Origin of the sequence: Actinoplanes sp. URMC 104 (assembly GCF_051386375.1) — a bacterium.
Lineage (GTDB): Bacteria > Actinomycetota > Actinomycetes > Mycobacteriales > Micromonosporaceae > Actinoplanes.
The window spans coordinates 108,834-207,991 of record NZ_JBPQTO010000006.1; the positions used below are offsets into that span (position 1 = coordinate 108,834).

The 99,158-nt window shown below is 70.4% G+C and carries 98 protein-coding genes, 34 tRNA genes, 1 other RNA gene and 4 pseudogenes (1 of these 137 only partly in view); 64 read left to right on the plus strand and 73 right to left on the minus strand.

Annotated elements, in window-relative coordinates:
• On the minus strand, positions 1-206 hold the start of the coding sequence (locus ACSNN8_RS21055) for an Lrp/AsnC family transcriptional regulator (protein WP_436650990.1). Its footprint begins 256 nt before the window's first position; the window shows 206 of its 462 coding nt (coding positions 1-206); it begins with the start codon at positions 204-206; its stop codon lies off the left edge, out of view.
• Positions 207-535: 329 nt separating this feature from the next.
• Positions 536-1,678 (minus strand): acyl-CoA dehydrogenase family protein, encoded by a 1,143-nt coding sequence (locus ACSNN8_RS21060; RefSeq protein ID WP_436650991.1) that lies wholly within the window; start codon positions 1,676-1,678, stop codon positions 536-538.
• A 60-nt stretch (positions 1,679-1,738) separates the two neighbouring features.
• On the opposite strand from ACSNN8_RS21060, the gene ACSNN8_RS21065 reads away from it, so the two are divergent.
• On the plus strand, positions 1,739-2,650 hold the full coding sequence (locus tag ACSNN8_RS21065) for a 5'-3' exonuclease (protein WP_436650992.1): 912 nt from the start codon (positions 1,739-1,741) through the stop codon (positions 2,648-2,650).
• Here the strand turns inward: ACSNN8_RS21065 and ACSNN8_RS21070 are convergent.
• Positions 2,647-3,123: a GNAT family N-acetyltransferase gene (locus ACSNN8_RS21070; RefSeq protein WP_436650993.1), complete on the minus strand. Its 477-nt coding sequence runs from the start codon at positions 3,121-3,123 to the stop codon at positions 2,647-2,649. The two genes, ACSNN8_RS21065 and ACSNN8_RS21070, sit on opposite strands and share 4 nt — an antisense overlap.
• 50 nt (positions 3,124-3,173) lie before the next feature.
• Here ACSNN8_RS21070 and ACSNN8_RS21075 point away from each other — a divergent pair, with 50 nt between their 5' ends.
• Positions 3,174-3,716 (plus strand): TetR/AcrR family transcriptional regulator, encoded by a 543-nt coding sequence (locus ACSNN8_RS21075; RefSeq protein WP_436650994.1) that lies wholly within the window; start codon positions 3,174-3,176, stop codon positions 3,714-3,716.
• Between the two features lie 13 nt (positions 3,717-3,729).
• Here ACSNN8_RS21075 and ACSNN8_RS21080 read toward each other — a convergent pair whose 3' ends face one another.
• Positions 3,730-5,208, minus strand: coding sequence for an MFS transporter (locus ACSNN8_RS21080; RefSeq protein ID WP_436651095.1), 1,479 nt, complete (start codon positions 5,206-5,208; stop codon positions 3,730-3,732).
• A gap of 31 nt (positions 5,209-5,239) precedes the next feature.
• On the opposite strand from ACSNN8_RS21080, the gene ACSNN8_RS21085 reads away from it, so the two are divergent.
• From ACSNN8_RS21085 to ACSNN8_RS21095, 3 genes are all read left to right on the plus strand, one after another.
• Positions 5,240-6,274, plus strand: coding sequence for a Gfo/Idh/MocA family protein (locus ACSNN8_RS21085; RefSeq protein WP_436650995.1), 1,035 nt, complete (start codon positions 5,240-5,242; stop codon positions 6,272-6,274).
• A gap of 79 nt (positions 6,275-6,353) precedes the next feature.
• Entirely contained in the window at positions 6,354-9,410 is a 3,057-nt protein-coding gene (locus ACSNN8_RS21090; protein ID WP_436650996.1) for a putative bifunctional diguanylate cyclase/phosphodiesterase, read from the plus strand.
• Between the two features lie 52 nt (positions 9,411-9,462).
• On the plus strand, positions 9,463-10,119 hold the full coding sequence (locus ACSNN8_RS21095) for a GNAT family N-acetyltransferase (protein WP_436650997.1): 657 nt from the start codon (positions 9,463-9,465) through the stop codon (positions 10,117-10,119).
• Here the strand turns inward: ACSNN8_RS21095 and ACSNN8_RS21100 are convergent, their stop codons facing one another.
• The gene (locus tag ACSNN8_RS21100; protein ID WP_436650998.1) at positions 10,120-10,380 is read right to left on the minus strand and encodes a hypothetical protein; all 261 of its coding nucleotides are present in this window, start codon (positions 10,378-10,380) and stop codon (positions 10,120-10,122) included.
• A gap of 34 nt (positions 10,381-10,414) precedes the next feature.
• On the opposite strand from ACSNN8_RS21100, the gene ACSNN8_RS21105 reads away from it, so the two are divergent.
• Positions 10,415-10,990, plus strand: coding sequence for a DinB family protein (locus ACSNN8_RS21105; protein ID WP_436650999.1), 576 nt, complete (start codon positions 10,415-10,417; stop codon positions 10,988-10,990).
• A 296-nt stretch (positions 10,991-11,286) separates the two neighbouring features.
• On the opposite strand, the gene ACSNN8_RS21110 is transcribed toward ACSNN8_RS21105, so the two are convergent.
• Entirely contained in the window at positions 11,287-12,465 is a 1,179-nt protein-coding gene (locus ACSNN8_RS21110) for a hypothetical protein (RefSeq protein WP_436651000.1), read from the minus strand.
• Between the two features lie 123 nt (positions 12,466-12,588).
• On the opposite strand from ACSNN8_RS21110, the gene ACSNN8_RS21115 reads away from it, so the two are divergent.
• A complete protein-coding gene (locus ACSNN8_RS21115; protein ID WP_436651001.1) occupies positions 12,589-13,380 on the plus strand; it encodes an isocitrate lyase/PEP mutase family protein in 792 nt (263 codons plus the stop codon).
• Here the strand turns inward: ACSNN8_RS21115 and ACSNN8_RS21120 are convergent.
• Positions 13,377-14,402 carry a DMT family transporter gene (locus tag ACSNN8_RS21120; RefSeq protein WP_436651002.1) on the minus strand — a complete coding sequence of 342 codons (1,026 nt, stop codon included), beginning with the start codon at positions 14,400-14,402 and terminating at the stop codon, positions 13,377-13,379. The genes ACSNN8_RS21115 and ACSNN8_RS21120 overlap by 4 nt on opposite strands.
• Positions 14,403-14,475: 73 nt before the next feature.
• Here ACSNN8_RS21120 and ACSNN8_RS21125 point away from each other — a divergent pair, with 73 nt between their 5' ends.
• On the plus strand, positions 14,476-15,447 hold the full coding sequence (locus ACSNN8_RS21125) for a LysR family transcriptional regulator (protein ID WP_436651003.1): 972 nt from the start codon (positions 14,476-14,478) through the stop codon (positions 15,445-15,447).
• Positions 15,448-15,456: 9 nt separating this feature from the next.
• Positions 15,457-16,638 (plus strand): acyl-CoA dehydrogenase family protein, encoded by a 1,182-nt coding sequence (locus ACSNN8_RS21130; RefSeq protein WP_436651004.1) that lies wholly within the window; start codon positions 15,457-15,459, stop codon positions 16,636-16,638.
• 18 nt (positions 16,639-16,656) lie between these two features.
• Here the strand turns inward: ACSNN8_RS21130 and ACSNN8_RS21135 are convergent, their stop codons facing one another.
• The gene (locus tag ACSNN8_RS21135) at positions 16,657-17,070 is read right to left on the minus strand and encodes a DUF1810 domain-containing protein (protein WP_436651005.1); all 414 of its coding nucleotides are present in this window, start codon (positions 17,068-17,070) and stop codon (positions 16,657-16,659) included.
• Positions 17,067-17,465 carry a ChaB family protein gene (locus ACSNN8_RS21140; protein WP_436651006.1) on the minus strand — a complete coding sequence of 133 codons (399 nt, stop codon included), beginning with the start codon at positions 17,463-17,465 and terminating at the stop codon, positions 17,067-17,069. Before ACSNN8_RS21140 ends, ACSNN8_RS21135 begins: the two co-directional genes overlap by 4 nt.
• Positions 17,466-17,547: 82 nt before the next feature.
• Between ACSNN8_RS21140 and ACSNN8_RS21145 the strand changes: the two genes are divergently transcribed.
• The 6 genes from ACSNN8_RS21145 to ACSNN8_RS21170 all read left to right on the plus strand — a co-directional run bounded on the left by ACSNN8_RS21145 (position 17,548) and on the right by ACSNN8_RS21170 (position 21,145).
• Positions 17,548-18,168 (plus strand): hypothetical protein, encoded by a 621-nt coding sequence (locus ACSNN8_RS21145; protein ID WP_436651007.1) that lies wholly within the window; start codon positions 17,548-17,550, stop codon positions 18,166-18,168.
• Positions 18,169-18,176: 8 nt separating this feature from the next.
• On the plus strand, positions 18,177-18,752 hold the full coding sequence (locus ACSNN8_RS21150; RefSeq protein ID WP_436651008.1) for a maleylpyruvate isomerase N-terminal domain-containing protein: 576 nt from the start codon (positions 18,177-18,179) through the stop codon (positions 18,750-18,752).
• Between the two features lie 76 nt (positions 18,753-18,828).
• On the plus strand, positions 18,829-19,101 hold the full coding sequence (gene fliQ / locus ACSNN8_RS21155; protein WP_436651009.1) for a flagellar biosynthesis protein FliQ: 273 nt from the start codon (positions 18,829-18,831) through the stop codon (positions 19,099-19,101).
• A gap of 22 nt (positions 19,102-19,123) precedes the next feature.
• The gene (locus ACSNN8_RS21160) at positions 19,124-19,600 is read left to right on the plus strand and encodes a GNAT family N-acetyltransferase (RefSeq protein WP_436651010.1); all 477 of its coding nucleotides are present in this window, start codon (positions 19,124-19,126) and stop codon (positions 19,598-19,600) included.
• 4 nt (positions 19,601-19,604) lie between these two features.
• Positions 19,605-20,204 (plus strand): sugar O-acetyltransferase, encoded by a 600-nt coding sequence (locus tag ACSNN8_RS21165; RefSeq protein WP_436651011.1) that lies wholly within the window; start codon positions 19,605-19,607, stop codon positions 20,202-20,204.
• Complete coding sequence (locus ACSNN8_RS21170; protein ID WP_436651012.1) at positions 20,201-21,145, plus strand: LLM class flavin-dependent oxidoreductase; 945 nt, start codon at positions 20,201-20,203, stop codon at positions 21,143-21,145. The genes ACSNN8_RS21165 and ACSNN8_RS21170 overlap by 4 nt, the downstream gene beginning before the upstream one ends.
• Before the next feature lie 75 nt (positions 21,146-21,220).
• Here ACSNN8_RS21170 and ACSNN8_RS21175 read toward each other — a convergent pair whose 3' ends face one another.
• The gene (locus ACSNN8_RS21175; protein WP_436651013.1) at positions 21,221-22,387 is read right to left on the minus strand and encodes a PrsW family glutamic-type intramembrane protease; all 1,167 of its coding nucleotides are present in this window, start codon (positions 22,385-22,387) and stop codon (positions 21,221-21,223) included.
• On the minus strand, positions 22,384-23,007 hold the full coding sequence (locus ACSNN8_RS21180; RefSeq protein ID WP_436651014.1) for a hypothetical protein: 624 nt from the start codon (positions 23,005-23,007) through the stop codon (positions 22,384-22,386). The genes ACSNN8_RS21175 and ACSNN8_RS21180 overlap by 4 nt, the downstream gene beginning before the upstream one ends.
• A gap of 83 nt (positions 23,008-23,090) precedes the next feature.
• On the opposite strand from ACSNN8_RS21180, the gene glgX reads away from it, so the two are divergent.
• The 3 genes from glgX (at position 23,091) to ACSNN8_RS21195 (ending at position 26,581) form a co-directional block, all read left to right on the plus strand.
• Entirely contained in the window at positions 23,091-25,199 is a 2,109-nt protein-coding gene (gene glgX, locus ACSNN8_RS21185; RefSeq protein ID WP_436651015.1) for a glycogen debranching protein GlgX, read from the plus strand.
• 29 nt (positions 25,200-25,228) lie between these two features.
• Positions 25,229-25,765, plus strand: a complete 537-nt coding sequence (locus tag ACSNN8_RS21190) for an SET domain-containing protein (RefSeq protein WP_436651016.1) — start codon at positions 25,229-25,231, stop codon at positions 25,763-25,765.
• 102 nt (positions 25,766-25,867) lie between these two features.
• Complete coding sequence (locus ACSNN8_RS21195; protein ID WP_436651017.1) at positions 25,868-26,581, plus strand: DUF2238 domain-containing protein; 714 nt, start codon at positions 25,868-25,870, stop codon at positions 26,579-26,581.
• Between the two features lie 135 nt (positions 26,582-26,716).
• On the opposite strand, the gene ACSNN8_RS21200 is transcribed toward ACSNN8_RS21195, so the two are convergent.
• Entirely contained in the window at positions 26,717-28,045 is a 1,329-nt protein-coding gene (locus tag ACSNN8_RS21200) for a citrate synthase 2 (protein ID WP_436651018.1), read from the minus strand.
• Between the two features lie 67 nt (positions 28,046-28,112).
• On the opposite strand from ACSNN8_RS21200, the gene ACSNN8_RS21205 reads away from it, so the two are divergent.
• Positions 28,113-29,693, plus strand: a complete 1,581-nt coding sequence (locus tag ACSNN8_RS21205) for a citrate/2-methylcitrate synthase (protein ID WP_436651019.1) — start codon at positions 28,113-28,115, stop codon at positions 29,691-29,693.
• A gap of 7 nt (positions 29,694-29,700) precedes the next feature.
• On the opposite strand, the gene ACSNN8_RS21210 is transcribed toward ACSNN8_RS21205, so the two are convergent.
• Together ACSNN8_RS21210 and ACSNN8_RS21215 are read right to left on the minus strand one after the other, a co-directional pair.
• Entirely contained in the window at positions 29,701-30,042 is a 342-nt protein-coding gene (locus tag ACSNN8_RS21210; RefSeq protein ID WP_436651020.1) for a VOC family protein, read from the minus strand.
• Positions 30,042-30,677, minus strand: a complete 636-nt coding sequence (locus ACSNN8_RS21215; protein WP_436651021.1) for a nitroreductase family protein — start codon at positions 30,675-30,677, stop codon at positions 30,042-30,044. Before ACSNN8_RS21215 ends, ACSNN8_RS21210 begins: the two co-directional genes overlap by 1 nt.
• A gap of 107 nt (positions 30,678-30,784) precedes the next feature.
• Between ACSNN8_RS21215 and ACSNN8_RS21220 the strand changes: the two genes are divergently transcribed.
• The gene (locus ACSNN8_RS21220) at positions 30,785-31,411 is read left to right on the plus strand and encodes a hypothetical protein (RefSeq protein WP_436651022.1); all 627 of its coding nucleotides are present in this window, start codon (positions 30,785-30,787) and stop codon (positions 31,409-31,411) included.
• 7 nt (positions 31,412-31,418) lie between these two features.
• Here the strand turns inward: ACSNN8_RS21220 and ACSNN8_RS21225 are convergent, their stop codons facing one another.
• Positions 31,419-33,203 carry an ABC transporter ATP-binding protein gene (locus tag ACSNN8_RS21225; RefSeq protein WP_436651023.1) on the minus strand — a complete coding sequence of 595 codons (1,785 nt, stop codon included), beginning with the start codon at positions 33,201-33,203 and terminating at the stop codon, positions 31,419-31,421.
• A gap of 81 nt (positions 33,204-33,284) precedes the next feature.
• Between ACSNN8_RS21225 and ACSNN8_RS21230 the strand changes: the two genes are divergently transcribed.
• On the plus strand, positions 33,285-33,701 hold the full coding sequence (locus ACSNN8_RS21230) for a MarR family winged helix-turn-helix transcriptional regulator (protein WP_436651024.1): 417 nt from the start codon (positions 33,285-33,287) through the stop codon (positions 33,699-33,701).
• A gap of 69 nt (positions 33,702-33,770) precedes the next feature.
• Here ACSNN8_RS21230 and ACSNN8_RS21235 read toward each other — a convergent pair whose 3' ends face one another.
• Positions 33,771-34,610, minus strand: coding sequence for a tetratricopeptide repeat protein (locus tag ACSNN8_RS21235; RefSeq protein WP_436651026.1), 840 nt, complete (start codon positions 34,608-34,610; stop codon positions 33,771-33,773).
• A gap of 137 nt (positions 34,611-34,747) precedes the next feature.
• Between ACSNN8_RS21235 and ACSNN8_RS21240 the strand changes: the two genes are divergently transcribed.
• Positions 34,748-34,939 (plus strand): hypothetical protein, encoded by a 192-nt coding sequence (locus tag ACSNN8_RS21240; RefSeq protein ID WP_436651027.1) that lies wholly within the window; start codon positions 34,748-34,750, stop codon positions 34,937-34,939.
• A gap of 47 nt (positions 34,940-34,986) precedes the next feature.
• On the opposite strand, the gene ACSNN8_RS21245 is transcribed toward ACSNN8_RS21240, so the two are convergent.
• Positions 34,987-35,478 carry a MarR family winged helix-turn-helix transcriptional regulator gene (locus ACSNN8_RS21245; protein WP_436651028.1) on the minus strand — a complete coding sequence of 164 codons (492 nt, stop codon included), beginning with the start codon at positions 35,476-35,478 and terminating at the stop codon, positions 34,987-34,989.
• A 7-nt stretch (positions 35,479-35,485) separates the two neighbouring features.
• Between ACSNN8_RS21245 and ACSNN8_RS21250 the strand changes: the two genes are divergently transcribed.
• The gene (locus ACSNN8_RS21250; RefSeq protein ID WP_436651029.1) at positions 35,486-37,561 is read left to right on the plus strand and encodes an MMPL family transporter; all 2,076 of its coding nucleotides are present in this window, start codon (positions 35,486-35,488) and stop codon (positions 37,559-37,561) included.
• Here the strand turns inward: ACSNN8_RS21250 and ACSNN8_RS21255 are convergent.
• Complete coding sequence (locus tag ACSNN8_RS21255; RefSeq protein WP_436651030.1) at positions 37,510-38,652, minus strand: LLM class flavin-dependent oxidoreductase; 1,143 nt, start codon at positions 38,650-38,652, stop codon at positions 37,510-37,512. The genes ACSNN8_RS21250 and ACSNN8_RS21255 overlap by 52 nt on opposite strands.
• Before the next feature lie 48 nt (positions 38,653-38,700).
• Between ACSNN8_RS21255 and ACSNN8_RS21260 the strand changes: the two genes are divergently transcribed.
• Together ACSNN8_RS21260 and ACSNN8_RS21265 are read left to right on the plus strand one after the other, a co-directional pair.
• The gene (locus ACSNN8_RS21260) at positions 38,701-39,570 is read left to right on the plus strand and encodes a molybdopterin-dependent oxidoreductase (protein WP_436651031.1); all 870 of its coding nucleotides are present in this window, start codon (positions 38,701-38,703) and stop codon (positions 39,568-39,570) included.
• Positions 39,571-39,659: 89 nt separating this feature from the next.
• Positions 39,660-40,982, plus strand: coding sequence for a tyrosine-type recombinase/integrase (locus ACSNN8_RS21265; protein ID WP_436651032.1), 1,323 nt, complete (start codon positions 39,660-39,662; stop codon positions 40,980-40,982).
• Here the strand turns inward: ACSNN8_RS21265 and ACSNN8_RS21270 are convergent.
• Positions 40,957-41,433 (minus strand): hypothetical protein, encoded by a 477-nt coding sequence (locus tag ACSNN8_RS21270; RefSeq protein WP_436651033.1) that lies wholly within the window; start codon positions 41,431-41,433, stop codon positions 40,957-40,959. The two genes, ACSNN8_RS21265 and ACSNN8_RS21270, sit on opposite strands and share 26 nt — an antisense overlap.
• A gap of 166 nt (positions 41,434-41,599) precedes the next feature.
• On the opposite strand from ACSNN8_RS21270, the gene ACSNN8_RS21275 reads away from it, so the two are divergent.
• The 20 genes and pseudogenes from ACSNN8_RS21275 to ACSNN8_RS21370 all read left to right on the plus strand — a co-directional run bounded on the left by ACSNN8_RS21275 (position 41,600) and on the right by ACSNN8_RS21370 (position 55,594).
• On the plus strand, positions 41,600-41,839 hold the full coding sequence (locus tag ACSNN8_RS21275) for a helix-turn-helix domain-containing protein (RefSeq protein WP_436651034.1): 240 nt from the start codon (positions 41,600-41,602) through the stop codon (positions 41,837-41,839).
• Positions 41,836-42,192 (plus strand): hypothetical protein, encoded by a 357-nt coding sequence (locus ACSNN8_RS21280; RefSeq protein ID WP_436651035.1) that lies wholly within the window; start codon positions 41,836-41,838, stop codon positions 42,190-42,192. The genes ACSNN8_RS21275 and ACSNN8_RS21280 overlap by 4 nt, the downstream gene beginning before the upstream one ends.
• 78 nt (positions 42,193-42,270) lie before the next feature.
• Positions 42,271-42,495 (plus strand): hypothetical protein, encoded by a 225-nt coding sequence (locus ACSNN8_RS21285; protein ID WP_436651036.1) that lies wholly within the window; start codon positions 42,271-42,273, stop codon positions 42,493-42,495.
• Positions 42,492-43,487 carry a hypothetical protein gene (locus tag ACSNN8_RS21290; RefSeq protein WP_436651037.1) on the plus strand — a complete coding sequence of 332 codons (996 nt, stop codon included), beginning with the start codon at positions 42,492-42,494 and terminating at the stop codon, positions 43,485-43,487. Before ACSNN8_RS21285 ends, ACSNN8_RS21290 begins: the two co-directional genes overlap by 4 nt.
• Positions 43,484-43,723, plus strand: a complete 240-nt coding sequence (locus ACSNN8_RS21295; RefSeq protein ID WP_436651038.1) for a hypothetical protein — start codon at positions 43,484-43,486, stop codon at positions 43,721-43,723. Before ACSNN8_RS21290 ends, ACSNN8_RS21295 begins: the two co-directional genes overlap by 4 nt.
• A complete protein-coding gene (locus ACSNN8_RS21300; RefSeq protein ID WP_436651039.1) occupies positions 43,720-44,523 on the plus strand; it encodes a hypothetical protein in 804 nt (267 codons plus the stop codon). Before ACSNN8_RS21295 ends, ACSNN8_RS21300 begins: the two co-directional genes overlap by 4 nt.
• Positions 44,520-44,765: a hypothetical protein gene (locus ACSNN8_RS21305; RefSeq protein ID WP_436651040.1), complete on the plus strand. Its 246-nt coding sequence runs from the start codon at positions 44,520-44,522 to the stop codon at positions 44,763-44,765. Before ACSNN8_RS21300 ends, ACSNN8_RS21305 begins: the two co-directional genes overlap by 4 nt.
• A 56-nt stretch (positions 44,766-44,821) precedes the next feature.
• Entirely contained in the window at positions 44,822-45,832 is a 1,011-nt protein-coding gene (locus tag ACSNN8_RS21310; protein WP_436651041.1) for a hypothetical protein, read from the plus strand.
• Between the two features lie 10 nt (positions 45,833-45,842).
• On the plus strand, positions 45,843-47,045 hold the full coding sequence (locus tag ACSNN8_RS21315) for a recombination directionality factor (RefSeq protein ID WP_436651042.1): 1,203 nt from the start codon (positions 45,843-45,845) through the stop codon (positions 47,043-47,045).
• Positions 47,042-47,554 carry a hypothetical protein gene (locus ACSNN8_RS21320; protein ID WP_436651043.1) on the plus strand — a complete coding sequence of 171 codons (513 nt, stop codon included), beginning with the start codon at positions 47,042-47,044 and terminating at the stop codon, positions 47,552-47,554. The genes ACSNN8_RS21315 and ACSNN8_RS21320 overlap by 4 nt, the downstream gene beginning before the upstream one ends.
• A gap of 8 nt (positions 47,555-47,562) precedes the next feature.
• Positions 47,563-47,745 (plus strand): hypothetical protein, encoded by a 183-nt coding sequence (locus ACSNN8_RS21325; RefSeq protein WP_436651044.1) that lies wholly within the window; start codon positions 47,563-47,565, stop codon positions 47,743-47,745.
• Positions 47,746-47,789: 44 nt separating this feature from the next.
• Positions 47,790-48,617, plus strand: coding sequence for a hypothetical protein (locus ACSNN8_RS21330; protein WP_436651045.1), 828 nt, complete (start codon positions 47,790-47,792; stop codon positions 48,615-48,617).
• 369 nt (positions 48,618-48,986) lie between these two features.
• Positions 48,987-49,337 (plus strand): hypothetical protein, encoded by a 351-nt coding sequence (locus tag ACSNN8_RS21335; RefSeq protein WP_436651046.1) that lies wholly within the window; start codon positions 48,987-48,989, stop codon positions 49,335-49,337.
• Positions 49,334-49,534 (plus strand): response regulator transcription factor, encoded by a 201-nt coding sequence (locus ACSNN8_RS21340; protein WP_436651047.1) that lies wholly within the window; start codon positions 49,334-49,336, stop codon positions 49,532-49,534. Before ACSNN8_RS21335 ends, ACSNN8_RS21340 begins: the two co-directional genes overlap by 4 nt.
• Positions 49,535-49,769: 235 nt before the next feature.
• Positions 49,770-51,029, plus strand: a complete 1,260-nt coding sequence (locus ACSNN8_RS21345; protein WP_436651048.1) for a helix-turn-helix domain-containing protein — start codon at positions 49,770-49,772, stop codon at positions 51,027-51,029.
• Positions 51,026-51,364: pseudogene (locus ACSNN8_RS21350) on the plus strand (DnaB-like helicase N-terminal domain-containing protein); the annotation flags it as partial. The gene ACSNN8_RS21345 and the pseudogene ACSNN8_RS21350, both read left to right, overlap by 4 nt.
• Before the next feature lie 51 nt (positions 51,365-51,415).
• The gene (locus ACSNN8_RS21355) at positions 51,416-52,366 is read left to right on the plus strand and encodes a replicative DNA helicase (RefSeq protein ID WP_436651096.1); all 951 of its coding nucleotides are present in this window, start codon (positions 51,416-51,418) and stop codon (positions 52,364-52,366) included.
• A 12-nt stretch (positions 52,367-52,378) separates the two neighbouring features.
• Complete coding sequence (locus ACSNN8_RS21360; protein ID WP_436651049.1) at positions 52,379-52,621, plus strand: hypothetical protein; 243 nt, start codon at positions 52,379-52,381, stop codon at positions 52,619-52,621.
• 1,772 nt (positions 52,622-54,393) lie between these two features.
• A complete protein-coding gene (locus tag ACSNN8_RS21365) occupies positions 54,394-55,104 on the plus strand; it encodes a DUF6082 family protein (protein ID WP_436651050.1) in 711 nt (236 codons plus the stop codon).
• 253 nt (positions 55,105-55,357) lie between these two features.
• Positions 55,358-55,594: a hypothetical protein gene (locus ACSNN8_RS21370; RefSeq protein WP_436651051.1), complete on the plus strand. Its 237-nt coding sequence runs from the start codon at positions 55,358-55,360 to the stop codon at positions 55,592-55,594.
• 628 nt (positions 55,595-56,222) lie between these two features.
• On the opposite strand, the gene ACSNN8_RS21375 is transcribed toward ACSNN8_RS21370, so the two are convergent.
• Entirely contained in the window at positions 56,223-57,569 is a 1,347-nt protein-coding gene (locus tag ACSNN8_RS21375; protein ID WP_436651052.1) for a cytochrome P450, read from the minus strand.
• A gap of 436 nt (positions 57,570-58,005) precedes the next feature.
• Between ACSNN8_RS21375 and ACSNN8_RS21380 the strand changes: the two genes are divergently transcribed.
• The 3 genes from ACSNN8_RS21380 to ACSNN8_RS21390 all read left to right on the plus strand — a co-directional run bounded on the left by ACSNN8_RS21380 (position 58,006) and on the right by ACSNN8_RS21390 (position 62,051).
• Positions 58,006-60,168, plus strand: coding sequence for a tetratricopeptide repeat protein (locus ACSNN8_RS21380; RefSeq protein WP_436651053.1), 2,163 nt, complete (start codon positions 58,006-58,008; stop codon positions 60,166-60,168).
• An 87-nt stretch (positions 60,169-60,255) separates the two neighbouring features.
• A complete protein-coding gene (locus ACSNN8_RS21385; protein WP_436651054.1) occupies positions 60,256-60,699 on the plus strand; it encodes an enhanced serine sensitivity protein SseB C-terminal domain-containing protein in 444 nt (147 codons plus the stop codon).
• Positions 60,700-60,839: 140 nt separating this feature from the next.
• Positions 60,840-62,051 carry a protein NO VEIN domain-containing protein gene (locus tag ACSNN8_RS21390; protein WP_436651055.1) on the plus strand — a complete coding sequence of 404 codons (1,212 nt, stop codon included), beginning with the start codon at positions 60,840-60,842 and terminating at the stop codon, positions 62,049-62,051.
• 17 nt (positions 62,052-62,068) lie between these two features.
• Here the strand turns inward: ACSNN8_RS21390 and ACSNN8_RS21395 are convergent, their stop codons facing one another.
• The 3 genes from ACSNN8_RS21395 to ACSNN8_RS21405 form a co-directional block, all read right to left on the minus strand.
• Entirely contained in the window at positions 62,069-64,318 is a 2,250-nt protein-coding gene (locus ACSNN8_RS21395) for a hypothetical protein (RefSeq protein WP_436651056.1), read from the minus strand.
• A 128-nt stretch (positions 64,319-64,446) separates the two neighbouring features.
• Positions 64,447-65,193 (minus strand): ATP-dependent DNA ligase, encoded by a 747-nt coding sequence (locus tag ACSNN8_RS21400; protein WP_436651058.1) that lies wholly within the window; start codon positions 65,191-65,193, stop codon positions 64,447-64,449.
• Positions 65,130-65,495: a hypothetical protein gene (locus ACSNN8_RS21405; protein WP_436651099.1), complete on the minus strand. Its 366-nt coding sequence runs from the start codon at positions 65,493-65,495 to the stop codon at positions 65,130-65,132. The genes ACSNN8_RS21400 and ACSNN8_RS21405 overlap by 64 nt, the downstream gene beginning before the upstream one ends.
• On the opposite strand from ACSNN8_RS21405, the gene ACSNN8_RS21410 reads away from it, so the two are divergent.
• Positions 65,479-66,354, plus strand: a complete 876-nt coding sequence (locus ACSNN8_RS21410) for a hypothetical protein (RefSeq protein WP_436651059.1) — start codon at positions 65,479-65,481, stop codon at positions 66,352-66,354. The two genes, ACSNN8_RS21405 and ACSNN8_RS21410, sit on opposite strands and share 17 nt — an antisense overlap.
• A 257-nt stretch (positions 66,355-66,611) precedes the next feature.
• Here the strand turns inward: ACSNN8_RS21410 and ACSNN8_RS21415 are convergent, their stop codons facing one another.
• Together ACSNN8_RS21415 and nrdR are read right to left on the minus strand one after the other, a co-directional pair.
• A complete protein-coding gene (locus tag ACSNN8_RS21415; RefSeq protein ID WP_436651060.1) occupies positions 66,612-66,860 on the minus strand; it encodes a hypothetical protein in 249 nt (82 codons plus the stop codon).
• Between the two features lie 253 nt (positions 66,861-67,113).
• Positions 67,114-67,653 carry a transcriptional regulator NrdR gene (gene nrdR, locus ACSNN8_RS21420; protein ID WP_436651061.1) on the minus strand — a complete coding sequence of 180 codons (540 nt, stop codon included), beginning with the start codon at positions 67,651-67,653 and terminating at the stop codon, positions 67,114-67,116.
• A 282-nt stretch (positions 67,654-67,935) separates the two neighbouring features.
• On the opposite strand from nrdR, the gene ACSNN8_RS21425 reads away from it, so the two are divergent.
• From ACSNN8_RS21425 to ACSNN8_RS21440, 4 genes are all read left to right on the plus strand, one after another.
• Positions 67,936-69,333 carry a stress response protein gene (locus tag ACSNN8_RS21425; protein ID WP_436651062.1) on the plus strand — a complete coding sequence of 466 codons (1,398 nt, stop codon included), beginning with the start codon at positions 67,936-67,938 and terminating at the stop codon, positions 69,331-69,333.
• Between the two features lie 333 nt (positions 69,334-69,666).
• On the plus strand, positions 69,667-70,740 hold the full coding sequence (locus tag ACSNN8_RS21430; RefSeq protein ID WP_436651063.1) for a hypothetical protein: 1,074 nt from the start codon (positions 69,667-69,669) through the stop codon (positions 70,738-70,740).
• 416 nt (positions 70,741-71,156) lie between these two features.
• On the plus strand, positions 71,157-72,086 hold the full coding sequence (locus ACSNN8_RS21435) for an Ig-like domain-containing protein (RefSeq protein ID WP_436651064.1): 930 nt from the start codon (positions 71,157-71,159) through the stop codon (positions 72,084-72,086).
• Positions 72,087-72,530: 444 nt separating this feature from the next.
• Positions 72,531-72,734, plus strand: coding sequence for a helix-turn-helix transcriptional regulator (locus ACSNN8_RS21440; protein ID WP_436651065.1), 204 nt, complete (start codon positions 72,531-72,533; stop codon positions 72,732-72,734).
• 113 nt (positions 72,735-72,847) lie between these two features.
• Here ACSNN8_RS21440 and ACSNN8_RS21445 read toward each other — a convergent pair.
• A pseudogene (locus ACSNN8_RS21445) lies at positions 72,848-73,762 on the minus strand (IS5 family transposase).
• A 580-nt stretch (positions 73,763-74,342) separates the two neighbouring features.
• Here ACSNN8_RS21445 and ACSNN8_RS21450 point away from each other — a divergent pair.
• The 4 genes from ACSNN8_RS21450 to ACSNN8_RS21465 all read left to right on the plus strand — a co-directional run bounded on the left by ACSNN8_RS21450 (position 74,343) and on the right by ACSNN8_RS21465 (position 78,848).
• Positions 74,343-74,822, plus strand: a complete 480-nt coding sequence (locus ACSNN8_RS21450) for a hypothetical protein (RefSeq protein ID WP_436651066.1) — start codon at positions 74,343-74,345, stop codon at positions 74,820-74,822.
• 776 nt (positions 74,823-75,598) lie between these two features.
• Positions 75,599-75,985: an ATP-binding protein gene (locus ACSNN8_RS21455; protein WP_436651067.1), complete on the plus strand. Its 387-nt coding sequence runs from the start codon at positions 75,599-75,601 to the stop codon at positions 75,983-75,985.
• Positions 75,986-76,212: 227 nt separating this feature from the next.
• On the plus strand, positions 76,213-77,847 hold the full coding sequence (locus ACSNN8_RS21460) for an ATP-binding protein (protein ID WP_436651068.1): 1,635 nt from the start codon (positions 76,213-76,215) through the stop codon (positions 77,845-77,847).
• Positions 77,848-77,981: 134 nt separating this feature from the next.
• Positions 77,982-78,848 carry a response regulator gene (locus tag ACSNN8_RS21465; RefSeq protein WP_436651069.1) on the plus strand — a complete coding sequence of 289 codons (867 nt, stop codon included), beginning with the start codon at positions 77,982-77,984 and terminating at the stop codon, positions 78,846-78,848.
• 56 nt (positions 78,849-78,904) lie between these two features.
• Here ACSNN8_RS21465 and ACSNN8_RS21470 read toward each other — a convergent pair whose 3' ends face one another.
• From ACSNN8_RS21470 to ACSNN8_RS21485, 4 genes are read right to left on the minus strand one after another with little or no spacing between them, the layout of a single operon-like run.
• The gene (locus ACSNN8_RS21470; protein WP_436651070.1) at positions 78,905-80,689 is read right to left on the minus strand and encodes a SpoIIE family protein phosphatase; all 1,785 of its coding nucleotides are present in this window, start codon (positions 80,687-80,689) and stop codon (positions 78,905-78,907) included.
• On the minus strand, positions 80,686-80,943 hold the full coding sequence (locus tag ACSNN8_RS21475) for a helix-turn-helix domain-containing protein (RefSeq protein ID WP_436651071.1): 258 nt from the start codon (positions 80,941-80,943) through the stop codon (positions 80,686-80,688). The genes ACSNN8_RS21470 and ACSNN8_RS21475 overlap by 4 nt, the downstream gene beginning before the upstream one ends.
• Before the next feature lie 32 nt (positions 80,944-80,975).
• Complete coding sequence (locus tag ACSNN8_RS21480) at positions 80,976-82,067, minus strand: IS630 family transposase (RefSeq protein WP_436651072.1); 1,092 nt, start codon at positions 82,065-82,067, stop codon at positions 80,976-80,978.
• 36 nt (positions 82,068-82,103) lie between these two features.
• On the minus strand, positions 82,104-82,397 hold the full coding sequence (locus ACSNN8_RS21485; protein WP_436651073.1) for a recombinase family protein: 294 nt from the start codon (positions 82,395-82,397) through the stop codon (positions 82,104-82,106).
• Positions 82,398-82,587: 190 nt separating this feature from the next.
• On the opposite strand from ACSNN8_RS21485, the gene ACSNN8_RS21490 reads away from it, so the two are divergent.
• Complete coding sequence (locus ACSNN8_RS21490; RefSeq protein WP_436651074.1) at positions 82,588-82,842, plus strand: hypothetical protein; 255 nt, start codon at positions 82,588-82,590, stop codon at positions 82,840-82,842.
• A gap of 33 nt (positions 82,843-82,875) precedes the next feature.
• Here the strand turns inward: ACSNN8_RS21490 and ACSNN8_RS21495 are convergent, their stop codons facing one another.
• Positions 82,876-83,019: a hypothetical protein gene (locus ACSNN8_RS21495; RefSeq protein ID WP_436651101.1), complete on the minus strand. Its 144-nt coding sequence runs from the start codon at positions 83,017-83,019 to the stop codon at positions 82,876-82,878.
• On the opposite strand from ACSNN8_RS21495, the gene ACSNN8_RS21500 reads away from it, so the two are divergent.
• Entirely contained in the window at positions 82,995-83,240 is a 246-nt protein-coding gene (locus tag ACSNN8_RS21500; RefSeq protein WP_436651075.1) for a helix-turn-helix domain-containing protein, read from the plus strand. The genes ACSNN8_RS21495 and ACSNN8_RS21500 overlap by 25 nt on opposite strands.
• Before the next feature lie 10 nt (positions 83,241-83,250).
• Here ACSNN8_RS21500 and murJ read toward each other — a convergent pair whose 3' ends face one another.
• Together murJ and ACSNN8_RS21510 are read right to left on the minus strand one after the other, a co-directional pair.
• On the minus strand, positions 83,251-84,813 hold the full coding sequence (murJ, locus tag ACSNN8_RS21505; RefSeq protein ID WP_436651097.1) for a murein biosynthesis integral membrane protein MurJ: 1,563 nt from the start codon (positions 84,811-84,813) through the stop codon (positions 83,251-83,253).
• A gap of 141 nt (positions 84,814-84,954) precedes the next feature.
• Positions 84,955-85,326, minus strand: coding sequence for a hypothetical protein (locus ACSNN8_RS21510; protein WP_436651076.1), 372 nt, complete (start codon positions 85,324-85,326; stop codon positions 84,955-84,957).
• 732 nt (positions 85,327-86,058) lie between these two features.
• Here ACSNN8_RS21510 and ACSNN8_RS21515 point away from each other — a divergent pair.
• Positions 86,059-86,370 (plus strand): hypothetical protein, encoded by a 312-nt coding sequence (locus ACSNN8_RS21515; protein ID WP_436651077.1) that lies wholly within the window; start codon positions 86,059-86,061, stop codon positions 86,368-86,370.
• A gap of 1,090 nt (positions 86,371-87,460) precedes the next feature.
• On the opposite strand, the gene ACSNN8_RS21520 is transcribed toward ACSNN8_RS21515, so the two are convergent.
• The 37 genes from ACSNN8_RS21520 to ACSNN8_RS21700 all read right to left on the minus strand — a co-directional run bounded on the left by ACSNN8_RS21520 (position 87,461) and on the right by ACSNN8_RS21700 (position 93,395).
• Positions 87,461-87,536, minus strand: a tRNA-Cys gene (locus ACSNN8_RS21520).
• 6 nt (positions 87,537-87,542) lie between these two features.
• Positions 87,543-87,616: transfer RNA gene (locus ACSNN8_RS21525), tRNA-Arg, on the minus strand.
• Position 87,617: 1 nt separating this feature from the next.
• Positions 87,618-87,705, minus strand: a tRNA-Tyr gene (locus tag ACSNN8_RS21530).
• Position 87,706: 1 nt separating this feature from the next.
• A tRNA-His gene (locus tag ACSNN8_RS21535) sits at positions 87,707-87,780 on the minus strand.
• 2 nt (positions 87,781-87,782) lie between these two features.
• Positions 87,783-87,855, minus strand: a tRNA-Val gene (locus ACSNN8_RS21540).
• Positions 87,856-87,857: 2 nt separating this feature from the next.
• Positions 87,858-87,945 (minus strand) — tRNA-Ser (locus ACSNN8_RS21545).
• 6 nt (positions 87,946-87,951) lie between these two features.
• Positions 87,952-88,024, minus strand: a tRNA-Asn gene (locus ACSNN8_RS21550).
• A 5-nt stretch (positions 88,025-88,029) separates the two neighbouring features.
• Positions 88,030-88,102: transfer RNA gene (locus tag ACSNN8_RS21555), tRNA-Glu, on the minus strand.
• Between the two features lies 1 nt (position 88,103).
• Positions 88,104-88,175 (minus strand) — tRNA-Val (locus ACSNN8_RS21560).
• A gap of 5 nt (positions 88,176-88,180) precedes the next feature.
• Positions 88,181-88,250, minus strand: a tRNA-Met gene (locus ACSNN8_RS21565).
• A 3-nt stretch (positions 88,251-88,253) separates the two neighbouring features.
• Positions 88,254-88,327: transfer RNA gene (locus tag ACSNN8_RS21570), tRNA-Lys, on the minus strand.
• Between the two features lie 14 nt (positions 88,328-88,341).
• A tRNA-Lys gene (locus ACSNN8_RS21575) sits at positions 88,342-88,415 on the minus strand.
• A 6-nt stretch (positions 88,416-88,421) separates the two neighbouring features.
• A tRNA-Lys gene (locus ACSNN8_RS21580) sits at positions 88,422-88,494 on the minus strand.
• A gap of 5 nt (positions 88,495-88,499) precedes the next feature.
• Positions 88,500-88,587: transfer RNA gene (locus tag ACSNN8_RS21585), tRNA-Ser, on the minus strand.
• 3 nt (positions 88,588-88,590) lie between these two features.
• Positions 88,591-88,664 (minus strand) — tRNA-Pro (locus ACSNN8_RS21590).
• A gap of 127 nt (positions 88,665-88,791) precedes the next feature.
• Positions 88,792-88,867: transfer RNA gene (locus ACSNN8_RS21595), tRNA-Arg, on the minus strand.
• Between the two features lie 6 nt (positions 88,868-88,873).
• An RNA gene (gene rnpB, locus ACSNN8_RS21600) (RNase P RNA component class A) lies at positions 88,874-89,239 on the minus strand.
• A gap of 6 nt (positions 89,240-89,245) precedes the next feature.
• Positions 89,246-89,319, minus strand: a tRNA-Ile gene (locus tag ACSNN8_RS21605).
• Between the two features lies 1 nt (position 89,320).
• A tRNA-Ser gene (locus ACSNN8_RS21610) sits at positions 89,321-89,407 on the minus strand.
• A gap of 1 nt (position 89,408) precedes the next feature.
• Positions 89,409-89,483: transfer RNA gene (locus tag ACSNN8_RS21615), tRNA-Asp, on the minus strand.
• Position 89,484: 1 nt separating this feature from the next.
• A tRNA-Ala gene (locus ACSNN8_RS21620) sits at positions 89,485-89,560 on the minus strand.
• Positions 89,561-89,575: 15 nt separating this feature from the next.
• A tRNA-Leu gene (locus tag ACSNN8_RS21625) sits at positions 89,576-89,657 on the minus strand.
• Between the two features lie 46 nt (positions 89,658-89,703).
• A tRNA-Thr gene (locus tag ACSNN8_RS21630) sits at positions 89,704-89,775 on the minus strand.
• A gap of 145 nt (positions 89,776-89,920) precedes the next feature.
• A tRNA-Thr gene (locus tag ACSNN8_RS21635) sits at positions 89,921-89,992 on the minus strand.
• Positions 89,993-90,061: 69 nt separating this feature from the next.
• Positions 90,062-90,135 (minus strand) — tRNA-Leu (locus tag ACSNN8_RS21640).
• Positions 90,136-90,246: 111 nt separating this feature from the next.
• Positions 90,247-90,319 (minus strand) — tRNA-Gln (locus tag ACSNN8_RS21645).
• A gap of 37 nt (positions 90,320-90,356) precedes the next feature.
• The gene (locus tag ACSNN8_RS21650) at positions 90,357-90,800 is read right to left on the minus strand and encodes an HNH endonuclease (RefSeq protein WP_436651078.1); all 444 of its coding nucleotides are present in this window, start codon (positions 90,798-90,800) and stop codon (positions 90,357-90,359) included.
• 34 nt (positions 90,801-90,834) lie between these two features.
• A tRNA-Gly gene (locus ACSNN8_RS21655) sits at positions 90,835-90,906 on the minus strand.
• A 3-nt stretch (positions 90,907-90,909) separates the two neighbouring features.
• Positions 90,910-90,983: transfer RNA gene (locus ACSNN8_RS21660), tRNA-Thr, on the minus strand.
• A gap of 1 nt (position 90,984) precedes the next feature.
• Positions 90,985-91,059, minus strand: a tRNA-Leu gene (locus ACSNN8_RS21665).
• Between the two features lie 146 nt (positions 91,060-91,205).
• Positions 91,206-91,282: transfer RNA gene (locus ACSNN8_RS21670), tRNA-Gln, on the minus strand.
• 141 nt (positions 91,283-91,423) lie between these two features.
• Positions 91,424-91,494: transfer RNA gene (locus ACSNN8_RS21675), tRNA-Gly, on the minus strand.
• A gap of 128 nt (positions 91,495-91,622) precedes the next feature.
• Positions 91,623-91,694 (minus strand) — tRNA-Glu (locus tag ACSNN8_RS21680).
• Between the two features lie 111 nt (positions 91,695-91,805).
• Positions 91,806-91,878 (minus strand) — tRNA-Phe (locus ACSNN8_RS21685).
• A gap of 349 nt (positions 91,879-92,227) precedes the next feature.
• Positions 92,228-92,301 (minus strand) — tRNA-Ala (locus ACSNN8_RS21690).
• Between the two features lie 584 nt (positions 92,302-92,885).
• Positions 92,886-92,958 (minus strand) — tRNA-Trp (locus tag ACSNN8_RS21695).
• Positions 92,959-93,266: 308 nt separating this feature from the next.
• Positions 93,267-93,395, minus strand: a complete 129-nt coding sequence (locus ACSNN8_RS21700; protein ID WP_436651079.1) for a hypothetical protein — start codon at positions 93,393-93,395, stop codon at positions 93,267-93,269.
• A 179-nt stretch (positions 93,396-93,574) separates the two neighbouring features.
• On the opposite strand from ACSNN8_RS21700, the gene ACSNN8_RS21705 reads away from it, so the two are divergent.
• Both ACSNN8_RS21705 and ACSNN8_RS21710 read left to right on the plus strand, forming a co-directional pair.
• Positions 93,575-94,060: a helix-turn-helix transcriptional regulator gene (locus tag ACSNN8_RS21705; RefSeq protein WP_436651080.1), complete on the plus strand. Its 486-nt coding sequence runs from the start codon at positions 93,575-93,577 to the stop codon at positions 94,058-94,060.
• Between the two features lie 1,005 nt (positions 94,061-95,065).
• Positions 95,066-95,803: a calcium-binding protein gene (locus tag ACSNN8_RS21710; RefSeq protein ID WP_436651081.1), complete on the plus strand. Its 738-nt coding sequence runs from the start codon at positions 95,066-95,068 to the stop codon at positions 95,801-95,803.
• Positions 95,804-96,107: 304 nt separating this feature from the next.
• On the opposite strand, the gene ACSNN8_RS21715 is transcribed toward ACSNN8_RS21710, so the two are convergent.
• Positions 96,108-96,356 carry a hypothetical protein gene (locus ACSNN8_RS21715; protein ID WP_436651082.1) on the minus strand — a complete coding sequence of 83 codons (249 nt, stop codon included), beginning with the start codon at positions 96,354-96,356 and terminating at the stop codon, positions 96,108-96,110.
• A gap of 12 nt (positions 96,357-96,368) precedes the next feature.
• The gene (locus ACSNN8_RS21720; protein ID WP_436651083.1) at positions 96,369-96,845 is read right to left on the minus strand and encodes a hypothetical protein; all 477 of its coding nucleotides are present in this window, start codon (positions 96,843-96,845) and stop codon (positions 96,369-96,371) included.
• Between the two features lie 707 nt (positions 96,846-97,552).
• Here ACSNN8_RS21720 and ACSNN8_RS21725 point away from each other — a divergent pair.
• Together ACSNN8_RS21725 and ACSNN8_RS21730 are read left to right on the plus strand one after the other, a co-directional pair.
• A pseudogene (locus tag ACSNN8_RS21725) lies at positions 97,553-97,865 on the plus strand (transposase); the annotation flags it as partial.
• An 84-nt stretch (positions 97,866-97,949) separates the two neighbouring features.
• A pseudogene (locus ACSNN8_RS21730) lies at positions 97,950-98,079 on the plus strand (IS256 family transposase); the annotation flags it as partial.
• A 131-nt stretch (positions 98,080-98,210) separates the two neighbouring features.
• Here the strand turns inward: ACSNN8_RS21730 and ACSNN8_RS21735 are convergent.
• Positions 98,211-98,939: a hypothetical protein gene (locus ACSNN8_RS21735; RefSeq protein ID WP_436651084.1), complete on the minus strand. Its 729-nt coding sequence runs from the start codon at positions 98,937-98,939 to the stop codon at positions 98,211-98,213.
• Between the last annotated feature and the right edge of the window lie 219 nt (positions 98,940-99,158).

Consider the following 99,158-nt stretch of genomic DNA (forward strand, 5'->3'; position numbering starts at 1 on the left):
ATCGCCACGAACGCGGTCAACGGCAGCTGGAGCGCCTCGTACGAGACCTTGGCCGTGTAGCCGGAGATGACCCCGCGCTGCTCCAGGCGGCGGACCCGCTGGTGCACGGCCGACACGCTGAGCCCGACCCGTTCGGCCAGGTCGGTGTAGGACAGGCGCCCGTCCGCGGTGAGGGCGCCCACGATCGCCCGGTCGATCTCTTCCACGCGCGTCACCCTACCCGCCGGCGCCGCCAAGATCGCCTCTCGTGGGCCCGCGGGCCACCGCCAAGATCACCTCTCGTGCGCCCGCGGGCCACCGCCAAGATCGCCTGTCGTGTGCCGGTGGGCCACCGCCTCCCCCGCCCACCCAGGGACGTGGCGCCGACGCTACCCCGAGCGCCGACGACGAGGGCGAGTTGTCCACAGGCGCGCGCCACCACGAGCGCCGACGACGAGGGCGAGTTGTCCACAGGCGCGCGCTGCCCCGCGGGCGCCTGGTGGGCTCCGTTCCTGACGGTGGGCGGGCTCCTGCTCGGGAACGCCTTGTCGCCAGGTCAGCCCTTGACCAGCGCCCGGCTGATCACCAGACGCTGGATCTGGTTGGTCCCCTCGACGATCTGCAGCAGCTTGGCCTCGCGGAACCAGCGCTCCACCGGGTGGTCGCTGACGTACCCGTACCCGCCCAGGACCTGCACCGCGTCGGTGGTGACGCGCATGGCGACGTCGGTGGCGAACAGCTTCGCCTTGGCGGCCTCGGTGGAGAACGGGCGGCCGGCGTCCTTGAGCCGGGCTGCGGACAGCAGCAGCGCGCGGGCGGCCGAGGTCTGGGTGGCCATGTCGGCCAGCATGAAGCCCACTCCCTGGAAGTCGGCGATCGGGCGGCCGAACTGCTCGCGTTCGCGCGCGTAGGCGACGGCGTAGTCGAGCGCGGCCTGCGCCAGCCCGACGGCGCACGCGGCGATGCCGAGGCGGCCCGCGTCGAGGGCCTGCATGGCGATCGTGAAGCCGTCGCCCTCGGCGCCCACCAGGCGGTCGGCGTCGATGCGGCAGTTGTCGAAGACGATCTGACTCGGGGCGGACGAGCGCAGGCCCATGAGGCGTTCGGCCTTCTGGGGCTGCAGGCCGGGGGTGCCGGCGTCGGCCAGCAGGCAGGAGATGCCGCGCGGGCCGGGTCCGCCCGTACGGCAGAAGATGTTGTAGAAGTCGGCGTCGCGGGCGTGGGTGATCCAGGCCTTGGTGCCGTCGACCACCCAGGCGTCGCCGTCGAAGGTGGCGCGCGTGGTCAGCGACGCGGCGTCGCTGCCGCCCTGGGGCTCGGAGAGGCAGTACGCGCCCAGCAGCTCGCCGCCGAGCATGTCGGGCAGCAGCTTGCGCTGCCGGTCGCTGCCGTGCGCGAAGACCGGGTAGCACGCGAGCGTGTGCACGCTGACCGCCTCGGCGATCGCCAGCCAGCTGCCGGCCAGCAGCTCGAGGACCTGCAGATAGACCTCGTACGGCTGCCCGGCGCCGCCCGCCTCCTCGGGGTACGGCAGGCCGAGCAGGCCCGCACGGCCCAGCGTGCGCAGTTTCGCCCGCGGGAACTCGCCGCGGGCCTCGAAGTCGTCGGCGGCGCCGGCCAGCTCGCGCGCGCACAGCTCGCGGGTCAGGTCGAGCAGGTCGTGGGCCTCGTCGGTGGGGAGGATCCGATCAACGGTCACAGGGTCCAGCTTAACGAACGTTAGGGCCGCGGCGCGACCGGCTGCCGTTAAGGTGTTCCGGTGACCGCTCAGCCGCTGCTCGCTGTCGACGCCCCCAGCCTGTACTTCCGCGCCTTCCACGGCATCCCCGAGAAGGCCGCGCGCACCGACGCCGGCGAGCCGGTGAACGCGATCCGCGGCTTCATGGACATGCTGGCCCAGCTGATCCGCACCCGGCGCCCGGACCGGATCGTGTGTGCGCTGGACGCGAGCTGGCGCCCGGCCTGGCGGGTGGAGCTCGTCCCGTCGTACAAGAAGCACCGCGTCGCCCACGGGGACGTCGAGGAGGTGCCGGCCGCGCTCGAGAAGCAGGTGCCGGTGCTGCTGGACGTGCTCCGGGCGGTCGGCATCCCGGCGTTCGGCGTCGAGGGGTACGAGGCCGACGACGTGCTGGGCACGCTGGCGGCCACCCAGCCCGCGCCCGTGGAGGTCGTCTCGGGCGACCGCGACCTGTTCCAGCTGGTCGACGACGCGCGCGGCACCCGGCTGCTCTACTGCGGCCGCGGCGTGGCCAAGCTCGAGGACGCCGACGACGCGCTGGTGGAGGCCAAGTACGGCGTGCCGGCCCGGTGGTACGCCGACTTCGCGGCCATGCGCGGCGACGCGAGCGACGGCCTGCCGGGCGTGCCGGGCGTCGGCGAGAAGACGGCCGCGCGGCTGGTCACCCGCTACGGCGGCGTCGAGCAGATCCTGGCGGCGCTGGACGACCCGGAGGCCGGGTTCGCGCCGGGCGTGCGCACCAAGCTGGACGGCGCCCGCGACTATCTGGCCCGGGCGCTGCCGGTGTGCAAGGTGGCGCTGGACGTGCCGCTGCCCGCCTTCGACCCCGAGCTGCCGCGCTCGCCGAAGGACCCGGACGCGCTGCTCAAGCTCGCCGAGCGCTGGAACCTCGCGAGCTCGGCCAAGCGCCTCGTCGACGCCCTCGCCGGTTAGAGGTCGAGGGCGTACGTCTGCCCGGCCACCACGCCGGCGCCGAAGCCCGCGTGCGGCTGCTCGTCCACCAGCACGAACCCGCGCGCCAGGTAGATCTTGCGCGCGGACGCCTGCACCTCGGTCGTCCACAGCCGCATCCGCCGGTATCCGGCCGCGCGGGCGAACCCCAGGCAGGCGTCCACCAGCGCGCCGCCGACGCCGTGCCCGCGCGCGTCCGGATGCACCAGCAGCACGCGCAGCACCGCCGTGCCGTCGCCGCCGTCCACGCAGAGGACGCAGCCCACCCGCTTGCCGTCCAGCTCGGCGATCCACGCCGCCTCCCGCGCCGGGTCGTGCGACGCCGCGTAGTCGGCCACGATCCGCGCGACGAGCGCCTCGAACGACGTGTCCCAGCCGCACTCCGCCGCGTACAGCTCGCCGTGGGCCTGCACCACCCAGCCGAGATCTCCCGGCCGCCCCAGATCGCGGATCACCACGTGCCACCTCCACTGAAACAGTCGTTTCAGTTGTCATACTAACCGGTGTGGCGCAGGGCAGGCGGGACGAGCTTCTGCAGAAGGCGTACGACTACGTCCGCGCCAACGGCATGTCGGAGATGTCGTTGCGCCCGCTCGCGGCGGCGGTGGGGTCGAGCCCGCGGGTGCTGCTGTTCCTGTTCGGCAGCAAGGACGGCCTGATCCGGGCGCTGCTGAGCAGGGCCCGCGCCGACGAGCTCGCAATGCTCGACGGCGAGCTGCCCGCCGGGGCCGGCGCCGCGGGCCTGGCCGTGTGGGAGTGGCTGGCCGCCCCCGCGAACGCGTCGCTGCTGCGCCTGTGGGTGGAGGCGTACGCCCGCTCGCTGGGCGCCACCGACGGGCCGTGGGCCGGGTTCGCCGCCGAGACCGTGGCCGACTGGCTCGAGGTGCTGGCCCGGGCCCAGCCCGCCGGCGAGCGCGACTCCCCCGCCGGGCTGGCCCACCGCACGGCCGTGCTCGCGGTGCTGCGCGGCGCCCTGCTCGACGTGCTCGCCACCGGGGACGTCGAGCGGACGACCGCGGCCGTCCGCCTCGCCCTGTCGAGTTGCTGAGGAACGGGGCAGGTCAGCGCCGGGCCGGTGCCGGCTCCTCCGCGGCCCGGTGCTCGGAGCGGCGCGAGGAGCGGCCGGTCAGCACGTCGGCGAGGGCGGCCGCCAGGGCCACGGCCACGAAGGCGACCGTCAGCCACAGGGCGCCCCGGAAGGCGCCGCCCCAGTCGCCCTGACCGGCGGCGAGGCGGTTGAAGAAGAACGAGCCGACGGCGGCGATGCCCATCGCCGTGCCGATGCGCTGGCCGGTCTGCAGGACAGCGCCGGCGCTGCCCGCGCGCTCGACCGGGACCTCGGCCAGCGTCAGCGTCTGGTTGGGGCTGATCACCAGGCCGCTGCCGAAGCCCGCCACGAGCAGCGGGAAGGCGGCCGCCCAGCCGCCGTTGTGGCCGGGCACCAGCTGCAGCGCGACGTCGGCGGCGGCCAGGCCCACGATCACCCCGACGAGCCCGCCGACGACCATGTGCCGGCCGAACCGCTGCACGAAACGGCCGCCGATCGCCGACGCGACCGCGGAGCCGACCGCGAACGGGGTGATCGCCAAGCCGGCGGCCAGCGCGCTGTAGCCCAGCCCGCTCTGCAGGTACAGCGTGTAGATGAAGAAGATCGTGGTGAAGCCGGCGAAGTACAGCAGGCCGATGAGCGCGCCGAGGGCGTACGAGCGGACCGTGAACAGGCCGAGCTCCACCAGCGGCGTCGCCGAGCGGGCGTAGCGGCGCTCCCACAGCACGAAGCCGGCCAGCACGACGGCGCCCGCCACGGCGATCAGCCACTTGCCGGAGCCCTGCCACTCGCGCTCCTGCACCAGCGGCAGCAGCACCAGCACCACGCCGAGGCCCAGCAGCGCCACGCCGACCGGGTCCAGGCTCTCGCGGCGCCGCTCGCCGGACGAGGAGGCGGTGGGGATCCAGCGGTAGCCCAGCCAGACGGCCACGACGCCGATCGGGATGTTGAGGTAGAAGATCCAGCGCCAGCCCTCCTCGGGGCCGATCAGCGCGATGAGCAGGCCGCCCAGCAGCGGGCCGACCGCGGTCGAGACGCCGATCGTGGCGCCGAGCAGGCCGAACGGCTTGCCGCGCTCCTTGGGCTCGAACATCTGCTGGATCAGCCCGGAGACCTGCGGGTTGACGATGCCGGCGGCGGCGCCCTGCACGAGCCGGGCGATCACCAGCCACAGCGCCGACTGGGCCAGGCCGGCCGCGGCGCTGGACACCGTGAACAGCACCAACCCCACGATGAACACGTTGCGCCGGCCGCGGGCGTCGCCGAAGCGGCCCGCGGGCACCAGCAGCAGGCCGAACGTCAGCGCGTACCCGGAGAGCACCCACTGCAGCTCCGCGGAGCTCAGCTGGAGCTGCTCGCGGATCGAGGGCAGCGCGACGTTGACGATGCTCACATCGAGCAGCGTCATGAAGCCCGCTACCAGGGCAACCGTGAGCGCTTTCCAGCGCGTGGACTGATCGGGGGTCACGGACGACCCGATTCCCCGGTCGATACCCGGGAAACGTGGATCTAGTGTGTGCCGCATGACGTCGTTCGTGGTGGTGGGGTCCGGGTGGCGGGCCGAGATGTTCTGGCGGCTGGCCGGCGGCCTGCCCGGCGTGGAGTGCCTGGGCGCGGTCGTGCGCACGCCGCGCGAACTGCCGGTGCCCACGTTCGCCTCGCTCGACGAGGTGCGGCCCGACTTCGTGGTCACCGCGGTGCCGTGGGACACGAACCCGCGCGTGATCACCGAGGCCGTCGAGCGGGGGCTGCCGGTGCTGGCCGAGACGCCGCCCGCGCCCGGCCGCGACGGGCTGGCCGAGCTGTGGGAGCGCACCGGCGGCTCCGGGCTGGTGCAGGTCGCCGAGCAGTACCTGCTGGTGCCCGCGCACGCTGCGCGGCTGGCCGCCGTACGGGACGGGGTCATCGGCACGCCCACCCAGGTGCAGGTGTCGTCGACGCACATGTACCACGCGGTGTCGCTCATCCGCGGGTTCCTCGGACTCGGCCGCGGCCCGGTGACCGTACGGGCGTCGCGCACCACCGCCCCGCTGGTCGACCCGCTGACCCGGGACGGCTGGACCGACGACCCCGAGCCGAAGCCGGCCACCACGACGATCGCGACGCTGGACTTCGGCGACGGCCTGTCCGGTCTCTACGACTTCACCGACAACCAGTGGCACAACCAGCTGCGGTTCCGCCGGATCGTGGTGCGCGGCACGCACGGGGAGCTGCGCGACGACGAGGTCGTCCGGCTCGCCGGCCCCCGCACGATCGTGCGGACGCCGCTGGTCCGCCGCCAGACCGGGTACGACCTCGACCTGGACGACTTCGACACCGACACGATCACGCTCGGCGACCGGGTGCTGTTCCGCAACCCGTTCCCCGGCCGGCGCCTCAACGACGAGGAGATCGCCATCTCCACGCTGCTGCAGCACACCGCCGCCTGGGTGCGCGGCGAGGGCCCGCCGCCCTATCCGCTGGCCGACGGCGCCCACGACCACCTGGTGGCGCTCGCGATCGAGGAATCGGCCGACACCGACCGCCCGGTGACAATATCGTCGCCTCCGTGGCGCTGAATCCGGCCAAACCCTTAGGCCGAGGCCCGGCCGCCCGATCACCAACACGACAAGACTGGAGCGGACCGGAGGGAGGCCGATGTCGACGCGAGCGGTTCGCGCCGGGTTCGGCGCGTGGATCGCGGTGCTCACCGTGGTCTACTACGCCTTTGGAGATGCGCACCTGCTCACGTGGGCCCTGATCGGCTACTCCAGCGCCGCGATGGTGCTGGCGGGCGTGCGCCTGCACCGGCCCGCCCGCCGCCTGCCGTGGTACCTGATCGCGGCCGCGCTGGTCACGTTCACGACCGGGGACAGCCTCTACAACCTGACCGTGTTCCTCGGTCACGAGCCGTCGTTCCCCGGCCCCACCGACCTGCTCTACCTGCTGGTCTACCCGCTGCTGACCGCGGGTTTCCTGCTGTTCGTGCGCGCCCGCGGCGGCGCCAGCAACCGCGCCGCCCTGCTGGACGCGCTGGTGCCCACCGTCGGCCTCGGCCTGCTCTCCTGGGTGTACTGGATCGCCCCGTTCACCCGCTCGCACGACCTCAGCCTGCTCGAGAAGACCGTGTCGATCGGCTACCCGTTCGGCGACGTGCTCGCGCTCGCGCTGACGCTGCGCATGCTCACCTCCCCCGGCCGCCGCCCCAAGGCGCTGACCGGCATCGTCGTCGCGATCGTCGGCCTGCTGGTCAGCGACATCTTCTACGGCCAGAGCCAGCTCAACGCCGCGTGGTCGCTGGGCGGCCCGGTCGACCTCGGCTGGGTGGCGTTCTACGCCGTCATGGGCTGGTCGGCGCTGCTGCCCTCGATGCGCGAGCTCACCGAGAAGCTGCCGCAGGACCGCGACGCCGAGCTGCGCACCAGCCGGGTCGTGCTGATGGCCACCGCCGCGCTGATCGCGCCGGCCGTGCTCTACGTCGAGTGGATGGACGGCCACGAGGTCGAACAGCTGCGCGGCGGCGTGGTGGACGCGCCGGTCATCGCGGGGGCCGCGGCGCTGATGTTCCTGCTCGTGCTGGGCCGGGTCAACGGGCTCGCCGTCGCGCAGCGCCAGGCCAACGCGCGGGAGCGGGCGCTGCACCAGGCCGGCGCCCAGCTGTTCGCCGCCACCACCGCCGGCGAGGCCGCGCGCGCCGTGCACGACGGGGTCGTCACGCTCATGCCCGGCGACCAGCCGTACCACCTCCAGCTCACCGGCGACGCGGGCGTGCCGCACGAGCCCGGCCTGCGCCTGATCACGGCGGCGGAGCTGCCGGCCGGGATGTCCGCCGACGGCTTCGAGCACTGCCTGTACGCCACCCTGCCGCTGCCCGGCGACGCCCGGGTGGCCGCCGGGGTGCTCGCCGGCCCCGCCGCGCTGCTGCGCGAGATGCAGCCGTCGCTGGAGGCGTTCCTCGGCCAGATCGAGGTGGTCCTGCAGCGGATCGGCCTGTCCGGCGAGGTCAACCGCCGCAACAGCGAGGCCTACTTCCGTACGCTGATCCAGAACGCGTCCGACGTGATCCTCATCGTCGACGACGAGGACACCATCACGTACGCCTCCCCGTCGGCCGACACCGTGCTGGGCCACCCCGACCTGGCCGGCACGCCGCTGTCCGCGCTGATCGCGGTCAGCCACCACACCGACCTGCACGAGACCCTCGCCGCCGTCCGCGCCGGGCGCGACCGGTCCGGCGCCGCCGACCTCACCGTGCTGTGCGGCGACGGCCGGCTGGTGCAGGCCGAGTGCACCGGCCGCGACCTGCGCCACGACCCGACCGTACGGGGCCTGGTGCTCACCGTCCGCGACGTGACCGAGCGCCGCCGCCTCGAGAGCGACCTGTCGCACCTGGCGTTCCACGACGGGCTGACCGGCCTGGCCAACCGCGTGCTGTTCCGCAACCGCCTCGAGCAGGCGTTCGCGGTCGCCGGCCGCGACGACGCCACGATCGCCGTGCTCTTCGTCGACCTCGACGACTTCAAGGAGGTCAACGACACCCTCGGGCACGCCGTCGGCGACCAGCTGCTGGTCAGCGTCGGCGAGCGGATCGCCTCGCTCATCGGGCCGGGCGACACGGCGGCGCGGATGGGCGGCGACGAGTTCGCCATCCTGCTCGAGCAGAGCCACGACGCCACCCGCGCCGAGCAGATGGCCGACCGGGTCGTCAAGGCGCTCGCCGTGCCGGTGGAGGTCTCCGACGGCATCGGCGGCACCCACATCGTCAGCGGCGCGTCCAGCGTCGGCGTCGCCACCAACCGCGACGCCGAGTCGGCCACCGAGCTGCTGCGCCACGCCGACCTGGCGCTCTACCAGGCCAAGGGCGAGGACAAGGGCACCTGGCAGCGCTACCGGCGCGAGCTGCACACCGCGATGGTGCAGCGGCTGGAGACCCGGGCCGCGCTGCGCGAGGCCGTCGACGGCGAGCAGTTCGCGGTCATGTACCAGCCGATCGTCGACCTGGGCACCGCCGAGCCGGTCGGGGTGGAGGCGCTCGTGCGCTGGCAGCACCCGGCCCGCGGGCTGCTCGGCCCGTACCACTTCATCGAGGTGGCCGAGGAGAGCGGCGCGATCGTCGAGATCGGCCGCTGGGTGCTGCGCACCGCGCTGACCGAGCTCGCCCGGCTGCGCGCCGACGCCGGCTGCACGCTGCGCTACGTCAGCGTCAACGTCTCCGCCCGCCAGTTCCGCACCCCCGGGTTCGTCGACCAGGTGCGCGCGGCGCTGGCCGACAGCGGGGCGCGCCCCGAGTGGCTGCTGCTCGAGATCACCGAGAGCCTGCTGCTGCGCGACGCCGACCAGGTGTGGGCCGATCTCGGCGAGCTGCGAGCGCTGGGCGTGCGGATCGCGATCGACGACTTCGGCACCGGATACTCGTCGCTGAGCTACCTGCGCCAGATGCCGGTCGACGTGCTCAAGGTCGACAAGTCGTTCATCGACGACGTCCTCGGCAGCGAGCAGCAGCGCGCGCTGGTCGACGCGATCGTCACGCTCGCCCGCAACCTCGACCTCGCGGTGGTCGCCGAGGGCATCGAGGACGAGGGCCAGCGCGCCGCCCTGGCATCGATGGGCTGCCCGTACGGGCAGGGCTACCTGTTCTCCAAGCCGGTGTGGCCGGACGAACTCACCGCCGGCCGGCCCGCCGGGCCGCCGCTGGCGGATCTCCCGGCAGCCTGAATTTCGGGTTATTCACTGGCGGTCATGGACGCCGTTCGGCAGGGTCGAGGGCGTGCTGGAGAATCCTGTGTGGGCCGCCCTCTCCGGGCCGCAGGCCTGCTTCGCCGAGGCGTCCGGTGACGCCGCCCGCTTCCACTCCGACGTCGGGCCCTGGTGCGCCGTCGCCGACCCCCGCGACCCCGCCGCCTGGGCCGACCTGGCCGAGCTGACCAGCTACGCCGCGCTCACCGGGCCGTCCCTGCGCCCGGCGCCGGGCTGGGAGACGGTGGCCGTCACGCCGGGCGTGCAGATGGTCGGCCACACCATGACCGGGGTGAGCGACCCCGAGACCGTACGGCTCGGCGAGACCGACGTGCCCGAGATGCTCGACCTGGTGCACCGCGCCCAGCTCGGCCCGTTCGGCAAGCGCACCGTCGAGCTGGGCAACTACCTGGGCATCCGCCACGAGGGCCGGCTGGTCGCGATGGCCGGCGAACGGTTCCGGCTGCCCGGCTGGACCGAGGTCAGCGCGGTCTGCACCGATCCCGAGTTCCGCGGGCAGGGCCTGGCGGCCCGGCTCACGATGGCCGTGGCGAACGCCATCCTGGCCCGCGGCGACCTGCCGTTCCTGCACGTCAACGCGGAGAACGCGGCGGCGATCCGGCTCTACGAGCGGCTCGGGTTCCAGGTCGACCACGAGGTGGTGTTCGCCGCCTACCGCCGGGCCTAGTCACTCGCCCAGCGCGCCGTCGGGGTCGGGCCGGGCGTGGCCGGTGTCGGCCCAGCGGTCCTGCAGGTCGCCGATCTGCTGCAGCACGTCGGCGAGGTCGCCGCGCACCTTGTCGAGGCGGTTGCGCTCGGCCGCGGGCAGACCGCCGCCGTGGTCGTGGGAGGCCAGCGTCGTCTCGGCCTCCTCGAGCTCCTCGCGGCGCTCGTGGAGGCTGTTCAGCCGGGATTCGTACTCGTCCTGGGTGATCGGTTCGGGGTGCATGAAACTGTCGTACCCGGCTGGGATGCTCCCAGTCATGAAAGCCGATCTTCTGAGATACCTGCAGCAAGGGCGCGACGCCCTGGTGTGGAAGCTCGACGGGCTGTCCGACTACGACGTGCGGCGCCCGCTCGTGCCGACCGGCACCAACCTGCTCGGGCTGGTGAAACACGTGGCGAGCATCGAGGCCGGCTACTTCGGTGAGACGTTCGGCAGACCGTTCGGAGAGCCGATGCCGTGGATGGACAACGTCGCCGAGGCCAACGCCGACATGTTCGCCGACGCCTCCGAGACCCGCGAGCAGATCCTCGACCTCTACCGGCGGGTGCGGGCGCACGCCGACGCCACCATCGAGGCGCTGCCGATCGACGCGCCCGGCCGCGTGCCGTGGTGGCCGGCGGAGAGCAACGAGGTGACGCTGCACCGGGTTCTGGTCCACGTCGCCACCGAGGTCCACCGGCACGCGGGACACGCCGACATCGTGCGGGAGCTCATCGACGGGGCGGCGGGGGCGCGCAGCGACAGCAGCAACCTGCCGGAGGGGGACCGCGAGTGGTGGGCCGCCTATCGGGAGCGGCTCGAGGAGGTGGCGCGCCTGTCGAAGAGGGACTGACGTCGGGAACGGGGCCGCCGCCGCCGGGCGGGTCCATCGCGGGCCGGGTCGGGTGCGGGCCGGGTCGGGTGCGGGCCGGGTCGGGTGCGGGCCGGGTCGGGTGCGGGCCGGGTCGGGTGCGGGCTGGGGTCGGGTGCGTGCTGGGCCGGGCCGGGCCGGGTGCGTGCTGGGCCGGGTGCGTGCTGGGCCGGGCTGGGTGCGTGCTGGCCCGGGTGCGGTCCGGGTGCGGGCTGGGCTGGGTCAGCGCGGGCCCGATCAATGCCGAGCCAGGCTGGCCGCCGGGCGGGTCGGCGCGCTTATGTGTCGGGGCGGTCGGTTGGGCGGCGGCGTCGGCGGGCTCGGCGCGGCAATTGGACGCCGCTCAGCGTGTGCAGCGCGGCGGGGCCGCGGAAGCGGCCGCGCGGAGCGGTCACCGGGCGGCGAGCAGCTGCCCCGACGGGCGTGAAACGGTCGGCGGCGGTCATGGCCGTGGACTCCGCGCGGTCAACCGCGCCGGCGGAAACTGCCGGCTCGGCGTCCGGGTGGTCGACGACGCTGTCGGTGCCGGAGGGGCGCCGGTTGGTGGCTCTGCCGATCGCGGACGAGCCGGCCGGAGCCCTGTCGGCCGCGGATGAGGCGGTCGGGGCGGTGTCGGCCGAGGACGAGCTGGTCGGCGCGCTGTCGGTGGCGGATGAGCTGGTCGGCGCCCTGTCGGTGGCGGATGAGGCGGTCGGGGCGGTGCCAGCCGCGGACGAGCTAGCCGGAGCGCTGCCGGTCGCGGATGAGGCGGTCGGGGCGCTGTCGGCCGCGGACGAGCTGGTCGGGGCGCTGTCGGTGGCGGGCAGGCCGGTCGCGGCGCTGTCGGTGGCAGACGGGGCGGTCGGGGCGCTGTCGGTGGCGGGCGGGCGAGTGGTGGCGCCGTGGGCGAGGAGGTCGATGGTGTCGTGGGTTCGGGCGGCCTCGGTCTCGGGGGTGGAGGCGGGGCGGGCGTAGGCGGTCTCGTCCACCGCGTAAGGGGCGGGCGGGGTGTCGGCGGGGCGGAAGAGGGGGAAACGCTCGGCTGCGGCGGCGGCGCGGTCGTGGCCGGCCAGGACGAGGGCGGCGCCGAGGTTGGCGAGGGCGAACGGGAGGGCGATCAGCACGAGGCTGGGAGAGGTGCGGATCGACGTGACGGCCAGGACGGCGGCGGCCACGGCGGTGCCGAGGGCGGCGGTGGTGCCGGCGCGGCGTACCGAGAAGGCGCCGTAACCGCACAGGCGCAGGACGGCGGCGGCGCACGCCACGGCGAGCAGCACGGCGACGAGCCAGGCGACGGCGTACGGCCAGAGGCGGTGCCAGGTGCCGTTCTCGTCGCCGAAGACGAACATCAGGAACGGCACGCCGATCACGGCGATGACCAGCAGCAGGACGGCGTCGACGGTCAGCACGATGGCGGCCGCCGCGATCGCGTCGATGCGGTGGCCCCGCGCGGGCTCCCCGGCTTCCAGATCGACCATCGTCGCGCCGCCTCCCCTGGTTCGCCGCCGCGGACGGATCTTCGACGCAGCACCGTAACGCATCGAGGCCCGTGCGGCGAGGCGGGTGATCACGAAGGGGGCGGCCGTGCCAGGCTGGGCGGCATGACTGAGCTCCGCGACCGCTTCCGGCAGCTGCACGCGTCGGGCACCTTCGTGATGCCGAACCCGTGGGACGCGGGCTCGGCCCGGCTGCTCGAACGGCTGGGCTTCCCGGCGCTGGCGACCACGTCGTCGGGGCTCGCGGCGAGCCTGGGCAGGCTGGACCAGCAGGTGACCCGGGACGAGCTGGTCGCGCACGTGGCGGCGCTGACCGCGGTGCTGACCGTGCCGCTCAACGTGGACGCGGAGCGGTGCTTCGACGACGCCGCCGAGACCGTGGACCTGCTGGCGGAGGCGGGCGCGTCGGGCATCTCGATCGAGGACTACGACCCCGCCGCGGGCAGCGTGGAGACGCCGGAGGCGGGCGCCGAACGGGTGGCGGCCGCGGCGCAGGCGTGCCGGCGGCACGGCGTGGTGCTGACGGCCCGCGCCGAGAACCATCTGTACGGCCGCGACGACCTGGACGACACGATCGCGCGGCTGCGCGCCTACCGGGCGGCGGGCGCCGACGTCGTTTACGCGCCGGGGCTGCGCGAGCCCGCGGACATCGCGCGCGTCGTCCGGGAGGTGCCGGCGCCGGTCAACGTGCTCGCCGTCGAGGGGGCTCCGCCCGTACGGGAGCTGGAAGGTCTCGGCGTGCGGCGGGTGTCGACCGGAGGCGCGCTCGCCTGGGCGGCGTACGGCGCCCTGCGGGACGCCGCCCGTGAGCTGCTCACGAGCGGCACCACGACGTTCCGGGCCCGGTCGCTCACCGGCGACGAGATCGGCGCGGCGTTCGGGTCGTCCGGCGGCTAGCTCGCGCCGGCGGTGACGGCACCCCGGCCGGGTTCCGGCTCGCGCGCTGCCTGAGCTGGGGAAACGCTGTGCAGCCGTTCCCCGCGGCCGGCGTGGCGCCGGTCGGCACGGCGCCGCCCGGGATGGTGCCGCTCAGCGAGACCGGTCGGCCTGATCTGCAGGACGACGACCGAGGACAACACCAGCACACCGCCGGCGAGCTGCACGGGGCTCAGCATCTCGCCGAGCGTCAGCGCGGCCAGCGCGGTGGTGACGACGGGCTCGAAGGTCGACAGGATCGAGGCGGTCGACGGGCCGGTCCGGCGCAGACCGGCGAAGAACGCCAGCATCGCCAGGACGGTGGAGACGACGGCCATGCAGGCGAGCCACAACCAGCCCACCGGCTCGAAGCCGAGATCGACACCACCGGTGGCCAGGGCCCGGACGCCGAGCGCGGCGGCGGCGCCGGTCATCACCAGGGCGGCCAGCGGCACGGGTTGCATCCGGTGGACGACGGTGTCCGAGACGAGGATGTAGACGGTGTAGGTGACGGCGGAGCCGAAGGCCAGCACGGCCGCCACCGGGTGCAAGCTCATGGCACCCGCGCCGAGCAGGACCAGCAGCGTCCCGCACGAGGCGACGACCAGGGCGGCGGCACGCGCCGGAGTGAGCCGGTCCCGGCCCAGCGCCACCGCGGCCAGCGTGACCAGGACCGGGTAGGTGTAGAGGATCAGGGACAGCAGCGACGCGTCCATCCGCTCGAGGGCGGAGAAGTACAGACCCGCCTGCAACGCGTACCCGACCGCACCCAGGCCCAGGCCGACGCCGTACACGCGGAAACGACCGGCGGCCCGGCCGGCCGGGGCCGGTCGCCGGCGCAGCTCCGGCCGCACCAGCAGGATCAGCGCCAGCAGCACGGCCGCCAGACCGAAACGGATCAGCAGCAACGCGCTCGGCGAGACACCCGCCTGGTAGGCGAGTTTGCCGAAGACCGCCATGGCGCCGAAGAAGGCAGCAGAGGCAAGACACAATGCGGGGCCCATGACGACCAGCATCGGCGACGGGATCGACCGGGTCCAGCGATGATTCGTGGAGCTGATTCGTTAGGATTTCCGCATGGTCGCGCTGGACCTCCGCCGTCTCCGCTTCCTTCGCGAGCTCGAGGAGCGGGGCACCCTGGCGGCGGTCGCGACGGCCCTGGGTTACAGCCCTTCGACGGTCTCCCAGCAGCTCAACCTGTTGGAGAAGGACGTCGGCGCGGCCCTGCTCGAGAAGGCCGGTCGAGGAGTGCGGCTCACCGACGCCGGTCGTCTCCTGGCCGGGCATGCCCGCGTTCTGCTCGCGGCGGCCGAGACGGCGGAGGCGGACCTGGCCTCGCTGACGGAGGACGTGCGCGGGACCGTCCGGGCCGGCGGACTGCAGTCGGCCGCCCGGCGCCTGCTGGTGCCGGCCGTGGCGCGGCTCAGGGTCGAGCATCCGCAGATTCGCACGGAGGTCTTCGAGCTCGAGCTCGAGCAGGCGCTGCCCGGGCTGGGGCTCGGAGCGGTCGACCTGGTGATCGGTGACGAGTACGACGGCCATCCCCGCCCCCGGCCGCCCGGGCTGCGCTTCATCGACCTGTACGAGGAGCCGATGCGGCTGGTCCTCCCGGCGGCTCACCCGCTGGCCTTGGCCGGTGGCCCGGTCCGGGTGGCGGACCTGCGGCCGGACATCTGGGTGGCGTCGGCCGAGGGCACCGGCCATCACGCCATGGTGGTCGGGATCTGCCGGTTGCTCGGCGGGTACGAGCCGGATCTGCGGCACCGGTCCAACGATGCCGACGTGCACTTCGAGCTCGTCCGCGCCGGCGCCGCCGTGGCGCTGATGCCCCCGCTGACCCTGCCCGTCGACGATCCCGCGCTGGCAGTGCGGGACGTCGCCGAGATCGCGCTGCACCGCCGCCTGGTCGTCGCCGTCCGGCGGACCCCGCCGGCTCCGGCGCTGACGACCTTCCTGGCGGCGGTGACCGACCAGGCCCGGCACCTCGCCGCGGCCCATCCCGGATCGACCACGCGCCCGGGCGCCCGCCCGCGCCGGACGCGAAACTAGGATCAACGAATGGCCGTTCCGCAGAACCACGAAGAGGCGATCACCGCCGCCCGCCGGCTTGCCGAAGTCCTTGAACCGGGCGCGATCCGGCGGGACCGCGACGGCGCCACCGTCGTCCCGGTCGAGGCGGTCGCCGCCCTCGACGCCTCCGGTCTGCTCGGCATCACCGTGCCTCGCAGCGAGGGTGGCCCCGGGCTCGGCATGGGGACGCTCGCCGAGGCGATCCGGATCATCGCCGCGGCCGACCCGGCCATCGCCCAGGTCCCGCAGGGTCACTTCCTGATCGTCGACGTGCTCGCCGTGCACGGTACGGCGGAGACCCGCAAGCGGATCTTCGGTGAGGTGCTGGCCGGACGCCGGATCGGCAACGCGCTCGCAGAGCGCGGTGGCAAACACGCCCAGGACCTGAGGACCGCCATCAGCGACGGCCGGCTTGACGGCGTGAAGTACTACACGACCGGGGCCCTGACCAGCGCCTGGATCGCCGTGAGCGCGCTCGACGAGAACGGCCGTCTCGTGCTCGCGATCGTCCCGCGGGACGCCGAGGGCGTGTCGGTCGACTCGGACTGGGACACGGTCGGACAGCGCGCGACCATCAGCGGCACGGCGACGTTCCGCTCGGTGCCGGTCGAGCCCGGGATGCGCATCGACTACGCGCACGCCTATGAGGTGCCGCAGCAGCTCGGCGCCCGGGCCCAGCTGGTGCACACCGCCATCGAGGTGGGCATCGCCGGCGCCGCGCAGCGTGACGCCCGCTGGTATCTGCGGGACAAGGCCCGCCCGTCGACCGAGGCGATCCGGCACGGGGCGGCCGCCGCCGTCGACGACCCGCACGTCCGGTACCGCTACGGACGCCTCGCCAGCCGGGTCCGCGCCGCCGAGGCGCTGCTGGAGTCGGCCGCCCGCACCCTCGACGGCATCGGGCTGGTTCCCGCGGACGCGGAGGCCGCCGCCCGCGGCTCGCTGGCCGTTGCGGCGGCGAAGGCCTTCGCGAGCGAGATCGCCGTGGAGGCCGGCTCGGAGCTGTTCGCCCTGTGCGGCACGAGCTCGGCCGCGGCCAAGTACGACCTCGACCGGCACTGGCGCAACGCGCGTACGCACAGCGTCCACGATCCGGTGGACTGGAAGTACGCCCACATCGCCGCGTACGACCTCGCCGATCAGCTTCCGCCGAACCACGGCCAGCTCTGACCGACGGGTGCGGCAGGGTCAGCGCTGATCTGCCAGCAGGGCGAGGGTGCGCTCGTCGGGACCGTCGTACAGGTGGTCGAGCACCTGCCGGAAGGGGGCCGGATCGTCGGCCGCCGCGGCGAACAGGGTCATCGACGAACGCAGCTTGAGGTCGTCGGGGTGGCCGAAGATGTCGCTCGCCGACCTGCTCGTCCCGGCCAGCAGGGCCGCGAGCTCGAGCAGGCGCGGGCCGAGCACCGGGTGCGCGAGGTACGCGCGGGCCTCGGCGAGATCGCGGATCGCGTAGTGCCGCGCGGTGGGGCTGGAGCCCAGCCCGGCCAGTTGCGGGAAGACGAACCACATCCAGTGCGTGCGCTTGCGGCCCGCCTCGAGCTCGGCCTTCGCGTCCGCGTACACCCGCTCCTGGGCCTGCACGAAGCGGTCGAGGCTCATCGCTCGCGGCTCCGGCGGGTCTCGCGGTCGTTCGCCTTCTGGATCGCTTCGACGAGCTCGGGCTTGGTCATCCGCGTACGGCCGCTGATGTCGAGCCGCTTGGCGACCTCGAGCAGGTGCTTCTTGGTGGCGTTCGCGTCGACGCCGCCCGCGGTCGGCGCGCTGGTGTCCCGGCCGCCGGCCGCCTTCGCGTCGCTGGGGCCCTTCTCCTGTTTCGGCTCCCAGTGATCGCCGACCTTCTCGAACGAGTGCTTGACGGCGGAGAACGCGGTGCGGTGCGCGCGCTCCCCCTCGCCGTACTGCTCGACGGCCGAGTCGTGGGTCTCCGCCCACGTGTCCTGAGCCTTCTTCGGCGAGCGCTTGAGCGTCGACGGCAACTCCTCGCGTCCTGGCATGCATGGCTCCTTCCCGCCGGACGCGCCGGTGAAACTGGGCAAAAAGGGACTGATACCGGCGGAAACGCCCGACAATGTCCTCATGTCGGACGCCGAGTTCCTCGCGTACGCCGGGTCGCTGGCGCTCGGTGGCCTGCTGTTCCTCATCCTCGCCGTGCTCGGGCTCGGGCAGGGCGTCGTGCTGCGGGTGCTCGACGTGCTGATCGGGCTCGCGTTCCTCGGCTACGCGGGCTATCTCATGGTGGTCGCGCCCGAGTCGCCGTTCGTGTCGTGGTTCGTCTTCATCACCCCGGCGGCCGGCCTCGTCGTGGCGGTCACCGCCCGCCGGCGCGCCCGGCGCAGGCTCAAGCGCCTCGAGGAGGACCTCACCCCGCAGCCGTACGCCCGGCACGACGCCACCGGGCACGCCGAGCGGCAGCCGTTCCCGTCGCCGCCGCCCCCGCTCGAACCCGGCCAGCCCGCCCCGGAGCGCGCCTCCCGCAAGCGTTCCAACCGGATGCCGTCGGGTCTGCCCACCGCTCCCCCGGCGTCCGGGCTGGGCGACCAGCCGCTGACGGCACAGCCGCGGCCGGCGCGCCCGTCGGGGCTGCCGCAGCTGCACGCCGAGCCGGGATACCGCGGGCGGCACGAGGCGGCCGACGACGAGACGGCCGAGCACGACTACACCGGCGGGCGGCACCGCGCCGACGCCGGCCCTGATTAGATACGCCCATGGACTACCGCCGGATCTACCGCTCGGCCGCCGTCACGTTCGTCGACCTCGTCTCGCGGATCCCCGGCGACCGTCTCGACGAGCTGCGCCCGCTCGTCGGCCGGACGGTGAGCTCCGCGCTGCAGCAGGTCCCGCGGGTGCTGGCCGCCGCGGGCGGACCCGTGAACGTCTCGGCCCCCGAGGGCTACTTCGTGTTCCTGCGCGACGTGCCCGAGGCGGTGTACGCCGTGGTGACCGACGCGGGCTTCGACGGCGCGCTGGACACGGTCGGCGAGCTGGCCGCCCGCGCCACCCAGGCGCTGGCCGCGGCCGGCGACGACGACGTGGTCGCCACGCCGGTGGGCGGGATGCGGGTGCGCGACTGGCTGCCGACCCGCACGTTCGAGCTGGTGGTGCACGGCACGGCCGTGGCCGCCGCGGCGGACGTGCCCGCCGGGTTCGACGCCGCGGCGGTGTCCGAGGCGGCGGTGCTGGCGACACGGATCGCGGTGGCCCTGGGCGAGGGCGAGGCCGTGCTGAGCGCGCTGACCGGCCGCTCGCCGCTGCCCGGGAAGTTCTCGGTGCTCTCGACCTGAGAATTCCGGCGGCGTTCTCACCGATTTGCAACCGGTTCGCACTTCGCCGCCGCACCGCCCGGCCGAACAGGGGGGCATGACCGACACGATGATTGTCGAGCTGGGCCTCGGGGCCATGACGATCGCCGCCAAGCTGTGCGCGCCGGTCCTGCTCACGGCGCTCGCGGTGGGCTTCGCGATCTCGCTGTTCCAGTCCGTGACCCAGATCCAGGAGGCGACGCTGTCGTTCGTGCCCAAGGCCGCGGCCGTCTGCGCGGCGCTGCTGTTCTCGGGCAACTGGATGCTCCACGAGATGATCACGTACACCACGCAGCTGTTCGGCCGGATCCCCGAGCTGATCGCCGCCTGACCGCGGGCCCTATGCTGACGCGGTGATCAACGCGCGGCGGGCCACGACCGACGACGCCACCGAGCTCGTCCGGCTGCGGGGCGTGCTGCTCGGGGTCGCCGACGGCTCCGACGAGGGCGGCTGGCGCGAGGCCTCCCGGCAGATCCTGCTGCGGCGCCTCGGCTCGCCGGCGCCCACGATGGCCGGGTTCGTCGTCGACCAGCCCGGCGGCGCGGGGCGGCTCGCCGCCTGCGCGGTCGGCATCCTCGACGAGCGCCTCGGCAAGCCCAGCAACCCGGGCGGCCTGGTCGGTTACATGCTCAACGTCGCCACCGACCCCGCCCACCGGCGGCGGGGGTACGCCCGGGCGTGCACCGCGGCGCTGCTGGAGTGGTTCCGCTCGCAGGGCGCGGGCTCGGTCGACCTGCGCGCCACCCCGGACGCCGAGGCGCTGTACGCGTCGCAGGGCTTCGAGCGGACGGCCGACCCGTCCATGCGGCTGCACCTGATCATAGAGTGACCCTGTGACACTCGAGGAGCAGCGCGCGCACATCCTGTCGGGCGCGATGTACGACGACCTCACCGACGAGCTGCTGCAGGCGCGCCAGCGGGCGGTGCTGCTGACCGGCGAGTACAACGCGAGCTTCGGGCAACCCCAGGCCGTACGGGAGGAGATCCTGCGGCGGCTGCTACACCGGGTCGGCGAGGGATGCCACTTCGAGCCGACGTTGCGGTGCGAGTTCGGCTTCAACGTCAGCGTCGGCGACCGGTTCTACGCGAACTTCGACTGCGTGCTGCTCGACGGCGGCGGCATCACGATCGGCGACGACGTGCTGTTCGGGCCGCGGGTCGGCATCTACACGAGCAACCACGCCATCGACGCCGCCGAGCGCGCGGCGGGCGCCTGCTACGCCAAGCCGGTGACGATCGGCAACCGGGTCTGGGTGGGCGGCGACGTCACGATCAACCAGGGTGTGACGGTCGGCGACGAGTCGATCATCGGATCGGGCAGCGTGGTGACCCGTCCGGTGCCGGCGGGGGTGATCGCGGCCGGAAATCCGGCGCGGGTCCTCCGTACGATCACCGAGGCGGACCGGACCGGATACGGGAGGCGCACGTCGTGACACGGATCGGTGTGATGCTGCCGCGGGACCTGCCCGCCGGCCAGGTGCTGGACTACGCCCGGCGCGCCGACGAGCTCGGGTTCGACGAGCTGTGGGTGGTCGAGGACCTCGGCTTCCGCGGCGGCGTGGCCCAGGCCGGCGCGGTGCTCGCCGCGACCTCGCGCATCGTCGTCGGCATCGGCATCCTGCCCGCGGGGGCGCGCAACGCCGCCTTCGCCGCGATGGAGCTCGCCACGCTGGCCCAGCTGTTCCCCGGCCGGTTGATCGCCGGGATCGGCCACGGCATGCCCCCCTGGATGCGGGAGGTCGGCGCTTGGCCCGCGAGCCCGCTGACGCTGCTCGAGGAGTACACGGTCGCCGTGCGGACGCTGCTGCGCGGCTCGCCGGGCCCGGCCGCGGGCCGCTACGTGAACGTCGAGGGCGTGGTGATCGGCGAGGTCCCTGCGCAGGCGCCGCCGGTGGTGCTGGGCGTGCGCGGCCCGAAGTCGATCGCCCTGGCCGGGCGGGTCTCCGACGGCGTGCTGCTCGCCGAGCCCGCCGCGCCGCCCTACGTCGAGGCCTCGCTGGGCCACCTCGGCGCGCCCGCGCAGGTCATCACGTACGACGCCGCAGTGGTCGGCGACGATGGCGCGGCCGCCCGGGATCTGGTGCGGCCCGGCCTGGCCTGGATCGGCGAGCCCGACTGGGCGCCGCACCTGGCGCCGCTGCCGTTCGCGGACGACCTGGCCGCGCACCGCCGGGCCTCGGCCGGCCCGGACGAGTTCGCCGCCACGATGCCCGACGCGTGGGTGCGTGAGCTGGCCCTGGCGGGGACGCCCGACGAGGTGCGCGCCCGGATCGCGGCCCGGCACGCCGCCGGCGCCACCAGCGTGGTCCTGATCCCCGCCGAGCCGGACCGTCTGGACGCGCTGACCCGGCTGGCGCAGGTCCTGCCCCGCTGACGCGGCGCTGCTCCGCGCGGCGGGCGCCTCCGTCGCTCGTCGCGCGGGCTCACCTCGTACGCCGGGAAGTGCCTGTCAGGGCGTGCCGCCACGCAGGCGCAGCAGCTCCTCCCGCGCGTGCACGACCCGGCCGGTCTCCTGGCCGCCCGCCCGCGCGATCTCCTGCGCCAGGTCGCCCGCGCTCTCGATCAGGTGGCGGGCGCGGCTGCGGCTGTGGACCAGCTTGCGGAAGTGCCGCCGGTCCTTGTGCAGCCCGCTCACCGCGTCCAGCAGCGGCGGGTCGACCACGCCGGACTCGACCTCGGGCGCGAGCAGCTCGCGCATCCAGGCCCGCTCGGTGCGCGACGCCAGCCGCCGCACCACCAGCAGCACCACGATGGCGAGCGGCATGAGCAGCAGGTACGGCCCGAACTCCGTCAGGAACGGGACGCCGCCGAACAGGCCGCCCGCCGCGTCCCACGCGAAGTGCAGGCCCATCGCGGCCAGGCAGGCGGCCAGGCCGCGCGCCACGTGCCGTTCGCCGGGCGAGCGGCCCAGCACCCACATGACGCCGGCGCAGAAGACGGCGCTGAACAGCGCGTGCGAGGTGATGCCGGCGAACCCGCGCAGCGCGAGGATGAACAGCGACGACTCGAGCTGACCCACCCCGTACGAGGAGGTCGCGTTGTTGTAGGCGTAGAGCACGTCCTCGGCGACCTGGAAGCCGAGCCCGATGAACGCGCCGATGATGAACCCGTCGTACGCGCTGCGGACCAGCCGCGGGGCCAGCGCGATCAGCAGGATCAGCCCGAGGCCTTTGCTCCACTCCTCGTCGATGGGCGCGCTGAGGCCGGCGCCCCACGTGGTCGCCCCGGTGGGGCCGAGCAGCTTCTGCCAGATCTCCAGCAGCGCGGTGTTGGCCGGCAGCGCGATCCAGAACGTCGCGGCGAACGCCCCCCACGCGAAACCGGTGGCCAGCAGCCCGGCCGGCTGGGCCGTGTAGCGGTTCTGGTGGCGCAGGAACAGCAGCCACGGGATCAGGTAGATGCCGAAGAACACGATGCCGCTGGTCACCGCGACCCGGTAGGCGCCGAAGCCGGGAGCGAAATACCTGACCATGCCGAGCGATCCGGCGCCCACGCCGATCAGGTAGACCCAGAAGGCCGGGTTGTGCGGCTGGAACAGCCGGAACGGAGTGCCCCAGCCGGACTCCCGGATGGACTCCAGCTGGGCGCTCTTGGCGGGCGTGCCGATCACGGTCATTCGCCCGTCCCCGGGGTGATGCTGCGCAGGAAGGCCTCGATCTCGCCGGAGTACTGCTGGAACGACCCGGGCGCCGTGCTCACGTCCACGAGCAGCGCGGGCGCCGGGTCCGGGTCGGAGGCGGACATCTTGAACGCCGCGAGCAGCTCGTCGCCGCTGGTGCCGCTCGCGCTGCGCACGACCCCGACCAGGCCGGACCCGGTGGTGAAGGTGCCGGGAGCGGCGGAGATGTTCGCCTCCGGGTCCTCCGAGGTGATCACCTGGTCGAGGAACTGCGCCGCGCTGCCGGTGTACGCCGCGCCGGTCAGGTCGATGGTCGCGCCGCCCTTGGCGAGCTTGACGGTGTCGTTGGTGGGGCTGACCCCGGCCCGGTCGCTGACCAGCGCGCCGTCCTCCAGCTGCCAGCCGACCGGCGGCACGGCCGTCGCGCCGGCCCCCAGGTCGAGCACGTCGCCGGCCTTGATCGCGTTGCGCCACGGCACGACCGCGTTCAGCGCCGGCCAGCCGTAGATCAGCAGCAGAGCGACGGCCAGCACGAAGACCGCCGGCTTCATCCGCCGCCGATCCAGCCCGAACCACCGGTGCTCGACCGGCACCCATCCCTGCACGTCTGCGCTCATGGTCACCCCCGCCTAAGAACCTAGTGCCAACTGCCGTCGATGGCGCAGATTGATTGCTCGGCGAAGTGGGAAGCACACCGGCCATGAGAATCTGGCCCGGGAACCCCTATCCGCTGGGTGCGACCTACGACGGAGGCGGCACCAACTTCGCCCTGTTCTCCGAGCACGCCGAACGGGTGGAGCTGTGCCTGTTCGACGACGACGGCAAGGAGACCCGGATCGACCTGCCGGAGCGGGAGGCCCTGGTGTGGCACGGCTACCTGCCGCGGATCGTGCCGGGCCAGCGGTACGGGTACCGGGTCCACGGCCCGTACGACCCCTCGCGCGGGCTGCGCTGCAACCCCAGCAAGCTGCTGCTCGACCCGTACGCGAAGGCCATCGACGGGCGTAACGACTGGAACGAGGCGCTGTTCGCCTACCGGTTCGGCGACCCGTCCTCGCGCAACGACGACGACTCCGCCCCGTACGCGCAGAAGTCCGTGGTCATCAACCCGTTCTTCGACTGGGGCAACGACCGGCCGCTGCGGATCCCGTTCCACCAGACCGTGATCTACGAGGCGCACGTCAAGGGCATGACCCAGGCGCACCCCGGTATCCCCGAGGACGTGCGGGGCACGTACTCCGGAATCGCCCACCCGGTCATGATCGAGTATCTCAAGGGGCTCGGCATCACCGCGATCGAGCTCATGCCGGTGCACCAGTTCGTGCACGACAGCACGCTGGTCGACCGCGGGCTGACCAACTACTGGGGCTACAACACGATCGGCTTCTTCGCGCCGCACAACGGCTACGCGTCCTTCGGCGGGCACGGCGGGCAGGTGCAGGAGTTCAAGTCGATGGTCAAGGCGCTGCACCAGGCGGGCATCGAGGTCATCCTCGACGTGGTCTACAACCACACCGCCGAGGGCAACCACCTCGGGCCCACGCTGTCGTTCCGCGGCATCGACAACCCCGCCTACTACCGGCTCGTCGACGGCGACCCGCAGTACTACTACGACACGACGGGCACGGGCAACAGCCTCAACGTCCGCCACCACGAGTCGCTGCGGCTCATCATGGACTCGCTGCGCTACTGGGTGACCGAGATGCACGTCGACGGCTTCCGGTTCGACCTCGCGGCGGCGCTCGCGCGCGAGTTCCACGCCGTCGACCGCCTGGCCGCGTTCTTCGACCTGGTCAACCAGGACCCGATCGTGTCGCGGGTCAAGCTGATCGCCGAGCCGTGGGACGTCGGCGACGGCGGCTACCAGGTCGGCGGCTTCCCCTCGCTGTGGACGGAGTGGAACGGCCGCTACCGCGACTCGGTGCGCGACTTCTGGCGCGGCGAGCCCGCGTCGCTGGGCGAGTTCGCGTCACGCTTCACCGGCAGCTCCGACCTGTACGAGATCGACGGCCGCCGCCCGATCGCGTCGATCAACTTCGTGACCGCGCACGACGGGTTCACGCTCAACGACCTGGTCTCGTACAACGAGAAGCACAACGAGGCCAACGGCGAAGCCAACCGCGACGGTGAGAGCCACAACCGCTCCTGGAACTGCGGCGTCGAGGGCCCCACGGAGGACCCGGACATCGTGGCGCTGCGCGAACGGCAGAAGCGCAACTTCCTCGCCACGCTGCTGCTCTCGCAGGGCGTGCCGATGATCTGCCACGGCGACGAGCTGGGCCGCACCCAGGGCGGCAACAACAACGTCTACTGCCAGGACAACGAGATCAGCTGGATCGACTGGGAGGACGCCCGCAACCAGGACGTGCTGACCGGCTTCACCCGCCGGCTGCTGGCGCTGCGCGCCAAGCACCCGATCTTCCGCCGCCGCCGCTTCTTCACCGGCGCGCCCGTCGACGGCGGCGCGGTGCCCGACATCGCCTGGCTGCGCCGCGACGGCCGGCCCATGACCGAGGCCGACTGGAACACCAGCAGCGGCATGACCATGACCGTGTTCCTCAACGGCCACGGCATTCCCGAACGCGACGCCCTCGGCGAGCCGATCACCGACGACTCGTTCCTGCTGCTGTTCAACCCGCTCGCCGAGACGGTCCCGTTCACGCTGCCGGACCGCAGTTACGGCCGTACGTGGGAGGTCGTGGCGAACACCGCCGACCCGCTGCTGGCCCAGCGCCGCAAGACCGCGAAGGCCGCCACCCAGGTCGACGTGCTGGGCCACACCCTCGTCGTGCTGCGCTGCCGCTACTGAGCCTCTGCGTCGGGGTTGCAATGTGGACGGTGAGCGCCGAAGGTGTGAGCATGTGGCCCGCGCCCGAGCCCGACTGCTGGCTGCACCCCGCCGTCGAGGTGCGCCCCTCCCCCATCGCCGGGGAGGGGCTGTTCGCCCGAGCCCCCATCTCCGCGGGCGCCACCGTGTCCCGGCTGGGCGGGCGCCTCGTCACCACCGCCGAGCTGTCCCGGCTGCTCGGCGACGCCTCCCGCTACATCGACACGATCACCGTCGACGACGACTCCCACCTGGTGCTGCCGCCGGGGCGGCCCAACGGCAAGGGCAACCACAGTTGCGACCCGAACCTGTGGTGGGGCGCGCCGTACACGCTGACCGCTCGCCGCGCCGTCCCCGCCGGCGCGGAGCTGACCAGCGACTACGCCACCAGCACCGGGGTTGACGCTTTCACCATGCCCTGCCGCTGCGGCAGCCCCCGCTGCCGCGGCGTCGTCACCGGGCGGGACTGGAGTCGCCTCGACCTGCGCGAGCGCTACGGCGACCACTGGGTGCCCGCGCTGCTGCGCCGCATCCACGACGTGCACTGACGCCCGCTCTGCACTGACATCTGCGAACCGCTCGTGGTCTGATCTGCGAGCTGAGTAGCTGTACCCATGCGTGGTGTCGGACTCGTCCGCAAGACTGACGCGGTGACCGCACCCTCCACACACCTCACCGCCGGGCCCCGCCGGCGTGAGCCCGTAGTCCTGCTGGCCGTCGGTCTGATCGCGCTGGTCGTCTCCGCGATCGGCGCCAAGTCGATCGGCACCTGGTTGCTGGAGGTGCTCGCAGCGCTCATCGGGGCGGTGATCCTGGTGGTCACTTACCGCCGGTTCCCGCTCAGCCCCCTCGCGTACCGGCTGATCCTGATCCATTCCGTGATCCTGATGATCGGTGGCCACTGGACCTATGCCGAGGTGCCGGCCGGTGACTGGGTACGCGACGGGCTCGGGCTGGCCCGTAATCCCTACGATCGTCTCGGTCACTTCGCCCAGGGTTTCGTGCCGGCCATCGTCGCCCGCGAGATCCTGCTGCGCTGCACGCCCCTGCGTCCCGGCCGCTGGCTGGCTGCGCTGGTGCTGTGCGTGGTGATGGCGGTCAGCGCCACGTGGGAGCTGTTCGAATGGCTGTCCGCCGTGGTCGGCGGCTCCTCAGCGGACGATTTCCTGGGAACCCAGGGCGACGTCTGGGACACCCAGTGGGACATGTTCATGGCCGGCGTCGGAGCGATCACGAGCTTGTTGCTGCTCAGCCGCCTCCACGACAAGCAACTCCGCGGCCTGTCCCCCACGGACACCGGAGCCGCGGGACATCGCAGCGCGGTCACGACAGGATCGCGCAGATCGGAGAACCCAGCATCATAGAAAGGGGCGGCCGCGTCGTGCCGGCCGCCGGACGCTTCCGTGGTGCCGGAACTCGGCGACATGTGGTGCCCGAACTCGCGGGCAGAACCACTGCACTGACATCCGCGCCCCGCACTGACATCCGCGGCCGCCTGCTCATGCCATGGCGTGGCGCTTGACGGCCTGTTCCCAACCGGGCAGGTCGGCGGCGGACCGCTCCGCCGGCCCCACGTAGTCGGCCGACGGCCGGATGATCTTCGCGAGGCGCTTCTGCTCGAGGATGTGGGCGCTCCAGCCGGCCGTGCGCGCACACGTGAACATCGCCGCCAGCATGTCGACCGGCACCTCGGCGAAGTCCAGCACGATCGCCGCCCAGAACTCGACGTTCGTCTCCAGGACGCGGTCGGGCTTGCGCTCGCGCAGCTCCGCCAGCGCCGCCTTCTCCAGCTCCAGCGCCACCTCGTAGCGTGGCGCGCCCAGCTCACGGGCCGCCTCGCGCAGGATCCGGGCCCGCGGGTCCTCGGCCCGGTAGACCGCGTGCCCGAAGCCCATGAGCCGTTGGCCGCTGTCCAGGACCTTCTTCACGTACGCCCGGGCGTCCCCGCCCTTCTCCACATCCGCGACCATGCCCAGCGCGCGGGCCGGCGCCCCGCCGTGCAGCGGACCCGAGATCGCGGCCACCGCAGCCGAGAGGCACGCGCCGACGTCGGCACCCGTGCTCGCCACCACCCGAGCCGTGAACGTGGACGCGTTCATGCCGTGCTCGGCCGCGCAGACCCAGTAGCGGTCGATCGCCGCCACGTGCCGCGGGTCCGGCTCCCCCCGCCACCTGATCATGAACTGCGACGTGATGTCCGGCCCCTCCGCGACGCGCCGCTCCGGCACCGGCGGCAGCTCCTCCCCGCGCGCCGACGCCGCCACCACGGCCAGCATCGCCGCCGAGGCGCGCGCGATGTCCTCCCGGGCTTGCGCGTCCGAGATGTCGATGAGCGGCCGCAGTCCCAGCCCCGGCGCCAACGCCGCCGCCGCGGCCTGCACATCCACCCGCACGTCCCCGGTTCTCAGCGGCCATCCCCGCAGACCGCTCAGCCCCGCAGATCCGCTCAGCTCCGCGGGCCCACCGACCCGCGCAGGGTCGGTGCCGCCCGGCCGCCCGCCAACGCCCGACCCGACGGCATCCGGCCGCTCGCCAACGCCCGGCCCGGCGGCACCCGATTGCCCCCTGACGCCCGGCCCGACAGCGCCCGGCTGCCCGCCGACGCCCGGCCCGGCGGCACTCGACTGCTCGTCCAGCCCCGGCGAGGTCAGCGGGGACTCGAACGTGCCGTCGGCGAGCAGGCCCCACACATCGCCGTACGAGACGGTGCCGGCCAGGGAGCGGATGTCGATGCCGCGGTAGCGCAGCGCGCCGCCGTCGCGGTCGGGCTCGGCGATCTCGGTGTCGAACGCGACGACACCGGCAAGTCCAGGATTCACAGTCACCATGTCAACACGATGCGGGCGATACATGTTGACGTCAATGTTGATGCAGTCAATATGAGAGCATGTCCACATGCCTGCCCGACAGCCACCCCTGCTGACCACCGCCGAGGTCGCTCACCTGCTGGGCGTCAAACCTGCGACGGTCTACGCCTACGTGAGCCGCGGCCTGCTCGGCAGCCGCCGCAACGCCGACGGCAAGAACAGCCTCTTCGACCGCCGCGAGGTGGACGCCTTCCTGGCCGCCCGCAAACGTCCCTCGACGCCGGGCATCCAGACCGCCATCACGTTGATTCGCGCCGGCGCGCTCTACTATCGCGGACACGACGCCGTGCAGCTGGCCCGCGTCGCGAGCTTCGAAGAAGTGGCCACCCTGCTGTGGACGGGCAGCCGCGACTACGTCGACCTGACGCCCGACCCGGAGCTGCGCCGGCTGGCCGAGGCCGTGATCGCGCCGCTGCCCCATGCGGCCCGCCACACCGACCGGCTGCGCGTCATCGTCGCCGCGGCCGCGGCCGGCGACCCGCTGCGCTTCGACACCTCGCCCACCGCCGTGATCGCCACCGGCCGTTCCCTGCTCGGGACGATGGTCGCCGCCCTGCCGCGCGCTCGGCGCCCGGCAGAGAGCGATGAGGTTGTGAGCAGGCGGGCCGCGACCCGGAAGGCGGGGGCGATCGGAGGCGAGTCGCCCGCCGGCCCGAAAGCCGGCGGACGGGAAGCCGGCGGAGAGGTCGCAATGGCTGACGCTGCGGGCGCCGGAGTGCGAGACGCCCGGATGGAAGCCGGAGCCGCGCGGACCACGAGCACGGGAGGCGCAGACGCGGCAGACGTGGACGCGGCAGACGTGAACGCGGCAGACGTAGACGCGGCAGACGTAGACGCGCTTGCCGCGGGCACCAAGACCGCAGCCACCAAGACCGCAGGCACCAAGACCGCAGGCACCAAGGCTGCGGGCACCGAGGCCGCGGGCACCAAGGCCGCAGAGGTGTGGGCCGAGGAAGCGGCGGCGGGGAGGCGGGAAGACGAGCGGCGGATCGCGGAAGTGCTGTGGGAGCGCCTGACACCGAGGGAGGCCGCCCCGCGGGATCACAACCTGCTCGATGCGGCGTTGATTCTGCTGGCCGACCACGACATGGCGGCGTCCACGTTGGCGGCTCGGGTGGCTGCCTCCACGCGGGCCCACCCGTACGCGGTGGTCGGCGCGGGACTGGCGGCGCTCGACGGGCCGCTGCACGGGGCGGCGAGCAGCATGGCCTACCCGCTGCTCGCGGCGGCCCTGGACAGGCCGGACCCGGTGGGGGCGATCGCGGAGCGGCTACGCGCGGGTGAGGCGGTGCCGGGGTTCGGGCACCGGCTCTATCCGGACGGGGACCCGAGGGCGGTGGCGCTGCTCGACATGCTGGGCGACACCCGCGCGCGGGAGGCGGCCGAGCGGCTGGCGGAGGTCATGCGGGCGCGCTCGGGCGTCCACCCGAACGTCGACCTGGCCCTGGCCGCGATCACGCTGGAGCACGGCATGCCGCCGGACGCGGGCGAGACCATCTTCGCGGTTGCGCGTACGGCGGGATGGCTGGCGCACGCCCTGGAGGAGTACGCCGACCGGCCCTCGCGCTTCCGTCCCACCGGCGAGTACGCCGGTCACGGCCCCGCCTGAGCGGGGTTCACTCCTCGACGCAGAACTCGTTGCCCTCGGGGTCGCGCAGCACGATGAGCCCGTGCGCCTCCCACGCGAACGTGGCGCCCAGGTCGGTGAGCCGCTTCACCTCGGCGGGGATGTCGCCGCCGGGGGCGCGCAGGTCGAAGTGCATGCGCAGCTTGCCCTGCTTGGGCTCGGGCACCTTCTGGAACCACAGGTTGGGCCCGCCCCAGCCGGGCGCCTCCACGAACGCCTTGTCCGAGGTGGAGTCCTCCTCGAGCTCACCGCCCAGCGCGGCGGCCCAGAAGCGGGCGACGACCAGCGCGTCCTGGCAGTCGATGGTGAGGCTCTTGACGTGGGCGTGCATCACTCGTACCTCTCGAAGAAGACGACCTCGTCGAGCGGGCGGCGGCGGGGCTGCGACCACCGTCCGCGGGCCGGATAGCCGAGCGGGATCAGCGCCATGGTGAGCGCGTCGTCCGGCAGATGCAACAACCGCCGTACGTCGTCCTCGTGCGCGGCGTAGAGCGTCGTCAGCGTGGCGCCGATGCCGTAGGCGCGCGCGGCCAGCATGAGGTGCTGCACGGCGCCGTAGATGGACGAGCCGAGGCGCGGGTTGGCCGACCGGGCGGCGCCCAGCAGCACCGGGAAGATCCAGACCGGCGCTTCCTCGAGGTGGTTGGCGAGGTGCTCGGCGGCTCGAAACGTGGCGGCGCTCATGCCCTGCGGGTCGTCGGAGGCGAGGATCTGCTCGCGGCGCGAGCCGTAGCTCCTCTCCCACCCCTCGCGGTACCAGTCGGCGATCTGCCGTTTGACCTCGGCGTCGCGGACGACGATCCACGCCCAGCGCTGCGTGTTGCCGCCGCTGGGGCCGCGGACGGCCGCGTCGAGCAGCGCCCGGACGACGTCGTCGGGGATGGGCTCGGCCGACAGGTACCGGCGGGCCGGCGTGGAGTGCAGCCCCTCGAGCAGGGACAGGCTGTGCGGATCTTCGGACGGCATGCCGGGACCCTACCGCGGGCGACCGCGGGGCGGGCGACTCGTAAACCGCGGCGGCGGGCGACCGATAGCAAGGCAACGCAGCACCCACCTTCGAGGAAGGACGCCCCATGGCTCAGCGGACGATGCCGGTCCGCGGCGACCGTTGGCAGCCGGAGGACCGGATCTACGACGGACTGATCGCCCGCGCGGTGGACAGCTCGCAGGACTCCGAGGCCCGCGACGGCACGGCCGAGATGATGGCCGGCGCGCTGCTGCTGGTGGTGCTGTTCCTCGTCATCATGAAGGGGGCGCAGTCGGCCGCCGCGGCGCTGCTGGTGTGCGGGGTGCTGGGCGGCGCGGGCTTCCTCTACATGGTCAGCGCGGCCCGGCCGGGCGAGCGGGACCGGCGGCGCGCGCTGGCCGAGCTGGGCGGGCCGGGCCGGCTGCCGGCCGGCTACCTCGTGCACCCGAAGGCCTGGGAGTCGGGCGTCTCCGACCACGTGGCCGGCGTTCCCGAGTCCCAGCTGCTCGCGGCCGCCGAGCTGTGCGACATCTTCCCCGGTACGGTCGACGACCTGCTCACCTTCGTCGGCAACGTGGCCATCCACGTGCCGGCCGGGCGCCACACGAGCACGGAGGACGTGCGGCGCCGCGCCCGGGAGCTGGTCCGCATCGGCAAGCCGATCGTCGTGGACTACGCCAAGAGCGCGCCCAAGCTGCCCACACCCCCGCCGGCGGGCAAGGGCAAGCGGTAGTAGGTCCTCAGGCGGCCAGCGCGGCGTAGCGGCCGCCGACGCCGATCAGGGCGTCGTGGGTGCCGGACTCGAGGATGCGGCCGTGGTCGACCACGGCGATCTGGTCGGCGTCGCGCACGGTCGAGAGGCGGTGCGCGATGGTGACCGTGGTGCGGCCCCGCGACAGCTCGTCGAAGGCCCGCTGCACGGCCCGCTCGGTCTCGTTGTCCAGCGCGCTGGTGGCCTCGTCGAGCACCAGGATGCGCGGGTCGCGCAGCAGCGTGCGGGCGATGGCGATGCGCTGCTTCTCGCCGCCGGAGAAGCGGTGGCCGCGGGAGCCGACCATGGTGTCGTAGCCCTCGGGCAGCCCGGCGATCAGGTCGTGGATCTGCGCGGCGCGGGCCGCGGCCTCGAGCTCGGCGTCGCTCGCGCCGGGCTTGGCGTACCGCAGGTTCTCGCGGACGGTCGTGTGCAGCAGGTACGTCTCCTGGGAGACCACGCCGACGATCGACGCCAGCGTGTCGAGCGACAGGTCGCGCAGGTCGACGCCGTCGATCGTGATGCGGCCCGCGGTCGGGTCGTGCAGCCGGGCGATCAGCGCGGCGAGCGTGCTCTTGCCCGAGCCGGTCTCGCCCACCAGCGCGAGCGACGATCCCGCGGGCACATCGAGGGTGACCCCGGCGATCGCGGCGGTGGGGCTTCCGGCGTACGTGAAAGTGACGTCCTCGAAGCGCAGATGACCACGCGGCTCGCTCAGCGGCACCGGGTGGGCCGGCTCGTCGACGTCGACGGGCAGGTCGAGGTACTCGAAGATGCGCGCGAACAGCGCGAGCGAGCTGGTGACCGTGACACCGACGTTGAGCAGCCCCATCAGCGGCCGGAACAGCCCGGACTGCAGGGCCGTGAACGCGACCAGCGTGCCGATGCTCATCGAGCCGGACGTGATCGGCAGCCCGGCGGCCAGGTAGATGACCGCGGGGATCACGGCGAACACGATGCTCATCGACGCCATCCGCCAGCGGCCGGCCAGCTCGGAGCGCAGCTCGAGGTCGATGAGGCGGCTCGACGAGGCGGTGAACCGGGCGACCTGGGCGGCGGCGGTGCCCATCGTCTTGCTGAGCTGCACGCCGCCGACGGACAGGCCCTCCTCGATGATGACGTTGAGGTCGGCGAGCTCGCGCTGGCGCTGCGCGGTGATGGCCCGGCGCATGCTCGCGACCCGGCGGGTGAGCCAGATCGAGGGCGGCAGCACGAGCAGCGACACGAGCGACAGCTGCCAGGAGAGCGCGGCCATGGCGGCCGCCGTGGCGACGACCGTGGTCAGGTTCGAGGCGATCGAGGTGGCGGTGGAGGTGACCACCGACTCCATGCCGCCGATGTCGTTGGTGATGCGCGACTGCACCTCGCCGGTGCGGGTGCGGGTGAAGAACGCGATCGACTGGCGCTGCAGGTGGGCGAACACGTCGGTGCGCAGCCTGTGCATGACGCGCTGGCCGACGGTTGTGGATATCCACGTCTGCACGACGCCGAGCGCGGCCGTGACCGCCGCGACGGCGACCATGCCGATGACGAGCCAGACCAGCAGGCGTACGTCCTGGCGCGGCAGCGCGACGTCGATGACCTCGCGCAGCAGGAACGGGCTTGCCATGCCCACCAGCGACGAGGCCACGATGGTGAGGATCACGATCGCGAGCGGGCCGCGGTGGTCGGTGAACAGGGAGCCGATGCGGCGCAGCGAGACGTTTCTCGCCTGCGCGATCTCGGCCGGGGTGGGCTTCTTGCCGCGGGTGCGGCCTTCGAACGGGCTTTCCAAGAGCGGACCTTCTTCCGTACGCAATATGGTGAGGTTACCTCATCATGAGGCAACAACACCATGCGCTGGTACGGTATTCCGGTGGACGACGAGGGCCTGCTCGAGACGTTCTTCGCGGTGTCCCGCCGGCTGCGTCAGCGCACCCGCCAGGCGCTCGAGCCGTGGGAGCTGTCGCCGTCGGTCGGCCGGGCGATCAGCGTGCTGCTCCGGCACGGCGACCTGCGGCCGAGCGTCCTGGCCGAACACCTGCGGATCGCGCCGCGCTCGGCCACCGAGGTCGTCGACGACCTGCAGGGACGCGGGATCGCCGAGCGCCACCCCGACCCGGGCGACCGCCGCGCCGTGCTCGTCACGCTCACCGACGAGGGCCTGCTGATCGCCCGCGCCATCGAGGCCGCCCGGCGGGAGGCGGGGGCACGCTTCTTCGCGACCCTCTCCCCCACCGACCGCCGCGAGCTGGGCCGGCTGCTGCAGACCCTGCGCGACGAGAACGGCTGAGCCGCCCGCAGAGCCGACGACACCGCAGACGGTCGCGGTGAGACAGGCGGGCCGGCGAGGCGGGCGCCCCTAGCGGCGCAGGCGGGCGCTCGCGGTGAGGCAGGCGGCGGCGCCGGTGGCGCAGAAGACGCCTGCCAGCAGGGGGGTCGGCACGTCGACGCCGGCCACCCGGATGAGCACGGCGAGCGCGACCAGCGCGACCAGGCACACCCCGAACGCGACCGCGGCCAGGTGACCGAGCGCGGAGCGGGTGGCGGAGGCCTCCCGGCGTACGCCCCCGGCGGGCACGCGCAGCGACTCGGCGAACCGGTCGGTGACGTGCACCAGCGAGTCGGCGTCGCGGATGTGCTGCTCGGCGGCGGCGAGGCGGCGCAGCTCGGCCAGCGCGCGGGGGTGGCCGGGCTGCAGCCGTACGGCGCGCGCGTAGGACTCGCGGGCGCTCAGCGGGCGGCCGGCGGCGAACAGCGCCATCCCGTACGCGACCTGGATGTCGGCGTCGTAGTGCGCGATCTCGGCGGCGGCCTCGAGCACGAGCAGCGCCTCGGCGGTGCGCCCGGCGGCGAGCAGCGCCCGGCCGTGCCGCTCGGCGAGGCGCGGGTTGCCCGGGTCCTCGTCGGTGGCGGCGTGCGCGGCGGTGACGGCGAGGTCGTGGCGGCCCAGCGCGGTGTAGGCGGCGCTCACCCAGTACAGCTCCTCGATGCCCCGCGGCTGCAGGGTCAGCGCGGTCCGGGCGGCCTCCAGGGCCTCGGCGAACGAGCCGAGCGCCATGCGCGCGCGGGCCAGCAGGAGCCACGCGACGCCGTTGCCGGGGTCGGCGCCGACGACGGGGGCCAGCAGGGTCACGGCCTGTCCGGCGCGGCCGCTGGAGAGCAGGTCGCCGGCACGGTCGAGGAGGAGTTCGGTCTGCACGCCAGGGTGATCGGTCCGGCCGGGCGCGGATCGCGGTACTCCCCGGGTGCTTGTCGGTTGTCGGAAAACCTCAACCCGCCGGGTAGCGGTGCCGATCGTGGACGGTTGCGAACGGAGAGCAAGGAAAGGACAGTGCCATGACGATCGGAACGGGCAGCTGGGTCGGCCACATCAGCCTGGTGCACCTGCGCGCGGACGTGCAGCGGCTGCGCACCGACTTCGTCGCCGGCGCCGACGACCAGGTCATCGCCGCCGACCGCGCCGCCGTGCAGGACAGCCGCCGGGTGCTCAACCTGCACCGCGCCGCGCTGTTCGACGTCACCGTCTGACCGCGGCGGGGCGGCACGGCCTCAACGATCGGCCCGGGCAGCCGGCGTCAGGAGGATCCCTGGGTGGGAGTTCGGGTGCGGAGCTCACGGTGGTGCTCCGTGATCGCACCGAGCATCCCGCTCAGGAACCGGCGTACGGACTCGAGCTCCGCGCGGCTGAACCCGTCCATGACGGCGTGGCTGCGCGCGCCCAGCGGGGCGAAGAACGCGACCGCGAGCTCCATCCCGGGCTCGCCGTAGCGCAGGTGCACCACGCGGCGGTCGGCGCTCTCCCGCGTACGCCTGAGGTGCCCGGCCCGCTCCAGGCGGTCGATCACGGCGGTCGTCGCGCCGGAGGAGAGCCCGAGGGCCTCGCCGAGCCGTCCGGGGGTGAGCGGGTCGCCGCGCCGCTCGGCGTGCATCACGGCGATCAGCGCCTGCAGGTCGGTGAAATGCAGCCCCGCCCGGCCGGCGAACGCGTGCGCGACGTGCTGGGCCTCGATGCTGTAGAGGCGCAGCAGATCCACCACGTCCGCGCGCAGGTCGTCCCGTTCTTCCACAGCGCCAGTGTTGCAGACCCGCCCGCCGTGGGTAAGAATCTCGATTATCGAGATTCTCGCCTGCGGAGGGATCACGCGGCGCGCCTGGCTCACCCTGATCATCGCGGTGCTGATCGGCGGGGGCGTGCTGGCCTTCGCGGGCCCGCTCGAGACCACGAACGACCCGACGGCCTCGCTGCCCAGCGCGGCGGAGTCGACTCGCGTCGCCGAGCTGGAGCGCCGCCTCCCGCAGGGGCAGGTCAACCCGGCCCTGATCGTGTTCGCCAAGGACGACGGGACGCCGCTGACCGCCGGCGAGCTGAGCGCGATCGGCGGCTTCGGCACGCCGATCGTCGCCCCCGGCAGGGACGCGGCGATCGTGTCGAAGCCCTACCCGGCGGGCGCGTCGGCCGAGCAGATCGTCGACGCGGTCACCGAGCTGCGCACCCAGGTGCGCGACCGGACACCCCCGGGCATCACCGCGCAGGTCACCGGCGGCGCGGGCTTCACCGCCGACCTGGCCGACAGCTTCTCGGGCGCCAACACCCGCCTGCTCGTCGTCACCGTCGTGGTCGTCGCGCTGCTGCTGCTGGTCACCTATCGCAGCCCGATCCTCTGGCTGGTGCCGCTCGCGGTCGTCGGCCTGGCCGACCGGCTCAGCGGCGCGGTCGTCGCGATCCTGTCGCGGCACAGCGGGCTGGCCATCGACGCCTCCACCAACGGCATCATCACCGTGCTGGTGTTCGGCGCCGGCACCAACTACGCCCTGCTGATCATCAGCCGCTACCGGGAGGAGCTGCACCGGCACTCCGACCGGTTCGCGGCCATGCGCCGGGCACTGCGGGGCGCGGGCCCGGCCGTGCTCGCCAGCTCGGGCACCGTCGTGCTGAGCCTGCTGACGCTGCTGCTCGCGAGCCTGGGCAAGAACGTGGCGCTCGGCGTCGCCGGGGCGGCCGGCATCGCGATCGCCGCCGTCTTCGCGCTGCTCGTGCTGCCGCCGGCGCTGCTGGTCTGCGGCCGCGGGCTGTTCTGGCCGTTCGTGCCGCAAGTCGGCCGGGCCGGCGTCGAGGCCGAGACCGGCGCGTGGGCGCGCATCGGCCGGGCCGTGTCGCGCCGCCCGGCGATCGTGGCGGTCGCGGCGGTGGTCGTGCTGGCGGCGCTGGGCAGCGGGCTGGCCGGCACCCGGCTGGGGCTGGCGCAGGCCGACCAGTTCCGGGTGGAGGCGGAGTCGGTCGACGGCCTCGAGACGGTCAGCCGGTACTTCCCCGCGGGCGCCACCGACCCGGCGACCGTGATGACCACGCCGCAGCGGGCCGAGGAGGTGCTGGCGCTGGTCACGAGGACGCCCGGCGTGGCCTCGGCACGGATCGGCGAGCGGGCCGGCGACCTGGCGAGCATCAGCGCGGTCCTGGAGGCGGCGCCGGACACCGGGGAGGCGTACGACACCATCCGCGCGCTGCGCGAGCGGGTGCACCCGGAGCAGGCGCTCGTCGGCGGCAGCGTGGCGGCGAGCCTGGACGACCGCGACGCCGCCCGCCGCGACCTGAGCGTCATCGTCCCGGCGATCCTGATCGTCGTGCTGCTCGTGCTGATCGGGCTGCTGCGGGCGCTGGTCGCGCCGGCCCTGCTGCTCGCCACGGTCATCGCCAGCTTCGCGGCCGCGCTGGGCGCCGGGTCGTGGCTGTTCCGGCACGTCCTGGACTACCCGGCGCTGGACACCGGCGTGCCGCTGCTGTCGTTCCTGTTCCTGGTGGCGCTCGGCGTGGACTACAACATCTTCCTGGTGACCCGCGCCCGCGAGGAGACGCCGGTGCGCGGCACCCGCGACGCGGTGGTGCACGCGCTCGCGGTGACCGGCGGGGTCATCACGAGCGCGGGCATCCTGCTGGCGGCCGTGTTCGCGGTGCTCGGCGTGCTGCCGGTGATCACGCTGACGCAGATCGGCGTCATCGTGGGCATCGGCGTGCTGCTCGACACGCTCCTGGTCCGTACGGTGCTGGTCCCCGCCCTGGCGACGATGTGCGGGGACCGGTTCTGGTGGCCGTCGCGCCCTCAGCGCGCGCCGATGGGCACCCCGGCGAAGGGCACCGCCGACGTCGCCTGAACGCCCGGGCCCGCCGGGTGCTGCCACACGCCGCGGCGGGCCAGCTCGGGCAGCACGCCCTCGCCGAACCAGTACGCCTCCTCCAGGTGCGGGTAGCCGGACAGGATGAACTCGTCGATGCCCAGCGCCGCGTACTCCTGGATCCGGTCGGCGACCTCCTGATGGCTGCCCACCAGCGCGGTGCCGGCGCCGCCGCGAACCAGCCCGACGCCCGCCCACAGGTTGGGCGCGACGACCAGCCCGTCGCGGTTGCCGCCGTGCAGCTCGAGCATGCGGCGCTGCCCCTCGGACTCGCTGCGGTTCAGCCCCGCCTGCACCGCGGCGATGTCGGCCTCGGAGACCCCGCGCAGCAGCCGGTCGGCCTCGGCCCACGCCTGCTCGGCGGTGTCACGGGTGATGACGTGCAGCCGGATGCCGAACCGCATGTCCGGCTTGAGCGAACGGATCCAGTCGAGCTTCCTGGCCACCTGGGCGGGCGGCTCGCCCCAGGTCAGATACACGTCGGCGTGGTCGGCCGCCACCGGACCGGCCGCCTTGGAGGAGCCGCCGAAGTAGATCGCGGGCGCCGGGTCGGGCACCTTGGCCAGCCGTGCGCCCTCGACGTGCAGGTGCTCGCCCTCGTGCGTGACGGTCTCACCCCGGAACAGCGCGCGCACGATGCTCAGGAACTCGGCCGTACGGGCGTAGCGCGCGTCCTTGTCGAGGAAGTCGCCGTACTGGCGCTGCTCGTGCGACTCGCCGCCGGTGACGACGTTGAGCAGCAGCCGGCCGCCGGACAGCCGCTGGAACGTCGACGCCATCTGCGCCGCGAGGGTCGGCGAGATCACGCCCGGCCGGAACGCGACCAGGAACTTGAGCCGCTCGGTGACCTCGGTGAGCATCGCCGTGCTGAGCCACGCGTCCTCGCACCAGGCGCCGGTCGGCGTGAGCGCGCCGACGAAGCCGAGCTGCTCGGCGCTGCGGGCGATCTGGCCCAGGTAGCCGACGGTCAGCGGGCGTACGCCCCCCGCCGATCCGACCGGGGTGCCGTGGCCGCCACCCACGATGTCGCGGCTGTCGCCGTTGGTGGGCAGAAACCAGTGAAAGTCCATGCCCGCACCCTACCCATATCTCCTACTCAATCGGTAGGCTCCCCGGACATGGACGAGGTTGCATACGACGAGCGGCGGCTCCGCCAGTGGCTGTCCGGGCGGGCACGCGGGTTCTCCCGCCGCGATCTGCTCAAGCTGGCCGCCCTCGGGGCCGTCGCGCCCGCGCTGCCCGCGGCGGCCGCATCACCGATCGTCAAGCCGCTGCCGCCCGAGCTGTTCAAGGTGCTCGGCACCAACGCCGAGACGCTGTGGTCGTCGCTGCGGGACGTGGGCTACCACGTGCCGATCGACCGCTTCTTCGTGCGCAACCACACCAGCACGCCCACCATCGACGGCGACTCGTGGCGGCTCACCGTCTCGGGCGCGGGCCTGCGCGGCGGGCCGGTCTCGTTCTCGTTGCGCGACCTGAAACGCCTTCCGCCGGTGAGCCGGTCGGTGACCGTGGAGTGCGCCGGGAACGGCCGCAGCTACTTCACCTCGCAGCAGGGCCAGACCGTCTCCGGTACGGCGTGGGGCCTGGGCGGGGTCGGCGTGGCCCGCTGGCGGGGCGTACGCCTGTCGACCGTCCTGCGGCTGGCCGGGCTCACGTCGCGCGCCGTCGACGTGCAGGCCGCCGGCCTCGACCCGAACTACGTGACCGGCGGCGTCGACCTCGGCCCGGTGCGGCGGCCGATGCCCGTGCGCAAGGCCCTGGACGACGTCCTGCTGGCGTACGAGATGAACGGCTCCCCGCTGCCGGCCGATCACGGCTTCCCCGTACGCCTGGTGGTCCCGTCCTGGATCGGTATCTCGTCGATCAAGTGGGTCGGCAGCATCGAGGTCTCCGACGAGCCGCTGTTCTCGCCGTGGAACACGCAGTTCCCATTCCTGCTTCGTCCTGACCAGCATGCGCGCGGGAACCTGCAGCTCAGCGCGTAGCTGAGCCGACCAAACTCGACCAAGCACATACCGTAGACGACCAAATCGGTGACCCCATGGGGGCACGGCGGACGTTACCGTCGACTGCTATGGCCACCTTGGAACACCGCGGCGAGTCGGTGCGCGTCAACTGGAGGCTCGGCGGCGCCCGCGACGGCTCCCGGCAGTCCTGCACCTTCCGCGGCCCGGCCGGTGCGCGCGTCGAGCTCGCCCGGGCGGCGAAGCAGCTCGTCGAGGCCCGCGGGCACAACATCACCCGCGCGGAGTGTTATGCGGCGATCCTCGGTGAGGACCCGGACGTTGCCGAGGTGGTGCCGACGTTTCGTGCCTGGGTGGAGATGTGGCTGCGCGAGCGGGAGCAGGCCCGCGACATCGAGGCGCAGACCATCCGCAACTACCGGTGGGAGTTGACCACCCGGGTGGTGCCGCGGCTCGGGCATCTGCCGCTGAGCGACATCGACGCCGCCGCGGTCAAGGACTGGGCGGGCTGGGTGTCGGGGCGGCGCACCACCCGCGGCAACCGCAACCGCAACACCCTGGCGAACCAGCTGCTGTCGCCGACGACGATCGGGAAGACGTACCGGATCCTGCACGCCTGCCTGGGCGGGGCGGTACCGAAGTGGATCCCGGTGAACCCGGCGGCCCGCCCGGACGGGGCGCGGAAGAACCCGCACGGGTTGCCGAAGCGTGAGCGGTTCGAGGGCATGTTTCTGCATCCGCACGAGATCGAGCTGATCCTGTCGCACTGCGATCCGCGGATCACCGATCTGGTGAAGGTGGCGTTGGCGACCGGGATGCGGCTCGGGGAGCTGCTCGCGCTTCAGGCGCAGCACGTCACTAGCGCCGGCGCGCAGACGGTTGTGCAGGTGCGGCAGACGCTTAAGGACGACGGGACGATCGGGGCGCCGAAGTCGGCGGCCGGGGTTCGGGCGATCCCGGTCGACGATGCCACGGCGGTGCTGTTGCGGCAGCGGTTGGCGGGGCGCCGGCCCCGCGATTGGGTGTTCCCGAACCCGTGGGGCGGGTTGTGGACCGAGGACAACTTCCGCAAGGGCTATTGGTGGCCCGCGGTGGCGGCGGCGCAGCGCTGCCCGGAGCATCCGCCGCCGCTGCCGGCGTACCAGGGCCGCGGGCGGCGGCCGACGTGGAAGGCGCACGACGTGTCCACGTGCGCCTGCCCGACCCGGCTGCACCGCCGGCCGCGGCCACACGATCTGCGGCATACCCACGCCTCCGCTTTGATCAATGCGAAGCTGTCGCCGAAGAAGGTGCAGGTGCGGCTGGGGCACGCGAACTTCACCACCACCATGACGGTGTATGCGCATCTGTGGGACCTCGGTGAGGCCGCCGAGCTGGAGGCGGTGGCGCAGCTGCTGCTACCGCCGGCTACTGCTCGAGGACCTGGCGGATGAGTTCCTCGGCGCGCTGGTCGGCGAACCGTTGCTGTTCGGCGATGACGGCGCGGATGATGCGGGCTTTCTGTTGGTCGGTGAGGTCGGGGTTGCGCATGACCCGGATGAGGGCGGTGTCGGCGGGGTGTGGGGGCTCGGGCGCCGGGGAGGTCGCGAGGGCGGTCGAGCTTTCACCGGTGGCGGAGGCGGTTGGGCTGAGGGGTTGGGCGTCGCCGCCGTCGAGGATGGCGTAGATGCTGCCGGGTGCCCATTGCAGGGTGCGTTCGATGGTGGCGTAGGCCGTTTTGGCGGTGCGGCGGGTGGCTTCTTCGAGGCCGATCCAGGTATCGCGGGCGATGGCGGTCTGGGTTGCGGCGGCGCGGACGCTGATGCCGAGTTCGAGGCGTCGGGCGCGGACGGCGGCGGCCAGTCGGCGGCGTTGGTCGATGTCGGTGGTGTCGGCGGGGCTCACGGCACTCATGATGGCAGCCTCTGTCCGTCGTGGCCAGTCTAGTTTGATCTATGTTGGCCTTGCTCAAGTTATCACTATGCCAGAACACCGTCTGCGTATGGTCTAGGTCGGTCTAGGTCGGTAGAGTTCTGGCATGCTGAGGAATACCGCCACAGTCCCGACAGGCGTGGAGATCGACGGCGCGAAGCTGCGCATCCGGCGCCAGCTCAGCGGCCAGACCATGGCTGGCTTCGCAGCTCGCTGCGGCATCCACGTCTCCTACGTCAGCCACATCGAACGTGGCGAACGCGACCGGGTGAGCCCGGAGAAGTTCGCCAGCATCTGCGACGCCCTGGGCGTCGCCGCCGATCAGCGGCACACCATGCTCACCGCCGCAGCGCAGCGCCGGGTACGGGCGGCCGCGTGATGCGCGAGCAACTCGACCTGGCGGTAGTCAGCGACCTGTTCCGCGCCGTGCTCACCGGACTGCCGATCGGCAGCACCCACCAGGACCGGGCATACAGCCTGACCGAGGTGTCGCAGCGCACCGGCTTCGCCGAAAGCAGCCTCGTCAAGGACTGCCGCGCCGGGCGCCTGGCGCATGTGCACTACGGCGACTTCCGCGGCATGACCCCGCTGCAGGTCGCCGCGATGCTGCAGCACTACTCCACGGCCGCGCCCGTCCCGACCGGCGTCGGCGTCGTCGACGACGACGAACTGTCCGTGGCGCGGGCGCAATCGCTGCGTGCCGCGAACCGGGCGACGAGACGCTCAGCGTGAGCGGCGCTGCCCGCTGCTTCGCCGCCGGCGGCACGTCCTGCTTCATCGCGCCGCATCGCAACGTTCAGGAGGTAACTCATGTCGGCGGACATGATGGTCGTCGCTGATCGGTCGACCAACCCCTGCCCCGCGGTTGACGCCGACGGCACGGTGTCGTACTTCGCCCGGCTGACCGGCACCGACCGGGAAACCGCCGGCTACTGGGTCAGCACCGTGGACCGGGTGGCACACCGCAACGTGCACCGGCGGCTCACCGTCGAGGGCTGCCCCGGCTGCGCCTTCGAGCAGTCGGTGACCGCGTGAGCAGCGCCGCGGATACCCGACTGCACAACTACGCGCGCTACAAGCAGGGCTGCCGGTGCACCGTCTGCCGCGCCGCGAACGCCGACTACGCGCGTCGCCGATACCAGAAGCAGGCGTACGGGCAGTGGCAACCGTACGTCGAGGCCGGCCCGGTCCGCGAGCACGTCGAGAAGCTCGCTGCGGCCGGTGTGTCAGCCAGGCGGATCGAGCAGCTCGCCGGTGTTTCCCGGGGGTCGGTGAGCCTGCTATGCGGCTGGACCAAGGACCGGCCCGGCGGGCACGTGCGGCAGGCGACCGCCGAGCGGATTCTCGCCCTCGGTGTGTCTGCCGCTGCGGCGTCGGCGCCGCGGGTGGACAGCATCGGCACGGTGCGCCGGATTCAGGCGTTGTGCGCGATCGGCTGGCCGATCACGCGGCAGGAGCAGCTGGCGGGCAAGGCGCCAGGGTCGTTGCGGGAGGTGATGCGCCGACCGCGGGTGTCGGCCGCGACCGCCGCGACGGTGCGAACGCTGTACGACCGGCTGTGGACGACGCCGGCCCCGCCCGGCCGATACGCGACCGTGGCGCGGCTGCGGGCCGAGCACCACGGCTGGCCGCCGCCGATGGCGTGGGACGACGACAACATCGACGACCCGGCGCAGCTGCCCGCCACCACCGGCGGCGACGGCCAGGAGCGGCTGCGGGCGTGGCTGAACAACGTCCGCACGCTCGAGGCACAGGGACAGTCTCGTGGAGAGCTGACCGCCCGGCTCCGCACACCCGGATATGTAATCAGTGAGCGGATGCGCCGCGCGTTCGACGCCGGCCTAATCAACCGGCTCGACGAGCGCGACCGGCCGAAACAGCGTGCGGTTGCGCCGTGCGGAACTCGCGCGGCGTACGCGCGGCACAAGCGCCGCGGTGAGCAGCCCGACCGGGCGTGCGTCCAGGCTAACGCCACCTATCAGGCGGCCTACCTGCGGGCGCATGACGCGAACCAGGTGACGGCATGAGCGGCCACGCTGACCTGAACGCCGACCAGGTGCAGCAGGTGGTGGACAACTTGCGCGCCTGCGAGCAGCGATGCGCGGCGATCGTGTTGCTCAACTGTGGCCTGCTCGTGGTGTGCGGCCCGCTGGTGTTGGCCGTCACGGGTGCGGTTCAGCGCAGCCGCCGGCGGCGGGCCTGGGCGGTGGTGCGGGCGGCGTACGACCGGGGCGTTCAACGAAGGGCTGGGACTACGTCGTGAAGCACGTAGTGCAGTTCTCCGGCGGACGCGGAAGCTGGGCGACCGCCCGACGCGTCGCCGACCAGCACGGCACCGACGACATGGTTCTGCTGTTCGCCGACACCTTGGCCGAGGACGATGACCACCCGCGTTTCCTGCGGGAAGCCGCCGCCGACATCGGTGTCCCCGTAACCCGAGTGTGCGATGGACGCACCCCCGAGCAAGTCGACATGGATCGCCGCTGGCTGTCCAACTCGAAGATCGCGCAATGCTCCCTCGAACTGAAAATCAAGCCCTGTCGGGAGTGGCTGGAGGCCACCTGCGACCCGGCCGACACCCTCCTGTACGTCGGCATCGACTGGTCCGAGATGGAACGGCTCCCCGGCATCATCGCTGGCTGGGCACCCTGGCAGGTCGACATGCCGCTGACCCGCGCGCCGTACGTCGACAAACACCAGATCGACGACGAGTTGCGTCGTCGAGGTATTAACCCACCCCGTCTCAACCAGCTCGGCTTCCCGCACAACAACTGTGGTGGGGCATGCGTGCGCGGCGGGCAGGCGCAGTGGCTGAATCTGTACCGCAAATTCCCGGAGCGGTTCGCCGCGAAGGAGGCCCACGAGCGGCGGATGCGTGAGCACCTCGAGGCGGACGTGGCAATCCTACGGACCCGTGTCGGCGGCTCATCCAAACCGCTGCCGTTGACAGCGTTTCGGCAGCGCATCGAGGACGAGGACCGCACTGGGCCGAGCGCGTTGATCGACCGTGACGATTGGGGCGGCTGCGGCTGCCTCACCGACTTCGGTGCGGTGCCGGCATGACCGCCGCCTCGCACGCCGTTTCGCTGCTCGACGACGGCAGCCGCGTCTCCTCCGCCGACGTGACCGCGCTCGAGGTGTTCGATGCGCACAGCCCCGCCGCCTCTTGGCACACGCACGCGCAGCGCCACGACCTGTCACCGGCCGGCTTCTGCGTGATCTGCGGCCAGCACGGCGACGTGCCCAAATGTGACAACTGCTTCGCCGGCCACGACTACAACGTGGAGAGGACCCGAAACCTGTGATGCCGATCGTTGAGGGGCCTGGAGCCGTCCTGACCCGAGAGTTCGCGTTCCATGCGGTGGAGGAGAGTGGCGACGGTCGCTGGTACATCATCGACGACCAGCGGCTCATGTCCGTTACCACCGCATTGAACGCCATCGCCAAGCGAGGCCTCATCCCGTGGGCGGCGATGCTCACCGCGGAGCAGGCCTTCGCGGACCTGCCGCTGCTGAACTCGGCGTCGCGGCGCAAGCCGTGTGACAACACCTGGTCGCGCTGCCGGCATGAGGCCGACGAGAGTTGCGGGAAGTGCCCGTGCCGGGTGTGCCGGCGGTGCGTGCAGAAATGGCTGGCCGACCGGCACCAGCGGGAGTCCGCCCGCCGCGCCGAGGAGGGGCAGCGCTTCCACGACGTCGCCGAATGGTGGTCCTATCACGGTGAGATCAAACCGCACGACGGCGACATAGCGCCCTACGTGACGTCGTTCGAGGAGTTCATCGCCGACTACGGCCTGCTCCCCGACGACTTCCTGCTGGCCGAGGCGCTGCTGGTGCACCGCGACATCGGCGCCGCCGGGCAGACCGACGGGGTGGTCCGCGTCCACGCCGAGCGCACCGAGAAGGCCGCGAAGCTGATCTCCCGTGTGCTGACCCACGCCGGCAACCCGGTCACCTGGAAGCAGGCGCAGAAGCGCAAGCTGACCATCGACTCGCTACTCGACTACAAGACCCGCGAGGCGGACGACCCGCAGTTCTACCCGGAGAACGCGCTGCAGCTGGCCGGCTACCGGCACTTCCCGGTGATCCGGATGAAGAACTCCGACGTTGAGGTGCCGATGATCCGCACCGACGGCGGCATCATCGTGCAGCTGCGCCCCGAGGGCTACGCCGTCCGGCCGGTCGTCTGCAACCAGGGCACCTACGAGCGCGGGTTCCTGAACGCGCTCGACCTGTACCGCTGGCTGATCGAAGACGGCCCCGCCGCTATCTCGTCTCGCACCTTCGTGCTCCCGGAGACGCTGGCCGCCCGCGCCCGTAAGGCCGCGAAAGACCAGGCCACCGGCTCCCCAACCACTTCCACCGCAGCCTGAGGAGACACCCATGGCGATCAAGACTTTGCAGCAGCGGCTCACCCAGGTCGGTGTCATCCGTCTCGGTGAGCAGCGCGTCAGCAAGAACGGCAAGAACTACCCCGCCAAACTCGAAACGTTGCGGTTCACGTCCCCGTCGAAGCAGCTTATTGACGCGGTCGCCGCCGCGTACGGCGGGCAGGTGAAGCCGTGGGGCACCAACACGGGCCCGCAGTTCGAGGTTGTCACCGGCGTCAACGACGTCGCGGTGATGGTGCCGCCGCAGAAGATCGACCCGAACCTGGAGCACTGGGGTAACGGGTTTCGTGACCGGCTATGCGACGGCGAGACCGAGCTGATGCGGCAAAGGCCGTGCCTGTGCGCCGCTGCGCACCTTGCTGGCCGACCGTTTGGGCAGCGGGACGTGTGCAAGCCGACCACGCGCATGTCGCTGATGCTTGCGGACATCCCGTCGCTAGGAACTTGGAAGCTTGAGTCGAAGGGCTGGAACGCCGCCGCGGAACTGCCGATGCTCGCGGCGGCGATCGAGTCGGCGCCGCAGCCGATCCCGGCCCGGCTGGCGGTGGAGGTGCGGGAGAAGAAGCTGTTCGACCCGGCCAAGTCCGGTGACGCGGCGATCGAGTCGCGGGTGTTCACGGTGCCGGTGCTGCACTTCGAGTGGGTCACCCCGGCGCAGGCATTCGGCGGTGAGCTCGGCACGGCCGCCCGCACCGCGCTGGCCGGCGCCAACGAGCACCGCCACGCCATCGAGGCCGCCAAGGTGGAGTCGCAGCGCCGCAATTTCACGCAGGACGACTACCTCGCGCAGGCCGACGACGCCGCGACCGTGGTGCAGGTGCGGCAGGTGTGGGACGACGCCAAGACCGACGGCAGCCTCACCGACGAGCTGAAGGCCAAGCTGACCGAGCGCGCCGCGACGTTCGCGTCGGCGAAGCCTGCTGCGCAGCCCGCCCCAGCCCCGCCCGCGGCCGTGCCGCCAGTCGACAAGGTGGTCGACGCCGAGGTGATACCCGAGGACGATGCCGTGTGGGCGCAGATCCTCACGTTCGCCGGCGAGCGCGGCTGGTCCGCCGAGGCACTCGAACGCAAGGTGCAGATCAACCTCAACAAGTCCTGCGACGAGGCAGATGCAAGCGATCTGGCCGCCTTCCTCGAGCACGCCCGCCGCGCCGAAAGCTACCTCGGCGGGGTCACCGACGGCGGTGCGCGGTGACCGCCGTGACCGTCACCCGCACCTGGGCCCTGCTGATCCCGGCACCCGCGCCGCTGTGGTCCACGAACGACTCGCACAAGAAGGGTCCGCGGGCCACGTCGGCGAACCGGGCGCAGTGGCGTACTGCCGGCTACATCGCCGCGCAGCACCACCGTCTGCCCAAGGGTCTCGCCCGGGTGCGGTTGGAGTTCACGTTCCATTTCCCGGACCGGCAGCGCCGCGACGCCCTCAACTACTCCGAGACGGCGAAGCCGGTGGTGGATGCGTGGGGGCCGCCGTTCGTGCAAGGGCCTACCGCGAAGCGGCCGACGGGTGCGTCGGCACCGGGCTGGGCGCTCATCCCCGACGACACGCCACAGTTCCTGGAGTCGACGTCGCTGGCGATCGGCCGGCTGTGGCGGGACGTTCTGGCCGACCTTAATGAGCGGGAGCAGCGGGCGCTGGCGTCGCCGTACGGCGGCCTGACGGTGGTCATCACCGACCTCGGCGGTGAGCCGTGCTCTCGTTGACTCTGCGAGTGGAGTGGCCGACCGAGAACGCCGGACTGTGCGGTGCGCGGTCGGTCAACGGGGCCCGTGCCGAGCCGCCGCGGATCGCCGACGGACTGCAGGCCACGATCGTCGGCCCGCCGGTGTCCGCCACCTCCCGCGGCGAACTCGTCGCCGCGGCGCCCGCGATCGGCCGACAGGTCGCCGCATGAATCCGTCCTGCGCCTTGACAACGAGGGCGGTACCGACCGCTGTGGTGCAGGCACACGTCACCACGCTTCGCCGTGCGGGCATGTCACTTGCCCGGATCGCCGAGCAGGCCGGCGTCGCCCAGCGAACCCTTCGCGGCCTTCAGCAGCGCCGCACCGTACGAGCCGGCACAGCGGCCGCGGTGCTGGCCGTCGACCCCACACCGAAACCCTACCGGGCCGATCTGCGACCCGGGATCGGGGCAGCCAGACGAGTACAGGCTCTCGTTGCCATCGGCTGGTCGCTCACCGAGCAGGGACACCGGCTTGGCATGCCGGTGCAGCAGGTCAACGACATCGCCCTGCAGCGCCGGGTGCTTCTGCATCACGTCACGTGCACTCGGGTCGGCGCGGTGTTCGAGCAGTTGTCCGCTACCCCGGGGCCGAGTCCTCGAGCGCGGAGGCTGGCCGCTCGCCGCGGCTGGCTACCGCCGCTGGCATGGGGCGACGACATCGATGTGCCCGAGGCTGAGCCGGCGTCGGACGACTTCGACAACGCCTTGGTCGACGAGGTGGTCGTCGAACGCGCCTTGGCCGGTCAGGACGTCCCCATCACGGACGCTGAGCTGGTCGCCGCGCTGCACGCAGGTGTGGCCCGCGGTGTCAGCGTGGTCGCGCTGGCCGCGTTGCTGCACCTCAACCCGGTGGCGGCGAAACGGATGCTCGCCGGGCAGCTGACCCCGCTGCGGGCCAAACGCGCCGCGGTCGTCGCCGCGATCGTCAACCACCCGGACACCAGTGACCGGCAGGTCGCCGCCGAGCGAGGCGTGACTCGCGCGTTCGTGGCGAAGGTCCGCGCCGAAATCATCGCCCGTTCGTCCCGCATCGCCTCGTGAAAAGAGGAGTCCGGTGCCCGCTGCAGCCCTCCCCCGCCCGCTGGGCCCGAACGCGTTGCTGGCATGCCCGAGCGATTCGGCACGCCGCCGGCACCTGGCCCACGGCCGGATCTGCGTCACGTGTGAGCCTGGCGCGGAGTGGCCGGTGCGCTGCCCGCACTGCCACGACACTGTCACCGCCCTCGGCACGGTGGTGCAGCCGCACTACCGGCAGCAGCCCGGCCTTTGCTTTGAGGCGCCGTGCCCGGGTGCCGGCCGTCGCGTGCAGCCGCCCCCGATGGCCGACAACCCGATCCGGCGGCCGCCGCAACGCCCCCAGCCGTCGCGTCGCGCTGGCTGCCTGGCGCCGTTATGGCCGGGAGGTGGCGCATGAGACTGCCCGAGGGATACGAGTACGCCTACGCCTACGGTGAGGACACCCAGTGGTGCATCCACGCCGTCAACACGGCGCAGACGTTGTGCGGGCAGCGTGTCGAGTTCGCCGCCGAGCTCACCCAGCCCGCCGACCCGCAGCGCGTGCACCGGGCGTGCCTGCAGGCGGTGGCCGCCCTCGCCGACCCGGCGACACCCTCGGGCGTGTGCCCGATGTGTGCGGGTGAGGTGCCGCTGCAGGACGACAGGATCGGCCCGCACGGGGCGTGCCCCGGCGTCAACCTGCCGCCACACCCGGGCAAGCGGCGCGAGCGGCGCACGCGCCGGCGGGGAACGGCGGCGTCGTGACCGGCTGCCTGACGGCCCGCCAGCGGCAGGTCCTCATGCTGGTGGCGGACGGCCGCAATCTTGCCGAAGCAGCGGTCGAGCTCCGGCTGACCCATGACGCGGTGCGCTCGCACATGGCGGCGATCCTGGCCCGGTTGGATGCGCGGACGCAGGCGCATGCGGTGGCGTTGGCGCTGCGGGCCGGGGAGCTGGCGTGAGGCCAGCCCTCGCCGGTGCAGCTGGTCGTCCGGATGCCCGTCACCGGGCCACCTGCGGCCCGGTTGGAGCCGGGGTCTCGACAGGCGCAGTGCACCTCGGCGTCATGCGGCACGGGCCGGATGGCGCTGCCGGCGACGCTCGCCGTCGCCGCACCGGCCAGGACCCAGATGCGCGGTACCGCCGGCGGCGTCCGGCCGACGTTGCCGTCGCTGCCGGCGAGGGAGCCGGTCGGTCGTGGGCGTGAAGCTGATGGTCGAGGTCCTCGACCATGCCGCGGCCGACTGGACCCAGTCGGAGCGCCTTCTCGCGTTGGTGATCGCCGAGCAGGCCAACGACAAGACCCGCGTCTGCTATCCGGGCATGGCTCTGATCGTGCACCGGCTCGGTGTCGCCGACGAGAAGTCGGTGTCGCGGGTGCTGCGCCGGTTGAGCGACCGGGGTTACGAACTGCGCGTGCCGCTGAGCCACAAGGACGGGAGACCAGTCTTCGCGGCCCGCGGGCGGCAGTCGGTGTATCGGCTCCCGCAGCTCTGCCCGCAAGGTGAGCACACCACCGCCGCCTGCCTGAAAAGGGTGGCCGTGCAGCCACCCATCAGCAAGGTCGACGGCATGCCAGCAGACGCGGAATGGGTGGCCGCACAGCCACCCATTACCGAGGACGCCACGCAAGGAAGGGTGGCCGCACCGCCACCCAATAACGCGGAAAGGGTGGCCGACAGGTTCCCAAAGGGTGGCCGTACGGCCACCCCTTCCCCTCAGATCCCCTCAAAGAACATCCCCTCACGCGCGCACGAGAATGCCGGACACCGCGGACGACGCGACTGGGGACAACTCGACGCGGATACCCGACGGACCACCGAGGCGCCCGAAAAGCTGTCCGAACCGCTGCGCACCATCTACGCGTCGCTGTCCGACACCGACCCGGGCGTCACCGTCGACGAAGCCCGCGCCGTGCACACCTACATCGCGCGGCAAGCCGTGGACGCCGGCACCCCGATCCGATCGGTGAAGTACTACACGGCGATCGCCCGGGACGGGTTCTCCACCCAGCTCGCTGCCGTCCGCGCGCTGCGCCTCGCCCAGCAGGCCGACGCCAGGACGGAAGCAGAGCGAGCCGTCAAGGACCAGATCGCGCGGCTCCGCGAAACCGAACCGGACTGCCCCCACGGCACCGCCGCCGGGGCGTCCCCGCACCCGGCAACCGGTGAACCGTTGTGCCCGCAATGCCGCCGCGGCATCGCCGTGCCCACGCAGGCCCGCAGCGGCCGCACCGACGGCCGTGCGCGCATCACCGACGCCTACCGCATCGCCTGGCAGGCAGCCGGACACGAGCCGATCGAAATGACCACCCTCACCGCTATTGCCGCCGAAGCACGGCGGCTGCTCGGCGACGGCCGCAGCATCGACACGCTCATCACGCTCGCCGGGCCCGCCGCCCGCGCCCGGCACACGCTCACCTACGCCGAACACCACCTCGAGGAGGCCACCCGATGACCATCACCGACGCGCAGATCCATGAGTTCACCCGCGACGCCGAGCAGCACGACCACGCCGCCGAGCAGATCGTGCTCGGCGCGATGATGACCGCCCGCGACGTCATCACCGACGTGTGCGAGATCGTCGGCGCCGGCGACTTCCACCGCCCCCGCCACGCCACCATCTTCACCGCGATCCTCGCCGCCCGCGACGAGGGCGTCCCGACCGAGCCGGCAGCACTGGCCGGGCGGCTCCTCGACGCCGGCGACCTCGACCGGGTCGGCGGTGTCGGCTACCTGCACGACTGCGTGTCGGCTGTGCCCAGCGTCGCGAATGCCGTCTTCTACGCCCGCCGTGTCGCCGAGGTCGCCGACCGGCGCCGCTACGCGCTGGCCGGCGCGCAGATCGGTGAAGCCGCCGCCCGGCCCGGACGCTCCGCTGAGGAACTCGCCGAGCTCGCCAACAAGGTCGTCCAGGAGGCGGCGCCGCGGGACACGGCGACCGGTCTGGTGGCGTTCGGCGACCTGGTCGCCGACGGGCTGACCGACCTCGAACTGGCCCCGCTGACCGGGCCGGGGCTGACCACCGGGTTCACCGACCTGGACCGGCTGCTCGACGGCGTCCAGCCGCAGGAGATCGTCATTCTGGCCGGGCGGCCCGGCATGGGCAAGACGATCCTGGCTATGGACATCGCCCGGCACACCGCGTTCCGCTGCGGCAAGGTGGTCGCGTTCTTCTCCCTGGAGATGACCCGCAAGCAGCTGTTCCGCCGCGTCGTCGCCGCCGAGACCGGTATCGCCAACGCGCGGATCAAGCGCGGTGACCTCAGCCCCGAGCAGTGGACGCGGATCGGGGACCGGATCGGTGCGGTGGCGGACGCGCCGTTGTTCCTCGACGACAGCACCGACACCACGATCGGCAAGGTCGCGAACCGGTGCCGGCTGCTCAAGGCGCGGATGGGACGCGTCGACGCCGTGATCGTCGACTATCTGCAGATCATGACCCGGGCGCGTGGGTCCAGTCCGGAGCAGGAGATCGCCGAGCTCAGCCGCGGCATGAAGGTACTGGCCGGCCAGATGGACGCCGCGATCTTCGTGGTGTGTCAGCTCAACCGGGCGCTGGCCGGCCGGCAGGTGAAGCGCCCGGAGCTGACCGACCTGCGCGGCTCGGGTGCGCTGGAGCAGGACGCGGACACGGTGATCTTCGTGCATCGCGATGACTACTACGACGCGGAGTCCCCGCGAGCTGGAGAGGCCGACTTGATCGTCGCGAAGCAGCGCAACGGCGCCCAGGACACGGTCACGGTAGCCGCGCAGCTCGACAAGTTCCGGTTCGCCGACATGGCGATCGTCTGACCAGGAGGAGCCATGCCCATCTCGTTCGAGATCTCCGGCGACGACCGGTGCGACGCCCCGCCGTTCGCTGACGGCTGTCCCCAGTGTGCGTTTGCCGGCGTGGTGATCCCTTTCGCCACGTTCACCGAGGGCGACACGCTGCACGCCTTCTACGAGCACGGCCGCTGCGGCAACCAGTGGCACACCGCGTGGGGTGCCCGGTACTCGACCACCTGGCAGCGGGTCGTCGGTGACCGGCCCGCGCTCGCTGCCTGATCCCAGAGCCCGGCCCTGCCTGCGGAAACCAAGCAGGCTCGCGCGCTCATCGTCCACCACGCAGGAAACCGAGACCCGCACGACCCACACGCCTGGATCGCTTGCCTCCATCCGCCGCCAGGGCGCGGCCTTGCTCTCGGAGGTCGGCGGCTCGAGCGGAGGAGCTGTTCGTCGCCGTAAGTCGGCAACCGCATGCCACGTAGTCGGACGTGGCACCGGAGGCGACCGAGGCCAGAGTGGGCCAGCTCTCAGAGTCAGTCACGCCCGCGGCGATGAGCACGGCCTGGCAGTCCTCGACGAACTACACGCCTGTTCTTTGCTCGATCATCTTGCCGCTGACCTGCGGCGCAGTCATCGTTGATGGTGACGGGTTGCCCGGCGTTCGGAAGCAATGCGGCTTAACTGGATAGCCATCTGCACCCAGCTGCCGGGCACCCTCTCATACTCGATGCCGTGTTCCTCACCCCGCCCCCTGCGGCGTGTCGGCGGTGTCGGCGGTCGCTCTCCCGTGGCCGTTTGCGCTATGTGCCGTTGATCGTGCAATCACTCGGGGTGCCGGGTTCGCGGATCTGCCGATGAGAATGTGCGCCCTGGGTGTTTCCAGGACCTTTCCGGAGCCTCGTTGGGTCGGCTTCGACTGTGAACGAGGTACCTGGCGAGTTCGTCCGTGAACCGCCACTCTCGTACCGTTGTCCAGTTCGCGCCGCGGCGCTACCACTCAGAGCAGTGGGCACTCAGGGTCGCGACGAGCCGGGTGGGTGGCGTCGTGCACGGGAGTTCCGACGTTGCGTGCAATGCCCTTCGCTTGCCACACGCTTGCGGGAAACAACGGAGTGGGACGTAGCCGAGGATCCCGAGCTACTCGACCGACTGAGTTCCCCCTCTCGCAGCTTAGCCATGTCGACGTAGGTCCTGATGCCGTCATCCGCCGTGGCCGCGTGAGCGCTTCTGCTGCGATCCGCCTGCTGACTGGGATCATCGTGCGTCGAATCCGCCTGGGCTTGGAAGCAAAGCCTGATCCGCTGGCCCCCGGCTCCCTGCGCTGGCTCCTATACTGTCAGCCGCTCAGCACGAGCAGCGCCACAGACGCCAACGCACAGCCTTTGATCCCAGCGTTGATAACGTTGCCAATCCCGACCTTGAAGGTCAGCGCCTCCGATCAGCTCCACGACGACGCGAACCTCCTGCCGTCGGCGTAGATCCCACCGACGGCGCCAGCGGTCATGGCCGGCTTTCTGCCGCAAGGCCATGTCGGCGCCCGTGGGACCGGCGGGAACGCCGCACCAGACTCGGCCACCTCGAGGGCAGCGCTGGCCGCCACACTCGGGTGCATGTTTGACGGCCTCAGCTTCCGCACGCTTCTCGGCCTTCGTCTCCGGCGGCTGTCCGGCGGGGTGCTTCCGTGGCGGATCGGCGGCACCACGGTTAGCAGTCGCGCGGCCTGGCTTCACGGGACCGGGCGCTCTCCACCGATACGACAGCGGGCTGGAATAGCCGATACCCGGCGGAGAGGATCCGTACATTTAACGATCGTTAATGGTCTTGAATGATGGCTGTTAGCTACTTGCCAACCTGCTACGTGTCACGTTCGGCTCCCAGTTAAAGGGACGTTCACTCATCCTGGGACTAGTAGCCGTATTGGACTTAGTGCCGCACTATATGGGTGAGGAGGTGTCACTGCCTGCTGACGACGGAACCTTGGCGCCCCCTACGGTTGCTGGCGTTTGGCGGATATCTCTTCACTGATGCGTAGCGCGAGGGTGGGGTCTGCGATGGCGAACGAGGCAAGGGGTTCCCACCGAGGCACCTTGGCGCGCTTCGCGTACTGGCTGACCGCTATCACCGCTGCGACGTTGTTGACGCTGCTCGTAGGGATCGGTGTGGCCGCTGCGCTGGGACGGCAAGGGGCAGCTGGAGACTGGAGCCGGTGGAGTGATGTCGGGCAAACCTTTGGCGTCCTGAGCTCGATCATAAGTGGGCTTGCTCTGGTCGCCGTCGTGGTAACCGCTCGAGTTCAGCTTCGCGAGATGCAGCGGAGCTCTGCTGCTGAGCTCAGTATGCTGCACCTCGAGATTCTCAAAATGAGCATAAATGACCCGCAGCTCGCCGAAGTTTGGCCAGCGTTTCGGCCTGGCCTTTCCGCTGAAAGTAACCGCCAGTTCCTTTATGCGAACATCATCTACCAGTTTCACTGGACGTCACTGAAGCTGAACAGGGCGACCGATGAGGAAGTTCTCGGCAGCATGCGCTACCTCTTCACGAGCCGTCACATCCGGAGTTACTGGGTTGCCGCAGAGCGGGCAAGAAGCTCTCTGGAGCCGGGCAGTCCCGAGTATGCCTTTGCGAAGAAGCTGGATGAACTTTGCAGGGACTACGAGACTGCTGTCGCTACCGCCGGTGACTCCGCCATCGCTGGCGAGTCCCGGCGTAGGGAGGCCGTGGAGGTCCCTGAGTCTGTCAGACTGGCTGAAGAACCCGCCTGAGCAGCGCGCGAGGATTACCCTGTTGGCAAGCAGCACCCCCGCTGGTGCGAGCCAGTGACGGGTTGCCGGTTTTAGACCAAGCTGTGACCCAAGAGCCCTAGTAGCCACACACCCCGTCCGCCACACTTGTGGCCGCGTAGCGTTACTTGAACGGCAACCTAGTTGCATGTGGTCGGCGTGGCGCGGCCCGAACGGCAACCTAGGTGCATGCAAACTAGATGTTCATTGTCAGACATAAGGAAGGGCAGACTTCGTGGAGTTCGTTCGTCGGCTCGGGCAGTCGCCTCAGGAACGCGGATCTCTGAATAACGGGACCTGCCCCGACGTCTTCGAGCTTGATAACGGCGACTTCGCCGTTATCGGCACCGACGTGACGGAGAAGCTGGAGTTCAAGCTACCGTCAGATGCGGCGCGTGCGGACTATGAACGAATCGTTGTGGTTTCACGCGAGACACTGCTTGCCGCGAAGCGGGATATTCCCGATTCTTGACGGCACCCGCACCATGGCCCGTGCCCAAGACCGAAAATCGACCGCACTCATCTGCCGCAGATAAGGCGCGCCCGCCTCAAGTGCTGTCACTGGGTGTGAGCACAGCACCGGCCAGCGCTGCGGGCCAGCCTACGGTACGTGGTCGAGGCCCCGGCCAGCTCCACGACCCGCGGCATGGCTGTCTCCGGCGTCAGCGGTAGCGATGCCACGGCGAGGCCGGGACGACGGTGACCTGGGCCTGCCGGACGTGCCTTGCCCGCCGTGACCAGGATAGGGGGCGCCTGGTCGCGATGCGCGGCGACCCGGCTGACGTCGCCGCCTATGCCATCGACCTCGCCCACATGCCCGACAAGCGAGGACGCGTTGACCCGCAACTCGCTGCTGGCGGGCCATTGGCGCCCGACCGTCTGCGCAGCGACTCCCGCAGCATCCGTCCGTCTCGCTGTCCTCACCCCGCGGTCCCAGCGGTGCGGGCGGTCGCGGAACGCTACACCGCGCAGGCCAGTTCCCACGCCTGGTCGGTATGCCGGGTCGCGGACCGCTCGGACTCGTCGATCCGCTGCAGCGCCGCGTCCAGCGACCGAGTTGTCGAACATCACCGGCAGCAACGAGGACCGTCCATGCCCGGTCACGGATGGCGGTGACCGTCCACTCGGACGCGGAACGACATCGCCGGGCCCGGGGTGGGGGTGGTCTTGCGCGCGAGCACATAGTCGGGTGACGGCAACCGCATGTCCAGGCGGTGGAACATCCGTGCCATGGTCACCAGCATCTGGACGTCGGCCAGGGTCTTGCCCAGGCAGACGTGCTGACCGCGGCCGTACGGCGAGTACGCGCCGGCCTGCAGGTGCTCGGCGCGCGGCTTCTCGTACCGGTCGATGTCGAACCGCATCGGGTCGGGGTAGAACTCCTCCAGGAAGTGCGGCACGCTGGTGCCGACGTAGACCGTCTCGCCGGCGGCGATGCGGTGGCCCTCGAAGGTGAAGTCCCGGGTCGCCGTGCGCATCTGCACCACCGCGATCGGGTAGAGCCGCATCGTCTCCATGAGCGCACCCCGGATGGCGGGGATGCCGCGCAGGTCCTTCTCGGTGATGCTGCCCTTGGCGAACAGCGCGTCGGCCTCGGCCCGCACCCGCGCGAGCACCGCGGGGTGCTTGAGCACGGCGTAGACGAACGACGCGATGGTGTTCGCCACCGTGTCGAGCCCCGCCACGTACGGCCCGGTAACGCTGATCATCAGGTCCTGGTCGGGCATGGCCGCCGGGTTCTCCCGGTTGGCCCGCAGCAAGTCGTCGATGAGGATCGCGGGCGGTGCGTCCGCGGCCGCACGGTTCCGGTCCTCGATCATCTTGCGGCTCAGCTCGGCCACCCGCTGCTTGGCGCGCCGGTAGCGCGGATCCCGCAGCATCAGCCGGGGCCGCTGCCGGGTGACCAGCACGTTGAGGATGTAGATGGTCGCGAGCCGGATGTCGTGCACGTACTCCGGCCGGGACATGCCGGTCAGCAGCTCGCCCAGCTGGTCGGTCACCAGGGCCTGCATCGACCGCAGGACCGGCACCGTCGCGCCCGGCCGCCACGTCCGGTCGATATTGCGGTCGGTGATCGCGACGACCTCGTCCAGCCGGTCGGCGATCGCCTCGCGCGAGTAGCCACGGCGCATGATGTCCCGCAGTTCCTTGTGAGCGGGCCCGTCCTCACCGGAGATCGTGCGGGTCGCGCCGTACTCGTCGACGAGGCCGCTCCAGAACTCCCAGGAGCGCAGGCTCTCGCGCCCCTCCTTGGTGCCCAGAAACTCGGCCGCCTCGGCGCCCGCGATGACCGCCTGCTCACGCCCCAGGACGTTGACCCGAAAGACCGGGCCGTGCTCGCGGTAGCAATCGACGAAGAATCGGGCGGGATCCTTCGCCATCCGCAGCGCGCTGCCCACGACGGGCAGCCCCCGCACCACCGGTGTGGCCGCACTCCGGGTAGTCATGTCACGGATCGTATCCACGACCATCGCTCGGTGCGGTCCCGGCCGACAAACCCGGCGTACGGGTCATCCCTGCGAGTGGGTGACGCCGGCTTCGGCAGCGTGGTCACGTCGCGCGCACGACCAGGACAGTCGGGATAATCGTCAACAACGGGTCCGACGGGTTTTCGAACAGCCCGCCGTGATATCCGCCGCGAGGAAGGCGAACAACGCGGTTCTCGAGGCCCTTCCCGGCGTAGAAGCACCCCCGTGCTCCACCGCAGCACCGAAACCTCATCACTCGAACGCAGCTGCATGAACGTGGCTGAGGGGGCGCCCACGTCTTCGACCAGAGCACGCATCTGCTCGCTTGCCTCCAGTCGCAGAACATCAACGGTGTATCGGCCCAAAGGGCGCGGAGGGTCCCTGAGGACTCCCTCCGCCGCAGTCGGCACCTCCGGTGTCCACGAAGGTTCAACCGCGTCGCTGGTGCGACAGACAGGCTCGTCCGGAAGACCTCAACTACGCGCGTCGGCGTCCGACCGTGGCGGGCATGCCTTCCTCGTTTGCCTCGCCTCCTCGGCCCGACCACGTTGCGCTGCTGAGCCGGCTGTGGCCGGACGTTCCGCCGGTCGATGTCGTGACGAGTGCGCCGGTGACAGCGCAGCTGCCGGCCAAGGCGGAACGTTGCGGCATCTACGTGCTGTCGTTCGCCGACGGGCAGCTGTACGTCGGGCAGGCAGTCGACGTGGCGCGACGGTACGCGCAGCACCGCAAGACCTACGACGACATCGTGGGGTTGCAGTTCTGGCGCTTCCAGCCGGCCGAGCTCGACGCCGCCGAGCAGGCCGCGATCCATCAGCTGCAGCAGGCCGGTCTGCTGCTGCGAAACGTGGCCTACGCGAGCGGCCGGCTCGGCGCCAGCGACCTCGACTCGCTGGTGTCAGCCGCGGAGCAGCAGGTGTGGCTGGTGTCGACGCCCGGTGACGTGATGGGCTATGACGTGCGCCCGGATCGGGTCCAGCAGCGGGTGTCGGGCCGGACCCGGTTCCGCAAGCTTGCCGCTGACCCGCGGTTCGCGGCCGTGCTGCCGGCCGTGCGCCGCTACGTCAGCCGGACGGTGCCCATGCCCCGCCGGACTGAGTTCTCCCGTTGGTCGATCAGCGCGTGCCCGCGCACCAACGAGAACACGTGGCCGCGGCTGTTGACGGTGACCGTGCACGCATTGGAGACGCTGTTCGTGTACTCGTCGGTCGACAAGCCTCACGAGTCCGTGTTCAGTCTGAACGTGGATCTGGCAACGATGGAGCAGCATTACGGCGGCGACCTCAACAGGTTGGCGGACGCGTTCGGTGCCGCGTATTTCCGGGAGGCGGTCTACCGGGTGCGTCCCGGGGTGCTGGGGCTGCGGGTGGAAGGCGCCCGCAACTTCAAGCGGCTGCTGGACGTGGACGGCGTCGTCGCCGCGGCACGCCGGCTGAACTTGGACATGATGCGCAAGGGCCCGGCGATGCAGTGGCGCAGTCACTCGTTCGAGCTGGCCGATCGGCTGTTCGCGCCGGTGGAGGACGTTGTCGGCGAGGACGCCCTCCACCGGGCGTTGGCCTACGACCTGCGCGGGGACGTTCCGGCAGCAGAGCTGCTGTACCGGCAGGCGGCCGCGGGCGGCGACGCGGAGGCCGCGTTCCGCCTCGCCGAGCTGCACACCGAACGCGGCGACGACGACCAGGCCACCGTCTGGCACCGGCGGGCGGAGCAGGGCGGCTACCACGGGGTGCGCCGCTCGCCAGAGTTCGCCAACACCTACGCGTGGCGGCAGTGGGCTCAGCAGCACGCGGAGCACGGCGACCCGGACCGGGCCGCGGTCTGCTATGAGCTGGCCGCCGAAGGCGGCGCCACCGCGCATTATCTAGATCTGGGTGATGTGCTCGCCGACCCCGACTTGGCCGCGGCCGCGTATCAGCGCGCCGCTGACTGTGGTCACGCCGGCGGCTGGTACGGCCTCGGCCTGCTGCACGACGAGCGAGGTGACATGCAGGACGCGCGGGCCTGTTATCGGCGGGCGGCGCAGGCCGGTCATCTCGAGGCGCTGGTGCATCTCGGCTGGCTGCACCACGGCGACGGCGACCTGGAGCAGGCGCTGGACTGCTATCAGCGGGCCGCGCTCGCCGGTCACGTGGACGCCTTGGTCTCCCTGGGCGATGTGGCTCGGCAGCGGGATGACCTCGTTGAGGCCGGACGCTGTTACCGCCGCGCTGTCGACCGGGGCAGCCTGACCGGCCTGGTCGGTCTGGGCATCCTCCGCCAGCTCGACGGTGACGTGGCACAGGCCCACGTCTGGTATCAGCAAGCCGTCGACGAAGGGCACACGCCGGCGTTGGTCAACCTGGGTTGCCTGTATCTCAACGAGAACGACCCGTTGCGGGCACAGCCCTACCTGTCGGCGGCGGTGGCCGCCGGGCAGACCGACGCGCACCGGTATCTCGCTGATGTGCTGGACGAGCTCGGCGACCACGAGGCAGCGGTCCAGCAGTACCGGCTGGCAGCCGAGAGCGGTGATGAGGAGGCTGCCGCCCATCTCCGCGGCCTGGCCTCGTCGTCTCCCGAGCTCGTGGCTGCCTGACCGCCAGTAGGCGTCATCCGGCGGGTCCCGCTGCCCGGGGCCAGCCGGTGGGAACAGCAGCAGCCGGGACGGTAGCTGGCCGGGTTGATGGCCGCCGAGTTCGACCTGGTCGTCAACACTGGCGCGGACCTGGGGATGCGATCCGTGCGGACGAGGTGCGCGCCATCCGCGGCGAGACGACGGTGCGGATTGGCACCCGGCTACGACCCGGCCAGCCATGAACCGGAACCTTGTGAGCTGATCGACGCGCTGCGCGCCGAGTTCACGAGGGTGCCGGCGGTCGTCGAAGCTCGGCGAGCCTTCTCGCGAATTGGAGGTCAACCACCGAGCCTGCAGATCGGTGTACTGGCGGACCGCGATGTCAGCGGGTGGCAGCAGGACTGCGTGGCGGCGGTGCAGACCGCGACCGGGCAGGCACCACTTCCCTACCCCGTGGATACCGTGTTCTTGGACGATCCCACCGATCCAATGACCCGGTGGATGCTCGAGCACACCGAGCCGTACTTCGAGCCCGGCGCCGCAGCACCCTAGCCGGGGCATGAAGGTGTGGCTTGTGGATTGCCTGGCCTGGGCTTCGTGCTCCACCTCGAGTTTGACCCTCGTCGCAGCCTGCTGACGTGGCCGGGGCCGTAGGCTGCCTTCGGGAGTGCGAGTGCTGCAGGAAGGGAAACGTGCCGGTGCCGATCCGTCTGACCGTCAACGAGGCGTCGCTATCAGGAAGTTCGTATGACGATGTGGTCGGCAAGCAATACGAGTTCCCCGGCATCTACCGGCGCATCATTCAGCCAGGCCGGCGGTTCGTGTACTACCGAGGTCGCCGCGCCAAAGGAGGTGGCAGCCGTCCACCGGTCTACCTCGGTGCCGGACGGATCGGCGCAGTGCGCACGTCGCCGACCTCGACCGGACGGTATGTCTGCGACATCGTCGACTACGAGCCTTTCGCTGAACCTGTCTTCTTCAAAAACGCGGCCGGCAACTACTACGAACCGGCCACCGGGGGCGGGTTCTACTGGCAGAACGGCGTGAAGGAGATTCCGGAGGCCGCCTACGAGCGGATCCTCGCGGCCGCCCGCTCCGACGCTTCGGAGAAGCCGGTAGGAGTCGGCGCCCGCCCGCTCGCCCGGCGCTCCGGAGTCACCGACGGGCTCACCCGCGAGCACATCGACGAGGCTCTGACCCAGTGGTCGCTGCTCGGCCGAAACGAATTCATGCACAGATATGGCGGGAGGCCCGCCGAACGCTACGTGATCGTCACGGACGCCGGCGACGTCGACGCGCTTGCGCTAATCCTCGGGGCGCGAGCCCTGGCGGGCCTCGACACCACGGGTCCGTGGCGCGGCGACCGGGCCAACGTCGCCGACCCGTTGACGGCACTCGGTTATCGCGTCGACAGCGTCGGCCGCCGACTCTCGCCCGAAGTGGAAGGCGTTGATCAGGCGGTACTGCAGGCCGCTGGACGACCGCACGGCTCGGGCGGCGGTCAAGGCTTCCAGGTCGATCAGCGGGCCAAGGTCGCCGTCGAAGACTACGCGATGAGAAGCGCCTTCGAGCACTACGACGCTCGAGGCCAGGTGCGCAACACCGCACGGCATGCGAGCTGGGACTACGAGGTCGACATCCACGGGAAGTGCTGGCATGTCGAGGTCAAGGGAACAACCGGCGACCCGGTCGAGGTGATTCTCACCCCGAACGAAGTAGCCCACGCCCGGATATACCCCTACGTCGCTCTGTACATCGTCAGCAACATCGAACTCGACGAAAGTTTGGACAGCGAACTGTTGGCCACGGGCGGGACCGTCACCCATCTTGAGCCCTGGCGCATCGACGAGGGGCACCTCACGCCGGTTGGTTACAAATACCGCCTCCCTCATACGGTCAACTGATCCAGACAAGCGGCCCCTCAGCCGTTCGGTGGGGTGGCGACAGTAAGAGGCCTCATCAACGGCCGCCCGACGGCAGTCCCGTCCGTGGTGGTGTAGGAGCCGTCGGGACGCACACTGACCACCTGGGTGTGTCGGACTCCGTCGGTGAACCGCAGACCGCTCACCCACCACTGCCCGGGTGTCGCACCGACCGGGAGCGTGCCGCTCAGGATCCAGCCGCTGCTGCGGAACCAGACCGGTTGCGGGGTGGATCCGGGCAGCGAGACGGTGGCTCCGCCAGGGCCAGTAAGGTAGCCGACCGCCTCGGCGACGCCGCTGTGCGCATCTCCGAGCTGCACCGACACCGTCACTGTCCGGTCTTGATCGTTGCTGACCGACTGGCCGTAGGACCACGACGGCCACAACGTATCCATGTTCGCGACGGGAAATTCGCGGTCCGCGGTTCCCCGAATGACGCAGGTGGAACTGGAGCGCCCCCACGGGCAGTCGTCGGTCATGATGTCACCGCGCGAGTCGGTGACGCGGAAGCTCGGCTGGGGCACCGTACCGGCGGGGACAGGTGTACCTGCTGCCCCGTCCATGGCGATCGCATATCTGGTGGACATGCCGACCTGGTCAGTCGCTTGCAGTTGCGCCAGCTGCCAGGTGCCGTCGGCGGATGCTCTGGGCAGGGTGCCGGTGATGTCCCAAACTCCGTCGTTGTCGCTGCCGGAGACGCGGCGGGCGTTGACCAACGGCAGCAAAGCCAGGGTGCGGTCGGGGCTACGCAGCGCCGCGGTCACGGCGGCCACGCCGGCTCCCACGTCAGTGACCCGCATGCGCAGTGTCACTGTCTGCTCGACATCGTTGGAGAAGGTCAAAGGGGTTGTCCAGGCGACCGTGGGGACGTCGATGACCGGAGGGTCGGTGTCGGCGGGCCTCGGGGTGGTGGTCACCGGCGCGCTCGGGCTCGACAGCTGGGTGAGAATGTCGGCGGCTTGAACGGTGTAGGTGTACGTCCTGCCGTTGGTGACATCGACGTCGTCGTAGGCCGCTATGTTCGCGGTCGCGATCTGCACGCCGTCGCGGAACACCAGATAGGTTGCCGCACCCGACGATGCCTGCCAGCTCAAACGTACGGTGGTGTCACCGGCGGTGGCGGTCAAGCCGATCGGGGCGCTGGGTGGGAGCGGGAGCGCTACCTGCGGCGATGGTTCGGCTGGGGAGCCGACGGTGGGTGTCGGTTCGACGGTCGGCGTGGCTGCGGGACTGGGCTCGACAGTTGAGGCCGGGGTCGGGGTCTGCGTGATGACGAGGGTCGGGGCGGCTGTCGGGCTCGGAGTCGGTGCGGGGCTGGGTGTCGGCGCCGTGACGTCTGTCGGCTCCGTCGCCGGGGTCGAACTTGGAATGGTCTGCGGGGTTGGCGTCCCTGTCGGGCTCGGCGTCGTCACCGGGGGGTTGCTTCCACATGCGGCACTCTCCGACGCAGCGCATGTGTCTGTTCCGCTGCCATCGTTGATGATGCTGTCGGTACCAGCGCCGCCGGTGATCTGATCGTTGCCGGCGCCGCCGTTGAGGGTGTCGTCGCCCGCGCCGCCGCTGAGGATGTCACTGCCAGCGCCACCGTCGAGCGAGTCGTCGCCGAGCCCACCGGCGAGTTTGTCGCTGCCCGCCCCACCCGCGACCTTGTCGTCGCCGGGGCCGCCGTCGATGGCGTCGTTGCCGGCGCCGCCGCTGACAGTGTCGTTACCGGCCCCACCGATGATGATGTTGACGCTGGCGGAGCCCAGCAGGATGTCATTGCCGGCCCCGCCGACAAGGTTTTCGATGCCGCCACCGATCCGGTCGTTCTCCCCCGCGCTGCCGGCGCCAGCCGTGCCGGACAGGGTGACAGTGACCGCGAGGGTGTGGTCGGTGTAGGAGACGGTGTCGGCGCCGGCGCCGCCGTTGAGCTGGTCGGCGCCGGCGCCGCCGACGAGCACGTCGTTGCCCGCTCCACCGGTGAGGGTGTCGGTTCCGGCGCCGCCGATCAGGGTGTCCGCTCCCCCACCGCCGATGAGCACATCGGTGCCTGAGCCGCCGTCTAGGACGACGGTGCCGGTCACGCTGATGAGGGTGTCGTTACCGGCGAGGCCGCACACGACGTCGCGGGCGTGGGTGGCGCGGAGCCGGTCGTTGCCCTTGGTACCGATGACAGTGCACGCCTTGCCGTTGGAGGCGGCTGGGGTGGTCGCGCTGGCGGGTGTTGCCCCCACCGCCGTGAAGCATGCGGCGGCGACCGCGGCCAAGGCGGCGCGTGTCGGGGTTTGAGCTCGGCGAAGGGACGCCTGCCTCGCGTCGTCGAGTGTGGGGCCGCTTGCCTGCGCCACTTGCCTCATACCGCCAGGGTGCGCCCGCGGGAGCTGCCGGGTCGGCGCTATCGGCGAACTGCTCCGAGGCTCGCGGTGGGTGGCAAGGGCCGGCACGTCCGGCCGGCGGTGCAAGAGGGCTCGGCCGGAGCGTTCAGGCGGCGAAGCCGTCCGAGGATTACAACGGCAGGTATTAGGGCTGCAGGTCGCCGCGCACGCGGACATACCGCACATGGTGGCGCCACCGGCCGTGTTCGTACCCGACGTCGACCTGTACCTCGGCGACCACCACAGGCTGTACCCGCTGATATGGCGTCGGGGTGCGGTCGCCGAGCTGGCCGGACCAGCCGGCTGGCAGCGGTGTCGGCCACGGGTGTCCGGCGCTGGCCGGGCGCAGCGCTGCGGTCACCTCGTCGCGTTGGGCGGCGGTCAGGCGGTGGGCGCGCGCAACGTATCGCAGTCGGCCGTTCGGGGTCGAGGCGGCCCAGCAGCAGCGCGTGCGGCGTGGCCAGGCTGCCGGTAATCCCGCCGATGATCGCGTCGGTGGTGACCCGCGATTTGCATTTGGGCCGTCCTGCCCGGCCGTGAATGTAGCGGCTGGTCGCGTCTTTGACGACCAAGCCTTCGATGCCGGCGGCGGCCCAGTCACGCAACCAGGTGCGAGCTTCGCTCACATCGAAGGTTTGCGGGCAGAGCGGCAGCTGGGGCGGTCCGCCCGCCAGTACGTTCTCGAGGTGGCGGCGGCGCTGTTCTAGTGGCTGCTCGAGCAGGTCGCCGTCCGCGTCGGCGAGCAGGTCGAAGGCAACCAGGTGCACCGGGTGGGTGGCGGCCTCGGCCGGAGAGCACGCCCGGCGTTGACGCGCCGCTGCAGCGCAGGAAAGGTGGTGCGCCCGGCGTCCAGGTCCCAGCTGACCAGTTCACCGTCGAGCACCGTGCCGGCCGGCACGTGCGCCTGCAGGTGGGCCACCACGTGCTGGCACAGTTGGGTATCAGAACTGCCGGAATACCTGTCTTCTTTGCCATCGATCGCCAGCAGGCGCGGACGATGGCCGCGTGCCGAAGTTGCACTAGCAGGCGTCACTGCCAGGTAGCCTTCCTGCATGCCGCCGAAGAGCATGTGTGTGCTGTGCAAGGCGCGTCCCGAGCATGGCGTAGGCGAGCACATATGGCCCAGCTGGTACCTACGCGATCTAGACAAGACAGGACCGCCAGCGAGCGGCTGGGCACGCAACGGTGAGCCGATCTTGAACCGTCGAGACGTTCAAATTCATCTCGACGAACGACAGCGCGTCTTGATACCAGCTTGCGAGCCATGCAACACCGAACTCAACCGCCGCTTTGAAGATCCAGCGAAGCCCATCATCCGAAGGCTCATGGGTCCAGCAGGCTGGACTGGTGAGGCAACGGCGGAGGAGTGGAAGATCGTCGGCTTGTGGTTCGCCAAAGTGCTCCTTCTGCTCGGACACCCCGAAGCTCGATATAGCCATCCAACGATCAGCAAGCACGCGGTCAAATTCGATGTTGGAACCCCGGACCTTTCTTGGCTTATCGACAGTAGCCCGCCACCAACCGGCCTATCATTGTGGGTTTTCAAAGGGTCGACCATCCGTGGAAAACCCGAATATGTCGTCCCCACCCCGCGCTCCGTGCGCACCCCTGACGGAGACGCAGTTGACTTCCATTACCTGCTTTGGGCTTCGTCAGGAATGTGCGTAACCCTGTTGTCTCATTCCGGGTGGCCAATCGAACACCCCCTTGTTGAGCAAGGGCATGCCTGGGAGTTGCTCCACGGGGCCCAAGGTGGTGACCTGTCAGCACTCCAAGAACACAGCTTTTCGGCGATTACCTGGACTACGTTCGACGCGACCCTCAAAGAGGGCTTCTCTTTGGACGGCACATTACCGCCACTCCGAGCGGTAAGCGGATTTCCAGTGGACGCAGAAGTGTTGAATGTTGTGTCAGCGTACCAGTTCTGACCTTTCCTCATGGAAATGACCGCTGCGCAGGTGCGGATTGGCGAGTCTATTGCTTGCCACTTTTCGCCAGCAGCCGGAAGCTGCCGGGTCGGGCAGTTCCGCGATGGCGGCGGCGCGCATCGGTGCGATCGGTGGCCGCAAGTGGTCCCACCGTGGACACGCGGACATGTGACGCTACGACCGGCGGTGACCCTGGCGTGCGGGAATGCCGAAACTCTCACCCGTGGGCCGGGCTCACGGAACACGTGGACGTCGTGTCAGCGGCGCCGGCGCACCGCGTCGTAGGCGCGGCGGGTCTCGAGCAGCTGGCCGAGGGCGGTGTGCAGCTCCTGCAGCGCGGCGACGTCGTCGCGGCTCCAGTCCCGCACGTGGGTAGTGCTGCTGCCCGGGTCGAGGGGGACTCCGACGGCGAGGTAGCTGCTGACGGCGGTGAGGAATCGGCGGGCCGCGGCGATGTAGGCGGCCCTGGCCAGCGGCACCTCGCGTTCCGGCCGGTTCGTCCCCACGCCGACATCGTACATGCGTTCGATCATGGCGAATGTCGGTGCACCAGTCTCGCAACGACACCCCGGCCTGCGGTATCGCGGTCATTAGCATGCCTAGAACGGCCCGAACCACTCGAGCATCGCACGGACCAGCGCGTCGGCGACACCGCGGACAACTGCTGCCGCCAAGCATGTATGGGAACGCCGGCGGGTCGGCCGCTGCGGGACCGGCGAAGCGGCGCCGTCATCCGCGGCTCGGGCCGGTGTGCGCTGCTCACACCCGGTGCAGTGCGCGTTCCGGCGGCGGTGTCGGCGATCTTTGCTGCTCCGAGACAACGTGATCCCCCTTGGTGTCGGCGGTTCGGTGGTGTGGGCCGCGGCGCGCGCTGCACGCCGGTGATCTCCTCTCGAACTCGTCGAGCGAGTCGAAGGACTTGTAGACGCTGGCGAACCGCGGATAAGCCACCTGGTCGAGCTCCCGCAGCGGGGTGAGGATCGCAAGCCCCACCTCGTGGCTGGGCACCTCGGCCGCGCCCTTGGCCCGGACGGTCTTCTCGACCTTCTGCGCGAGCAGAGCGATCGAGTCCTCGTCGACCGGGCGGCCCTGACAGGCCTTGCGGACGCCGCTCATGATCTTGGTGCGGCTGAAGGGCTCCGTGACGCCGCTGCGCTTCACGACGGCGAGGACGGCCTCCTCGACCGTGGTGAACCGCTTGCCGCACTCGGGGCACGATCGACGACGGCGGATCAGCTGACCGTCGTCGGCCTCGCGCGAGCCGACGAGCCGAGAATCGCGCAGTCGCGGGTTCGACACGGGCTCGACGCGTTGGCAGAGTTCCCTTTGTTACGCGTCAGGATGGGTCGGCTCCGCCCATTGCTTGCTGCATTGGTCGTTTGAGGTGGTGGATCTGACCGGTCCCGGCCAGGCATCCCATGGGCGTCGATGCCAGCCCGCGGCTCCCGCTGCCGGCGCAGTCACCGCCGCTGGACGGACAGCCTCTGTTTGATGTCCGATCGGCCGAGCCGGCACTCTGGCGCCTTCAAGATCATCGGACGTAGCGTGCTCAGGCTGCGCATCGTTACGCGAGAGGTGATCATGTCGGAGGACACTTGGCTGGCGGCACGTCTGATTCCCACCTCGGGCATCAACGGCGCCGAAGAGGCGGAACGACGCGCCACGTCCGCGCTGCTGGCGGTGATGAGCTCGGTCCGCGAGTTCGGGCGAGCGCTCACGCAGCCGTTCGGGGCTCCGGCCGGGCCGGTGCACACCTTCATCGAGGTGCCCTTCGCTCTCGGCGACACCAAGTACTTCCCGGACGGTCTGATCCGGGTGACCCGGGGGCAGAAGCAGTGGACGGCCCTGGTCGAGGTCAAGACCGGCACCAACGACCTGCAGACCGATCAACTCGAGCGGTACCTGGACATTGCCCGGGAGCAGGGTTTCGACGCGCTGATCACTATCTCGAACCAGATCCCGGCCGTGCCCGGGCAGCACCCGACCCCCGTCGACAAACGCAAGCTGAAGAAGGTGGCCCTGCACCACCTGCCCTGGTCGGAGGTCCTCACGGCGGCGGTCATGCAGAAGGAGTACCGGGGCGTGGCCGACCCAGACCAGGCATGGATCCTGGGCGAGCTGATCCGCTACCTCGAGCACCCGCGCTCCGGCGCGCTCGAGTTCTCCGACATGGGACCGTCATGGGTCGGCGTGCGTGACGCGGTCACCGCAGGCACGCTGCGCGCTTCGGATGCCGGAGTGCCCGAGGTTGCCGGCCGGTTCGATGCGCTGGTCCGGTTCGCCGCGCTCAAGCTGGGCCGGCAGCTCGGCACGGAAATCCTGCCCGCTCTGACCCGCAAGGAGCTGTCCGAACCGGCGACGCGTACGCAGGCCCTGGTCGCGCAGCTGACCGGCACGGGCACGATGACCGCCGGGCTGAAGATCCCTGGTGCGGTCGGTGCGCTGACCGTAACCGTGGACCTGCGCTCCTCGAGGATCACCTGCCACGTCGACGTTGACGCACCGAAGGAGGGCCGGCCGACCACCCGGGTGAACTGGCTCGTCCGCCAGTTGAAGGACGCACCGGAGTCGCTGCGGATCGAGTCGATGGCGGCGTATTCGCGCGGACCCGGCCCCGCCGAGCTGCTCAAGAGTGTGCGCGACAACCCTCAGCTGCTGATCGAGGACCCGGGCAAGGAACTGAAGTCGTTCCGCATCGCCGCGACCGTCACCGCGGGCACCAAGCGCGGTACCGGCCGGGGCTCGTTCATCGACTCGGTCCTCACCGCGATCGACGACTTCTACGAGCAGGTGCTGCAGAACTTGAAGCCGTGGCTGCCCACGCCGCCGAAAATGCGGGCTGCCGAGGACGTCGAGGTCGAGTCGGTCTCCTCGGCGCTGGTGTCGACGGCCATTTCGTCGCAGGACGGCCCGGAGCCGGTTCATCCACACCCGCACGTCGAGCCCGGCGTGCCGCATCCGGCCGCAGCCGCTGGCTGACCCGGCAGGGCGAGAAGGTCATCCCGCCGCCTCCGGGATTCGGGCCGCCGTTGTCCGCACTGCTGCTGCACGACACGGGATCGCGGCCGCCGTTACGGACTTCCGACGCCGCGATAGGCGCTCTCCTGCCAGCACGGTGCGAGGATTCATCGGCCCGGCCCCGGTGCCGCGCGACAACGCGACCGTGCCGGGCGAGTCGTACTGTTGCCCGTCCCAGCGCCTCGACTTGCCTGGTCGCTGACGCCGGGCCAGCGGGCTGTCGTCGCCGTGCAGCCCTGCAGCCGGCCGCGCGCTTTCCTCAAGATCGGGGTTGGTCGGCCGACGATCGCGTATGTGAACCGACGCGCCCTTGCCCGTGCCATTGATGCCGTCGAGCCGCCCGGATTCGAGCATCTTTCCAGCTGTTTCAAGCCGCTGACGCTGCTGTGGGTGATGGCCCGGATCGGGGCCGGTGAACCGTGCACGGTGCGCTGGTCCCAGTTCCGCACGGCCATGCCGGACATCCTCGAGCGGTACGGGTCTGCCCTGCCGGAGCCGGACGTGCGGTACCCGTTCTGGGAGCTGCAGACCTCGAGCGTTTGGGCCGTCACGCCAGCTGACGACCATCCGTGGGCCCCGTACGCGCCGAGCGTGCCGTGGTTGGACGCCGTCGACCCGGTGGCCGGTTTCCCCGCCGAGGCCGGCGCCTTGCTGATCGACCCGGGCCTGCGTTCCAGCATCACGACCCGCCTGATCGCGCGCTTTTTCCCCACGGTCGACGCAGAAGCGCTGCGGCGTGACCTAGCGATGGCGCTGCCGCAGCCACACCGCGGTGTCGCCGCCGCGGCCCGCCGGCGAGCCGCGGGGCACGGCAACGGCGCGGTCGAGCGCCTGGAACAGCGGTGGAGGGTGCAGCCGTCCGCGCGGCGGGTGAGTATCGCTGGGCCGCGGCTGTTGGCGGCCGCTGACGGTACCTTCTCGGTGGACGCCCGCGACGCCGACGCTCTGCTGCGCGGGTTGCAGCAGTTCCTCACGCAGTACCCCACTACGCAACGGCGTGCCCGATCGGCGTACGTTCTTGAGCCGTTTGTGGGCGGCCGGATCACGTTTCAGCGCGCGTCTGCGCGGTTCACCCGCACTGCAGCCGCCCCGAGCGTGTCGGTTGCCCGCAGTTGGATCGGTGAGCTGGCTGACCTGCTCAGCCGGCACCTGAACCCCGAGCAGGCGCCGCACCGCGGCCCCAAGCTCAGACAGACCCGACGGCAACGCCCTGAAGTAGCGGCGACCGCGCCTGCAGGAAACGACGACCTGCTTCAGCGCCTGAATCGCCGCATGGCCGAGGAGGCGGACCGGGACGACAGGCAACGGCACCGAGGGTCGTCCGTGTGGACCTGGAGCGGGGGTTTACCGGGCCTCGGCCGCCGCTGATCAGGTGCCGGCCGCGGCGCAGATGATGTCGACTCGCCGACCGGTGAAGGATACGCGGTCGTCGCTCGGTCGAGGTGACGTCGGTCGATGGCGCGAACCAGGTGGTTGCTCCTGCGGGTGCGCCACAACGGTCACGGAAGGGTGCTGGCTGGTGCCCGCGCGGCGGCAAGTCGCCGGCATGTCGTGCCGCAGGTCGCGGCTGCTGACCGTCCCCGCGTCCACGGTGAGCGGCCGCGGAACTCCAGAGGAGGCCAGCGGCTGTCCGACGACGGCGGGGGCGCCCTTTCCCACGAACACATATCGCTCAAGACGGTGCCGGCCGACCCGATGGGCACGACGCGGGCGTGGTTCCTCGACCACTCACCGCACGACCAGCCCCATCCGGCCCGAGACTCGACTCCCCAAGGACAACAGGCATGACCAAGTACAAGACCGCAGCAACGCTCCTGACCACAAGCGTTATCGCCGCCACCCTCGGCGCCGCTGCGCCGGCGTTGGCCGCGGCCGACACGCAGGCGCCGGTCGTCTCCCGCGTCACCCCTGACCTGTCCACCCGCTCCGGGAACTGGATCACCTTCAACGTCGGCTACTCGGACAATGTCGCCGTCACCGACGTCGAGATGCAGCTCCTCGACACCGACGGCCACATCACCCAGGACTCATTCAGTTACGAGGCACCGTTCCGGCTGATCCTCAACATGAACCCGTACCCGGACAACACCGTCATCCAGTTCCGAGTCATCGCGCACGACGCCGCCGGCAACGCCTCAACTCCCAAGCTGGTGAGCTACCACGTGTCAAAGACCGATCCCACCGTCACCCTGCCGGCCAACCTGAATGGCCGACTCGTCCGCGGCGCTTTCACCACCACCGTCACTGCGCACGCCGCGAACGCCGGCACCATCACGTCGGTCCAGCTGTGGATCAACCGCAAGCTCGCGTCAACCGCGTCCAAGGCGCCTTGGACGGTCCGCTACGACAGCAGCAAGGTCAACGGCAAGCTGGACGCGCTGCTGATCACCTCCGACAGCTACGGCAACTACCGCACCGACGCGTGGACGATGACCGCCGACAACACTGCCCCGACGCTGAAGAAGACCGCCGGCCCGGGCAACGGCGCTAAGGTCAAGGACACCGTCACGGTGACCGCCACCGCCACCGACACCAGCGGCATAACGAAGGTCGAGCTCCTGGCCGCCGGCAAGGTCGTCGCCGCGGACACCAGCGCGCCGTACACGCTCAAGGTTGCCGCTGCGAAACTGCCGAAGTCCTCCCCCATCGCGCTGCGCGCCACCGACAAGGCGGGTAACACCCGGGTCGTCGCCATCGGCACCTGGAAACGCTGACCTGCCGCGGACTGCTGCGATATCGCTGATACTGCCGACTGTTACGACCGCGGGACACGAGGCTTCGATCGCGTCATCTGTCGCTCGAGCGGCACGGGGCGCGGCGCCACTCCCGACCGGCTGTGGCGCCGCGCCGGACGAAGGCTTGCTAACCCGTCGGAGCGCGAGAACTGCTTCGAGTCAGGGCGCTTTGGGCCCTTGGTACACGCCGGGCGCGATCTCAGTGAATCCGCTGCCCGGGCGCCGGGCCAGAGCCTGTAGCAGCGACCGTCTTACGGGCGGCGCACTCTCGTCCTGCTGGTCGACGTTGGCGTCTCGAGGTTGCCGGCGGTTCTCGTCTTGCGGCGCGTCTCGCTCGCCACTGGTCATGACAGCCACAGTGCGTGACTACTAGGTGTGTGGAATACCCTACGTGACTAGTTCACGTGTCCCTAGTCTCGCGACATGGGCAAGTTGGTCTTGATGGGTGCCGGTGAGATCCGCAGACGGCTCAACGTCTCCCGCCAGCGCGCCTACCAGATCATCACCCGCAAAGACTTCCCCGACCCCTACCAGGTGCTCGAGATGGGCAAGGTCTGGGACGCCGCCGACGTCGAACGGTGGATCAAGGCGCACCGCCCGCACCTCGACGACGAGGACCGACCCTAAACCGCGGCGCGCGGCGCGGCACCGGCGAAACGCCGCGGCACCGGCAGGGCACCACAGCGCGCAGCTACCACAGCGCCGCGGGAAGAAGTGAACGGCCCAGCCTCGGCGAACCGCTAGGTCGTGTTTCGTAGGGCTCGGAGCCATTGGTTGATAGCGGCGATCGTGAGGGTGGCTTCGTAGCGCACGGCGAGCTTGTCGTACCTGGTGGCCATGGCGCGGTGTTGTTTGAGCTGGTTGATGCCGCACTCGACCGCGTGACGCAAGCGGTAGAGCTCGGGGTCGAAGGCGGGGCGGCCGCCCGCCTTTGGATCCTTTGGCTTTGCGGTGGGCATCCTGGTCGCTCTTGCTCGGAATGCACGCTCGGATGCCTCGTCGGCGCAGGTAGGCACGGTTGGCCTTGGACGTGTACGCCTTGTCGGCCAACACCATGTCCGGCCGAGTTCGCGGCCGGCCACCACTGACACGAGCCACCCGCAGCTTGGCCAGCACGGCGATGAGCTGGGGGCTATCGCCGCGTTGCCCAGCAGTCACCACCACCGCCATCACCTTGCGACCCTGCTCGCACGCCAGATGAGTCTTGGTGGTCCAGCCTCCCCGTGACCGGCCGAGCCCATGATCTGCCGGCTCGGCGTTCAGGCCGCCGGGCGGTTCCTTCTGGTTGTGGCCGTCCCGGCGCGCTCCAGCCGCGTGCTGGTGAGCGCGGCTGATGGTCGAGTCCACGCTCACCGTCCAACCAATCAACCCGGCGACGTCCGCCCGGGCCTGCAACTTCGCCAGGATCTGCGCCCAGACGCCGTCTCGCTGCCACCGCCGGAACCACCGATACAGGGTTTGCCACGGCGGATACACCGCTGGCACATCCCGCCACGGTGAGCCGGTCCGGACCCGCCACCTAATCCCGTAACGATCACTCTCATGGTCCATCTGCGCGGCCGATCACGACCCGTTCCCGCTGGCAGCAACGCCTCAAGTGTCGCCCACTGCATGTCGGTCAGGTCGTGTCGCCTCGCTGCCGCTACGCTCGGCACGAGGTCTCCGGTGTGAAGTTTTGGCTTGGTCGCTAAACCAAATACCGGAGACCTCTCCAGTTATCGACCACCGCCACGCCGCGACATCGACGCCTACGAAACACGACCTAGCCGCTACCAAACCCGGGGCGGTTCAAACTGACATGCCGCAGAGAACGCGCGTGCCAGCCCCTCTGATCGTCACTCCCCGTAGATGGCCTGGCTCGTCCGCCCGTCCGCAAGCCGCCGCAAGGTGGTCGGAAGCCGCCGGCGCGACCGCACCAGACGGCCCGGTCCAGAGCGAACCTCACCCTCCGCTTGACAAAAACGAACCCTCGGATGTCTTGCTCCTACATCCGGCGGGCTTCATCTACTGGAACCAGCAAGGGCAGCAGCCGTTGAGTCCGCGCGCACTCTGCGAGTGTTCAAGATGGGTTGCGATTGATCTTGCGAGGCGTCCGGCTTACGTTGCGAACCTGCTGGTCGTGTACGGATTCTGGATCAAGCGGAGGAGCTAACTCGAACGAGTGAAGGCAGGATCCCAACTGAACCAGAGCTAGTGCGGCGTCGTGGCGCCAGCGAATCCCCGGACGTAGGAGCCGTGGAAACGAGGAAGGGATATCTCGTGAGGACTCGTATTGCGCGCCGGCGCGCCATCGCTGGTGGTCTCTTGGCTCTGGTGGCGGCGACCACCGTGTCGCTCGTAGCCCCGCAGGCGGCGCTGGCATCCAGCCACGGCTGTACGGGCATCGGCCCGGGGTTGGACGTCCGGAACATCGGCGTTCGGGACGGATCATCTTGCGTCTTCGTCAAGGGCCGTGGGCTGGAGATCGGCGAGGTATACGCCTCCTGGTACACCGCGACGACGCCGATCTGCAACTGGTGGGTGGACATCGATACGCCCGCCGAAGACTCGAGGTTCCGGCACTTCCAGGGAAGCTTTCACAACGGGTGCACCCGATTCTCCGGCGTTATCCAGCCCCGTCCTCCCGCGTTCCTGGCGAAGCCCGGCCGCGTCTGCGCCACGCTGTTCGAGAACGCGGTCGTGAAGGGACGATCGTGCGTCACGATTCACTCCTGATCCCGACCCACGGTGCGAGCGATGCCGCGTCCAAGATCAGTATTCGACTGTGGCGAACCGCATCGGTAACCTAGTCAAAACCGCGATGTAGGTCCGGACGGTTCTGCGCATTGGCGTCCGGACCTACATTGCTACTCTCTGGTCGGCGCTTGATCATCCGCTGCCTATAGCCGGACGCGACACTACGGCGACCTGCCCGCGGACACTTACCCGACCATCCACGCCTTGCGCGCCGCCATGACTACCGCCGGCCGCAACAGCCGCGCCTATGCCACCTGGAAGCTCAATGTCATCATCGACGGGCTCCTCAGCCATCGCCGACCGTTGTAGAGAGGGATTCGTCAGCGCCATCCGGATCGCGCTGATCCCTGCGCTCCTGGCCCGGCTGCCACGACACGAAGCTATTCAGTCCACGAGGCACGGCGCAGCGGTCGGAAGCCGTCGATGTCGCTCGAGTAAGTGCTACAAGTGACAGTCGTGCGCCGACGGAGCGCGGCGATGGCTGGGCCGGCGCCACCTGGGCTACCCGGATGCGCTCGGCCACCCTCTCCAGTGTCCTGGCCCTGCTGCTGGTGACGCCGACGCGGAGGCCGGGACCCGCGAGCCGCTCCGTGGCCGGGCGCACCTGAAGAACAGGCCTGCCAGTCGCATCGCCAGGCAGCGCCGGCCACCGTGAGCGCGAGCCTTGAGGACGGCACCCGGCGTTAGAACGGTGTGGCTGGGTACGAAACTCAACGAATGCTGCCGATCATGCCGCGCCCGGAGGTGTCAGACCGATGAGCGCTCTCGTTGCCCACCTGGACGTCCCACCCGGGCCGGGAGGGACCACGGCCGCCCGGACCGCTGCCCGGACCGTGCTGCAAGCCTGGGGCTTCAGGGACGCCGACTGGCTGTACGACGCGACAGTGGTTGTCAGCGAACTGGTCGCCAACGCGGTCCGCCACGGCGGCGGGATCCTGGCCCTCACACTGCATGCCGTGCGGGGCCGGGTCACAGTGATCGCCGCGGACTGTACCGGCGCCCCACCACGCCGACGACGCGGCGACCAGACCGGCGGACGTGGCCTGGCCATCATCGAAACCCTGTCCCGCGCCTGGGGTGTGCAACCGTACGGCCGCGGAAAGTGCGTGTGGGTGCTCCTGCCGGCATGCGATGGCCGGTAACGGCTGCGACCCGGACCCTCCGGTCGTTTCTCGGCAGGAGGGACGGTCCGTCGAAGCCCGCTAGGGAAGCGGCGAAGCTGCTACAAGGGCCCTTACGGGACGGCGGTGTCGAGATCTCCGTTCGCGTACACCCGCTGGCTGACGCGGTTAGCCTCGGGTTGACGGTGCCGCCCGTGTCCCTCGGCCCGACCTCGCCTGCAGGTACCGCTGCGTCACCTGGGGGGAAGATGACCGCAGAACCCGCACTCACCTCTGACGCCGGTCCGGCATTGCTCGAAGCGTCGGCGGTGCTGGCGGCCGCGTTGGATGCCTACTTCGCCTTCGACGCCACGGGCCGCGTGGTGGCCTGGAACCCAGCAGCGGAGACAACGTTCGGCTACACCAGGCTGCAGGCGTGCGACCGGTCGATCGAGGAACTGATCGTGCCACCCGCAGCACGCGATGCCGGCCGTGCCGAGCTGGCCGCGTTGGCTACGGGTGGGCTGGGGCAGACGTTGGATCGGCGTAGGCAATGGATAGCGTGGCACGCCGACGGTCACGAGGTGCCCATCGAGATGACGATGACCTGCACCGAGGAGCCCTTCGGACGCGTCTTTCACGTCTTCGCCCACGACGTCACCACCGCGCGGCGGGTCAGCCGGTTCACCGCGACCGAGGCCGCTGTCGCCCGAGGGCTGGCCGAAGCGGATTCCAGCCGGGCCGCGGCGGCCCGCGTCGTCGAAGCGCTCGGCGTGAAGATGGACTGGCCGGTGGCCGAACTGTGGCTGGTCGACGACGAACGGCAACTGCTGATCTGCGCCGCTCGGCACGTCACCGCGGGACGACGGCTGTCGGACTTCGCCATCAATCAGCTCGAGCCCGGTACCGGGCTGCCCGGCCGGGTCTGCGCCGGCGGGCGCCCGCTGTGGATCCCCGATCTGGGTGCCGACACCGGATCGATACGCAGCCGCGCCGCCGCTCGCATCGGGCTACGCGTCGCCGTAGGTGTCCCGCTGTGCACCGGCCGGCACACCCTCGGCGCGCTGTGCGTCTACGGCGATCGCGCTGAAGACCCCGAGGACACCCTGCTTGGCCTGCTCACCGGCCTGGCCGCCCAGGTCGGGCAGTATCTGGAACGGCGTCGGGCGGAGGAACTCGCCATCGAGCTGGCCCGCACGAAGGACGAATTCGTTGCCATGGTCACCCACGAGCTACGCAACCCGCTCGCGGTGATCACCGCTACTGCCGCGTTGTTCACCGACGAACTGGACGGCCTGACCCGTGACGAGCAACGCAACTACCTGAACGTCATCGCCCGTAACGCCGAACGGCTGTCGATCATGGCTGAGGACCTGCTCGACCTGGCCCGCCTGGAAGCCGGACGTCTAAGCATCGACCCGGTCCCCAGCGATCTGTGCACCATCATCACCCACGCCGTGCAAGCCGCGGCGGCTACTGCTGAAGACAAACAGCTCACCGTCACCGTGCAGCTGCCCGACCGGCTCCCCTTACGTGCTGACCCGAACCGGCTGCGGCAGGTCGCCGACAACCTCATCGGCAACGCCATCAAATACACCCCCGCCGGCGGCACCATCACCATCACCGCCACCGCCGACGACACCGCAGGAAACATCACTTGGACGGTCGCTGACACCGGCATCGGTATCCCCCTCGCGGAACGTTCCCGCATGTTCCGCCGCTTTTACCGCGCCTCCACCGCCCTGGACCGGCGCATCCCCGGCACCGGTCTCGGCTTGGTCATCACCCGCACCATCGTCGAACGCCACCACGGCACCATCACCCTCGCCGAGCACTCCGGTCCTGGGACCACCTTCCTCATCGAACTCCCCACCAAACCGCCCGCCGTCACCGACGGCAGCTGAAAGTCAGCATTCATCGCCGGCGACGGCGGCCAGGCTTCGCCCAATACCTCATGTGCCGCGGGCGGCAGCCGATCGGTGATGCCCGGGTGGCCGCGTGGCGCCCGGTCGAGGGACGTACGGAAGGCGGGTGGCTGATGCCGCTGGTGGTCGCTGTGGAGGATGACGCCGATATCGCCGATTTGCTGTCGGTGGTACTGCGCGCTGCCGGGTACACCGTCTATACGGCGCCCGACGGAGAGCAAGGCCTGACTCTGATCGACCGGCATCATCCCGACCTGGTGATCCTGGACCACTACCTGCCCGGGATGACCGGTATGCAGGTTGCTCAGAGGCTACGTGCCGAGCCCCGCACCGCTGCACTGCCCCTGCTGATGATCAGCACGAACGCGCCGTACGACGCCACCGTCTTCGTCGACGACGTGCTCACCAAACCGCTGCGCCCCCGCGTGCTCAAAGCCCACGTCGAGAGCATGCTGGCCACCACCCGACCCGGCTGGCCCGATCCGCCTTCTCCCGTGTTGGATCGGCGCCGCCTCGGCGCTCTGGCCGGCTACGACTGGGACCACCCAGACCTACGCCGCAGCGTTGACGCGATCAGCCAACGCACCGCCGCCCGGCTGGGTCTGCCCATCGGCATGGCCAACCTCGTGCTGGACACCGCTCAATTCACCATCGGCTCACACAGCGTCACCGGATGGATCGCCGAAGCAGACGGCACCCCGCTCGAGTGGTCGTTCTGCGTACAAACAGTGACCACCGGGCGCCCCTACGTGGTCCCGGACGCCACCATCGACCCGGTCCAGCAGCACAACCCTCTGGTCACAATCGACGGCTGGGCCAGCTATGCCGGCGTGCCACTGATCGACCACCACGGCCACGTGTTCGGCGTGCACTGCGTGCTCGATACCAGTCCGCACACCTTCACCGAGACAGACCTAGCAGAACTGCGCGCCGCCGCCGACGAGATCATGGCCCTGCTCCAGAAGTACCGGCTGCCCTGACATAGACGACCGATCCCCCCACGGGATCCGAGGACGCGCTGGGCTCCTGCTGCAGATCAGGTCGAGGCGGTGCGCAGCAGCAGTAGCGTGGCATCGTCTTCCCTGTTGGCCGGGTTGGTGTCGTTCATCAGGATGTCGGCCAGATCGTTCAGTGGGGTGTCGCGGTGCGCTTCGAGTAGCTGGTGCAGGCGGTCGATGCCGTCGTCGAGGGGACGGGTGCGGGTTTCGATCAGTCCGTCGGTGTGCAGCAACAGCGTGGAACCGGGCGGTAGGTGCCGGGTGTGGGTATGCCGGGTGATGTTGCGTAGACCACCGAGCAGCGGGCCGCCGTGGGCGAGCAGGCTGATCTTGCCGTCGGGCAGGACCAGTGTGGGGGGCAGGTGGCCTGCGTTGGTCCAGGTCAGTGTGTGTCCGCCGGTCGGGTCGTGGGTCAGGTAGGCGAGCATGGCGGTGGCGGTGGCGGTGATGCCCAGCGACCGGGTGGTCCGTTCGAGGCGGTGCAGCAGCGCGGAGGGGTAGTCGTAGCGGTCGACGAGCAGAGTGCGCAGCATGGTGCGGTACTGACTCATGCTCGCCGCAGCGGTGATGCCGTGCCCGGCGACGTCACCGATCACCAAGGCCAGGCGTTGGTCGTCGACTCTGATCACGTCGTACCAGTCACCACCGACCAGGTCGTTCTGCTGGGCCGGCACGTACAGGGCGGCCATGCCGACGTGGCTCACGTGGGGCAAGGGCGTGAGCAGCGCTTGCTGCATGGTGGTGGCGGCGGTGCGCTGCTCGTCGTAGGCGGCGGCCCGGTTCAGCGCCTGCGCGACGAACCCGGCCAGCGCGGTCAGCACGACCTGCTCACCGTCGGTCAGCGTGTGTGGCTGTGCCCAAACGATGGTCAGCGCACCGACCGGGCCGTTCTCGCCGGGCAGCGGCACGCTGGCCGCTGACTGCCAGCCCAGCGCCCGGAACGTCTCGAGCGAATCCGGGGTTTGTTCGGCGATCGCGGTCAGGTCGGGAAATGACAGCAGCCGTGCGGTGCGGGCCGCCAGTCCGGACGGTGTTCGCTGGTCGGTGCTGTAGTGCGCCCACTGCCGGGCGAACCGGGCCGGTAGCAGCCGGCCGGAGGCCAGATGAACGAGTCCGTCCGGGGCGAGTGTGGAGATGCCCACGTAGACCGGGTCGAGGTTGCCGATCACCAGGGTGCGCACCGTGTCGACCACCTCGTCGAACGTCGTGGCCGCGCCCAGTGCGGCGCTGGCCCGCAGGAGCAACTGGCTGCGTTCGGCCGCCGCGCGGGCCCGCTGTTCGCGGTCCATGACGGCCTGGTGCTGCACCTCGGCGTGATCCGAGGCGATGCGCATCCGCAACGCGTAAGCGCAGCCGGCGGCCAGCTCGGCCAAGAGCCGAAGATCCTGATCGCTCCACCGGCGGGGCTGGTGGTCGATGGCGCACAGCGAGCCGAGCACGTGCCCGTCGTTGTCGGTCAACGGCATGCCGGCGTAAGCGACGACGCTGAGATCGTCCACGGCGCGGTTGTCGCGCACTCGCGCGTCGCTTCGGGCGTCGGTGACGATCAGCGGCTCACCCGCGGCCACGACATGGTGGCAGAAAGAGTGGCTCAACGGGGTCTGCCGCTGAGCCGCCCACGGCTGGCCCAGCCCCTGTGCTCCGGGGAAGAACTGCCGGTCGCTGCCGACCAGCGACACCAGCGCCACCGGCACCCCGACGACGCTGCGCACCATGTCGGTGAACCAGTCGAACAGTGGATCGGCTACCGCGTCCAGGCCGGTGCGCCGTACCGCTGCCAGCCTGTCCTGCTCATCGGTGTGCCGGCCGGATGCGGCGGTCATGAAGCCAGCTCTGCGGCATGGTGCAGCAGCCGGTACACCGTGGGACGTGAGACACCGAACATCCGCGCCAGCCCAGCGATCGAGTACCGCCCGGACGCGTGCAATCGCAGCAGCTCGCCGCGCTGCTCAGCGGACAGTTTCTGTTCCCGTCCCGCCAGGCGGCCCTGTCGACCGGCCATCGCCATGCCCTCACGGGTGTGCAAGCCCTTCAACTCGGTTTCGAACTGCACGAACAACGTCAGGTCGGCCAGCAACGACCCCTCAGACGGATCGTGCAGATGACCGGCTAGTGTCGTGAGTCGTTTATGCGTGTGCAGTAGCGCTTGATGGATTCGAGGATCTGGTCGGCGGTCTTGGTCCAGACGTAGGGCCGTGGGTCGTCGTTCCAGATCTCGATCCAGTCGCGGATGTCTTGGTTGAGTTCGCGTACCGAGCGGTGGGTGCCACGCTGCAGCTTCTTGCTGGTCAGTTCACCGAACCAACGCTCGACCAGGTTCAGCCACGAGCTGCTGGTTGGGGTGAAGTGCAGGACGAACCGTGGGTGGGCGGCCAGCCAGCGTTTGATCGCCGGGGTTTTGTGCGTGGAGGCGTTGTCCAGCACCACATGCACGTCCAATTCAGCGGGCACCTCACGATCGAGGGTCTGCAGGAACTTCTTGAACTCGATCGCCCGGTGCCGGGCATGCAACGAGCCGATCACCTTGCCGGTGCTCAGATCCAGCGCGGCGTAAAGACTGGACGTGCCGGCCCGGACGTAGTCGTGCGAGGCACGGGCCGGGGTTCCGGGCAGCATCGGCAACACCGGCGCGGTCCGGTCCAATGCCTGGATCTGCGACTTCTCATCGACACACAACACCACCGCCCGCTCCGGCGGATCCAGATACAAGCCGACGACGTCGCGCACCTTGTCGATGAACTGCGGATCCTTCGACAGCTTCCACGTGTCCTGCCGGTGCGGCTGCAAACCGAACGCCCGCCAAATCCTAGAGACCGCCGTCTGTGACAGGCCCACCTCGGCGGCCAGCGACCGGGTCGACCAGTGCGTGGCGTCTTTCGGCGTGGTTTCCAGAGTGGTGGTGACCACCCGCTCCACATCGGCGTCGGCGATCGTGCGGGGCCGGCCCGGGCGCGGCTCGTCCAGCAACCCCTCAAGCCGATCCGCGGCGAACCGGTTACGCCACTTGGTCACCGTGTTCCGAGAGACCCCAAGCTCTTCGGCGATCACCCCGTTCGGCGCCCCCGCCGAATCCGCGCAGGCAAGCACCACCCGTGATCGCATCGCGATCGCTTGAGCGCTCGACGGACGCCGCGACCAGGCCAGCAACTGCTCCCGCTCATCGTCAGTGAGCACGATCGGCACTGCAATCGAGGACGGCATACCACCCACCGTACCCACTGACAACGATTTAACGACTCAGGACACTAGAGACACGCGGGCACGACACTGCGCGATCTGCTCAATGATCGACCGGGCATCAGACAACGACCTCGACAGACGTGCCAGGCCAGGAGTGATCAAGGTGTCACCGGGCTGCAGCAGGCTCAGTGCCTGCTGCAGCCCGGGACGCGGCAGCGCACCTCGCAACGGCTCATCCAGAAAGATCCGTGAGGGCGGCACGCGCAGGAGCCGCAGGACACGGACCTGGTCCGCCCTGTCGCTAGTTTCCGCAGCGCATCGGGCATAACCGACGACCGGCGACGTGATCACGCCGGGCAGCGTAACGGAAAGGGACCCCATGTGACACCTGGCCGAGCGCGCGCTGTGTACGCGCAGTGGCGGGCGTCGCCGCCGAGGTGGCCAACTATCCGGTGAGGCAACGGCTAACAGACAGCCGGTTCGACGCCGATATGGGCCCGCAGCCGGCGTGCGGATCGTCGGGGGAAGGAGGTCGTGGGTCGTGGATCCGTTGTTGTCGTACCTGCAGCAGGACGTCGCGCAGGAGTTGGCGGGCGCTGCGACGAGTCTGGCGGTCATGGTCCAGCTGCTCGGCGCCGCGCACGCGGCGGCGGTTGCCGGGGGTGATCCGGGCGCAGCCGAGTTGCTCACCGCGGTCGAGACGATGGCGGCGGTGCGTGACAGTTTGCATGATCATGCAGCTGTGCTGGCCACCGCCGGGTATTCGAGTACGGTGGGCTATGACGTGCAGGAATGACGTTCCCCGGCCGCGGGCAGGTGCTCGACTGGGTTATCCGGGTGGCGGCTTGGTGGACAGATGCACGTTGAAGGTGGTGCCCGGCCCGGCGTGCTGACCCAGTTCGATCGTCGCGCCTGCCTGGTTCGTGTCGTCCGTGCCGCCTATGTTGGATGGCTCGGGCGAAAAGCCGATCACCGCGTACACCTCAGCCAGCGCCCTGGTCGGAAGATCGTCGTTCAGCCACGTTTCGGTGTAGCCGTCGTACCGCTCGGCCGCCCAAGCTCAACGTCAAGCAGGAGTCGCACCTGGTCGCCCTGCACAAGGCCGGCGAACACACCAGCGCCGAGCTGGCCGAACTGTTCGGTGTGGCCCGCTCGACCGTGTACCGGGCGATCGACCGGGCGAAGGTGTCCTAGTAGTGGCCTGTCAGCTGGGTCGGATCCCGGCGAGGGTGGTAGCCACGAGTTGCTGCAGCTCGGTGAGGCGCACCAGGCGGGCGACCGCGACGTAGACAGTGGTGCCTACGACACCCGCGGCGCTGAGCGTGATGAGCGCCGCGCTGAAGCCAGAGTCAATCAGAGGTGTCAGGGCGTACGCGGCGACGGCGCCGCAGCTGCCGGCGATCCCGGCCGCGACGGCCACCTGGGCGTGCGTACGCAGCAGCCGGTGGCCGTCGATGCGGCCGAGCCGGCGGCGCAGGATGGCGGCGGCGGCGATGAGGCCCGTGGTGTAGGCGCCCGCGTAGGCCAGCGGGATCCCGATCACGATGTCCGCGCGGGGCAGGAGCCAGGTCGCGGCGAGGCAGCCGGCCACGCCGATGACGGTCACCCCGGTAGTGATCAGCGCGGGGGTCTTGGTGTCCTGCAGGGCGTAGAACCCTCGTTGCAGGATCATGTAGCCGGTGAACGGCACCAGGGCCACCCCGAAGGCTGCCACCACCGCGCCCAGCAGGGCGATCGCCGGCGGCGAGCTGCGACCGTAGGCGAACAGCAGGGTGGCGATCTGCGGGCCGAGCACCAGCATGGCCGCGGCGATCGGGGCAAGAGCCACGACGGCCAGCCGGACGCCGCGGGACAGGTCCTCGGTGATCTGCCGATGATCAAGGCGGGCAGCGTGACGGCTGAGCCGGGGCAGCATGGCGGTCATCACCGACAAGGCGATCACCGCGAAAGGCATCTGGAACACCGCGAACCCGCTCTGGTACGCGCTGATCCCGCCCGGCCCGCTGATCGACGCGGCCCGTGTCGCGGCCGCGAGCAGGACCTGCGCGGCGACGACCGACACGAGTACCCAGCCACCGAGCCGGCTGATACGGCGGATCCCGATACCGCGGGGGTCGAGCCGGGGCCGCAACGCGAAGCCACTGCGGGCCAGGACCCACACCACCAGGGCCATCTGGGCGAACACGCCCGCGGTGGTGCCGACCGCGAGCAGCAGCAGGTGCGCGGGTGTCATCGACGCGATGCTGGTAGCGCCGCCGATCACCAGGTAGGCCAATCCGACCGCGATCACGACCAGGCTGTTGACCAGCGGCGCCCACATCGGGGCGGCGAACCGGCCGCGGATGTTGAGCACGGCGCCGGCGGTGGCGCTGACGCCGTAGAACAGGATCTGCGGCAGGAAGAACCGGCTGAACACGACCGCCAGCTCCCGCTGCTCACCGGTGAAGCCGGGCGTGTACACCTCGACCAGCCAAGGCGCCGAGACCATCGCCACCACGGTGACCGCGCCGAGGCCGTAGACCATCAGCGACAGCAGCCGCTGGGCGTAGACCACCCCGTCATCGGGTTCACTGATTGCTGCCCTGGCCAGCAGCGGCACCACCACGCTGGCCATCGCGCCACCGACCACGAGCTCGTAGACGGCGTTGGGCAGCGTGTTCGCCACGTTGTAGCTGTCCAGCAGCCGGCTGCCCAGGCCAAGGGCGGAGGCCAGCACCACCAGCCGCACGAAGCCGGCGGCACGCGACGCCAAGGTTGCCACCGCCATGCCGCGGCCCGCACGCCCGACCGAGGATCGTTCTGCCATGTCGACCTTCATAGCGCACCGACGCCCTCGGCTTAGGTAGCTGGTGCCTTCTGCGGCGGCTCTTGCACGAGTTCGGCGGCGGTTCGCAGTTCAGAGAAGGGCTCACGTCGCAGGATCGTCGGGAGCAATGCCGAGATGGGAACGGGTCTGTTCCGCCTGGGCGCGCATGATGCGGATGCCGGATGGTGGGTCCCGGCGGATAGCCTCGGCGTTCTGGCGTACCCGTCGCCCGACGGCAACGGCCCAATCTCGGCCGTCGTCCCTGCCAGCGCTCTCGGCCGCATCGGCCGTTTTCACTGCCGCCTCGAGATCACCCCGGATTACCTGAAGGCAGAAGAGCTCCTCCTGGAAATGAACGTTCTCGGGCCACCGGGCAGCGTCGGCTTCAACCAAGGGTGCGAAGGCGGCCAGTGTGCCGAAACGATCGAAGTACGGCAGGGCCTGGTCCTGGATCAGTTCGAGAATCTCCAGCATCGGACCCTCAGCCTCTGACACGGACGTAGGAGCCGGGGCAGGCCAGAACGGCGAGATCTCGCCAAGTGGCCTGAAGTGCTGCCAGCGCCCGGTGACGCTGTCAACGGGTCTGGCGAGTGGAACTATCAGATACTTGGCATCGAAAGCGGTGGAGAAGTTGCTGCCCCCCAGCGTTACGCAGCAGGCCAACCAACTGGTCGGCCGCCGATAAAGTAATCGACCCGAGCGGCTGGCGACGTCCCAATCGCCGGGCAATCGTGGAATCACGTACCGCCTCATGCCGCCGCTCCACACCCGGCTCTTCAAGATCCCTCCCTGACAAAGGGCGGACGGAAGTCCGGGACACGAGGAGTCCCGCCGCTTGGGCCTATCCTTCCTGCGCGCACGCCATCAGCCGGCCAGATCGGAAAACTTGCCTGCGAGACGGCGCCTACGTAGCCGCAGACAACGCCAGGACCAGCCAAGACCGCCGCCGCGCCCATCCGCCGATGAAGATCAATCACTCTTGCTGGGACAGAACCGGATTTGGGCACCAGATGTCGCTGAGTTTCGGCACCACCGATTTCAATGTTCGCGAGTTTGGGTCCCACCCCCGATCCAGACCCACTCAGGCGTCATCGGCAGGCTCCGCCCTTCACGCACGGTGACGAGCGCCTGCGACAGGACCCGCCTTGTCTGCGGCAGAACAGTGCACTCAACCAAGCCGAAGGCTCGTCCGGCACACTATTGCTCATGACCGGCGAAACGTCCGTTTCTTTGGCTGATCTCCGCCGGGCCCTGTCTCGGACGCTCGACGAGGTCGAGAGGCAACATGGGCCCGTGGTCGATCTCGACGCTGACTACTACTGGACGATCGGCCCTTGGGACGCGTTCCGTTTCGAGACCGAAGCGCCGCAGCCCACCGTCGGACAACTGACCGACGATGTCCAGGCGATACGCGACGTGCTCGCCGACCATGAGGATCGCTCGGCTGCGGCATGGCATGACCTACCGCACATCGTCGGCATCCTCAACCGCCTGGCTGCCCTTCACCTGAAGGCCTGATCGTCACTTCCAGGGCGCGCTCATCGGCAGATCCGCGCACCCACGCCCCGAGCGGCTTCATGATCGCTTGCACGCAGCGTAAGCGGGCTCCTGAGCAACCGCCGGTGCCACCCAGCGATCAAGATCCGCGCGGTGGTGCCGGTTCTCACGAACATTTCGGCGAGCGGTGCTGGCAAGGTGGTGCCGAAAGTGGCGAACATGTGGTGCCCGAACTCGGTTCTGGCTCACGAAGTGTGGAGCCCTATGACGACCGCCACCGATCACGTCGGGCAGTAGACGATCCGCACCACCTGGCCGGTGTCATCCACGACGGCAACTCTCGTGTCGGAAGCCTCGGCAGGGCGTCCGCTCGCGGCGTTGGCGGCGACCGTCACCAGGGGACAAAGTGTTGTCTTGTCATACGAGCTCAGCGGAACGTGGGACGCCCCCTTCCCCTGCGAGCCCGAGAAGCAGAGCCGCGAGCAGCGGAATCAAGAGGCAAAGACGTTGTCCTGGTGCTCGGCCTACCACAGGCTCCACCTGATGGTCGAGATCGATAAGAACCACGCCCAGACCTTAACTAGGAACGCCGAGGGCGCCTCCACACTTCGTGAGCCAGAACCCCAAACTCGCGAACGAAGCCAGCCGGCTTGGGCAGTCGGCCCGGTTGGTGGCAGTCGGTCGCCGGCTATTCGAGCAGAGCCACCGCGGCAGCTAGCTGCCGTTCGGCTGCGGTGATGTCGTAGCCCGTGCCGGTGGCGGCTTGGCGCAGGTGCCAGAGGGCGGAGACGACGCGGTGCCAGCCGAGAGCCCGCCTGGCCGGGTCGAGTCCGGCCCGCTCGGTCCGGGCGTCGCGGTGGCCCCCGGCGCGAAGTACGAGGTGATCAGGTTCCTCATGGCCGGGACGTCGACGCTCCTGACGCCAAGGATGCTGGCCAAGTCGAGCACAACGGGCCCGGTGTGGATAACTCTGGACTGTGGACAACCCAGGTCACGCGGCTGCGGCGCTGGTCGTGGCCCCCGGGATCGAACCGGGCAACCCGCCCTTATGAGGGGCGGCGGGCACCGTTGCCCGGCCACGCAGACCCCCACAGCGGAAACGGCATGAAAGTGGAGTCCGTAGCCGGAATCGAACCGGCGAACACCCGCTTTGCAGGCGGAACCCTTGACCACTCGGGCATACGGACCGGACGTGCCGCCGGCAGGACTCGAACCTGCGACCTCGACACTCGGAACGTCGCGCGCTCTCCGGCTGCGCTACGAGGGCATGGTGCGGGATGAGGGACTCGAACCCCCTGAGCACGATGTGCGACCGGTTTACAGCCGGCCCCGACTCGCCGTCGTCGGCGATCCCGCTTGGGGTGACTGACCGGAGTTGAACCGGCGTCTCCGGGGCCACGACCCGGCGCTCTGCCATTGAGCTACAGCCACAGTCCCCGCACCTGGGATCGAACCAGGGGCCTCTCCGGTGTGAACGGAGCGCTCGTTCCGCTGAGCTATACGGGGGTTGGCGGAAGGGACGGGACTCGAACCCGCGAGGGACTGCATCCCCACCGACGTTCCAGGCCGGCGCCATAGCCGCTAGGCGACCCTTCCAGTGCGCTCCCTCGCCCGGACTCGAACCGGGACTCGTCGCATTAACAGTGCGCCGCCCTGCCGATTGGGCCACGAGGGATCGAGTAGAGCCGACCGGATTTGAACCGGCACCTTCCGACTTGAAAGGACGGCGACCTGCCTGTTAGTCGACGGCTCCGTGTCCGGCGCTGGGATCGAACCAGCGACCTCCGCCGTGTCAGGGCGGCGCTCTCCCGCTGAGCTAGCCGAACGTGGGAGCGGGTGTCCGAGTCGAACGGCTCCTTCGGGTTATGAGCCCGGCGTGGTACCTCTTCCACCACACCCGCGAGTGCGCCACCGGGGACTCGAACCCCGAACCCACTGATTAAAAGTCAGCAGCTCTGGCCGATTGAGCTAGTGGCGCCTTAGTCGTGCTCGTGCCCTCGGACGGAGTCGAACCGCCGACTGTGCGCTTAAGAGGCGCCTGCTCTGTCCGGCTGAGCTACGAGGGCCTTGCGTACGCCGGGCGGGAGTCGAACCCGCGACCTTCGGATTAAGAGTCCGCAGCTCTGGCCTCTGAGCTACCGGCGCATGAGCGGAAGGGAAGAGGGTCGAACTCTTACGGGCTTTCGCCCCAACGGTTTTCGAGACCGCGGCCGGCGCCATCTGTCGGCTGGCCCTTCCGTGTCGGGTATGCCGGACTCGAACCGGCGGCCTCTCGCTCCCGAAGCGAGCGCGCTACCAAGCTGCGCCAATACCCGTGAGTCGGGATGGGGAGACTCGAACGCCCGGCCTTCGCTCCCCCAGACCGGCGCGCTGCCAACTGCGCCACATCCCGATCGCGTCATCCGCACCACCGACCTTCAACCCCTGTGTGGTGCGCGCGCGTGGCGCCTCCGGCAGGACTCGAACCTGCGACACCCGGATCCGTAATCCGGTGCTCTATCCGCTGAGCTACGAAGGCAAATGCGAGCGAGGACGGCCGGTACGCCGGGTTCTGTCCCACACCGCTGGGGTGTGGTGGCGACCATCCATCTCGCCAGGCCGTCGCCGACCTGTTCTAGCGTCCTACCCGCGCGCCTGGGCCGGGCCGGCCGCGCGCTGTCTGGGCTTGCTCCGGGCAAGGTTTACTTAGCCGGCCCGTCACCGGGACCGCTGGTGCGCTCTTACCGCACCGTTTCACCCTTACCGCCCGGGCCGCAGCTCGAGCGGCGGTCTGCTTTCTGTTGCATTGGCTCGCGCGTCTCCGCGGGTTGCCGTTAGCAACCGCCCTGCCCTGTGGAGCCCGGACGTTCCTCGGCACCCCTGGGGGTGACGCGGCCGCCTGGCCATCCGTCTCGCGTCCTGGTGCACGGACTCGAACCGCGGGCCTCCGCCTTATCAGGGCGGCGCTCTGACCTGCTGAGCTACACCAGGGTGGCGGAGAGAGCGGGACTCGAACCCGCGAGGGGCGGACCCCAACCGCATTAGCAGTGCGGCGCCATAGCCACTAGGCGATCTCTCCTTGGCGCCACCGACGGGACTCGAACCCGCGGCCCTCCGCTTGACGGGCGGATGCTCTTCCTCTGAGCTACGGCGGCATGGTGGAAACGGGGAGAGTTGAACTCCCGACCTCCGGAGTGCGAAACCGGCGCTCTACCAGCTGAGCTACGTCCCCATGGGTGGTGCTGAGTGCGCTCGAAGGGAGTCGAACCCTTACCCCTCGCGGGACACGGACCTGAACCGTGCGCGTCTGCCTGTTCCGCCACGAGCGCATGTATCAGCTCATCGGGCCCACCGGTGCTGGGCTGGATGGGGTCGAGCCGAAGCCCGGACTCGAACCGGGTCCTGCCGCTTACGAGACGGCTGCTCTGCCTGGTGAGCTACGTCGGCGTGACCGGCCCTGTCGGGTACTGATACCCGCCTCGGTCGCGTCCCCCGCCGGGGACAGGTGCCGGGATCTGCCGACCGCGCGTTGCCCGACCGTGGTCGGGGCGCCGCCTGCGCTCAGGCGTTCATCCGCTTGAGCAGTGCGTCGAGCCGGCGGCCGGAGTCGAACCGGCTGCCTCCTATTTACAAGATCGGCGCTCAGCCTGGGAGCTTCGCCGGCTGGTGGCCCGCCCTTGCGCGCTTCTCCCGGTAGCCGGCGACCGTACTGCGCCACGCAGGGGCGGGTCTGTGTCCTCGGCGGGAGTCGAACCCGCACTGGCGACGTCCTCAACGTCGGGCCTCTGCCGGTTGGGCTACGAGGACTTGGGCCACAGGGCAGGACTGGGCACCTGCATCTCCGGGCCCGAGGCCCGGCGTTCTCGCTGGTGCACCAGCTTGCCCATGGCGCGAGCACGCCTTGAACTACCTGCTGCGCTCCGAGAGGAGGACTCGAACCTCCAACCTTCCGCTCCAGAGGCGGACGTGCTGCCAGTTGCACCATCTCGGATCGAGCCGGCCGCCGCGGTGGCGGCGGCCGGTTGGAGTCATGCGCGAACGGCTGACACCCACGTGGGCGTGCGGGGCTCGAACCGCAGGACCATCCCCGCCTGCCGCGGGGTCCGGTCGGCCTTGCGCTGGTTGCAGGCGTAGCACGCGGCGATCGTGTTGAGCCACGTGTTCTGGCCGCCCTGCGAGCGCGGGACGATGTGGTCGACCGTGGTGGCCGGCTGCCGGCAGTAGCCGCAGCGGCGGTGGTCGCGGGCCAGGACCCCACGGCGGGACCAGGCCGGGCCGTCGGTGTGCCGCCACCGGGCGTAGACCCAGCGGACGAGCCGGACGACGGTGGGTACGGGCCAGATGCCGATCGCCCGGTCGGGGACGTGGTCGTGGACCTCGGCGACCTGGCGGACGAGCATCTTGACGGCGTGGCGGAGGCTGACCCGGGTCAGCGGCTCCAGGTCGGCGTTCAGGACCAGGACGTCGGACACCCGGGCCACCTCCCTTCGCGATGTTGATGTTGAGAGCGGACGACGGGACTCGAACCCGCGACCCTCACCTTGGCAAGGTGATGCGCTACCGCTGCGCCACGTCCGCATGAGCCACCGGGGCGAGTCGAACGCCCGACCTTTCCCGTACCAGGGGAACGCTCCGACCGACTGAGCTACGGCGGCTTGGTGCCCTGAGCGGGGGTCGAACCCGCACTGGCCGCGGTTTGAATGCGGTGCCTCTGCGTTGGGCTACCAGGGCAAGAAGGTTTACGGGGTCCGCCCGGCTGTGGCGCACGCGCCGCCCCTTGCGGGGGTAGGGCCACGTAGCTCGCGGACCCTGTTGACCGTCTTCGCCGGTGGGGGGAGCTACCGCCCGCCGACCGCGCCATCCTGACGCGCCCCTCGCTCCGGGTGCAGGAATCGAACCCGCGTCTGTACCGGGGGCCAAGACCCCGTCGAGCCTGCCAGCAGCCCAACCCGGAAGGTGCTGAGGGTGCCGAGGTCCCAGGGTCGGCTACTTCCGCCCGCGCCGGGGAGCCGCTCCCAGGCCGCCGGGGATGGCCGCGCTGCGCAACGTGGCCGCCGGCAGGCGGCGTCTGGCCGCCCCGTGCCTCGACCCCTTGAGCGGGCGAAGGGAATCGAACCCTTGTGACCAGTTTGGAAGACTGGCGCTCTGCCATTGAGCTACACCCGCGCGGGTCAGTGCGAGCACTGACCGTGACTCATTTCCGGTCGCGTTCGAGGAACCGCGCCTTGAGCTGCCAGGACTCGGCCCCCATTCCACGATGCGCCACGCCGGACATCACATTGCGTGGCCGTACGTAGACCCGACCGGGATCGAACCGGCGTCTCCGCCTTGAGAGGGCGACGAGCGTTCCGCTGCTCCACGGGTCCATGAGGCGCGCATCGCTGCCAGCGAGGAACCTGTCCCCGGCAATGCCGATGGCGCCGACTTTGGGGTCCGCAGCCGGCGGGCATGGCGTCCCGACCAACCCGACTGCGACGTGCCCACCCGCGGTATCGAACCGCGCACCTCCCGGTCTTCACCCGGGCGCTCCGCCTGCTGAGCTTGGTGGGCAAGGTCTTCGGCCGCCGTGTTGCCCTGCCCGGCTGCTTGCCGGTGCGAGGCGCGGGGACCGGCCGCGGGGTCGCTGGTCAGGCGAACCCCTCATTGCCGGCGGCGCGAGGATCGTGGGGGCTCCTTACCCGCGAGCGTCACGGGAGCCCTTCACCGAGGGGCGCCCTCCCGCGGGACCTGAACGGGCGCTTGTTCCCTCGCACGCATGGGGGCCAACCAGGGAGACGCGATTGTGGCCGCGGAACTGCACCTGGCCCGGCGTACATCGGTGAGACGCCACAACGCCGACCGGCCGCCTCAAGCACGTCGCTCCGCCCGTTACGCCGGGCGGCGTGCGCACCCCTTTTTGTGGAGCCTGCCGGGATCGAACCGGCGGCCCCGCGCCTGCCGAGCGCGCGCTCTACCTGACTGAGCTAAGGCCCCATGCGCCGACCGCGCCGGGAGGGCTGCGGCCGGCTGGAAGTTATAACACGTCCTCCGCCTGATCTACTGCCATCAACCGGGCGTATGTCCGGCTGCGGTGGCAGTTCGCGCAAACCACGTCGCGCTTTGCGATCTCACCGACGATGCGAGCCTCTGCGGAGCCAGCGACCACTAGGTCACTGACCTCGGCAAGCTTTTCTTCGCCTGGCCGGTGATCGAGGTCCATCACGTACCAGGGGTACGCAGCTCCGCAGTCCATGCACGGCCGGTCTTTCGCGTCCCTGACGAGGCGCTTGAGTCTGGCTGTCCGTTCCCTGGCGCGTTGTTTGTAGACCTCGCTGTTCGCCTCATGGTGGCGCCGGCGAGCGGCGCGCAGCGAGGCGACTGCGGCGGGAGACGTTCTGTCCTGTACGGCACGGGATCCAGCCTAAATTTGAGCGCTGGATACCCGTGCGTACCATCTGCCGCTGGCGGGGCACGCCCGCCAGCGGATCTCATGCCATTTCCGCTGTGGAGTTTTCAAGTTCCGAGGCCTTGGGGGTCTCGACGTGTCCATGCCCGCACGAGTTCCGCGGGGGACTGAGCAGGGGTGACAGGACTCGAACCTGCAACCTTCGGATTTGGAGGCCGCTGCGCTTCCGGTTGCGCCACACCCCTATGAAGTTGGTCTTGGAAAGCAGAAAGGCCGCCTTCCCGGTTCGGGAGGCGGCCTTCGCGCTGGGCGCTGGGCTCAGGCGCTGGGTGGCGCCTCCCGGTGTGCGGGCTTGCTGTTCTGCTCGTCGTAGACCCGTCGGGTCGTCCCGAATGCGCAGGCAGCCACAGCCGGCAGCGATTGCTGCGGCTCGGTGATGGCGTGCCAGCGATTCATCGGGAACAGCTCCGATCGGGTCGGGTTTGGGGGAAGAGACGGAAAAGCCGCCCGGTCCCCGGCGGGGGGAGGGCGGCGTGGTCGCTAGCGGATGAGGCTAGCGGCGCCACCGGTCCCGGGCCGGGTTGTGGCCGGATTCGCTCAGGTAGGCGGGGCGTCCGGGGCAGGTCATGACGGTCTCGCCGAGCGGCAGGTGCCGCTGGGTGAGGATTCGCCACGACGTCATCGGAAGCTCCTGGGCTGGTGGGGTGTTGCCTTGGTGCTGATCTCTACGATAGAACACTCACCGTGTACCAGCAAATATATTATGGGGAGTGATAGGCATGGGAGTCGATGCCGAAGTCTGGTGAGCCCTCGGGTCAACGCTCGGCGGCAGGTGAGGACCGGTCGCCGGGGGCGCATTGGGTGGATGCGTTCGCCGGGATGCGGCTGGCGCAGCGCCGTTCGGTGCGGGGCTGGACCCAGGTGGAGCTCGCCGAGCGGCTGCAGGCGAAACGGGCGGCCGGGACACGCATGGCCGCGGTGGAGGTGGCCCGGCAGCTGCGCACCCTGGTCGTGCAGATCTCCTGTTACGAGTCGGGTCGGACCCGGCCGCGGGCGGGCACGGTCCGGCTGCTGGCCGAGGCGCTTGGCGTCGACGTGCTGGATCTGCTCGCCGCGGACGCTGTGATCACGCTTGCGGTGTTGCGGGCCCGGCTGGGGCTGACGCAGGAGCAGGCGGCGCAGCAGCTGGGGATCAGCCGCAGCCTGTACGCGTTGCTCGAGCAGGGCCGCCGGCCGGTCTCGGAGGGCGAGACGCACGCTCTGGCTCGTGTCCTGCAGGTCAGCGTGACGCAAGTTCGTGCGGCGTTGCCGCATCCGGCCAGGCCGGGGGTTGAACGGGCTGGGTGATCACCCGGTCCTTGGTGTCGTCCCAGTCGGTGCAGTGGGTGCGCGAGGTCCCGGCCGCGCGTTCGCGGTCGGTCGCTTCGGTGATCGACCACAGCATCCGGGTGCAGCCTGGTGTGGTCGCCGAGGTAAAGGTCGACGTCGCCTACGAACACGGGCGGCGGCGGCACCACGTCAGGCATGTCCGCGTGCGCGGCGACCTGGCACCCAGCCGATGACAGCCGGAACGGCGCGGGCCATCGGCCTCGTGTCACCGGAGAAAGCCCCGTTCCACACCTGGACACACGCGACCGGCCAAACAAGTCGAGGGCGCCGGACGAGGCACGTTGGGTGATCGCGACACCAACCCAGACGCTGGAGCCCAGCCGAGTCGCCGAGATTGAGGCACCGGGCGTTGAGTGTCATGGCCAGCACGCCGACAAGGTCGGCGATCGCCTTGCCGTGCGCCAAAGACACTAACACGCAGGCAATCTGTCACCATACGTGATCGCTGTCATCAATCATCCAGATGCGGCCATGCGCCCGGCATAGGACGAAAGGTCTAACCCTCAGGTCGATGGAAGGACCCCTGTCAAGGTCACCGATTCGACGATGCCGAGGCGAGACTTGCGGCTGCGCCGTTCGTGCTACACCTGCGTCCCGACCTGCTGGCCCGGCAAACAGCGCGGAGAACTAGGCCAGACAGCGTAGCGCCGCACTCGTCGCCGCAATGCGTCGCCGGCCGGCCGTCCGCGCGATCAGGTCATCCCGAACACTGGCCGCGCACCTGCGCAGGCCCGGTTGGTCGATCGCGGGGTGCCGGCCGAAGAAAACCTCCTTCCGCCCTTGGAACGGTGCTTTCCATCTGGACGAGTCGCGGTTCATGATCCCTGCTACCGCATGCGGATGACGGCCTGGTTGACGAACGCGCCTTTCTACCCGTCCAGACATGTACTTCCTCCTGTGGGCCGACCGGTCAACCCTGCGACGGTGATCTGACATCGGGAAGTTCCAGACAGGGAGAAAGCAATGTTCACGATCGACTCAACCCGTCGGCACCTTCTGCTCGGAGCGACCGTGGCGGCCGCCTTCGCCGTCACGCCTCTCGCGCTGGCATCTCCAGCGTCCGCGCAGGCTGTACCGCGGTGTTACGGCTACGCCGCCACAAAGGTCGGCTCGCCCTCCCGCGACGTCCTGCACGGCAGCAAACACCGCGACGTCATCGTCGGCCTGGGCGGCGATGACGTGATCTACGGAACCGGCGGCAACGACATCATTTGCGGTGGCGGCGGCAACGACGAGCTTTGGGGCGGAAGCGGCAACGACCGGGTCGTCGGCAACGCGGGCAACGACGTGATCCACGGAGGAGACGGCTCGGACCAGCTCGCCGGCGCGGCGGGATACGACCGTATCTTCGGCGACGGCGGCAACGACCGACTCGACAGCGGCGACGGGCACGACTTCCGGCGCAACTGGGGCGACGGCCGCCTCGTGGGCGGAAACGGCAACGACGTCCTCCGCGGCAGCGGCGGCCGCGACTCCATGGCCGGCGAGGCCGGCAACGACAACCTCTACGGGTACGACGGCAAAGACAGCCTCAACGACTGGCAAGGACACAACCGGCTGTACGGAGGCAGCGGCGACGACACTCTCTACGCACGCGACCCTCACCCGGGCTTCCGGTGGGACGACCACCTCGACGCCAGCACAGGCAACGACAAGTGCACCTTCGACCGCGGCGACGAGGTACGGAGTTGCGAACACTGAATGACAAGCGGCGCGTTGTGGGGGCGCGCCGCCCACACAGCGTCGAACATCCCAGACCGCGTCTGCCAGCTCCCAGGCGCCGTGTCGAAGCCCATACGCTGCGCCAGCGCTCGGCGGGCGGCTACTTCTCGCGGGACCGTGCGATCAGCCGGTCTATGCCGGCGATGCTGAAGTAGATGACCGCGAAGATCAGCGGGAGCACCCCGGTGTCTCGGTATTCGCCGCCACACGCGAGGCACACGATGCCCGTGGCGGACGCGACCGCCGCGCTGAACGCGAAGATCCTGGCGCCGACCGCCCGCGGCTACTTCGGCGGTCGGCGCCCGAAGAGCCGCCCCGCCAGGAGTTTGGCGGCGTCGCCGAGTGTGTAGACCGGTTCGGCCGGCTCCTCGACTCGAGCGGCCGCCTCGTGGGCGGCGTTGTGGTACGACTGCCCGCAGCAGACGTGGTCGGGGACGATCGAGGGCCGCGCCTTCTTGGTGCAGGGTCGGTGTGCGCAGACGACGTAGCCGGGCGCTGAGTGAGCTTCGCGCCACTGATCAGGGATGGGCATGAGGGTTCCTCTCTAGCTTGCGGCAGGGGGTAGCGGGGTCCACGTGTAGGGCGCGGGCATCTGCGGTTCGTCGGCTAAGGTGACGCCGAGCGCTGCGGCGACGCGGGTGTATTGGTCAGTGCGGTCGGGCATGTCCGGGTACTGGGTGGCTAGCCAGCGCTGCCGTTCGGCGTGTGTGAGCCAGGCCGCGGTGATGTCGGCCGGGTCGAAGCCGGTGACTTCGGCGAGCTGGTCGACGGTGGCGCCGCCGGTCAGCGCTAGATGGATCAGGCCGGGCAGCATGTGCTGCAGGTGGTAGACCAAGGAGGCAGCCACAGCCAGCTCGTCCAGGTCGTGTTCGACGGTGCGGACCTCGAACCCCTTGGCCTCGGCCACCTCGCGTGTCACGCGTGGCGGCCGGGAAGCCACGTCGCCGAACCGCTGGGCCAGGGAGTACGGGTTGTGCTCGGGCATACTTGGGTTTCCGGTGTACTTCGGTCGGCCGGTCATGCGGTGGTCAGCTCCTGGCGTTTCGCTGGGCGGGGACGATCGGGCAGCGGCGGCAGCGTTTGCGGCGGCCGCCGAGGTGCAGCTGGCGGTGCCGGTCGATGTCGGACTCTTGCAGACTGGATCAGCTGTCCACGTCGATGACGTGGCTGCAGTCTCCGATTAGCTCGACCGAGTGGTGGGCGCCGGGAATGGCGGTCGGGAGAAAGTGGATGTCGACGTCGCGGCGCAGCCGGAAGCCGGTGTTCGTGGCGTGGGCGGCGGCGCGGGCCGCGGGCGCCGGCGGCGAGGTAGCCGGTCACGACAGGACTGCGATGGCGATCGCCGTGACGGCCAGAGCGAAGACGACCCACAGGAGTCGGAGGGCCAGATGCAGGCAGTGGTCTCCCACGCGCTTCGCGTTGTCAGCGTGCATGCTGGACAATCGCGCATGGTACCGGGCGGCTTGGGCCGGGCTGAGGCGCCAGTACGCCACGTCGCCGGGCGCGCTGTTCGGGCGAGTGTTCATTCACGGCTCCGCTGCTCGATCGTTTCGGCCGTCCATGCGAAGAGGTGGTGGTCTTCGGTGAGCAGGCGGGGCGGCCTCGCGGGTCGAAGTCCTTGTCTATGTCGTAGTAGGGGCGTAGAACTCCGCCGGTCATGATTTTGCAGTGAAGCTGCCTGGGACGGTCAGCGGCGAAGCCGTTCGGCGACCACCGCGAAACGTCCCCCACGCAGTGCTGGACAACGCCTCCACCCACCACACCTCGGCAATCGAACGCTCGCTCGTCGGTCTCTCCCGGTTCGTCCTGCACTTCACCCCGACCGGCTCATCGTGGCTGAACCTCTTCGAACGCTGATTCGGTGAACTAACCACCAAAACTGCAACGCGGCACCCACCGCAGCGTCCGCGCTCTGAACAAGGACGTCCGCGATGGATCGTGACGTAGAACAACGACCCCGGCCCTCGTCTGGACCAGGATCGCCGACCAGATCCTCGAATCCATCAGACGCTACTGCGCCCGCATTAACGACTCACGATGAGCTTCCCCGATAGCTCGGAGGGTTTCCAGCATGGTCGGGACTGTAAGAAAAACGGTGTAACTCCTGATCAGGGAGACGCACCTGATGACCGTCATGACGGATGCCGTGGATGCTTCAGCGGTGGCGAAGAAGACGACTCCAGCGGCCACGCCCGAAGGCGTAGACGCCGAACTACGGCCGGCTGGTTGAGCAGGCCCGCGCGGCCGGGCTGCAGCAGAGCCGCCTGATTCGTCGACCCAGTAGCTTTGCCTTGGTCTTCGTAGAGGATGCTCCGTCGCCGACCATGACCGGGCCTGGCGGTATGGCTACACGGCGGAAGCCACTCACATGCCGCTGGTTGCGCATTTACAGCGAGCGGGTCAGCTTTGCCACCGACCAACCGAGCTCTTCAGCCATGTCCCCGCCTTGGAGTTCGGAGTGCGACAAGCCAGCCTCGCTTTTAGCTCGCCCCGTCTCGTATCGCTGTTGAGCGCCGGGCGTGCGAGCCAAGTAGCGGTTAACGTACGTGCCGATCTGGGCCTCCTGGTCGCGGCTGGCCAGCCACTCGACCAGAGCCGACGGGCGATTGGTGTAGTCGCCGGCTCTTGAGGTGGCGATCCGTCTCGGGTCGCTGGCCTCGTCGAACCAGGGCAGTACCGCCTGCCTGAACATGGCGGCGAAGGTCTCGAGATGTTGCTGCCGCATCATGGGGTCTGTTAGGTCGATGTCGCCGTCGGCGGCGTCGCCGTATAGGTAGCCGCGAGTACGTCCCGAGGCGTAGCCCAGAAGGTGACCGCAGACGATGTCGTCGGCGGGAAGCACTGAAAGTTCCTGGTGGACGTGACGCCACTGCTGCAGCGCGCTGTCCCGCACGTTGAGCATCGTTCCGACGGTGACGAGGTGGCCTACACGGTTGTGACGGCTGGGCTCCAGGCGAACCTGATGTACCAGCGTGTCGACCTGGCGTTCCAACCGCATCGGCCGCGGCACCCACCGAAAGCCCGTTGACGCCAAGGCCTCTCCCAGCCACTCACCCGCGGCGATGACTACGGCCCTCGGCTGGACGGCGGCCATGAGGTTCTTCGCTGGCGTCACGTGACTGAGCCAACCAGCAAATCCATACCCAGATCAACTTACTGATTTGCCGCAGAGAAGGCGTGCCTTGCCTCAGGCCCCGTCACCGTGCGTAAACGGTGGTGCCAGCCGACGGCGGTGAGCAGGTCTCGCTAGGGGCGGGGCCCAAGCTCGCGAACATCGAGATAGGTGAGATCTCGATGGTGCTGAAATTTTGTGACATCTGGCCGCCCGAACTCG

Bases quoted from the DNA above. Each gene is read 5' to 3' on its own strand.
- ACSNN8_RS21085 (WP_436650995.1), top strand. From the start codon at position 5,240: ATGACGTCGTTCGTGGTGGTGGGGTCCGGGTGGCGGGCCGAGATGTTC.
- ACSNN8_RS21090 (WP_436650996.1), top strand. From the start codon at position 6,354: ATGTCGACGCGAGCGGTTCGCGCCGGGTTCGGCGCGTGGATCGCGGTG.
- ACSNN8_RS21100 (WP_436650998.1), bottom strand. From the start codon at position 10,380: ATGCACCCCGAACCGATCACCCAGGACGAGTACGAATCCCGGCTGAAC.
- ACSNN8_RS21105 (WP_436650999.1), top strand. From the start codon at position 10,415: ATGAAAGCCGATCTTCTGAGATACCTGCAGCAAGGGCGCGACGCCCTG.
- ACSNN8_RS21110 (WP_436651000.1), bottom strand. From the start codon at position 12,465: ATGGTCGATCTGGAAGCCGGGGAGCCCGCGCGGGGCCACCGCATCGAC.
- ACSNN8_RS21115 (WP_436651001.1), top strand. From the start codon at position 12,589: ATGACTGAGCTCCGCGACCGCTTCCGGCAGCTGCACGCGTCGGGCACC.
- ACSNN8_RS21120 (WP_436651002.1), bottom strand. From the start codon at position 14,402: ATGGGCCCCGCATTGTGTCTTGCCTCTGCTGCCTTCTTCGGCGCCATG.
- ACSNN8_RS21125 (WP_436651003.1), top strand. From the start codon at position 14,476: ATGGTCGCGCTGGACCTCCGCCGTCTCCGCTTCCTTCGCGAGCTCGAG.
- ACSNN8_RS21130 (WP_436651004.1), top strand. From the start codon at position 15,457: ATGGCCGTTCCGCAGAACCACGAAGAGGCGATCACCGCCGCCCGCCGG.
- ACSNN8_RS21135 (WP_436651005.1), bottom strand. From the start codon at position 17,070: ATGAGCCTCGACCGCTTCGTGCAGGCCCAGGAGCGGGTGTACGCGGAC.
- ACSNN8_RS21140 (WP_436651006.1), bottom strand. From the start codon at position 17,465: ATGCCAGGACGCGAGGAGTTGCCGTCGACGCTCAAGCGCTCGCCGAAG.
- ACSNN8_RS21145 (WP_436651007.1), top strand. From the start codon at position 17,548: ATGTCGGACGCCGAGTTCCTCGCGTACGCCGGGTCGCTGGCGCTCGGT.
- ACSNN8_RS21150 (WP_436651008.1), top strand. From the start codon at position 18,177: ATGGACTACCGCCGGATCTACCGCTCGGCCGCCGTCACGTTCGTCGAC.
- fliQ (WP_436651009.1), top strand. From the start codon at position 18,829: ATGACCGACACGATGATTGTCGAGCTGGGCCTCGGGGCCATGACGATC.
- ACSNN8_RS21175 (WP_436651013.1), bottom strand. From the start codon at position 22,387: ATGACCGTGATCGGCACGCCCGCCAAGAGCGCCCAGCTGGAGTCCATC.
- ACSNN8_RS21180 (WP_436651014.1), bottom strand. From the start codon at position 23,007: ATGAGCGCAGACGTGCAGGGATGGGTGCCGGTCGAGCACCGGTGGTTC.
- glgX (WP_436651015.1), top strand. From the start codon at position 23,091: ATGAGAATCTGGCCCGGGAACCCCTATCCGCTGGGTGCGACCTACGAC.
- ACSNN8_RS21200 (WP_436651018.1), bottom strand. From the start codon at position 28,045: ATGGTGACTGTGAATCCTGGACTTGCCGGTGTCGTCGCGTTCGACACC.
- ACSNN8_RS21205 (WP_436651019.1), top strand. From the start codon at position 28,113: ATGCCTGCCCGACAGCCACCCCTGCTGACCACCGCCGAGGTCGCTCAC.
- ACSNN8_RS21210 (WP_436651020.1), bottom strand. From the start codon at position 30,042: ATGCACGCCCACGTCAAGAGCCTCACCATCGACTGCCAGGACGCGCTG.
- ACSNN8_RS21215 (WP_436651021.1), bottom strand. From the start codon at position 30,677: ATGCCGTCCGAAGATCCGCACAGCCTGTCCCTGCTCGAGGGGCTGCAC.
- ACSNN8_RS21220 (WP_436651022.1), top strand. From the start codon at position 30,785: ATGGCTCAGCGGACGATGCCGGTCCGCGGCGACCGTTGGCAGCCGGAG.
- ACSNN8_RS21240 (WP_436651027.1), top strand. From the start codon at position 34,748: ATGACGATCGGAACGGGCAGCTGGGTCGGCCACATCAGCCTGGTGCAC.
- ACSNN8_RS21255 (WP_436651030.1), bottom strand. From the start codon at position 38,652: ATGGACTTTCACTGGTTTCTGCCCACCAACGGCGACAGCCGCGACATC.
- ACSNN8_RS21260 (WP_436651031.1), top strand. From the start codon at position 38,701: ATGGACGAGGTTGCATACGACGAGCGGCGGCTCCGCCAGTGGCTGTCC.
- ACSNN8_RS21265 (WP_436651032.1), top strand. From the start codon at position 39,660: ATGGCCACCTTGGAACACCGCGGCGAGTCGGTGCGCGTCAACTGGAGG.
- ACSNN8_RS21285 (WP_436651036.1), top strand. From the start codon at position 42,271: ATGTCGGCGGACATGATGGTCGTCGCTGATCGGTCGACCAACCCCTGC.
- ACSNN8_RS21295 (WP_436651038.1), top strand. From the start codon at position 43,484: ATGAGCGGCCACGCTGACCTGAACGCCGACCAGGTGCAGCAGGTGGTG.
- ACSNN8_RS21305 (WP_436651040.1), top strand. From the start codon at position 44,520: ATGACCGCCGCCTCGCACGCCGTTTCGCTGCTCGACGACGGCAGCCGC.
- ACSNN8_RS21315 (WP_436651042.1), top strand. From the start codon at position 45,843: ATGGCGATCAAGACTTTGCAGCAGCGGCTCACCCAGGTCGGTGTCATC.
- ACSNN8_RS21335 (WP_436651046.1), top strand. From the start codon at position 48,987: ATGAGACTGCCCGAGGGATACGAGTACGCCTACGCCTACGGTGAGGAC.
- ACSNN8_RS21360 (WP_436651049.1), top strand. From the start codon at position 52,379: ATGCCCATCTCGTTCGAGATCTCCGGCGACGACCGGTGCGACGCCCCG.
- ACSNN8_RS21365 (WP_436651050.1), top strand. From the start codon at position 54,394: ATGGCGAACGAGGCAAGGGGTTCCCACCGAGGCACCTTGGCGCGCTTC.
- ACSNN8_RS21375 (WP_436651052.1), bottom strand. From the start codon at position 57,569: ATGACTACCCGGAGTGCGGCCACACCGGTGGTGCGGGGGCTGCCCGTC.
- ACSNN8_RS21385 (WP_436651054.1), top strand. From the start codon at position 60,256: ATGGCCGCCGAGTTCGACCTGGTCGTCAACACTGGCGCGGACCTGGGG.
- ACSNN8_RS21410 (WP_436651059.1), top strand. From the start codon at position 65,479: ATGCCGCCGAAGAGCATGTGTGTGCTGTGCAAGGCGCGTCCCGAGCAT.
- ACSNN8_RS21405 (WP_436651099.1), bottom strand. From the start codon at position 65,495: ATGCTCTTCGGCGGCATGCAGGAAGGCTACCTGGCAGTGACGCCTGCT.
- ACSNN8_RS21425 (WP_436651062.1), top strand. From the start codon at position 67,936: ATGTCGGAGGACACTTGGCTGGCGGCACGTCTGATTCCCACCTCGGGC.
- ACSNN8_RS21435 (WP_436651064.1), top strand. From the start codon at position 71,157: ATGACCAAGTACAAGACCGCAGCAACGCTCCTGACCACAAGCGTTATC.
- ACSNN8_RS21440 (WP_436651065.1), top strand. From the start codon at position 72,531: ATGGGCAAGTTGGTCTTGATGGGTGCCGGTGAGATCCGCAGACGGCTC.
- ACSNN8_RS21455 (WP_436651067.1), top strand. From the start codon at position 75,599: ATGAGCGCTCTCGTTGCCCACCTGGACGTCCCACCCGGGCCGGGAGGG.
- ACSNN8_RS21460 (WP_436651068.1), top strand. From the start codon at position 76,213: ATGACCGCAGAACCCGCACTCACCTCTGACGCCGGTCCGGCATTGCTC.
- ACSNN8_RS21465 (WP_436651069.1), top strand. From the start codon at position 77,982: ATGCCGCTGGTGGTCGCTGTGGAGGATGACGCCGATATCGCCGATTTG.
- ACSNN8_RS21470 (WP_436651070.1), bottom strand. From the start codon at position 80,689: ATGACCGCCGCATCCGGCCGGCACACCGATGAGCAGGACAGGCTGGCA.
- ACSNN8_RS21480 (WP_436651072.1), bottom strand. From the start codon at position 82,067: ATGCCGTCCTCGATTGCAGTGCCGATCGTGCTCACTGACGATGAGCGG.
- ACSNN8_RS21500 (WP_436651075.1), top strand. From the start codon at position 82,995: ATGGCTCGGGCGAAAAGCCGATCACCGCGTACACCTCAGCCAGCGCCC.
- murJ (WP_436651097.1), bottom strand. From the start codon at position 84,813: ATGGCGGTGGCAACCTTGGCGTCGCGTGCCGCCGGCTTCGTGCGGCTG.
- ACSNN8_RS21510 (WP_436651076.1), bottom strand. From the start codon at position 85,326: ATGCTGGAGATTCTCGAACTGATCCAGGACCAGGCCCTGCCGTACTTC.
- ACSNN8_RS21515 (WP_436651077.1), top strand. From the start codon at position 86,059: ATGACCGGCGAAACGTCCGTTTCTTTGGCTGATCTCCGCCGGGCCCTG.
- ACSNN8_RS21700 (WP_436651079.1), bottom strand. From the start codon at position 93,395: ATGACGTCGTGGCGAATCCTCACCCAGCGGCACCTGCCGCTCGGCGAG.
- ACSNN8_RS21710 (WP_436651081.1), top strand. From the start codon at position 95,066: ATGTTCACGATCGACTCAACCCGTCGGCACCTTCTGCTCGGAGCGACC.
- ACSNN8_RS21715 (WP_436651082.1), bottom strand. From the start codon at position 96,356: ATGCCCATCCCTGATCAGTGGCGCGAAGCTCACTCAGCGCCCGGCTAC.
- ACSNN8_RS21720 (WP_436651083.1), bottom strand. From the start codon at position 96,845: ATGACCGGCCGACCGAAGTACACCGGAAACCCAAGTATGCCCGAGCAC.